We start from the raw sequence: 96,609 nt of genomic DNA on the forward strand, positions 1-96,609 counted from the left end.
ATTTAAAAAGTGATTATTCAGATTTCCGTGAAAAGTTCCTGAACAGGCAGATTGATAAAGAATATGTTTCGATTGAAGATGCCAGAAAAGATAAATTTAAAATTGATTGGGAAAATGAAGAAATTTTCACCCCAAATCAATTAGGAATACAGGTTTTTGAAAATCAGGACTTAAATGAATTGGTTCCTTTCATCGATTGGTCGCCGTTTTTCAGAAGCTGGGATTTACACGGAAAATACCCGAATATCTTTGATGATGAGGTTGTCGGAGCTCAGGCAAAAGAATTATTTAAAGATGCACAGGTTATTTTAAAGAGAATTTTAGACGAAAAATCTTTAACGGCAAAAGCAATTTTCGGAATTTTTAAAGCCAATTCAACTGAAAATGATGATATTTTAATTTTGGATGAAAATGGTCAGCAACAGTCAAAATTCATCACATTAAGACAGCAGTTACAAAAATCAAAAGGAAAAGAATATTTGGCGTTAAGTGATTTTATCGCTCCTCAAAGTTCAGGGAAAACCGATTATGTCGGAGCTTTCTGTGTAACAACAGGTTTCGGAACCGATGAATTATCAGATGAATACGAAAAAGCGAACGACGATTATAATGCGATCATGGTTAAAGCATTGGCAGACCGTTTTGCAGAGGCGTATGCTGAATTTTTACATAAAAAAGTAAGAACGGAATATTGGGGTTATGCCAATCAGGAAAGTTTAAGTAACGAAGATTTAATTGCTGAAAAATATAAAGGCGTTCGCCCGGCTCCGGGCTATCCTGCATGTCCCGATCACTTGGAAAAACATGCAATTTGGGATCTTTTAAAAGTGGAAGAAAATATCGGAGTTTTCCTTACTGAAAGTTTAGCCATGTTCCCGACAGCTTCTGTTTCAGGATATTATTTCGGAAGTCCTCACGCAAAATATTTCGGACTCGGAAAAATCACGGAAGATCAGTTGAAAGACTATTCAAAAAGAAAAGGAATTTCTTTACAGGAAGCAAGAAAATGGCTGTCACCTAATTTAGCAGATTAAAATTAAACATGAAAATTACAGATCATATAAAAAATGCCAATGGCAAAACTCTATTTTCCTTAGAAGTGGTTCCGCCCCAGAAAGGAATAGGAATCGAAGATCTCTATACAAATATAGATCCGCTTATGGAGTTTAAGCCGCCATTTATTGATGTAACGACCTCCAGAGAAGAATATATTTACATTGATAAAGGAAATGGTTTAATGGAACGTAGAATTACAAGAATGCGTCCCGGAACTCTGGGGATTTGTGCGGCAATTCAGCATAAATATAATGTAGATACCGTTCCGCACTTGCTTTGCGGAGGTTTTACAAAAGAAGAAACAGAATATCTTTTGGTCGATTGTATGTATCTCGGAATCGACAATATCATGGCGTTGCGTGGCGATGCGATGAAAGGTCATCAGTATTTCGAAGCCACTCCCGGAGGTCATTCAAGTGCGATGGATCTGGTTCATCAAATTAATGATTTAGGTCGCGGAAAATATCTCCATAATGAAGATCAGATTTGTGATGAGTTGAATAAATTCTGTATCGGAGTTGCCGGTTATCCTGAAAAACACATGGAAGCACCTTCAATGAATTACGACCTGAAATGGCTGAAACAAAAAGTAGATGCCGGAGCAGATTATATCGTAACGCAAATGTTTTTTGATAATAAAAAATTCATTGAGTTTGTAACTAAAGCAAGAGAAATGGGAATCACAGTTCCTATTATTCCGGGAATTAAGCCGATTGCTACGAAGAAACACTTAAAACTTTTACCGCAAGTTTTTAAAATTGATTTACCGGAAGATTTAATTAACGCTGTTGAAAGTGCCAAAAATAACGAAGCCGTAAAACAAATCGGAGTAGAATGGGCAATCAACCAGTGCAAAGAATTGCTTGATTTTGGAGTTCCTGTTCTGCACTTTTACTCGATGGGGAAGAGTGACAACATAAAAAAAGTAGCCGGAGAGCTATTCTAATAAAGTAAAAGTGATATTTGATTTTGAAGCCTTGTTTTTAACAGGGCTTTTTGTTGATTATAGTTTAGGGTTTCGGGCGGAGCCAAAGGCTCCGCCCGAAACCCTAAACTTGATAATTTTAAAATTATCAAATCTCGTTTTGATATTGTATTAATCTTTCAAAAACACTCTTAGTCGTCGGTTTTGATGAATTTAGATTAAAAATAAACATTCCGCTTTCAATATTAAAAAAATATTTTTTTGTGTCATCTGAAATCGAGAACCATTTTAAAAGCCCGTTTACAATATTAATGTCTTCCCATTTTATAGTGCTGCTATCTAAAGAAAATACATGAGGATCCTTATGCAGAGTATCTACAAAATGAATATTTCTGCCTTCAACATAGACCATTCCGCTTCCCTGAAAAGCTTTTATCTTAAAGAATTCATTCTGGGTATTTCCCATATTGTAACGAACAAAAGCGTAATATTCAGGAGATCCGATTTGTTCCAGTAAAAGTTTCTGTTTTTTCTTTCGGCTTCTTGCTGCAAGATAAGCAATGAGAAAAATGATCGCTGGAAGTGAAAATAAGAAAAGGATGAAAAAAATAAGTAAGATAACTACTGAATCCATAAGTTTTATATTTTAGAGTCTGTTTAAATTTATGTTTAATTTCCTGAATCCGAATAAACTTTATTTATTATTTTCAACTTGCTTTAATTTTGAAATTTAACAAGCCCTTACATTATAATTCAGGATGTCTTTCAAATTCCTTATTTTGATCAAACAAATACCGGTACGTTGCCAGTTTTCTCGTCACTGTTGTATCTAAATTCTCGGCAATCTTTATCATCTTAGGATTAAAATCACCGATCCATTGAAGTTCGGTTGTCTTAAAATCAGTGTGCTTTCTCAGATGTTGAGTTCCTTCCCAGATCATATATCCTTCAATGCCTTTTCTTTGCCATTCCGGAACAACTCCGAAGACGAGACCGACCATTTTTTCGTTTTTCTTGAATTTTTTTACCCATAAAAATTTAAGCTTTTCAATCCAGCCAAATTTTCCATTCAGATATTTAAACCATTGATTTAAATCCGGAATATTCATCCACATGGCAACGGGTTTCTCGTTCTCGTAAACAAACCATGAAATATGTTCATTGATGATGGGTTTCATGGTTTTGAACATTTTTAAAACTTTAGCTTCGGTCAGTTGCTTGCCTTCTCCATGTGTTGACCAGGCTTTATTATAGATTTCAGTAAAATCTTTCGCAAACTTTTCAAGATTATTTTTTTTTAAAGGTTTTGCAGAGATGGCAGAATTTTTACTATGCTTGGCGTGCATAACCGTGAAAACTCTCGAAACTTCTGCAAAAATCGGTCGCGAAAAACAAAGCTGTTCAAAGTAAATATTGAAACCATAATTCTCAAAAAGCTCTTTGTAGTAAGGGAAATTATAATTCATCCCGTACAGAGGCTCTATAAATCCGTCGATCAGAAGTCCCCAAAACTTATCACGTTCACCAAAATTGATAGGTCCGTCCATTGCTTCCATTCCTCTTTCCTGAAGCCAGTTTTTGCAGTAATCAAAAATGAAATTCGCTGTTTCCTTATCATTAATACAGTCAAAAAAGCCGATTCCTCCGGTGGGTTGGTTTTGTTTGTAATATTTATTTACAAAAATCGCAATTTTTCCAACGGTCTGATTTTGTTTATTTTTAAATAAAAACCTTTTGCATTCTCCGGTTTTGAAGAATTTATTTTTTTCGGGATTAAAAATCTCCTCGATGTCCTTATCTAAAGGTTTGATATAGTTTTTGTCGTGTTGGTAAAGTCTTGCTGGGAATTCTAAAAATTCCTTTCTCTGGGCTTCATGTTGTACTTCTTCAACAATAATCATAGTATGTAATTCCGGGTGAGAGCGTGAAAGATAATATTTTTAGTTTAAAATTGAAATAAATCAATAAATATTATGCGTATTTTTGTGGCAAATTAAATGAAAATGGTTGATTTTACGGATAACGACGATGATATTTTCACAGGAAAAGAACATACGCCCATAAGGAAAGATGCTTTTGATAAATCGCCACAGGAAAAGATAGAAAAGATCACAGAACTTTTTGGGGAAATCATGGAAACATTGGGAATGGATATGACCGATGACTCTTTGAAAGATTCGCCAAAACGTGTGGCAAAAATGTATGTAAACGAAATTTTCGGAGGACTACTTCCAGAAAACAAACCTGGAATTTCTACATTTTCAAACAAATATAAATACCGCCAGATGTTGGTGGAAAAAGATATTACCGTATATTCATTCTGTGAACATCACTTTTTGCCGATTATCGGAAGAGCACACGTTGCTTATATTTCAAATGGTGAAGTGATTGGTCTTTCAAAAATCAACAGGATTGTTGATTATTATGCAAAAAGACCGCAGGTTCAGGAAAGGTTGACAATGCAGATTGTTGATGCTTTAAAAGAAGCGTTGGGAACGAAAGATGTTGCCTGTATCATAGATGCAAAACATCTTTGCGTAAATTGCAGGGGAATTAAAGATACTTCAAGTTCGACAATTACGGCTGAATTAAGCGGTATTTTCAGAACAAATCCTATTACCAGACAGGAATTCCTGCATTATGTAGGAAGTCATGCAAAATTGGATAATTGATAAATTTATATAGAAATGATAAAATTTAAAAAAGTTTCGGATAAGATTTTTGTAACCACAATTATTTGTTGTTGTTGTAAATGCTGCTGTTAAAGATTCGGTCTTTAACAAATTGGAAAACTTTAAAACTAAATTAAAATCATTTACATAAAAAAGAAAAACGATGCAATTAAAAATATACAACTCCCTTACATCAGAAAAAGAAATATTTAAACCAATATTAGAAGGAAACGTCGGAATGTACGTTTGTGGACCGACTGTTTACAGCAATGTGCATTTGGGAAATGTAAGAACTTTTCTTTCCTTCGACTTTATTTACAGAAGTTTAACACATTTGGGTTACAAGGTAAGATATGTAAGAAATATTACAGATGCAGGTCACCTTACCGATGATGGAGACGTCAATAATGACCGATTTGTAAAGCAAACCCGTCTGGAAAAATTAGAGCCGATGGAAATCGTACAGAAATATACGGTTGATTTCCATAAAGTTCTGGATATGTTCAATTTATTGCCTCCAAACATCGAACCGACTGCAACAGGTCACATTGTAGAGCAGATTGAATTAACTCAAAAATTAATTGAAAAAGGATTCGCTTACGAAAGCAACGGTTCTGTGTATTTCGACGTATTGGAATACAACAGAAGAGGTTTGAATTATGGTGAACTTTCAAAAAGAAATATTGAAGAACTTTTCGCCAACACCCGTGACTTGGACGGACAGGGTGAAAAGAAAAACCCACCGGATTTTGCCCTTTGGAAAAAGGCTTCTCCGGCACATATCATGAGATGGAATTCGCCTTGGGGAGAAGGTTTCCCGGGATGGCATCTTGAATGTACTGCGATGAGTACGAAGTATTTAGGTGAAACTTTCGACATCCACGGAGGCGGAATGGATTTAAAATTCCCACACCACGAATGTGAAATTGCCCAGGGAAAAGCTTGCAATGATATTGCTCCCGTAAACTACTGGATGCACGCTAATATGTTGACAATGAATTCTCAGCGTATGAGTAAATCAACAGGAAATTATATTTTGCCGATGCAGCTGATGACAGGAGAAAATGATTTCTTTGAAAAGCCTTTTCATCCGTCGATTGTGCGTTTTTGCTTTCTGCAGGCTCATTACAGAAGTGTTTTGGATATTTCTAATGATGCAATGCTGGCAAGTGAAAAAGGTTTTATCAGATTAATGGAAGCGGTGAAAGTATTGAATTCAATCACTCCGAACGATGAAAAACAATCAGATTTCAACCTTGAAGAATGGAAAAATAAAGCCTACGATGCTTTAAATGATGATTTTAATTCTCCGGTTCTTATCGCTCAACTATTTGAAGCGGTAAAATATATTTTTGCTTTAAATGATGCTAAAGAGACCATCTCAACTAAAGATTTAGAAGATTTAAAAGCTACTTTACATGCTTTGATTTTTGATGTTTTAGGTTTACAGGCTATCGAAGAAAATAACAATGAAAAGCTGGATCAGACATTACAGGTTTTAATTGAATTGAGAAATCAGGCAAGAAAATCTAAAAACTTCGACCTTTCAGACCAGATCAGAGATAAACTGCTTGCAGAAGGCATCGAATTGAAAGACGGAAGAGACGGAACAACTTACGTTCTGAATTAAATCCTAAAATAAATAATACAGCTCCCGCTGATGACATGAATTCCACAGACCAATCTGTTGCAATCCGTGTAATCTGCGGGAGTTCTTTTTACTGAGGTACCGACAGACAATATTACTAATACAGATTAAAACATAAAACTTGGCATTAAAAAATCTAATCTCCATTCGTTTTTTAACCATAAATCTGTTTAGAGCCTGTTTAAATTTTTAAAATCTCGCTGATTGGGCAAGATTACGCATATTTTTATAACTGAAATAAATCTGCGTCATCCGCAAAATCTGCGAGAGAAATATATTTCTTTAGTAATTATTTCTGCATCATAATTTTATTGAATAAAATTTAAACAGACTCTTAAAACTTTGCGCCTTTGCGATTTTCCAACAAAGAAGTTTAAACAAATTCTATACACCAATAAACAATTACTTTTTTTATACTAAGGGGTGAATGATTGGGAGAATAAAATTATCATAATATTAAAGTTTGTATTAAATGATTGTAAATATTATGTAAGAATGTTATTTTTTTTGTGATTCTATTTGTAAATTCTGTAACTTAGTTACATTAAAATGATCACGAATCTAAATTCTACATTGTATGAAAAAACATCTATTCCCTCTCATCCTGCTTGTGTTCGGTGTCAATGTCCAGGCACAACAGGATTTTTTTGCTATTGCCGGAAAGGATACTTCCAGCATAGTTTTTAGTGACTTCCGTGTCATGGATGCGGAAAGTGGTGCTTCCGGAGAAAAACTGTTTTCAGCAGATACTGCGGCAAAAGTATTTTCTCAGGAAAGAAAAAGTCAGGTGTCCGAGGATAAGAATTCTTACAGTCATTCCCAGGCAATTACCATGGCGGCTCTGGCTTATGATCCTTTGAACAATAACCTGGTGTATATGCCGATGTTTTCGTCAAATATCTATGTTTTGAATGCCAAGACCAAAGAGATTACTTTGGTGGAAAATACGGTGGCAAGAGTAACTTCCTGTGATATCAATTCCCACATCACAAGAATGGCTACAGGGTATGACGGAAATATTTATGCCCTTAATAATGCCGGAACCCAGTTATTACAGATCAGCAGAAAAGGAAGCCAGTATACAGTTAATGATCTTGGGATCATTAAAGATGACGCTTCTAACGGAAAGAATTCATTTACAGCAATGGAAACAGGTTTCGGAGGCGATATGATTGCTGATGCTGACAATAATTTCTATGTTTTTTCAGCTTCAGGAAATGTTTTTAAGATCGCTGTAAAAGAGCTGAAGGCAAAATTTGTAGGTAGGATCTCCGGTATTCCTGAAAATTATTCAGTGAACGGGGCTGCCGTCAATGCCAAAGGAAAAGTAATCATTGCAAGTGCTAAAGGAGACAGTCTGTATGAAGTGGATCTGCTGACTCTACAGGCAAAAGTCCTTCCGGGAGGAGAAAAGCCTCATATCTACGATCTTGCGAGCAGATATTTTGCGAATGACAGAAGTTCTTCAGTAAATACATTGGCTCATATTGATATTTACCCGACCAAAGTAGATGAGCATTTTATCAACGTCAATGTCAATGATAAAAACATTAAAGGAAATCTGAAGCTTAGCGTTTTTGATATCTCCGGGAAACATGTAATGGAGCAGAATCTATCTGTAAAAGACGGCTCGCTCAATCAGCAGGTTTATCTCAGAAATTTGGTAAGCGGGGCTTATATTGTAAGCATCGCAAATGAATCCGGTAAAGCAATACTGAGTAAAAAAATTATTGTTACGGAATAACAGCTTAAATTATTGATGTAAATTCCTTTTAATTCTAATAAAATTAAAGCCTTTTCAAGTTATTTTGGAAAGGTTTTTTTAATGATTATTTGATCTTCAATAAGTTTTATTTTTCGATATTAAAATGTATTTTTATAAAAAAAATATAGATGAAGCTATACTTTAATGTAGGGTATGATACAAAGGCCGGACAGAATCTGCAGCTCATGACCGTAGATGCCGAAGGTACTGCTGTCCAGACTTATACCCTGTTTTATGCAGAAAACGGTATTTGGAAATGCGAAGTGGATTATTTCTCAAAATCAATCTCCTATAAATATCAGCTTACCGATGAAAAAGGCAATATTCTTAGAGAGGAATTTGTCCTGCATAATCTTAATTTCCCGCATAACTATAAGGAGTTTATTATTTTCGATGAATGGAATAATAAGAACTTTCCTGAAAATTACCTGAACAATAAAATCCTTTATAATAAACTCAACCAGTTTGTCCCTGAAAAGGCTGCAGCTTTGAAAAAGCATACCCATTTATTCAGAATTGAGGCACCTGTTTACAATCCGGACTGGGAAATTGCCCTGTTCGGGAGTACGGTTTCTTTAGGAAACTGGGATTATAACAAGGCGATCCGTCTTTCGCAGACAGACTTTGGAATTTGGGAAGTGTCCGTTGAAATTCCTGAGAATGAATTCATCCAGTTTAAATACTGTATTTACGATAAAAAAACAGAAAAAATTATAGATGTTGAGGCCGGCGAAAACAGATTTACAGTTGCCAATCCGATGAAAGATGTGCTGCAGATTGTTTCCAGTCATTATTTTAAATTCAAGTCTTACCAGATGTACCACGATGCTGGTGTGGCGGTTCCTGTGTTTTCTTTAAGAAGCGAAAACGGTTTTGGAGTAGGGGAGTTTTCCGATCTTAAAAAACTTGCCGACTGGACGAAAGAAACCAATCTTGGAATCATCCAGATCCTTCCAATTAATGATACAACCGCCAATTATTCCTGGACGGATTCTTACCCTTACGCGGCCGTTTCCGTTTATGCTTTGCATCCGCAATATATTTCCCTGGAAAATCTTGATTTTTCCTTACCGGAAGAATTAGTTTCTGAATATCAGGCTGAAAAAGAAGCATTGAATGCCCTTGAGCTGATTGATTATGAAAAAATGATCGCAGGCAAATGGAAATTCTTAAAAGCCGTTTTCAATACAGGAAAAGAGAAAATCTATAAGGACAGGAACTTTAAAAAATTTATAAAAGACAACGATTACTGGCTGACTCCTTATGCCGCTTTCTGTGTACTTAGGGATAAATATAAAACGCCGAACTTCAACGACTGGAAAACCCATAAGAAATATATCGCAGGAAAAATCTCACAGTTTTTCACCGCAAAAAGTAAAGATTATGATACTTCCATGCTTCATGCCTGGGTTCAGTATCAGCTTCATTTACAGTTGAAAGATGCCGTAGATTATATCCACAGCTTAGGAGTATCCTTAAAGGGAGATCTTCCTATTGGTATTTACAGGTATTCAGTGGAGGCATGGACAGAACCTGAGCTTTTCGGAATGGATTTCCAGGCCGGAGCACCGCCGGATCAGTTTACGGAGCTGGGGCAGAACTGGGAATTCCCAACCTATAACTGGGAAGCGATGAAGGAAGATGATTACCGCTGGTGGAAAAACAGATTTAAAGCACTCGAACAGTATTTCGATGCCATGAGAATCGACCATATCTTAGGGTTTTTCAGGATCTGGAGGATGCCAATTTCCGCTACACAGGGGATTTTAGGCTACTTTTATCCTGCTGTTCCTATTGTTACGGATGAATTTAAAGCAAGGCATATTCCTTTTGATTTCAACAGATATTGTAAGCCTTTCATTAATGAAAGAATTCTGTGGGAATATTTCGGGGAAGACAGCAGTAAAGTTTTTGAATTTATTAACAATAATAATGACGGAACATACTCATTCAAAAAAGAATTTGATACCCAGAGAAAACTGGCTGAATTTTTCAAAAGAAATCCTAAAGATTCCATAGAAGAAAAGCTGATCTCTTTATGTGCCAATGTTTTGTTCCTTACTGAAGAAAGAAACGGCGAAACGGTGTATCATCCAAGATTCAATGTGTACAATACCGATTCTTATAAATATCTTTCAGAATGGGAAAGGAAGGCGATTTATGAACTGTACCATGATTATTTCTTCAGAAGGCAGGATCATCTGTGGTATGAGAAAGCGATGGAGAAGCTTCCGGTTATTCTTAATGCAACAAAAATGCTGATCTGCGGCGAAGACCTGGGAATGGTTCCTGCCTGCGTGCCTGTTGTTATGGATGAGCTGGCTATCATTGCCCTAAAAGTACAGCGAATGCCATCGGATAATATTCCGTTTTACAATCCTAAAAAAGCTGATTATATGAATGTGGTAACGGCCTCTTCACATGACAGCTCAACCCTGAGACAATGGTGGAAGGAAGATCCTGCGCTTACACAGAAATATTTTAACCAACAGCTGATACAGTACGGAAAAGCTCCGGAAGAAATGGATTCCCATCTCGCTGAGATTATTATGAAACAGCATCTTTACACGGAGGCGATGCTCGCTGTTTTCCCAATTCAGGAGTTTCTGGCTACTGATCCTGAACTGACCAATATGAATATGGATAATGAAAGAATCAATAACCCTGCGGTTTTCCCCCATTATTGGCGCTACAGGATGCATCTGAACCTTGAGGATCTGAAAGAAAGGAAATCTTTCAATGAAAAAATTGCCCACTGGATAAAAGACAGTGGAAGATCATAAATTTAACATTTGATTATCAATTAGTTAACTTTCTATTAAAAGAAGTTTGATCTTAGGATTTAACTTCTTTTTTTTATTTATATCCAAAAGATAGAATAGAGATATTCTGCTATATACTAACCAATTAACGACTATAGAAATGAAAAAAATACTTTTGGGATTTGCCCTGGGACTGGCAGCTTTGTCTTCCGCCCAGCAATATCCAAATAACGGGTGGGGAGATGACGGATATTATGAGAATGGAGACGGATATTATAATGATGAGGATGACAGAAATTATTTCCCGGATGATTATTATTATAACTATCCTCAGGATTATTATCCGGGTGATTATTACCAGGGAAATTATAATGACTACAGAAACAGTATTGTCAATGTCAACTGGAATGTATTTTTCAGAGATAACAGGCTGAACCGATGGCAGATTGATCAGATTTTAAGCCTTAATAATCTGTATGTGAATTTTTCTACATGGAATAATTTCTACAGGTACAATCCGGACAGATGGTATTATGACAGATTCTATGCATTGGAAAGAATTTTAGGACCAAGAACATTCGTTGTTTTCCAAAATAATTATTACCACGGAGCAAGCCCGGTCGTTTACTTCCAGAATTACAGAAGAACGTATTATGCACCGAGATATGCAGTAATGCCGAGATACAGGAATGTAAATATCAATATATACAGAGTAGACAGATCTAGGTTCCGAAGAATGGACAATCCTACTTTCAATGTGATCAGAACAGGCAGCAGATCTAATAATGGATTCAGAGGATCCAGAGACGATTATAACTCCGGAGGTTTCCGTAAGCGGGATGACAATAATTTCCGTAATGAAAATAATGGAGTAAGAAATAGCGGAGGATTCAGAGGAAATTCTGAGAATAACGGAACAAGAGGAGGATTTGGAAATAGTGGAGGTTTTAGAGGAAATAATAATGCAAACAGGGAAAGAGCTCCGCGAAAAGAAAATAACAGCGGGGGATTCAGAGGGAACAGTGGCGGTTTCAGGTCTGAAAACTCCTCTCCGAAACCACAGGGCAGCCGCAACAGTGAAAGCAGAGGCGGAGGCGGTTTCAGAAACAGATTGGTAAGCAGTAAATAATAATTTTCATATATTATATTTAAGTGGTGTGAAGGGCAGGTTTTAGGATCTGTCCTTTTTATTTTTCTGTTTTATTATTTTAATATCAAAATTTAACATTTTTTATGAATATTTCGGTTTAACTTATCTTTTAACTTATAATCAAAAAGATGTATAACAATTAATTAAATATTTTTTAAGATGAAAAAATTAGTTTTAGCAATAGCATTGATCGGAATAGGAGGTTTTGCAATGGCACAACAGACAGTAACTCCGGAGGACAAACAGGCAAGAAGAGCAGAGATGCATCAAAAAAGACAGCAGAAGGAACAGGAGCATATGGATCAGATGCAGAAAGACCTTAATCTGACCCAGGCTCAGGTAGCTCAGATCAAAAACCTTCACGAAACAAGAAAGTCTGAAATGAAAGCTGACTTTGATAAGCATAAGGAAGCGAGACAGGCCAAAATGGAAGACATGAAAGCCAAAAGAGCTCAGATGGATGCAGACATGAAAAAAATTCTTACTCCGGATCAGTATGATAAATGGCAGGCCGACAGGAAAGCTAAAATGGAGCAGAGAAGGGTAGCAATGAAGGATAGAAAAATGATGAAAAAGCCTATGGATACTGCGGCTCCGGAAGCAAAATAACAATTCGTAATTTTGATTTTTTAATGTTCGAAGGACGGGATAATACTCGTCCTTTTTGTATTAATTTTCATTAAAACTTTTGATTTCGGGCTTTTATTGCGTATTTTTGACTATAAATTTATACTTATGGTCAGCGAAAAAATTGCAACGTTAATTAACGAACAGATAGCTCACGAACAATATGCAGCACAATATTATCTATCAATGTCTGCCTGGTTTTCAGCAAAGGATCTTGACGGAATTGCAAATTACTTCAGAGTTCAGAGCAAAGAAGAATTAATGCATGCAGATAAAATGTTTGATTTTTTAAATGACGTAGGCGGGGAAATCATCATCGGAGAAATTGCAAAACCTCCGCATGAGTTCGAAAATGCAATTGATATTTTTGAAAAAGCATTGGAGCACGAAAAGAAGGTAACTAAAAGTATTTTCAATATTGTGAAAAATGCCAATGACGAGGGAGATTTTGCAACAACTTCATTCCTTCAGTGGTTCATTAATGAGCAGGTGGAAGAAGAAGCAAGCGCTTCACAGTATGTTACCAAGATCAAGATGGTGTGCGACAATCCATCTGCATTATATCTTTTTGATCAGGAATTGTCTCAGAGAGTTTTTGTACCTGCGACAACAGCTTAATTGAATTATATTGTGGAATCGCCCCGCCGTTCTCCGAACGGCGGGGCGATTCTGTTTTGGCCATATTCTGGAATTATCCACAGGTATTTGCCGGATCTGTGTCTGATTGTTAACAACCACTGGTATTTTATTTTTATGAAAACCTTTTGTTAATCAGTGTATTGGTAAAGTATTTTGAAGTTATCAACATTACATTGTGGAAAACTTTGTGGAAAAAATGAGCACACAGATTTCTCCCTTATAAATAGATAAGCTGCGTCTTTAAAACCTTTCGTCCCAAACCTTCCAGAATATTTCTATACCTTTCGATCTGGCGTTCATCCTTCTCTTTCTGTTCCCCGGTTTTGAAATCTATAATAATATAACCCTCTTCTCCCTTCAGAATACGGTCAGGCCTGAAAATATGGCTCTGTCCTCTTTCAGAAATCATGATATCCTTTTCATTAATCACTTCCCATTTTTCATCAAAAAACTCAGAATATTTTCTGATGATCTGAACTAAAGTTTCCTGGATCTCATTTTTTTCTTCCAAAGTGATCTGTCCGTCCAGAACATAACTTTCCAGAACTTTGGCTGTGTCCTTCTCCGTATTGATTTTCGACAGTAATTCATGCACAAATAGCCCTATCCTTACCTTTTCATTCCTTACCTGGTAGTTTTTGGAAGGAGTGGCGATCTTTATAGAAGACCTGTTTTCATTAATATTTTTAAGATTCTGAATATTCTTGGTCTTAAATAATGATATTTTATCCCTGGAATGCTTTTTCAGCATTTCCGGACGCACTTCATAAAGATCGAATTCGTCTGCCGCTTCTGTATTTTTTCCGTTAAAGAATTCCAGCAGCTCAAGATTATTGGACGTTTTATTTGCCTTTTGAATATAGAAAAACAGCTGCTCAACAGGACGGGTAGTGGCTACATATTGAAGGCATAGCCTGTCGATAAGGTTTTTATAGGAATTTTTCTTGTTAAATGCTTCTATCTCTTCATCGTACACCTCAAGATTTTTACTGAACTGGTTGATGTTCACTGATTTCAACGCATCATCATTATTCGTATCAAACCAGTTGGTGAATTCACTGTCCCGGTTCTTATTCATCATCGGGATAAATACGATCGGGAATTCCAGTCCTTTCGATTTATGGATCGTCATGATCTGTACGGCATCAATATTTTCCGAAGCCTGGATCGTATAAGCAGAAGCCTCCTCGTCCCAGTATTTTAAGAACTCTTTCGTGCTGGCTCCGGCATTCTGTGTAAAGTTGAAAAGCATTTCAAGAAAATTCAGAAGAAAATCCGTTTCCTTGTTTTCCACAGCAAATTCATTAATATAATATTCCACAAAATTATACAGGTTGAACCTCGGGAAATTTTCCTGTTTCAGCTTCAGGGAATAGGTGTTCCGGATAAACTGAAGAATTTCCTCATGCGTTTCTATCTCCAGGATTTTGTTCATTTCCAATGTGAAATCTGACATATGAATTCTTCCCAGAGCATTCAGATAATACATCATCATGATCAGATTGGGTTTGTTCTTAGGATTGATTTCCCATCGGAGAAATTCAATAACCGCCTTTAAAGTATTGGAAAGTTCCAGCGTCAGACCCTTGTCGGAAATTGTCTTGATATTCGTTTCCTCTCCGCGGTAGTGCACTTTCAGGTTGCCCAGCTTTTGAGAATAGCTGAAAATATCAAAGTTACCACGGCATAAGACCGTAATATCAGAAAACTTAAAACCATTATCCAGGCTTTCCTGGATATCCTTCCGCATTCTTTCCGAAGTATCATTATAAAAATCCTCATTCGTAAGATTTTCGATCAGGCTTACTTTTACACGTCCTTCCATCTGGGATTTCGAGCTTTGTTCAGCATCTTCCCCGAAAATATTCCGGTGTTCCTCCTCCAGTCCTTCCGAATGATACCGGTACAGCTCATTATTGAACTGCACAATATTCTTAGCGCTTCGCCAGTTGTCTTTTAAAACAAGAAGAGACGCTTCTTTTGGCGAAAATTCCTTCTTGTTGATAATATCCAGCATTAGCTTGCTTTCTCCACCCCGGAACCTGTAGATGCTCTGTTTAGGATCCCCCACAAGAGTAAAAGAAGTATTTTCTGTGGAAACACTGTGATCGCGCAACGGAATAAAATTCTGCCACTGCAGTTCCGATGTATCCTGGAACTCATCAAAAAAATAATGCTGAAACTGTGAACCTACCTTTTCATAAATAAATGCTGAAGGCTCATTCTTAAGATTTTCATTGATCAGAATATTGAATTTTGAAAGCAGAACAAGATCATTTTCTTCCTCAATTTTCTTTAATTCATCCTGGATGTCTTTATTCACTTTCAACGGAAGAAGCGCAGACAGGATCTTTTCCTTCTTTTGAGTTTCAATGTATAGAAGAATCAGCTGCATTCTGTTATCAATAAGCTGGTCGAGAATCTCAAAAATCTCAGGTTCCTTGTTTTTGGATTTTGAAGAAGCTCCTTTTCTGTAATTATTGACTACAGATTCTTCCTGCGTTGTAGGAAATGGAAATCCCGGTCTTTTCTGATTGTAAAAATCCTGAACCTTAGTGAAGAATCCTCCGATCCCGTTTTTCCCCTGTGCAAAATCTTCGATATCAATATTTCTGGACCGGAACAGCTCAACAGATTGAGCAGCAAGTTCAGCAGACCGTTTCTTATTCTGTACGATTTCCTTTCTTAGCGTATTTTTTATATTCTCGTAATTCGTGTCATCAAAGCTCTTATTGCTTTTCAGGTGTTCATAGTGAATGTCTTTTACAAACTCCTTCGCAGAATCATAAAGATTCTTGTTAAGATTGATTCTTTCATTGTTTTCCAGGCTGTAATCCACATAATCCATGAATGAATTGGAGATGCTTTCATTTTCACCGATCTGGTCAAGCATTTTGTCCACAGCTTCGATCAGATAAGGCTCAGCCTCAATTTCAAGATTAAAATTTTTTGCCAGGCCCAGTTCATATGAAAAACTTCTTACCAGCCTTGAATTAAAGCGGTCAATTGTTCCGATATTCAGTGTTGAATAATTGTGAAGTACATAATCCAGCAATTTTTTGGAACGGCTGTGAAGCTCGTCGATCGTAATTTTCAAACCATCAGCCTCAAATGCTTTCTGAATGTTTTTCAGATCACCGTTTTCGGCAAAATTGTCCGCAGAAAAATTTCCAAGCCACGATAAAATTCTCTCCTTCATCTCATTGGCCGCTTTGTTGGTGAACGTAAGTGCGAGAATATTCCGGATCGACTGCTGCTGATTGGGATAGCGGAGACAGATCATCAAAAGCCTCTGGACCAGGGCATATGTTTTCCCCGATCCGGCCGAAGCATTGATCACTGTATAAGAATTTTGCATTGCTGAATTTAGAATTGAGACTGCAAGTTAGCTAATTTTTAAGTGAAATTTTAACAATTCAGAGCGGTGATTTAACAGTTTAGCGGGTAAAAATCAAAAAGAAATCCTAAAACACGTTAACTGTGGTTAAACTTACCATATAATTTAAAAATAATTATAGATTTGCTCTATAAAAAACTGTCCGTGAAACTTAAACTACTCTTTTTTCTTACTACTCTTTTTTTCGTTAATGCCAATGCTCAGAATTATATTTTTGGAAAAGTAACTGCTGAAGATAATTCGGAAATTCCCGATGTTACTGTAATTAATATCAGAACGGATGAAAGAGCCATTACCAACCGGGATGGACACTTCATGGTTTCCGGAAGGGTAGGCGATGAGCTTCGTTTTGTGAAATCAGGTTACGAGCGTCTTGTGAAGAAAGTCTCCAAAGAAAATATCGAATCTTCTGTTAGCATTACTTTAGAAAGAGCTACCATACTGATCCCTGAAGTAGAGGTTAAGCAGGGAATGACCGGTGATCTTAAGATTGATTCAAAAAATATGAGCAGGTCTAAAAAGGTTGAAAAACTGGTAAAAGATATTGACCAGTATATTGCACAGAAATCGGATCCAAGAATACTGGCCGCAAAAGCCGGAGAATTTGTACAACCGAAAGGAGAAGGGTTTTCTATTGGAAGAATAAAAGATAAATGGGATGATATCGATCTGGCCGGCTATCTGAAAACGGCTCTCGGTGAGGAATATTTCACAGATTTAAAAATTGAAAAATCTCAGGTGGATCATTTTATCAGCTATGTTCTGGCAGGTGGTTTTGAAAGAAAAAGTATCCTGAAATACGGTTTCTGTAGTGATGCTGATCTCTATAGGTTTCAAAGGTTTGTCCTGACAAGGGTTTCCTCCTACCGCGCTCCACAGACTCAAAGATAAACGTACATGAGAACTTTTATTAAGCAAGGCCTTTACGCAGTTCCTTTTTTTGCCTCAGCCGAAATTTTTTCCCAGCAGCAGATTATCGGAACAGTAACGGATAACAGCAAAAGAAATATAAACCCTGTTTTAATCATCAATGTTTCCAACAGGAAAAGCACATTAAGTGATGCTTCAGGGAATTTTACCATAGAAGCATCCGAAAATGATGAACTTCGGTTTGTAAAAGAAGGATATTACCGTTTCGACAAAAAGATGAGGAAGGAAGATTTTGCATCTCCTTTAATAATAGGTCTTGACAAAAATGAAATAGAGATTCCTGAAGTAAGAATCACCTTTGGGCCCACAGGAAACCTGGAAAGAGACAGTAAGAAGCTTAACGAGTCCGGAAAAGTGGTTTCTTTAAAATCAGATCTGGACGAATATATGAAAAGCCCTCTGAATGAGGCTTTACCGAATAATACAGTTTCCAAAACCTTTACAGGTCATGATTACGGTGCCGGGCAAGTAAGTATTCTGGACGTTTTAGATGCCGCTGTGGGACTGTTCAAAAAAGCAACAGAACTGAAAATTACCAAAGCCGATTATACGGAAACACAGAATTTTTTTAAAAGAGTAAAGGAAGAAATTAACCTTCAGTTTCTCAGAAAATACGGTATGGACGAAGAGCAGATAGACCATTTTTTAATCTATGCCAATGATACCCGTATGATGGCGAAAAAATTCAGGAAAAACTTTAAGGTCGGTATTGTAGAATTTGAATTAAAGGTAGCCTTTGCACAATACAGGAAAACCCATAAACTGGATAATATTTAATCTTAAACGAATAAGAGCATGAACTTTGCAGGAGGAAATATAGGGATTAAAGACTGGAAAAAAGTTTCATTTCTTCTGGTTTTTGTGTTTCATAATTTTTTCTCACAACAGACAGTCACAGGCCGTATTACCGATGATGATGGCGAAAACCTCAGTTCGGTGATTGTCATCAACATGTCCAGCGATCAAAAAGTGTATTCCAATTCCATGGGGCTGTTCTCTATCGATGCGGCTCCGAATGATGAACTGAGATTTGTAAAAGCCGATTTCAGAAGAGTTTCTGCCACAGTTCCTTCCAATGGATTCAGTTCCCAGCTTTTGGTTGTTCTGATTCCGATCCCCAAAGAAATTGAAGAGGTAAAAGTGGTTAAAAAACCAACCGGAGACCTTGAAACGGATTCCAGGCTGGCTTCAAAAGCAGATAAAGGTGAAATGGTCCGGCAGGCAGTAGGTTTGCCCCAACCCGTTGGAAAAATGAGGGAAAAACCGGCAGAAGTGAAGCAGGTGCTTCTTCCGATACTTTTAGGGAGCCTTGATGTACAGGGAACTTATGATCTTATAAGCGGAAAAGCAAGGCGTCAGAAAAGGCAGTACAGATACGATGATCTGCAGGAACATATTGCATGGGTACGAAACAGGGTAGATAATGAATACTTTACAGCAGCAGGAATTCCCGAAGAAAGGATTTCAGAATTTATACAGTATTCCTTTGAAGTTAAACCACAGGTAAGAACCTATGTGAAAGCAAAAAATCTTTCCGGCGTACTGTTGAGAATGGAAGAAACCATGCCGGCTTATGTTGAACGATTAAAGAAAAATAAAACCCCGGAATAAATGTTAAAGAATTCTTAAAATTCGGAACAGAAATTGATAGAGTCTTACCAGATCAAATTAAATCCCAATTTCTATGAATAAAAATATTATTGCGGTAGCAGTCGGAGCACTTGGATTTGTCCTTGGGCTTGTCTTTTTAGGAAATGCTATTAAAAACAGGAATAAATCTGAAAACACCATTTCCGTAACCGGACTGGGCACCAAACAGTTTACTTCCGACCTGATCACCTGGTCCGGGAGCTTTTCCAAAAATAATTTCGATCTGAAAGCAGCTTATGATGAGCTGGCCATAGACAGAAAGGTAATCAATGATTATCTTGTTTCAAAGGGGATCAAACAGAGCGAGATCGTATTTTCCTCGGTAGATATTCAGAAACAGTTCAGAAACTACAGCGATTCTAACGGAAATTCTGTGCAGGGTGAATTTTCAGGTTATAATCTGACCCAAAAAGTATCCATTGAAAGTAAAGAAGTTGTAAAAATTGAAAATCTTTCCAGAAATATTACAGAGATTATCAACCGTGGTATTGAGTTTACTTCTTCCTCACCATCTTATTTTTACACTAAACTGGCAACGGTAAAACAGGAAATGATCGCCAGCGCAACCAAGGATGCTAAAGAAAGAGCGGAGAAAATTGCGGAAAATTCAGGAAGCAGCCTGGGAAATCTTAAAAAGGCAACGATGGGGGTTATTCAGATCACAGAACCCAACTCTAATGAAGACTATTCTTACGGCGGGACATTCAATACTTCTTCCAAAGAAAAAGAAGCCAATATTACCATAAAACTGGAATACGAAGTCAACTAAGATTATTCATCTGTGAAATCAGCGGGAATAAAATAGAAAAAATAAACCGCCGGAAATTTTCCGGCGGTTTTTATATTTAATGATATACTACATCATAAATTTCGTCTTTTACACGCTTCAGATCTTCAGGAATATAATTGGCCAGCAGCCAAAGGTCAAGAGGCTTTTTCCCTTCACCATAGCTTGGCTGTATATACATTTCGTCGATCAGGGTAAATCCGTTTTTCTGATAAAAAGAATAGCGTCTTTTCGCATCGTCACCCAAATGACCGGGTTCTATTTCCAGAATGATTCTGGGATGGTTTTTAAACAGGTATCCGGTGATATGTGACCCCAGTTTCTGGCTTCTGAATGCCTCAAAAACTTCAAAATGCTCTACAAAAACATAAGAACTCAGTTCCCAGATGATAAGATATCCGATGGAATGAGCCTCATGGAGCACAGAGATTACTTTCACCTGAGGATTTGAAAATAAAGCGGTAAATTGTTTCCAGTCTCTCCTTTCATCTTCAGGAAAAGTACAGGAATATGAAGCATAGATTTCCTGGATTCTATAATCTTCGGCAGTAGCGATCGGTAAAAATTCCATAATTATAAATCAAAAACACTGGGCCTTCTGGTAATAAAAATATCTTTGATCCAGAGGGTGAACGCCAGTCCCAGATAGATCAGAAAGAAAAAACCGGCGGTTGCAAAAGTAGAATAGATAAAGAATATTCTCAATTTGGATACAGGAATTCCCAGCTTAGCGCCCATTCTTGTAAGAACACCAAACCATTCTCTTTCCATTTTGTGGCGGATATTATCAAACATCTGAAGATTCTTTTAAAAGTTTAAATCCAATACTGCAATTTAAGCAATTTTTTTCTTCACACGATGTTTTATGATGATAAATCAGGCTCTGGCTTTCCAAGGCATTCTTAACTTTCAGTCCAAGTTTCTTCCATCCGGAGGTTATGGAATTTTTTTCTGCCGTAATATTTTTGTACAGTTCCAGTATTTCATCCGCAGTTTCCTCGTTGTGGTATTTGTGATAAGTATATTTTAAAGGAAGTACGGTATTCAAAATCACCAGTTCAATAAAATCCCTGCTCAGCATTTTAGGATGAAATTTTGAAAGGGTTCCGAAATTAAAATGAAAATCCCAATATTCCGAAGCTTTTACCGGCGCAAAAACTTCGTACAGCTCATCTATATGATCAGCTTTAATAATCTTTGAAAACAGATTCTGATGTCTGTAATAAAGATCTGCCAGCTGGGAAAGACGGATCGTAGGAAAGTTGGGTGGCCGCAGTCTTAAAAACTTAGGATGAAAGGTCAGATCAGGGATACTGAATTTTTTTCTGAGGAATTCAAATTCCTTTTTCCACATCATCATCTTCCCGTCTTTTGGCTCGTCAAGCCACCCCGATATGCCAAACAGCAGAGCTTCCAGCTGTGATTCATTCTGGCGGATCCTGTTAATGACTGTGAAATCTATGGATTCCGCGATCTGTCTGAATAAGTGGGCGTTTACTTTTAATCCGAAAGAGTAGGCCAGGCTGTGAAAAAGAACCGCTTCAAAATTGTTCTTGTATCTCTCTAAGTTTTTTTCCAGTTCCTGAGACTTTTCTTCCAGCTTTTTAAGGACATTGCCTTCGTGGAAATTAAGAGGGATTTTAATGGGATCAAAAATGTTTTCACAGGGAATAAATTGAGTTCCATTGATCATTTTTTCGTATTTCCAAAGGATATCCTGATCAATATGGTCTTTCAGTTCCAGAGTGGGAACATTTTTAGAGATGAGGTCGTCAATCTCTGCATCATTCTGATAAACGACGTGAAGGATAATGTTTTGGTAATTGGGATCCTGGGAATGGTTATGGAAAATCCAGTCGGAAGCACGGATGTGGAGCTCAATGTTTCCGGCAATAACCAGATCTTTTGTTTTGATTTTTGCATCAAGGAAATCCGGCCCTGCGTCCGTATTCCACTTTCCAAAGCTGATGATCTCAACGGAATGCCCTTCAATATCCTTGAAGTCGAAATGTTTGAAAACCTTATAGTTCCAAAGATATTGAAGTAGTTTTTCCGTCATAGTGACGATAAATATAATAGAAATATTATACTTTCGCCGGCTCTTTCCTGAAATTTTCTATAGTCGTTCTATACATTTCCTCATATATAGGAAGAATGTTTTTCAAATCGAATTTTATAGCTTGTTCTTTCGCATTTTTTTTCATTTTGGCTAAAAGTTCATCATTGCTTAGCAGCTTGATGGTGTAATTGCTCATCGCCTCCACATTTCCGATTTCAGCTAAGAATCCTGTTTCTCCCTGGATATTCACCTCAGGGATTCCGCCTGCATTGGAGCTGATCACGGGAGTATAGGCGGCCATAGCCTCAAGAGCTGCCAGACCGAAACTTTCCTGCTCAGATGGAAGTAAAAACACATCAGACAGCTGCAGAATCTTATACAGGTCATTCACTTTTCCTAATAAACGGATCTTTGAAATAAGCTCAGGGTTTTCCTCCAGAAACTGGTTCACCTTTTCCATATCCGGCCCTTCACCTATAATGATCAGTTTAGATTTTACCTTTTTTTCAACACTCTTGAAGATCTGCAGGACTTCATCAACACGTTTTACAGGGCGTAGATTGGAAACATGGATCAGAATTTTCTCGTCCGGATTCGCAAACTGTGTTCTCTGGCATTCCGTGCAGTCATCGAATTCAGAATTATCAATAAAATTGGTAATCACCTGTATTTCTTTCTTGATATTAAAAAACTGCAGTGTATCTTTTTTAAGACTTTCAGAAACAGAAGTGATGGCATCTGACTGGTTGATCGAAAATTCTACGGCATGCTTGTAACTAGGGTGCTGCCCAACAAGAGTAATATCCGTTCCGTGCAGGGTAGTTACCAATGGGATATCATTATTATCCTCCTTCAGCATCTGTTTGGCTGTAAATGCGGCGTACGCATATGGAATGGCATAATGAGCGTGTAGCAGATCCAGCTTATACAGATTCACCACACGGTAAATCATGGAGCTTAATGCAATATCATAAGGCTGATACTGGAAAAGCGGGTAGGTCTGCACATTCACCCTGTGAAAGAAAATATTCGGGTTGGTAATGTCCAGTCTTGCAGGAAGTGCAGAACTTATAAAATGTACTTCATAGCCTTTATTGGCCAGTGACATGCCCAGTTCTGTTGCTACGATTCCGCTTCCGCCGTATGTTGGATAGCAAAGTATGCCTATTTTCATTAGATTATTGTTGTTTTGATGTTGTAGAAACTGTTGTATTCATATTCGGTGCAGAAACAGGAGTGTAATCGATTCCCATGCCTGCTTTCAGCTGATCATTGACCAGAACCGGCAGTCTGCCCCATATTTTTGTTTTCCCGTTCATAGCGTTGGCTGCGGCGGTCATTGAATCATCATTGTTTTCATAAGAGACAAGAACTGTAGATACTTTTGAAATATCAATGTCTTTTAAAGCATAAGCGCTTCCGAAAACATTTAAGATAACATTTTGGTTTTTGGTAAGATCAGCAAGCACTTTCCTGGATTCTGCCGAAATTTTATAAGGTTTATATGCTGTTGAATTATCCTTGTGGAATCCTGCAATTACGGTAGAACCCGGAGGAATTGTATTAATTTCGTTTGCTTTTTTGATCATGACATTAGATCCCAGCTGACTGGCGAAAGTCTGATAGGGAGCTTCTTCCAGAGGAACGTAATACACCTGTTTCCCGTTGACAGGAAGCAGTTTTCGATCATCTTTCAGCAGGGTCAGTGCATTGGCATAAAGATTTTGCGCCAATGTTTTGTGAGAATCATTATTCAGATCACTGTTGATGTTTTCAGGATTTTTCGGACTGTATTTATCAAGTCCGAGGAAGTATTTTGTCAGTAAAATTTTCTTTACACTTTCTTCCACCCTTGATTGTGGGATTTCTCCGTTTTCAATGGCTTTCTGGATTAATTTTTTCCCTTCCGACACTCCCTGTGAGAAAAGCATAATGTCATTTCCTGCTTTAAAAGCAAGTGCATCCAGTTCGCCCGGCTTATATTTATTGGCTACGGCACCCATGTTCAGGGCATCTGTGATGATCAGGCCTTTATATCCCAGTTTATCTTTCAATAAACCTGTAATGATGTTTTTAGAAACCGAAGCAGGAATTCCTTTCCCTGATTCAAGGCTCGGAACATATAAGTGAGCGACCATCACACCACCGATTCCTTTATCCATTAAAGCTTTAAAAGGAGCCAGCTCAACGGTGTTTAATCTTTCTAAAGTATGTGAAACCACAGGCAGATCCAGATGCGAGTCCGTACTGGTATCGCCATGCCCCGGAAAATGTTTGATGGCAGCAAGAATAGTATTGTCCTGAAGACCGTTAGAATAAGACAAAGCAGAACTGATCACATTATCAACCTCTGAACCGAAGCTTCTGTTTCCGATAATAGGATTATTGGGATTGGTATTCACATCGACAACCGGTGCAAAATCCCAGTTGATTCCCATTCTGTGGCAGTCTTCCGCTATTTTGGCGGACATCTGGCAGATGAGGCTTTTATCCTGTATGGCTCCGAGGGTCATGGCCCAGGGAAATTTATGTGCCGTAGCAATTCTTTGGAATACACCCCATTCTGCATCCATCCCGATCATCATCGGAACCCTTGATTTCTGCTGGAACTCGTTGACCAGATTGATCTCTCTGGCAGCATCATCCTGCATTAAGATCAGTCCTCCGATCTTATCATTCACCACAATATTTCTGATCTGGTTAATATAGTCTTCTCCTTTATTCGTATAAAGTGCTACAATAAACAGCTGACCCAGTTTTTCATCCTGAGAAAGTGATCTGTAGGTTTTGTTTACCCAATGATGAGCTTTTTTAAGATCTTCGTTGGAAATGTTTTTGGGCTGGTACTGGGCTCTGGCAGTAAAGCTTATTAATGAAAAAATAAAGAGGGAACTATATAGCAATTTCTTCATGATCTTTTGAATAAGAACAAAAATACAATTAAAAAAATGATGAAAACAAAGTTTTTGCAACTTTTGGTATATGATTTGAATACGCTTTATAAATAATAACTAAACTTTTCTAAAAATGAAAAAAATACTTCTCTTTTTATTCCTGGGTACTGTAGGTTTTACTGCCTATAGCTGCGACAATGATGATGATACTCCTGTTCAGGCAGTAGATTACGATACTATAAGTCAGGCATTTGATGTAGTGCCTAACTTTACTAGGGTTAATGATAATCTTTATAGATTCAGCGATGATTTTCAGCAAGCGTTAGTACAATCTGATATGGTGCTTATTTATATGCAGATTGGAACTGATGGAGATGCTCCTATCTGGAAACTTCTTCCATATACTTATTATGTTGGTAACGCCAATAATGATGCTGTAGATTATCTTTATGAATTCAGTAAATATGGGGCTACAATTAATATTAATTCAACTTCTACATTCAGTTTGACGGCTAATGCATCCTATTACCAGAATAAAAAATTCAGAGTGGTGATTATTCCGGCAAATACCACAGGTACAGGTGGAGCAAAAACTGCTAAAAATGCAGTAGATTACAATGATTACAATAGTGTGATTAAATATTACAATATTGACGAATCTAAGATTAGAGTTAAGAATTAATCAAGAATATCTTTTCAGTTTTTATAATTATTAAAAAAGCTCCGGGAGAAATCCCGGAGCTTTTATTGTATTTAACCCGGAGTTGGGGATTAGCCATTTTTTAATGCTGTCATGAAGTTGTAAGCCGGAAGGGTTGAAATTATTAAAGCCGAAAGCATGTCTGTAGGACAGTTTATTACTTTAATACACTACGTCCGTGGAAAGTGTTGAGGAGCTAATCGTTGTCAAGGTTTTAAACCTTGACAACGATACCAAAGGTAACTTCCTGAGTTATTCTTCCAGCTATTAACCGAGAATTAAATTTATAAAATAGAGGAATTTGTAATAAAATTAAAGCTTCAGAAATTTCTGAAGCTTTAGTTATATTTAATTATCGTTGTCATCCAGCAGATGACCGAAGAAATCTTTTTTAGTTTTCAGATAGCCTCTACTCATCTCATTGGCCGGGATCTGTAAAGGAATCCTGGAGTTAAGGTGAATATTGCTATTGACAACATATTTTACCTTTTCCGGATTATTGGTTAAAAGGTTAATATCTTTTACATCCAGTAAATTCAGGATGTCGATAGCGACTCCAAAATTTCTGTCATCAGCAGGAAGTCCCAGTTCCAGATTGGCCTGTACCGTGTCCAGACCTTTTTCCTGAAGCGAATAGGCTTTCAGCTTATTGATGATCCCAATATTTCTTCCTTCCTGACGGAGATACACAATAATGCCTCCGTTTTCGTGGGTATATTTCATTGCGGCATCCAATTGCTGGCCGCATTCACATTTTTTTGAATGGAAAACTTCTCCTGTAATGCATTCGGAATGGAAACGTACGTTCACCGGTTTTGAAAAATCTGTATTTTCTGCTACGATGGCCATGTGCGGCATCCAGTCGTTTTCGTTTTCGGAGAAAGCGATCATTCGGAAAGAGCCGTGTTCTGTGGGAACATTGGCCTCTGCCTGAATTTTAATCATTAATAATGGTTGGTTTTTAATTTCCTTTTAAAGAATCTTCGATTACAGAAATATTGGTTTTTAGACGTACCAGGTATCTGTTAAGAACTTCATCATCATCTTTGTCAAGCTGCTGTCTGAGTTTCTGAATTTTCTTATATGATTTTTCGAAGCTTTTAATGGCCCTGCTTTTTCCCGACGAATTGTTGGCATCAATGGCGTATAAATAATTCTGAAGGCTGTATTTCAAGCTTGTCACTTCATCATTCAAACTATTGTTTTTAAACCTTGGAAAAGTAGAAATCAGATTTGAAATTTCAGAAGCGTTCACATTTTCCCTGATATTGATATCAAAGCCTTTTTTTGCCCCTCTGTCGGAATCAGAACCTTTAGTTTCGCTGTAAAAATTATTAGACAACGGGGAAAGGTTAAGCTTCTCCGTTGCGCAGGAAGTTATGATTAATAGTAGTACTCCAAAAAAAAACTGTTTTCTCATTTCTGTTGCCCCTTTTGATAAAGGATCGGGTTAAGACTGTCATCGTTATACATTTTCATTTGTTTGTATACTTTCATCTTAACATTACCGGACTCAATATCAGTAAGCAACTGATCTATAGAAGTTGTAAGGTCCTCTTTCTGAGTAAGCAGTACCTCCAGTTTAGCCTGGCAGCTGGCACGGTGCTCTTCAGAAGCGGATTCCCTATTGGCCTCTAATGACATATGATAAACCTTTAATGCAAGAATTGATAATCTGTCTACAGCCCAAGCGGGTGTTTCTGTATTGATTTTTGCATCAGGTCTGGGAGTTATATTTTCAAACTTTGTAAGAAACCAGCTGTCGATAAATTCTACCAGATCTGTTCTTTTCTGGTTGGATGCATCTATTGTTCTCTTCAGTTGAAGAGCTTCAGCGGGATCAATATTTTCATCTCTAATAATATCTTCCAAATGCCATTGAACGGTATCAATCCAGTTCTTTGCATACAAAATCCGTTCCAAACTGTCTTTTTCAAACGGGTTATTAATTAGAGCGTTAACGTCATCGGACACGTGATAATCTTCAATAGACTGATTGAAGACTTTCCATGCAGTCTCAGTAAAATTCATTATGCTGAGGAATTTTAGTTGCTGGTAGTATTATTATTGTTGGTAGAAGAGGTTTTGTTTTCAGAACCTGGTTTGTCTTCTTCCTTCACCGCATCTTTAAATTCTTTGATTCCCGAACCAACTCCTCTCATTAATTCCGGAATTTTCTTTCCTCCGAACAGCAATACCAAAAGTATAGCTACGATAAGGATGTGCTGCCAAGATAAGGCAAGTATTGTTAGTGTATTCATCTCTTAAGATTTTTGCAAAGTTAAGCTTTTTTTAATATGAAATCCAACCTAATGGGTCAACTGGTGTATTTCCGTTCCATACCTGGAAATCAAGGGTATAGGAACCATCGAAATCCTGCGCTATAGTACCTACGGGAGTGCCGGAAGAAACCTGCTGTCCTTTAGATACACTTACGTTCCCAAGGTTAGAATAGATCGTGAAATAATTTCCGTGTTTTACCATAACGGTTTTTGTTCCGTCACTGTTTGCCAATACAGAAGAGACTGTTCCCGGATATACGGATTTGGCGCGCGTTCCTGATGGCACGGATATTTTAATACCTGTATTTTCCTCTACAATATTTTTGAAAACCGGGTGTGGCTGTCTTCCGAACCTGTGGGTTACCTGTCCGGCTCTGTCTGCGGGATAGCCAAGTTTTCCTCTGCTGTCTGCAAAACTGCTGCCGATAGATGTGGTTACCCCATAGCTGGTCATTGCTTTGGTTTCAGCGGCTTTTTTCTCTTCTTCTTTTTTCTTGCTCAGTGCGGCTTCTGCTGCTCTGGCGGCAATAAGTTTGTCGGTAGCTTCTTTTGCCCTGATATTAGCTTCGTCGGATGCTTTTTTCGCAGCTACTCTTCTGGCTTCGTCTTTTGCACTGGCTTCTGTTCTTGCTGCCTCTTCATTACGTTTTTTCTCTTCTTCAGCTCTTTTTGCGGCAAGATCAGAGGCTTTTTTGGCTTCAATTTCTGCCAGTTTTCTTTCTCTTTCCAGGGCTTCGGTCCTTGCTTTTGCTTCGGCTTCAATTCTTGCCTTTTCTCTTTCTGCAATGAGTTTGGCCATTCGGATTTTTTCTGCCTCTGCTTTTCTTCTGGCTTCTTCTTCTGCTTTTGCTATTCTGATCTCTTCTGCGATAATGGCTCTGATCTGTCCCTCTAAAGCTTTAGACTGAACCTGCTTCTGCTTAAGCTCTACCGTAAGCTTAGATTCGTTTTTCTTGAAATCTGCCAGCAGCTGCTCTTTTTGCGCTCTTTCTGCAGCGATGGTGGCCAGATCTTTCTGCTGGTTGGAAAGAATGTTTTCCTTTTCTCTTGCAGAATTCTGTTTCTGGGCGATTGATTTTTTGATCTGGGCAGCTGCATCACTTATTTCTGCAGCTTTTTTATCCTGATAGTCGGCGTACTGTTTCAGATACTGTACCCTTCTTATAGCTTCTCCTAAATTTTTGGATGAAAGAATGAAGGTTACTTTGTTCTGTACCCCTTTGTTTTTGTAAGCATTGATGAGAACTTCAGCATAATTCTTTCTGAGAACTGCCAGTTCTTTGTTCTGGCGGTTGATTTCCAGCTGACGCAGATAGATCTCGTCTTCAATGAATCTTTTTTCTTTCTGAGTATTGGTATACACCTTTTCCCTTAATGTCAGTTTTTTATTGACATTATTAAGATAGGCTACTGAAAGTTTAGATTCGTTTCTGGTTTTAGCCAGATCTGTATTGATCTGTACAATTTGTTTTTTAAGATCGGCATTCTGTTTCTGAAGCTGTTCCTTATTCTGCTGTCCCTGATGCAGGCCAAACAGTAGAATACCTATTAAAAAGCTAAATTTTTTAATCATTTAATCTCAATTTTCTTATAACTGGATGGTACAGAATAAGGTGTTTCCATCCTCGAAAAGTCAAATTTCGTGTTTTCCAGTAAAATTTGGCTAGATTTTGAGCCTTTTATAATTATTTTAACATTTTTTGGAAGGCGGATTCCATTGTATTCATCCCAATTGCTGTAAGAGATTTCCAGTTCATCAGGAGATAAAACATCCTTTAAGTTGACACTGAGCAGATCATAATTGGTATCATAGTTGAGGACAATTTTGTATTCCCTGGTTTTCTGATCTGTAACAATTTTCTGGTTGTTATTGGAAACCATTTTAAAGCCCTGTGCATTTTTGGTCAGGGTAAACTGGGAATCGCTGATCTTTACAAAAGTTCTGCCCATCAGTATTTTTTCCAGCGATTTGTAATCAATGAAATTGACATTAAGTAAATTATTTAAATAGTCAAAGTCTGAATCGATATAGGTCTTGCTGGTTTTGTCCTGTCCCTTGATCCCTTCAGGGGTTGCTATACCTTTGGCCACTCCAATAAAGAATGCCTGAAGATTCATCCACACTTTCGTATTATTCTCAATATAAATTGTAGCATCAAGAGTGGGGATAAAGCTTCCGGTTTCCACATTTACTTTACTGCTAATCTTGATCTGGTCAAATTTTGGAGGAATAAGGACATGCTCATAGAAGGTAAGCTTATCTCTCACCGGCTCATTGGCATCTTTGGGATTTCTGCTGTCTTCTGCTATGACGGTACTATCCTTGCTGCTGCCATTATTTTTAGCTGCATTTCTTGTTTTACAGGATGATAAGGTAAGAAATAGGAGAAGTATCGGGATCCAGTTTTTCATGTATTTTGTCTTTCGGTTAAAAAAAATACGCTGCAATATTAACGCCAAACCACACAACAAATGTTATGTGGTCTGAATGTATCTTATTTTATATTAATTATTTCTGATCTTATCTAGATAAAAAATCTAAAACGGAGTAGTCCCCTAAAGAAATCTCTCTGGAAACGCCAAAGTACTGTGCGGAATTTCCGATCATAGAATTGGACAGATTTCCGTGATTGATCTTTGTGTTTTCCTGGATCAGGGAATTTTCAATATTGGAATTAACAATAACGGTATTGTTTCCCAATGAAACTCCGGGACCTACTTTAGAATTGGAAATCCTTACATTTTCACCGATGAAGCACGGCTGGATGACCAATGAATTTTCAATAACCGCTGATGCCGGATAATTAAGCATCGCTTCTCTTTCGTACTCAAGGATCTTGCTGTTGGTTTCTACGGTCGCATTTTTGTTTCCGCAGTCCATCCAGTCATTCACTTTTCCTAAAGTAAATTTTGCTCCTTTTGCCCTAAGGTTTTCCAATGCTGTAGTCAGCTGGTATTCGCCACCGTTTTTTATATTATTATCCATAATATAGTTGATCTCGTTCATCAGCTTTTCAGCACTGTTGAAGTAATAAATACCGATGATGGCAAGATCTGAAACGAAAGTCTGAGGTTTTTCAACGAAATCTGTAATGAATCCGTAGTTGTCTAGTCTTACCACTCCGAAAGCGGACGGGTCTTCTACACTTTTTACCCAGATTACACCATCTGAGTTTTTATCTAAAACAAAATCTGCACGGAATAATGTATCTGCAAAAGCGATCACTACATCTCCCTGCATTGAATCTTGTGCACATTTAATGGCATGAGCTGTTCCAAGAGGGTCATTCTGATAATATATACTTCCTTTTGCTCCCAGTTTTTCGGCTATCTGAAGTAAAGATTTTTCAATCTCCGGTCCGAAATCCCCAATGATAAATGCTACTTCTTCAATTTTTTCACCTGCCACTTTAGCAATATCTTCTACGAGCCTCTGTACGATAGGTTTTCCTGCAATCGGGATAAGAGGTTTTGGAACTGTCAGGGTATGTGGACGTAATCTGGAACCGCGTCCAGCCATAGGAACAATTATTTTCATAGAGTATATGACAATGTTTATTTATTATTTATTTTGATCAGGTTAAAGGTAATAATTAAAATCATTGCTGATCATAATATTTAACATTTTTATAAACCTGTGTTTAATTTTTTAGAAAAGAAATGAATAGTATCAAATTAGAGGCCATAATCAGTTTTTTCTGATTCTTGACAATAGCATGTTTTTCTCCGAATATATCAAAACTCCTGCATAAATGAGGAATAAAAGGTTTCCGATCCAGAAATTGTAATTGAAAAAATAGACAATAATAAAACTGAATACCATCAGCAGTCCTAAGAATAAAGTCATTTTTTTTATACGGTAAGGAATAGGATAGTATTTCTGCCCTAATAAATAGGATGTGATCATCATGATAAAGTACGCAATAAAGGTTACCCAGGCAGAAACCATAAACCCGTATTTGGTAAGAAATAATAAATTCAGGATGATGGTGATTGCTGCTCCCAGCCAGGAAATCACCGTTCCCACTTTAGTTCTGTCCGTTACTTTATACCATGTGGAAAAGTTATAGTAAATTCCGAAACAGAGATTGGCAATAACGATGATCGGTATAATGTCAATGGCCGTCCAGTAACTGCTGTTAGGAATCAGTATCTGCTTTAGCCAGGAAATATTGGCGATAATTCCCATAGCAACCGTAGAGGCAAAGAACGTAAAGTATTCCGTCACTTTAGCATAGGTGTTTTTAGCATTATTGTTATTCATTTGCTTAAAAAAGAACGGTTCAATTCCCATTCTGTAAGCGGTCACAAATAAGGTCATCAAAACGGCCAGTTTGTAGCATCCGCCGTAGGCTCCGGCATCTTCATTCGGGATATTGTAGATCTGTATGGCTTTGTCAAAATTTTCATTAACCATGAAAGCCATTCCGGCAATCATTACCGGCCAGGAATATTTGATCATGTTTTTAAAAAGACTGGCAGAAAACTGAAACCTTACCTTGAAAGTAACAGGCAGGAGCAGCAGAAACCCTAAGAAACTTGCAGCGAGATTACTGTAAAAAGGGAATGATACTTTTTCTTTCAATCCGAAATCCTGAGATATGCTGAAGGGAATATATAAGAATAAAGCAACGGTTATAACCGTTTGAAAAAGAGACTGTAAAATCCTTACCAAAGAATATTTTATCGGTTTGTTATTGTATCTGAGCCATGCGAAAGGGATGACGCAGAGGTTATCAAAAAATGCAATCCATGCAAACCACCTTATATATTCAGGATTGGATGAATACCCCAGCTGGTCCGCAATAGGCTGGCTGAAAATTAATACACCTAAAAGGAAAAGCGTAGATAACCCGAACAGGAACCAAAATGAAGTATTGAAGGTTTTCTTTTCGTTCTCTTTATCGGCAGAGAAACGGAAAAATGCAGTCTCAAAGCCGAAAGAAAGCATGATATTCACAAAAGAAATTAACGCATACAGGTTTGAGAATATTGCAAAGTCTTTATTATCAATCTGATTAATATATAAAGGATTTAGGATAAATAGAATAACCCTCGGCATAATCGCTCCAATTCCATATATAATAGTCTCGTTCAGAAGTTTTTTCAATGGGTGAAATTTTTATGCAAATGTAAATATTTAGAAATTGATTTATAATCGACAACATTAAAATTCATTCATAAACCTTAATTTTGTTTTTTGTAGATACTAGATATTAGAAGTTAGAAATTAGTGATTGTAGTGTGCACTTAAAATTTTCTGACTTAAAATTTCTGACATCTAGCTTCTAATAGTCTAACCTTTAATTTCTATAAAAGTAAAAATGAAGACCCTAATCAAAAACGTAAAAATCGTCAACGAAGGAAAGATCGTTGAAGGTGATGTTTTAATTGAAAATGATTTAATTTCTAAAATAGATTCTCAAATTTCTGAAGAAGCAGACCTTATTATCGACGGTTCAGGAAAATATCTTCTGCCAGGTGTAATAGATGACCAGGTACATTTCAGGGATCCGGGACTAACACATAAAGGAGATATTGAAACCGAGTCCAGAGCTGCCATCGCAGGTGGAGTAACAAGTTTTATCGATCAGCCGAACACGGTTCCTAATGCAGTTACCCAGGAACTACTGGCCGACAAATACGAAATTGGCTCTCAAAAAGCATACGCCAACTATGGTTTTATGATGGGAGGAACCAATGATAATCTTGAGGAAGTTTTAAAGACAGATCCGAGAAATGTTCCGGGAATTAAGTTATTCCTGGGATCTTCTACAGGAAATATGCTGGTAGATAATCCCGAAACACTTGAAAATATTTTCAGCAGCACAAAAATGCTGATTGCTGTTCACTGTGAAGATGAAGCAACAATCAAGGCCAATACCCAGAAATATCTCGATGAATACGGTGAAGATATTCCCGTAAAATTCCACCATTTGATCAGAAGTGAAGAAGCCTGTTATAAATCTTCTTCCAAAGCCATTGAATTAGCTAAGAAGACGGGAGCCAGACTTCACGTTTTCCACCTTTCAACAGCTAAGGAGATGGAACTTTTCAGAAATGATATTCCTTTAAAAGATAAAAAAATTACGGCTGAAGTATGCGTTCATCATTTGACATTTACCAATGAAGATTATGAAACCAAAGGCTCCCTGATCAAATGGAATCCTGCTGTAAAAGCGCAGAAAGACAAAGATGCACTTTGGGAAGCTCTTCTGGACGACAGAATTGATGTGATTGCAACAGATCACGCGCCTCATACTGCCGAAGAAAAACAGAACGTCTACACAAAATGTCCTTCCGGAGCGCCTTTGGTACAACATTCTTTGGTTGTGATGCTTGAAAATTATATCAACGGAAAAATTTCTTTAGAAAAAATAGTTGAAAAAATGTCTCACAATCCTGCTATTCTTTTCAGAGTGGAGAAAAGAGGTTTTGTGAGGGAAGGGTATAAAGCAGATTTGGTTTTGGTTGATTTAAATGAAAACTGGACAGTTGCCAAAGAAAATATCCTTTACAAATGCGGCTGGAGCCCGCTGGAGGGAACGAATTTCCATTCTAAAGTAACCCAGACTTTTGTGAATGGGCATCTGGTTTACGACAACGGAAAAATTAGTGAAACAAAATTCGGAGAGCGATTGCTTTTCGAAGTTCAGGAATAAATTAAAAAGACTGCGATTTGCAGTCTTTTTTGTTTCTCGCAGATAAAGCAGATAAAGCAGATTTTTTTGTAATTCATCTGCCAGATTTGCTTCATCAACGAGAGATTATTTTCTAATAAATTTAAATATTAATCAATCACGATACTTTCAATTCCTTTTTCTAAAGCGTTTTCCATAATTCCCGGAATCGAAAGGCCTTCTGCACGAAAAACACTGACATCTGTAACGCCGTAGAACCCAAAAACATTTTTTACATAAGGAACATTGGAATCATAAATCTGATATGGACCTTCCGAGTAAATATTTCCGGACGTGAAAGCGATGTATAATTTTTTGTCATTCAACAAGCCTTTAGGACCATTTTCATCATATTTAAAAGTGTAGCCTGCCCTTGAGGTAAAATCAAAATACGCTCTGAGTGTGGCAGGAACAGAGAAATTGTACATCGGGGAATCGATAACGATAATGTCGGCCTCCTGTAATTCCGAAATTAAGTTTTCAGAATATGCATTGATTGATTGCTGCTCCGTAGAGTGATTTTCTGCGGGAGAGAAAAAAGTATTGATATGTTTTTCTTCTAACAATGGAACGAGGTTTTTTGTCAAGTCACGCTCTTTTACAATACTGTCAGGATATTTTTCCTGAATTTTTTCAATAACAGTATTTCCTAATTTTCTGCTTGCAGATACATCCGTTCTCGGACTTGTAATAATGTGAAGTATACTTTTCATTTTTTTATGATTTAAAATTCTTCAGCAAAATTATGTACATTTGCTTATGAAAAGTTAGTAGTGAACAAAAGGTTAGTAGTAATCTTTTGGTTAGTTAAGATTTATTTTATGGAAAAAAGTATTGAATTAGAAGAACCTATTACCGCTCGCAGATGCTCTGAAAGTCTTTCGTCTGTGGAAGATGCGATTTATGTTATCGGTGGAAAGTGGAAGCTGAAAATTATTATTTCTTTGCAGGAAAATGGCAGCATTCGATTCAATGAGCTTCAGAGAATTGTTGTGGGAATATCTGCAAGAGTGCTTTCAAACGAACTGAAAGATTTAGAATTAAATGGTTTTGTAAAAAGAATTGTACATTCAGAACAAACGCCTGTGGTTGTGGAATATATTTCCACAAATTACAGCAAAACTTTGAAAACAGTTATTATGGCACTTTCCGAGTGGGGAAGAATACACAAAAATAATATCAGAGAGGATGTTTTCGAAAATAAATAAGAAGCTCGCGGATTAAGCAAATTTCGCAGATGAATTACAAAAAAATCTGCCCTATCCGCAAAATCTGCCTGAGAAAATATATCAATTAAAAGACTGCCGAAACTCCAAAGGAGACATCTTCGTTTTCTTTTTGAAAAGCGTACTAAACGATTGCGAATGCTCAAATCCCAATTCATAAGCAATTTCACTTATCGAAAGTTCCGTTGTTGAAAGTTTTTCTTTTGCCTTACTGATCAGTTTTTCATGGATATGTTGCTGCGTATTCTGTCCGGTATGAACTCTCAAAAAATCACTTAAATAATTGGCTGAAAGATTCATCGCTTCTGCAATTTGATGAACTGTTAAAAGACCTTTTTCAGATGATTCCGTGTTAAAATAATCATTTAAATAAGATTCAAATTTCGTTAAAAGCTGATGGCTTCCGCTTTTTCGGGTGATAAACTGTCTTTCATAAAACCGTTTGGAATAATTTAATAACAATTCAATCTGCGACAAAATAATTTCCTGAGTATGATGGTCAATATGCTGACATTCTTTGTCTATTTTATATAGAATTTCGAGCAAATCATTCTCTTCATCTTCAGATAGATGCAAAGCCTCATTCACGGCGTAAGAGAAAAATCCGTAAGACAAAATCGTAGTTGCTAAAGAGTGTTTCAGCAGAAAATCTTCGTGAAAAATCAACAGATAACCCGTATTTTCACAATCCATTGTCTTCAGATCGAGATACTGAACCTGATTGGGCGCTGTAAAGCTTAAAACACCTTTGTCATAATCATAATGTTGCTGTCCGTATTTTATTTTTCCGGTGGCATTCCGTTTCAGCGCAACACAATAATATCTGCTGACAAAACCTTTCCAGACATCATCTTCAATAAAAACACTTTCATGAAGATTGATAACACTTACCAGCGGATGCTTCGGTTCGGGAAGCGACAACAATCTGTGAAAAGCCGAAATAGATTTTATCGTGTTCATAATTTGAGATTCTACATAATAAAAATAGTGATAATTTTTGGAAAGTAATTATGCCACGAATACACGAATAATATGCCGGAAATTATCTCATTGTATTATAAAAAGTACCTAAGAAATTATTCCATTAATAAAATTCATGTATTCGTGTCAAAAAATTAATAATCTAAAGCTCTGTCTGAAATTATCTCTTATCACATTATAAAAAGTGCCTAAGAAATTATTCCAACAATAAAATTCGTGTATTCGTGTCAAAAAATTAATAATCCAAAAGCCCCATACTGAATTCATCATAAGGCTTACCGGTATCCGTTCCCAATGGTACAATACTTTCCAGCTTCTGAAGATCAGCTTCACTTAACATAATTTTACTTGCTTCAATATTTTGTTCAACATATTTTCGGCGTTTTGTCCCTGGAATTGGAACGATTTCTTTGCTGATGATCCATGCTAGAGCCAGTTGAGAAGAAGTAATTTCTTTTTCCTTTGCCAGATTTTCAATCGCTTCCACCAATTCAATATTTTTATGGAAATGCTCCTCCTGAAAACGAGGAATTCCTCTCCGGAAATCATTTTCCGGCAGATCATCAATCGAACGGATTTGCCCGGATAAAAATCCTCTTCCCAAAGGCGAATAAGCCACAAAACCAATTCCCAATTCATTCAAGGTTTGGATCACCCCTTTTTCTTCAACTGTCCTTTCAAACAGAGAAAATTCACTCTGAACTGCCGAAATAGGATGAACTGCATGTGCTCTTTTCACAGTTTCAGAAGAAACTTCAGACAAACCTACATAACCGATTTTTCCTTCTTTCACCAAATCACTCATCGCTCCAACAGTTTCTTCAACAGGCACATTTTTATCCAGGCGATGCATATAATACAAGTCGATATAATCCGTTTTCAGATTTTTGAGGGAACGTTCAACCGATTTTTTTACATAATCTTTAGTCCCGTTGATTTTCCAGGTGATTTGTTCATTATCGTCAATTTCCCAACCGAATTTTGTTGCGATAATATATTGGCTGCGGTTTCCTTCAATAGCTTTTGCAATCAGCTGTTCATTTTTGAAAGGACCGTACAAATCGGCAGTGTCGAGAAAATTTCCACCCAATTCCAAAGAGCGATGAATCGTTGCGATAGCTTCTTTTTCGTCGGCTTTGCCATAAGTATCCGCATCTCCAAAACCGGTCATTCCCATACATCCCAACCCGATATTCGGAATGATTAATCCCTGGCTTCCTAATTTTACCTGATTCAATTTCATATTGTTCAATTTTATTGATACAAAATTCAACAGAAATTAAGAATCGGATGTATGCAAAACCACGATTGTCGTATTCAGATTACGGATGAGTGAATTTTGTTTCTCGCGGATTGATCAGATTTCGCAGATGATTGAGTTTAAAAATCTGCGTTATCTGCAAATCTGCATGAGAAATTATCTAATCTTTGTCATTTCGCAGGAATCTAAAAAACGTAAATAAAGCTATGTTTAGATTTCACGCTTCACTGTATTCCGCTCTGAATGACAGCTTTATGGATTTTATTTGTGAAAATTAGTGAAAAACATTAGTGTAATTTATGTTTAAGGGTTATTTCTTCGCCTTAGAACTCATATAAAAACTCAATTTTCCGCCATTCATAATATCAGAATGCTTCAATGTAAAGTTTTTTATTTCTTTTCCGTTAAGAAGAATTTTTTCAACATAAACACTCTCCGGACTTTGGTTGATCGCTTCAATTTCAAAAGTTTTTCCGTTCTCTAAATTCAAAACCGCATGATCAATAGCCGGACTTCCAATGGCATAATCTTCCGAACCCGGAGCAACAGGATAAAAACCAAGCGAACTCAAAATATACCAGGCGCTCATCTGCCCGGCATCATCGTTTCCGCCCAATCCATCGGGAGTTGCTTTATATTGCATTTCTAAAATTCGCCTGATCTGCGCCTGAGTTTTCCAGGGTTGTCCCGCCCAGTTATAAAAATAGGCGACATGATGCGCCGGTTCGTTTCCGTGAACATATCCACCGATAATTCCTTCTCTTGTTATGTCTTCTGTGTCTGCGAAAAACTCGTCAGGTAAATGCATCGTGAACAACTCATCCAGTTTTGAAGCGAATTTTTTCTTTCCGCCCATTATTTGGATCAATCCGTCAGGATTTTGGGGAACGAAAAAGCTGTAATTCCAGGAATTCCCTTCAATGAAACCCTGCCCGTGGGTGCTCAGCACATCAAAATCTTTTTTGAAGCTTCCGTCTGTTAATCGGGGACGCATGAAGCCTGCTTTTGGATCAAAATTATTTTTCCAGTTTTCAGAACGTTTGATAAACTCACGGTAAACTTCTGTTTCCCCTAAATGTTTTGCCAGTTGGGCAATTGCCCAGTCGTCATACGCATATTCCAGGGTATTGGAAACTGAAGTTCCGTTTTTCTCAGCCGGAATATACCCCATATCAATATAATATCCGATACCTTCATAATCTCTTTTATTTGCTGTGGCAATACAGGCTTTCAATACTTCTTTCGGATCACCGCTGTAATTGCCTTTGATCACCGCATCTGCAACTACACTTACGCTGTGGTAGCCGCTCATGCACCAGTTATCGTTGGCATAATGTGACCATATGGGAAGCATTTTCATGGAGAATTGATTATAGTGAGCCATCATGGATTGGACCATATCATTATTGCGCTTGGGTTGAATGATATTAAAGAAAGGATGAAGAGCTCTATAAGTATCCCAGATAGAAAAAGTCGTATAGTTCGTGAAACCTTCCGCCTTGTGAATATTCTGATCCAAACCTTTATATTCCCCGTTAACATCCATATAGGTTGTAGGACTGATGAAAGTATGGTACATGGCTGTGTAAAAATTGGTCTTTTCTGTTTCGGAACCTTTGATAACAATCTTATTCAGTTCCTTATTCCAGTTTTCCTGAGCCTTTGCTTTTATCTGATCAAAAGACATATTTCCGGTTTCCTTTTCCATATTCTCCAGTGCATTGGCCTGGCTTACCGGAGAAATAGCCAGTTTTACTTCAACGGCTTCATTTTCTTCAGTATCGAAGTCAAAATACATTTTCAGGTTTTTACCTGCTATTTCAGGAAAGTTTTTACTCTGGTCAAATTTTCTCCAGAATCCTTTGTAAATTTGAGGTCCGTCAAAATTTTTCTGCCCGTATGATTTAAAGGGTTTTGAAAATTTCATGGCGAAATAAACTGTTCGGGTTCTTGCCCACCCGTTGGTCTGGCGGTAACCGGTTACTGTTCCGTTATTTTCTACACGTACATAGGTCCAGACATTTTTACCGTCATAATTATAGATTCCTGCAGTCAGGTCTAAAATAATGTGTGCCTGATCAGATTTTGGAAAAGTATACCGGTGGACTCCCGTTCTTGTTGAGGCGGTAAGTTCTGCCAGAAAAAAATATGGTCATCTTCCAGCTTTACTTTATAATATCCGGCTTCGGCTTTTTCATTCTGATGGGAGAATCTGCTTCTGTAGCCGTTTTCAGGATGTGAGGCTGTTCCCGGATTCAGCTGCAGTGTTCCTACAGTGGGCATTATTAGAAAATCCCCAAGATCAGAATGTCCGGTTCCGCTGAAATGCGTTGAACTGAAACCTACAATTGTTTTGTCTTCATAGCGGTATCCTGCACAGTACTTATACACCTCACCGTTGTATTTTCCGTTGAGCTCGTAAGAAATCGTATCGGTTTCCGGGCTCAGTTGTACTGCACCGAAGGGAACGGTTGCCCCTGGATATGTATGTCCCATTTTTTCAGTTCCGATCAGAGGATTTACATAGTGTATCAGCTTTTCAAATTGCTGGGCTTTTGAATACTGGCTTAGAAATAAAAGGAATAAAACTGCAAAAGTTGCCGTATTTTTCATGAATGAATGGATTTTCTAAAGTAAAATTAATTAAAAATTGAAGAATAACTATTTATAACATTATTATTTATCCCATTATTTTAAATGGCATCCATTCAATATTTAGTATTTTTAGGAAAAAATAAAATCATATGAATTTATATACACAGCCGATGCTGCGCGAAGGTGCATTGCAGGATAAAGTAGCGATTGTAACGGGTGGCGGAAGCGGTCTCGGAAAAGCAATGACCAAATATTTCCTGGAACTGGGGGCAAAAGTAGTGATCACTTCCCGTAATCTGGAGAAGTTACAGGGAACTGCAAAAGAGCTGGAAGAGGAAACCGGGGGAAAAGTTCTGTGTGTTGCCTGCGACGTAAGAAACTGGGATGAGGTGGAAGCGATGAAAGAAGCCGCTTTGAAAGAATTCGGAAGAATTGATATTTTGTTGAACAATGCAGCCGGAAATTTCATCTCGCCGACGGAAAGATTAACGCATTCTGCTTTTGATTCGATTTTGGATATTGTTTTAAAAGGAACGAAGAATTGTACCCTTTCCATCGGAAAGCACTGGATTGATTCCAAAAGCCCGGGAACTGTTTTAAATATTGTAACCACTTATGCATGGACAGGATCTGCTTATGTGGTTCCTTCTGCATGCGCGAAAGCAGGTGTTCTGGCTATGACCCGGTCTTTAGCGGTAGAGTGGGCAAAATACGGGATCCGTTTCAATGCGATTGCGCCGGGACCTTTCCCTACAAAAGGAGCATGGGACAGACTGCTTCCGGGAGATCTTCAGGAAAAATTTGATATGAGGAAAAAAGTTCCTTTAAGAAGAGTAGGGGAACACCAGGAGCTTGCCAATCTTGCCGCTTACCTGGTTTCAGACTATTCTGCTTATATGAACGGTGAAGTAGTGACTATAGACGGCGGCGAATGGCTTCAGGGAGCTGGAGAATTCAACATGCTTGAGGATATTCCTAAAGAAATGTGGGATGCACTGGAAGCAATGATTAAAGCAAAAAAGACAAATTAATTAAAATTTTCATAAAAAGATCCCGGACTGTAACGATTCCGGGTTTTTTTATAACTTATCAGAGAAATAGTATAAATTATTCCAAATGAATTATAAACTTCCAAGTCTTATTGCAGCAGCAGCCATCTTCCTGTTTTCAGGATCTGCTTTGGCTCAGGATACTCCAAAATACAGCTATGTAGAGGCATTCAAACCTTTTTTTTATCCTCAAACCGGGACGGAAACCCGTTCTGCAAGCGGACAGCCGGGCCATGCTTACTGGCAGAATTCAGCAGACTATGACCTGAATGTAAGCCTTAATGAAGCGAAAAATGAGATTACAGGAACGGCTGATATTACCTATACCAATAATAGTCCCGACCCATTAGGTTTCCTTTGGCTGCAGCTGGATCAGAATTTATTTGCAAAAGATTCCCGTGGTAATGCTGTAGTTCCGTCATCAGGCAGCAGAAACGGAGCCCACGGTGAAGAGCTGGACGGAGGTTATAAAATTAAATCTGTAAAACTGGATGGTAAAGATGTGAAATATACCATCACTGATACCAGGATGCAGATTGATCTTCCGAAAGAGCTGAAGGCTAAGGGCGGTGTTGCCAAAATCAAAATTGAATATTCTTTCGTTTCCCCCGAATATGGATCCGACAGGATGGGGGTGCATACAACGAAAAACGGTAAGATTTTTACGGTTGCACAATGGTACCCAAGAATGTGTGTGTATGATGATGTGATGGGTTGGAATACGCTTCCTTACATCGGGGCATCAGAATTTTATCTTGAATACGGCCATATTTCTGCTAATATTACAGTTCCTGCCAATCATTACGTAGTGGCATCCGGGGAACTTCTGAATTATAAAGACGTTTACAGCAAAGAAGAAAATAACCGTTGGGAGCAGGCGAGAAACAGTGACAAAACCGTAATGATCCGCCCGGAATCTGAAATAGGGAAAAACCAGGCTTCAGGGACAAAAACATGGAAATTTAAAATAGACCAGACCCGTGATTTCGCATGGGCTTCATCGCCTGCATTTATTCTTGATGCCGCAAAAATAAATCTTCCGAGCGGTAAAAAATCTGTGGCTATATCGGCTTATCCAGCTGAAAGTGCCGGCGAAAAAGCCTGGGGAAGATCTACGGAATATACAAAAGCAGCGATTGAGCATTATTCTCAGAAATGGTATGAATATACTTATCCTGCAGCAACGAATGTAGCAGGAAATGAAGGTGGAATGGAGTATCCGGGAATTGTGTTCTGCCATATGGATTCTGCGGGAGAAGACCTTTGGGGTGTTACCGATCATGAATTCGGGCATAACTGGTTTCCTATGATCGTAGGCTCGAATGAGAGACTGTTTGCGTGGATGGATGAAGGTTTCAATACCTTTATCAATGAATTGTCTACAAAAGCTTTTAACAATGGTGAATATTATACGAAGAAGAATATTGCCGGAAGCGGAAGTTTTATGATGGGGGATAATCTTGAGCCGATTATGGTAGGTCCGGACAATATGAAGGAAAGAAGCATAGGAACTCTGGCTTACTTTAAACCGGGGATGGGACTGCAGATTTTAAGAGAGACCATTTTAGGTCCTGAAAAATTCGATAAAGCCTTCAAAACTTATGTTGACAGATGGGCATTCAAGCATCCTACTCCCTGGGATTTCTTCCATACCATGGAAAATGTTTCAGGAGAAGAGCTGAACTGGTTCTGGAGAGGATGGTTTATCAATAAATGGAAAATTGATCAGTCTGTAAAAGATGTGAAATACGTGAATGGTGACTTTAAAAACGGAGCTCAGATTACCGTTGAAAACCTTGGCCAGATGCCGATGCCAACGACGGTTCAGGTGAAATTCAAAGACGGGACAAAACAGATCGTAAAAATACCGATTGAGGTTTGGAAGCGTAATACGGAATGGCTGTTGAAAGTGGATTCAAATAAAGAGATAGATGAGGTTATGCTGGATCCGGACTCTATGATTCCTGATGTGAATGCAAAAAACAATACCTGGCCTTCAGTACAGACAAAAGCAGCAGAAAAGGTCAATACAAAAGACTTTGCAGGGACATACGGCACAAAGAGCGATTCCGTTAAATTGATCTTTATAGATAAAAACGGACAATTTTACGTTAAGGCAGGTCAGCAGGAATTTTCCCTTCAATATGCAGGGAATAATGAATTTACTATTGAAGAAGCCGGTATAACACTGGTATTTAGCAAAGACAAAAAGGATCTTGTTTTTAAACAGGGTGGAAGAGAATACAAATTTACTAAAGAATAAAACATAGCTTATTCCTATTGAGAGGCCTGAACTTCACTTGAAGTTCAGGTTTTTTGTTGGTGGAAGGAAGATGGAGGTGCTGTTTGAAGTTCCTAAAGACAGAATTTTTAATTCCGGATCAGGTTACCGGAAAATCAACTTCAAATCCAATTCCTCTCAGGGACTGGATTTTTATTTTGGGATCATTGAGAAAATATTTTCTCAGCCGGCTGATGAATACATCAAGGCTTCTTCCGGTAAAATAATCATTGGTTTCCCAGAGATTATCCAGAATATCATCCCTTTTAATCATGGTTCCGTTGTGTTTCAAAAGGTATAAAAGGAGTTCCTGTTCCCTTACCGTAAGACGTACATTTCCCTGAGGATGGGAAAGCAGCAGTTTTTCAGTATCTAAAGAATAGTCCCCGATCTTTATCTGCAGCGGGATAGCAGGCTGTGTCCTTTTAAGAATATTCCTGATTCTCAAAACCAGTTCTTCCGGATCGCAGGGCTTGGCAATATAATCGTCCGCTCCTATTTTTAAGCCCATCAGACGGTCTATTTTCTGGTTCTTGGCGGTAAGGAAAAGCAAAGGGAAATTATTCTTCTCCTTTAAGATCATTTTTGCTAAAGAAAAGCCGTCAATTGAAGGCATCATAATATCCAGAATACCAATATGAAACGGGAAATCTGTATGTAAAAGACTCACAATATCCTCCGGATTCTGAAACCATGCCACTTCAAAATCCTCCAGTTCAAGATACTGCTTCAGGATCATCCCGAAATCCGGGTCGTCTTCTGCCAAAAGGATTTTAGTTTTCATAAGGAATGGATATTTTAAATGTGGTTCCGGCCTTGGGGCGGCTGGAAACTTCTATGCTGCCACGGTATTTTGTTATGATTTTTTTTACAAAATAAAGTCCTAATCCCAATCCTTTCGTGTTGTGGATATTGTTAGACTGAATTCTGTAAAATTTTTCAAAAATGTGATGAAGTTCCTTTTTCTCAATGCCGCAACCGTTGTCGCTGACTTCTATTTTAAGATTTTGAGAACTGTTGCTGATATTCACTTTTACATGAGAAGCTCCGTATTTCACACTGTTTTCACAAAGGTTTTTGATGAGGGTTTCCATAAGGTTTTTATCGAAAGGAAGTTCCTCTGAAACCTTGCCGGTCAGTTCAAACTCTGTTTCAGAATAGGTGAAGGCAAGGTCCTGCACAAAAAAGTTCCAGTCTTCCGGTTGTATGGACAGGATTTCTTCAGGAGTTTCATCTTTATGCAGCTGAACCATCAGGTTTTCAAGGCGATTGATCTGCCGCTCGATCAAAGGTAACGTTTCCGGATTCCATTCCTTTTTTAAAGCTTTTGATGCTATTTTTAAAGTAGCTATCGGGGTTTTGAATTCATGGGAGATATTATCGACAACAGTGTGCAGAACTTCTACCTGCTTTTGCTGTTGAATTAAATTTTTAACAGTGAAGATGTAGAGTATTAAGACGCTTGTCAACAGGGCAATACAACACAGGAACAGGAGGGTTAATTCTCTGAAAACAATACTTTTAATATTTAAAATTTCAAATTCGGTTTTGCTTTTCACCTGAAAACTGTTGTTTCGGATGGTTTTTTTTTCGTCGTCGGATGTTGATTTGGAGGATGTTTCCCAATTTCCTGTATTTGTAATTCCGGCTTTTACAACCTTGTTTTTGGTTTCAAAAAGGGTAATTGGCTGGTCAATGAGATTGGTTTTAGTAGGGAGAAAAACAATTGATAAATACTGAATTTTGACGGCCACTTCGTACCCCTGATTTTTGAACTGATGATCTACATACTTACTGAAATGATCTTGTGTACTTTTTCTATTCTGTTCAAAAAGACTTAAAAACTTTTTTTTATTGATTTTTTTGTTATTAAACTGTATAATAATATACTGCAGAGAATCGTCGGATACTTTTTTCACACCTCCTTTATCATCAAGGTTATCTGTGAATCGGGTGAGTCTGCTATGTACGTCTCTGTAAATTTCCCTCTCCTTTACCTGATAAGTTTTATACATGAAATAAGCCTGTATCCCTAACAGAAGAAGGAATAGTGCTGCAAAAAGAGCAATAAGATTTTTACTTTTCAAAATCATAGTAACAAATATAAAACTTTAGCTTTTGTCTCACTGTCATTAACCCATCATTAACCTTTCATTAACCGAAATTCTTAGATTTAATGCTGATTTTTGTACCGCAGATAAAAGCTATCCTATTCATTGAAATTGAAGAAAAGGAAAATGTGCATATCAGGTTTTATGATTGTACGCTGTAATAAAATAACTAAGTGGAAAAAATTATTGTTCTTTTAGGTTTGTCCGTTTGTTCTCTGGTGGGGGCTCAGGATATTGATGGGGTTCAGCGATCAGTAAATGTCCATCAGCAGTCGTGGAATAATATTCAATGGAAAATTGAATCAGAAACAAAACGCCTTCACGAACATCATGTTCAGAAAGCAACTGCCATGTTTGAAGGGAGAAAGCTTATAGCGTGGTTTACTACTGATGTGGAAATCTTAACAGGGCATTATCAACTTGGTGGACTTCCGGGTTTAATACTCTATGTGGAAGACAGTCAGAAAGATTTTGTGTATAGGACAAATGTGAAGAAGTTATATGGCAGAAATATAAAAATGACCACTTCATAGATTCAATATTATTAAAAGTAACATTCAGAACATATTTAAAATAGTAGTTCGGGCTTGAACAGATTTCTGTTCAAGTCATTTTATGTTGAAGGAATAAGCTGACTACAATGGGCATTAACCCATCATTAACCTTTCATTAACCGGAATTCTACGGGGAAATATGGATTTTTGTACCAGAAGTTGTGAGGATGCTATGATGTATTTTCAGAACGTTATTTAGCCTTTAAAAAAGAATCATGTATAAATTTTTATTTTTTTTGTGCCTTCCTGTTTTAATGTTTTCGCAACAACGGAAAATTGAAGGAACGGTTGTGAATACTCAGAACGAAAAACTTCCTTTGGTCTCTATTGAGGTTTATAATTTGCAAAATGCCCTGATAAAAAAGATCACGACTAATGAGAGTGGTGATTTTACGCTTGAAGGTATTTCAGAAAAATCTGTAAAACTGGTCATTAAAGATCTTGAATATATGCAATTTGAAAAAGAGCTTGAACTTGACAAACAGGAGAATCTTTTACAGATAGTTTTAAAAAAGGAGGTTCAGGAGATTCAGGAAGTGATCATGACCAAGCAAAAACCCTTAGTGAAAAGAAAAATAGACAGGTTGGAATTTAATGTGGAAAACAGTAATATTTCCTCACTAAATGCCTGGGAGATTCTCAAAAAAACACCGGGTATTACGGCAAGTAATGATGTGCTGGCTATTAAAGGAAGTCAAAGTATTTTGGTGACTATTAATGATAAGAAAGTAATGTTGACCGGGGATGAGTTGAAAAACCTATTGGAAAATACCCAGGGGGATGAGGTAAAATCTGTGGAAGTAATTACAAATCCACCGGCAAAATATGAGGCCTCAGGAAGTGCTGTTCTGAATATTGTCATGAAGAAAAATAAAATAGAAGGATATCGGGGTATCCTTTCTTCCAAATATGTGCAGACTCAGTATGCAAAAGGAGTGGCAGGGATTTCCCAGTATTATAAAAAAGATAAACTTTCCCTGATGGCAAGCTATTACCTGGGAAGTGGAACCTATTATCGCGAAGGTACGGATTATGTCAATTATGTCGAAGATAAAACCCGGTGGGTGAGTACGATGAATCGAAAAGATCGTAATAAAAGTCAGAATACACTGAATTTTAATGTGGAATATGAAATAGACAGTCTCACCAATGCCAGTCTTAATTATTCAGGATCTTTTAGTCCGAAATCTTTTGGAACGTATCATGTACCGACGTTAATTTATAACAGTCAGAATATGGTAGAATCTGATTATATAACCATTAATGATCATCAGTCGAGATCAATTAATAATTCGTTAAGCTTTCAGGTAGAAAGAAAATTGAGTAAGAAAAGTAAACTGACATGGACCAATTATTTCGCAGGAAATAATGCCCGGAAATATCAGAATGTAATCACTGCTCTCAACTTTGCAAATCAGGCTCCGAATGAAAATAACTTTGTAACTAATAATAAAAGTAATGTTCAACTGTATTCCACACAGGCAGATTATCAATGGAAAAATGATCAATGGGAATTGGAGTCCGGAGCAAAATATAGTTTTGTAAAGACAGATAGCCAGCTTGAATTTTCTGATAATGAAAATGGGGTATTGCAGTACAGAGGAGACAAGAGCAATGCTTTTGATTATAAAGAACATAATTTCGGACTTTATTCTTCATTGGCTTACAACCCTGGAAAATGGAATTTTAAAGCTGGACTTCGCGCAGAAAAAACAGATCTGGAAGGAGTGGTTTCAGAACCTTATGAGATCAATAAGAACAGCTACTGGAAATTTTTTCCAACATTATATGCACAGTATACTACCGGGAGTAATCATCAATTCGGATTATCTTACGGGAAGCGAATCAGTAGACCATCCTATTCATGGTTGAATCCTGCGAAATCTTACTATAACCTGTTTTCCTATTTTCAGGGAGATCCTAAACTAAAATCGACAATTATTCATAATCTTAATTTGACCTATACCTGGAAAGAATGGAATCTTGATTTTTACTACAGAAAGGAAATTTATCCTTCAATGGAAATTTCTTATCAGGAACCGAGCACAAACAGCCTGATTTATCATTATACAAATATTGAAAAAGGACAGGCGTATGGATTGAGCGTATACAAAAACTTTCAAATCAAACCCTGGTGGAGTTTAAGTGTTTCTGAAAACCTTGAGCATAACGAAAATTATTTTGTCGGGGTTGATGATATTCTGTATAAAAACAACGTCTGGAATTTGTCTTCGGATATTTCTACAAGTTTCACTTTGGACAAAAGCACCGACTGGAAACTGGAAATTGGACACCGGTACAATTCTCCGTCAATACAGGGAACTTTCAGGATCTCAGGTTCATCAACAGCGTATCTGGTAATGAATAAAAAGTTCTTTAACAAGAAACTGGATGCCAGTCTTTTCTTTAACGATATTTTTAAAACATCCGGAGAGAAAATCAGTACAAAATATGCCAATCAGGATAACTATTTTCTGGATTACCGGGATACGCAAAGTGTTTCAGTTTCGCTGAAATTCAATTTCGGAAACCAAGCCGTGAAGAACGCGAAAACCATCAAGAAGACGGAGGAACTGAACAGGTTGTAATTCTTCAGGCATCTGTCTCCCTTTCTGAAAAACTAAAAACTAATATCCATAAAAACATTATTATAAAAGAAATTCATGTCCTGTGTCACATTTTCGTTAATTTTGACATTTATTTTTAAAATCAGAGATATGAAACGATTTCTTTATGCCTTTGTAGCAGCTGTTTCCATGCAGCAGGTTTCTGCACAGGAATTGTATATGCCGAGAAATATTAAAAAAGCCTATGAGAAAGGAACCCGTGATATTTCCGGCGCACCGGGCAGGAATTATTGGCAGAATAAAGGAATTTATAACGTCGAGGTCAAAGTGGATGCGGCGGCCAAAACAGTCTCAGGAAAAGAAACGATCACTTACAGCAACAACAGTCAGGATGAGCTTCAGGAACTTGCCATCAGGTTTGTAAACAATCTTCATAAGCCGCAATCGCCGAGATCAGGTTATGTATCCAAAGATTTCCTGTCCTCAGGGCTTCTCATAAAATCTTTTATCGTAAACGGTGAAAAATACATGGTAAACAGCGATGACTGGGGAACTGTGGAAAAAGTAAAACTGAACAGGGGACTTAAGGCCGGAGCTAAAGCTGAGGTGAAAATAGAATGGGAATATCCGCTTTCCGTACAGAGCGGAAGAGAAGGGCAGATAGATCCTGAAACATTTTATGTGGCCTATTCTTTCCCCAGAATTTCTGTGTATGATGATTACAATGGTTGGGATATGCTTCCTCATTCGGACAGGCAGGAATTTTATAATGATTTTAACGACTATACTTTTACCATCTCTGCTCCGAAGAATTTTGTAGTATGGGCTACCGGAGATTTTCTGAATCCTGATGCCGTACTTCAGCCCGAATATTTAAAAAGATATAAAGCTTCCCTGAAAAGCGATAAAGTGATCCATATTACTTCCGAGCAGGAAATGAGATCCGGAAAAGTAACCAAACAAAACAAATGGAATGTCTGGAAATTCAAAGCCAGCCATATTACAGATTTCTGCTTTGCATTGAGCAGTCATTACGTCTGGGATGCTGCCAGCGTTCAGCTGAAAACAAAAAGAGCAAGTGTTCAGGCAGGATATAAAACCGGTGCAAAGGATTTTGAGCACTATGTAGACTGGATGTGTTATAATCTGGACTGGTTTTCAAAGAAATGGCCGGGCGTGGAATATCCTTACAATGTTATGACAGCAATTCAGGGGTATGCTGATATGGAATATCCAATGATGATCAATGATACAAGTATTCCGGATGATCTTCGGGATGCAAGGCTTACCGCAGATCACGAGATTGCCCATACCTATTTCCCTTTTTATATGGGAATCAATGAAACCAGGTATGCTTTTATGGACGAAGGCTGGGCGACGACATTGGAATATCTTATCGGGATTGATGAGAACGGTGAAGCTGCCGCAAAAGAATTTTATAAAAATTTCCGTGTTAAAAGATGGATCAATGATCCTTCTGCCGAACAGGATCAGCCGGTCATTACCATGAGTACACAGGTAAGCGGTGCCGGATACGGAAACAATTCCTATGTAAAAGCGTCTCTGTCTTATCTGGCACTGAAAGATTATCTGGGAGACGAGCTGTTCAAAAAAGCGCTTCTTCACTATATGAATAACTGGAACGGGAAGCATCCTGTGCCGTGGGATTATTTTAATTCAATGAATACAGGTTCGGGGAAAAATCTGAACTGGTTCTTCCAAAACTGGTTCTATACCAACAATTATATTGATTTAAAAATAACCGATGCCTCACAGCTTAATGATCTTCTTACCGTGAATATTGATAACGTGGGCGGATTTGCAGTTCCTTTCGATGCTGTGCTGAACTACGAAGATGGATCAGCTGAAAAGCTTCATTTCTCGCCCGGGATCTGGGAAAGAAATCAGAAACAGGCAGATCTTACAATACCTATCAAAAAGAAAGTAAAATCTGTGACCCTGGACGGAGATATCTTTATGGATTATACACCTGATAATAACACAAAATCATTATAAAAACAAAAACAGCCTGTTCCAATTGAAACAGGCTGTTTCATTAAAAAGCAGTCTGGAATTCTTATCAAAATCTACGATAGGATAGGATAGGATAGGATAGGATCTTAAAACAAAGAGCCTGAACAAAAGTTCAGACTCTTCTATTGAAAGTTAATTTGAATGTGTCTTATCTTAATCCCGCTCTTGGGCCCGATGCTGAAACTACAGCCTGCATTCTTGTTTTTTGGTTGGCAGAGAACATAAACATCGCTTTGTCATCTACATAATCCATATAATTCATAAACATTTGAGAACGGCTTACCCCTCCGCAAACCCTGCTTAAAGGATATGATGGTGTTCCGTAATTAGGCCCCGGAGAAACAGGAGTGTCATTAGAGTAATCTGTCTGGCAGCCTGTATTGGATGAACCCCAAAGGTGAGGTAAATTTAAATAGTGACCTACTTCATGCGTAACAGTTCTGCCCAGGTTAAACGGAGCGAAAGCACCTGTTTTTCCAATGTACTGGTAACCTATTACTAGACCGTCATACCAAAGGCCCGCAGACTCAGGGTAATAGGCGTATCCCAATGTTCCCGGCTGTCCGTTTTCATCAAGTATGGAATTAACAACCCAGATATTCATGTTTTTGGATGCATCCGTAGCATTAATACCTCCTGTAGTCGATTTTTTCATTTCGTTTAAATTGGATTTCCAGCCTGTTTTTGTATTCTGCTTACGGTTGGTGGCTACCAGTTTAAACCGGATTTTCACATCACCTGCTTTGGAAGACTGGAATGCTGTCGGTATATTGGAAACATCAGAATTGGTAGCTCCGTAATCTGCATTCAGTACGGCGATCTGCTCTGCGATTCTGGCATCAGAAATGTTTTGAGCGGCTGTATTGTAGATCACATTAAAAACCACAGGAATCTCAACAGTTCCGTCTGCGAGTACTTTACCCATCATAACGTCTCTGGAAAATTTTTCAGACTGTAATTCATTGGTCTCAAATCTGGCTCTTAATGCCGGATCATCTTTAAGGGCCTTTTCTCTTATGAGGTCTGAAGGACATGCTCTTTTTGATGTTGTAATGCCTGAAAGACTACCCGGATCCTGGGATATATCCTCTTGGTTAGAAATATTGTCGCTGTTACACGCAGAAATGAAGCTCAGAATAAAGGCTCCGAATAATAGCTTTTTCATAATATATTATAAATGGTTTGGTCTCCAAATGTATATTATAAAAAATTAATATGCAAAATATTTTGATAAAATTTAAATATTTGACACTTTTTAATGGTTTTAGTTGAGTATTATTGTGTTTTAAATATCTTTTGTTGAATTTTAATCATATTTACTTTTTGTGTTTGAAATTTTACTGTATAATTTACATTTTAACAAAAAATAATTAAATGAATTGTTTGAACTGATTTATTTTTTTAAGTCAAATTTCTTTAATTAGCCTGCAAAACCGTTTTTAATGGCAAAAACTGCCAGTCCCACCCTGGTTTTCAGATCCAGTTTATCACACAGCTGGTCACGGTAGCTTTCTACGGTTCTCGGGCTGCAGCACATCCTGTCTGCAATTTCCTTATAACTGAGCTCAGTAACGGTATATTTCAGAAATTCTCTTTCCCGGTCCGAAATTTTTACCGTATGTTCCGTTTCGTTATCCCTGTTCAGGTTGGAGAATATGATTTTTGAGGCCCATTCCGGGTAAAAGAATCCATCAGAATTTAATTTCGTTAATGCAGTTTCCAGATCTTTCGGATGGGTATTTTTCAGTAAATAGCCTTTTGCCCCGTTTTTAATCATTTTAATGACACTGTTGTCATCGCCCTGCATGCTGAGCGCCATCACTTTAATGGCTGGGTGGTTCTGCGTAAGCCAGGCTGCGGTTTCAAAGCCGTCCATAATCGGCATGCTGATATCCAGCAGGATGATATCGGGAATTTCCCTATTATCTTCAAGCTTTTGGATCAGGTCTTTTCCGTTCTCACATACATAGATCACTTCAAATTCACTGAAATTATCAATGATTCCTTCCAGTGCTTTGGCAATAAGTATATGGTCATCAACAATCACTATTGTTTTTTTCATGGCTGTTTTTTTAAAATAATATGGAGTGTGGTTCCTGTATTCTCGCGGCTTTCAAGACTGAAATCGGCACCTATAATTGCGGCTCTGTTTTTCATATTGGTCAGGCCGATGCCGTTGGACTTTATATTCGTACTGTCGAATCCAATGCCGTCATCCTTAAGGTTAAGTTCCCAAAGGATGTCCCCGGATGTGTTCAGGCTGATCAGGATATTCCTGCAGTTTGCATGTTTGATGCTGTTCTGAATAAATTCCTGGGTGATCCTGAGCAGTACATTTTTATGGGCAAACCCCAGGTCAAGCTGGTCGAAATTGTGTTCAAAAGTCACTTTACACCTTTTGAAAGTATTGGTATTATCTACCTCTTCCTGAATCAAAGTTACAATTTCCTTTTGGTTTATATTATCGTCAGTCAGTGTTTTTGAAAGGCTCCTGAGATCCTGAAGCGACTGGTTAATGATCTGGGAAACCTGATCGATCCTTTCGCTTACCTCAGGAACCCTGTTTTCATAGAGAAGCTGTTGGGTATAAAGGCTTGCCAATGTCAGCTTCTGGCCGATATTATCATGAAGTTCCCGCCCAATGTGCTGCATGGTGGCCTGTTGAATCTCAAGCTGTGTGGCCAGCAGCTCCCGTTTATGAATTTCATTTTTTATCTCAATTTCATTCATATATTCTTTCTTACGCTGCCTGTATTTTCTGATGTATACCATGACGGCAGCCATAAACAGCACAAAGAATATGTTGAATAGAATAATGGTTATTAAGAGCTCCGTTTTCCCCATATGAATGAAATTGAGAATAAAAGGTACATGATAATTCCGGATATCAGAAAATAACTAAAGTACATGTTCCAAAGCTCCTTATATTCATTCAGAAGACTGAAAAATGTCCAGAAGGGCAGGGTTCCGATATAAAATAAAGTAACCCCCAGATTAATATAAAACATTTTGTTCCTGCTGAAGTTTAGAATTTCAGATGAGTTGATCTGTTTATAGTATTCCATAATAACCAGTACCATTAATATAAGACATCCAAATGTGTAATTAAAGGAGAAAATGATCTTTTTAGAGGTAAAGAAGAACTCACTGGGTAAAAATGATAATAAGTACAGCAGCGACAAAGCATAAAACAGCTTGGGACGTCCTAATGACTTGGCTGCATACAGCCAGTAAAAGAAAAGAAATTCAAGGGGAATTACGAAATAGTTGAAAAACTTTGGTTTATCATATTCTATCAGCAAATGCCCCCATTTTCCCATTAGCTCACTCAGGAACATAATGATAAGATAAAAAGAAAAATACTTCCAATATCGCTCTTTATTCCCACGATTGTAATAAATAAGCGATATTATGGCAGCGAGTCCTTCCGCCCAGATCAGGGACTCCTGAAGTATCTTCTGAAAATCGGTCATGTGTGTTTGGATAAAAATAAATTAATGATTAAACTTAAGGGAATTGCTCAACCTTAGGGTCGGATGGTGGTGATAATGTTCCGTGGTTTTCTGCAATAGTATATATTAGAGGTGTTTCGCCACCTTTTGATTCCATAGTCAAAGATTTTGTATTATTTGAAGGGCTGAAATCATAGTCAAGCATTTCTCCGTTTTCATCTTCTTTTTTTAAAGTCGGTACCATCACCAAAGTATGTCTTTCTGCATATTCCACGTCTACCGGATAATCTTCCATCATGGTCCAGTCCTGCGCTTTTGGATAAGCAGCATAATAGAACCTGATGCCTAAATCCTCCTCAGAAATGTTAGGATTTGCATTTGTGGCTTCATTTTCTATGCGTGAAATGAATTTTTTCAGTTTCGGAAGGTCAAACCAGATCGAATGCGCGTCAGTAATTCCCAGTTCTTTATTAACCGCCTGCATCTGGTTATTTCTGTAGTTACTTATCAGGTTCTGGATAAGTTCTGAAGTAATGGTATTTGTATCCGGAACGGCTCCAGGAATTTCAGTCTCTGAAGTAGGTTTTGTCGTCATAATGTTAGTTTTATAAAAAAATGTTAGTCATGCAAATTTCGTAAAAATTTCCTGGCAAACGGATGTGTTTTTTCCTGTTTATTTTCCGTGTTTTTACGGATTGTACCTCAGGTTATAAAACAGTAAAGTCTCCGGGTAACCTGGAGACTCTAACTGTCTGTTTCTTATTTTTTACATGCAGGGATATTTTTTTGGATCTCTGCAGATATTTCCTGTCGAGCAGCATAAGCCTTGAGGACAGTTCATATCAATGTCGCACTCTGTTATTACAGCCGACACACCGCCACTGATCATCTTTAAATCATTTCTTTTTAACTTTTTCATGCAATGATTCTAAAGGTTAATCAATAAGGCTGGGACGGCATTCAGCCTGTCCGCAATTGATGTTTATCTGTGAACAATGTTCCGTAGCACAAGTTCCGCTGGTAGAGCCGTCAGGGTAAGTGAATATGTTGCAACTGCAATCAATTTTTCCTCCCAAAATGGTTTTTAATGAGCTTCTTTTTAACTTTTTCATACTGATTTTGTTTTAGTTAGTAATTTATTGAATGATAAATGTACTAATATTTCACATAATTTTGATAAAAAAAATAAAAAAAAATAAGTGATGCAGATTGGGCTGCACCACTTACTTTACAAAAATAATATATATGAAAAAAACTACTTACTGATCTGCCGGCCTGAAAACCAAACCGGTTTCTTCAAAATAATCTAAAGTGATTCTGTCTCCGTCATTTACCTTTCCGGCAAGGATCTCTCTTGATAATTTATTTAAAACTTCCTGCTGGATCAATCTTTTCAGAGGTCTTGCCCCAAAAGAAGGGTCATATCCTTTATTCATCAGGTAATCTAAAGCATCCTGTGTAGCCGTCATGATAATGTTTCTTTTGGCTAACATCTCATTAAAGCCTCTCAGCTGATACTGAACAATTTTCCCGATCTCTTTTTTTCTTAAAGGCTGGAACAGTACAATTTCGTCGATCCTGTTCAGGAATTCGGGACGTAAGGTCTGTTTCAGAAGATCAAAAACTTCAGTCTTGGTTTTGTCTACAATCTCATCCTGGTTTTCCTCGGTAATATTTTCAAAATTCTCCTGGATCAGGTGTGAGCCTAAATTGGAGGTCATAATGATGATCGAATTTTTGAAATTGACCATCCGTCCTTTGTTATCAGTCAGACGTCCGTCATCCAAAACCTGCAGTAAAGTGTTGAAAACATCCGGATGCGCTTTTTCAATTTCATCTAAAAGCACCACAGAATAAGGTCTTCTTCTTACCGCTTCCGTCAGCTGCCCGCCTTCATCATATCCTACATATCCCGGAGGAGCACCTACCAGCCTTGAGACGCTGTGTCTTTCCTGGTATTCACTCATGTCGATCCTCGTCATATTATTCTCATCATCAAATAAATATTCCGCCAGGGCTTTTGCGAGCTCAGTTTTTCCGACACCGGTTGTTCCTAAGAATAAGAAAGATCCGATTGGCTTTTTCTCGTCACTTAATCCGGCTCTGTTTCTTCTGATGGCATCTGCAACGGCTGTAATAGCCTCATCCTGTCCCACGACGCGGTGGTGGAGCTCAGCTTCAAGGTTCAGTAACTTTTCTCTTTCAGACTGAAGCAGCTTGGTCACAGGAATTCCTGTCCATTTTGCGATCACTTCAGAAATATTTTCAGCAGTCACTTCCTCCTTAATTAATTCATTCTGATGATTTTGCATTTCCAGTTCAAGTTTCTGCAAAGCATCCTCCTTTTCCTTTATTTTTCCGTACTGGATTTCTGCTACTTTCGCATAATCTCCTGCTCTTGAGGCTTTTTCAGCTTCCAGTTTCAAAGACTCAATATCTTTTTTGATGGATGTTAAATCCTCAGATTTTTGTTTTTCTTTCAGCCATTTGGCATTGATCTCATTTCTTTCCTCAGAAATTTTTGAAATATCTTCTTTCAAATGATCAATTTTGGTCTGGTTGCCTTCCCTTGAAATAGCGGCCAGCTCAATTTCCAGCTGCATCAGTTTTCTGTCCAGAACATCAAGCTCTTCCGGTTTGGAGTTGATCTCCATTCTCAGTTTTGCTGAAGCCTCATCAATAAGGTCAATCGCTTTATCCGGTAAAAACCGGTCTGAAATATATCTCTGCGACATTTCTACCGCAGCAATGATCGCTTCATCTTTGATCCTTACTTTATGGTGCGCTTCATATTTATCCTTAATCCCACGGAGAATCGAAATTGCAGATTCCGTATCAGGTTCCTCCACCATCACTTTCTGGAAACGTCTTTCCAATGCTTTGTCCTTTTCAAAATATTTTTGATATTCATTTAAAGTAGTAGCACCGATCGCTCTTAATTCTCCTCTTGCTAAAGCGGGTTTCAGAATATTGGCCGCATCCATCGCACCTTCACCGCCTCCGGCTCCTACCAGAGTATGGATCTCATCAATGAAAAGGATGATCTGGCCCTCTGATTTAATCACTTCATTCACTACAGATTTCAGACGCTCTTCAAATTCCCCCTTATATTTAGCTCCGGCAATCAAAGCACCCATATCCAGCGAATACAATGTTTTATCCATCAGGTTTTCAGGAATGTCGCCTGAAATGATACGGTGCGCAATTCCTTCGGCAATAGCGGTTTTACCCACACCCGGCTCACCGATAAGGATAGGATTGTTTTTTGTTCTTCTCGAAAGAATCTGCAGTACTCTTCTGATCTCTTCATCACGCCCGATTACAGGATCCAATTTTCCTTCCGCAGCTAATTCGTTGAAGTTTTTAGCATATTTATTCAAGGATTGATAAGTCTCTTCTGAACTTGCAGAAGTCGCCTTGCTTCCTTTTCTCAATTCTTTAATAGCACCTTCCAGAAGGCTTTTGGTAACGCCCATATCCTTAAGTATTTTAGATGCTTCAGAACTGGTTTCCAGTAACGAAAGCCATAAATGCTCGATCGTTACATACTCATCACCCATTTTTTTTGCAATGTTGGGCGCATCCAGCAAAACTTTGTTCGCGGATTGTGAAAGATAAATATTACCCCCCTGAACTTTTGGAAGTTTCTCAATACTTTCACGGTTGCGCTCTCTCACTAAATTGGCATCTGCTTCAGATTTTTTCAGTAAGAAGGGCGATATATTTTCATCTACCTGAAAAATACCTTCAAGTATATGTTGCGGTTCAATACTCTGATTGCCAAATTCCATAGCAGTCTGCTGTGCTGCCTGGATGGCTTCCTGCGATTTTACAGTATATTGGTTTAAGTTCATGTTTTTTATGTTTTTTGTAATAGTTGGTTCAGTTTTAAAAAGACACCAAGAAACCAAATTTTCAGGCCCGGTTTCTTAATGCCATCAATTATTTAATCATTTAATCGATTACCTTACCACAAAAACCGTTCAATTATTAAATTTACAAAAAATATAGACAAAATTTCCGGATTATCTATTTTTAACGGTAAATTAACTTGACAAAATTTCCGATTCGTTGATATTCACTTTGAAATAATGGAAAAACCGTCAGGTTACGAAAAAACCTTAAGATTGAAATAAAGGAGAATTTAGTATTTAACGGCTTCCTTATATTATATTAACTTAATCGGAATTCCAATGGAGAGGTGGCAAATCGCAGATTTGACGGGGTGGTTAAACAAAACTCCTGCTTCCGTGCCTAAAATCATAATGTTAAATTAACTTATTAACCTCAGAATAATTACTTTTGCATTTTACCAGATGGAGCTTAAAGAAAAACAAAAGAAAATTTTAGACGTCGCTGTGGAACTTTTCAAAGAGAAAGGGTACATGGGCAGCTCGGTCAGAGACCTAGCCACAAAGCTTAATATCAAAGCAGCGTCACTGTATGCCCATATCCGTTCAAAAGAAGAGATCCTGGAATGGATATGCTTTGGAATTGCACAGGAGTTTTTTGATGAGCTTCAGAAAGTAAAAAGTACAGACATTGCTCCAAAAGATAAACTGAATTTATTTCTGGACAGCCATTTATCCGTCGTTCTTCAAAACCGTGATGTTACCCATATTTATTCCAATGAATGGAGACATCTTGAAGAAAGGCTTCCCGAGTTCGTGGAGTTGAGGAAAAACTACCAGGAAGAAGTAGAACAGCTGATTTCTGAGATCTTCAAGGCAGAAAGCTGGGAACTGAAATCACCGGCCTTTACGACAAGATTCATTCTTCATACCCTTAATAATTCTTATTTCTGGTTCAAAAGAAATACAGAATCTACCTCTGAAATTACTGATGAAATAAGGGCTAAGCTGCTGTACGGACTATTAGGAAATCAGAAACTGTAATTTCTGATAAAAATATTTCGGCAGATTTAAAATGCTCAAACCCGAACAAAATATCTCTGATATTCCCTTAACTTAGCTCCTTAAAAATCTCATCATATATAAATCAGTTTATTTAGAATCATTCAAAATGTGACAAAAATCATAAAAATTTGGTCAGGATTGAAATTCTTTTTAAATTTACACCTAACAAATGTTAGTTAGTGTGAATATGGATTTTTCAGTTGAATATATAAAGCTCGACCAGTTGAGACAGCTGCAGTCTGACCGGCTGACAGATTTGGTGGGCTATCTTGGTGAGAGATCAGAATTTTATAGAGGAAAATTTAATGAATCGGGGATATCTCCACAGGATATAAGATCAATTGAAGATATCACCAAGCTTCCGATCACTTACAAACAGGACCTGAGAGACCATTATCCGTTCGGGCTTTTAGCAGTTCCGAAAAACGAACTGCAGAGAATCCACTGTTCAAGCGGAACCACGGGAAAACCTACGGTGGTGGGCTACACCAAAGAAGACGTTGATCTTTTCAGTGAAGTAGTGGCCAGGTCATTATATGCAGCAGGAGCAAGACCGGGAATGCAGCTGCACAATGCTTACGGATATGGAATTTTTACCGGAGGATTAGGACTTCATTACGGGGCAGAAAAATTAGGAATGAGCGTTCTTCCTATTTCAGGGGGAATGACAGCCAGGCAGGTGGATCTGATTATAGATTTTAAGCCTGAAGTGATCTGCTGCTCGCCGTCTTATGCTCTTACGATAGCTGATGAATTTGCCAACAGAGGAATTTCTGCAGAGGAAATCAGTCTGAAATATGCTGTTTTAGGCTCAGAGCCATGGACAGAAATTATCAGAAGCCACATTGAAGAGAAACTGGGACTTCATGCAACGAATATCTACGGGTTGAGCGAGATCATCGGACCCGGAGTTTCTATGGAGGATTTTGAAGAAAAAGGAGGTTCATATATTTGGGAAGATCATTTTTATCCTGAAATTTTAGAACCGGTAACCAAGCAGCCGGTTCCGTTCGGGGAAGAAGGTGTCCTGGTTATTACAACTTTAACGAAAAAAGCAATGCCTCTTTTACGGTATTGGACCAATGATATCACAAGCCTTTACTATGATGAAAATGCCAGAAGGACCATGGTGAAAATGAGGCCTATCAAAGGAAGAGCAGACGATATGCTGATCGTAAGAGGTGTAAACGTGTATCCAAGCCAGATCGAAGAAGCATTCTCCCATGTAAAAGGAGTGGTGCCGAACTATTACCTTACCCCGGTTGAAAAAGAGCAGATGTGTGTAGCATTGGATATTGACGTAGAAATTGATGATGAATGGGTAAAAACTCACAAAGTAGATGCTGATACCGATGATTATTTTAATTTTGTCGGCAGCTTTGGAAAAAACATAGAAAACGAAATAAAAAAGAGAGTAGGGATTACCACGAAAGTAAAAATTCATGCCCAGGACAGCCTGCCGAAGTGCGAAGGCGGAAAAATTAATAGAATACTTAAAAAATAATGAATTCATTTTATAAACTTAAAACGGTAAAGGTTCAGAAAGATACTCCTGATGCGGTCAACGTAACGGTAGAAGTTCCTGAGGAACTGAAGGATAAATTCAGGTTCAAACAGGGGCAGTATCTTAATTTCCGTATGATGATCAACGGGAATGAAGAAAGACGTTCTTATTCTATCTGCAACGCTCCGAGCGAAAAAAACAATACGCTAGAAGTACTCGTAAAGCTTTTGGAAGGCGGAAAGGTGTCAGGCTATTTCAATGAGCATCTTCACATGGACGAAATGCTGGAAGTAATGCCTCCAATGGGTGGTTTCAATACCTCCTATCATCCTGCCAATGTGAAAACCTATGTAGGTCTGGCAGCCGGAAGCGGTATCAGCCCTGTTCTGTCAAACATTAAGGAAAGCCTTTATCAGGAGCCGAACAGCTGCGCTTATCTTTTCTACAGCAACAGAAGCATGAATCATGTCATGAAAAGAGCTGAAATTGATAAACTGGTTGAGCACTTCAACGGAAGACTGAAGGTAATTTACCTCGTAAGCCGCGAAAAACATGAAGATCCCGTATTCGAAGGAAGGATTTCTGCCGAAAAACTGGAGCAGTTATTTGAAAGATATGCTGATATTGATATAAAAGAAGCCACCTATTTCATTTGCGGGCCGGCAGATATGATCAAAGGTATTGCTGATTATCTGAAGAAAGATAAAAAAGTACCTGCTATTCAGGTTTTATTTGAATATTTCACTGCTCCTGACGAAGAAAATTCGGAGGAAATGAGTGATGAATTCAAGGCAATTGCCAATTTGGAAAGTATGGTAACGGTCATTATTGATGATGATGAATATTCGTTCCATCTTAATTCTAAAAAAGAGAGTATCTTAGATAAAGCATTAAAAGACAATCTTCCGGTACCTTTTGCTTGCAAAGGAGGAGTTTGTTGTACGTGTAAAGCGCAGGTTTTGGAAGGAGAAGTTTTCATGGAGAAGAATTTCGCGCTTACCGAAGATGAAGTAGCCAGAGGTTACGTTCTGACGTGTCAATGTCACCCGACAACGAATGTGGTGATGCTTAATTATGATGTATAATTAATGTAACAATTTACCAGTATATCAATGTACCAATTATTGCTAGACTGTTAGATTGATATATTGTTACATTTTAAAATTTGTAAAATTTTAATCATGGATTTAGAAAAATTTGTACAGTACGTACACGATGAAAATAAAGTAGAACCAAAAGATGTAATGCCTGATGATTACAGAAAGCTATTGGTTCGCCAGATTTCACAGCACGCGCATTCTGAGATTGTCGGAATGTTGCCGGAAGCCAACTGGATTTCAAGAGCCCCTTCATTAAGAAGAAAAATGGCTCTTCTGGCTAAAGTTCAGGATGAGGCAGGCCACGGTCTGTACCTTTATTCTGCCACTGAAACCCTAGGAAACGGAACGATCAGAGCTGACAGGGATGCTACTTATGATGATATGCTTTCAGGAAAAGCAAAATATTCAAGCATCTTCAACTATCCGACGTTAAGCTGGGCAGATATCGGAGCGATCGGCTGGTTGGTTGACGGTGCAGCAATCATGAATCAGGTAATGTTGATGGGGAATTCTTATGGTCCTTATTCAAGAGCAATGGTGAAAATCTGTAAAGAAGAATCTTTTCACCAAAGACAGGGTTACGAAATTCTGATGGCACTTTGTCGTGGTACAAAACAACAGAAAGAAATGGCTCAGGCTTCATTAAATCGTTTCTGGTGGCCGGCTTTGATGATGTTTGGTCCAAATGACGACAGTTCACCAAACTCTAAAATCTCTATGAATTACAGAGTAAAAAGAGAAAGTAACGACAGTCTTCGTCAGAGATTTATCGACGTTACGGTTTCTCAGGCTGAATTCTTGGGATTAACAATGCCGGATAAAGATTTGAAATGGAATGAAGAAAGACAACATTACGATTTCGGAGAACTTCCGTGGGATGAATTCATGGAAATCCTAAAAGGAAATGGTCCTGCCAACAAAAAACGTATCGAAACCAAGAGAAAAGCTCAAAGAGAAAATTCTTGGGTAAAAGAAGCGGCAGCAGCTTTTGCTAACAATGAATTTAAATAAATTGATATTTTTAAACAATTGATAATAAGATGAAAAAAACTTTATATTTAATTATTATTTTTTTTAATTCACTACTTTTTGCTCAGAATATAAATTCTACTTTGCTTGAAACTAATTTTGGTGGTGATAGTGAACCGGATCATTTGACTAAGATTGGTGATAAAATTTATTTCTCAGCAAGTGTTTATAATAACAGAGAATTATATATTAAAGATGATTTAGCCAGTAGGCCTCGCTTGGTAAAAGATATAAATACCAATTATGGATCAATTAGTAGCAGTTCATTTTTTAAAGAATTAAATGGGACATTACTTTTTACTGCAACCTCAAGCTCAATTGGTAATTATTACCAACAATTGTGGAGAAGTGATGGTACTGAGAACGGAACCTATCTTTTAAAAATTATTAATCCCAATTATGATACCAATATTTCTAATCCGATAATCTTAGGTAACAAGATGTTTTTTACAAGTAATGTAAATAACTCAAGTGATCTCTGGGTAACGGATGGAACAGAAGCTGGTACTAAAATAGTTAAAAAAATTAATTCAACTGGTGATTCAAGTGTAAAGTATCCATTTGTTTTTAATAATGAAATATATTTTCTTGCTAATGATGGTATTACAGGGATGGAATTATGGAAAAGTAATGGTACTGAAAACGGAACTGTACAAGTTTTTGATTTTTATATAGGTTCTACTAGTGGGATAAGCTTAAAACCAATTGTTTACAATAATAATATATATTTTATGGGGCAGCAGAATTCAAACCTGAAAGGACTTTGGAAATATGATGGCAGCCAAACACAATTGGTGAAGAATTTTACTAATATTAATTACTTTGATCCGGTAATTTTACAGAATAAAATAATTTTTTGTATAAATACTCCGTCAGGATTTCAACTATTGTCTAGTGATGGAACTGTTGCAAACACTAATCCATTATTTACTACTCCGCCTTATTCATCAATCAGTACTTATAGTGAGCCTTTAAGAGTATTTAATAATAAATTATATTTTGAAGCAACTGATTCTTCATTTAACACGTCAAACTGGATTTCAGGAGGAACAGCATCAACCACAGTTAGCTTATCTTCAGCTATACCAGTATTGTCTGATGCCACTATTATTGGAAATTCTTCTGGAAATAATTATCTTATTTTCAAAAATAATAATAATGACCATTATATATCTGATGGAACTATTAGTGGAACAAAACATATTTCAGATATTACTTTAATTTCAAATTACACTGGATACGGCTTAAATGTCTTAGAATATAATGACACCATTATTTTAAATGGAAAAAATAAGAAAAACGGTATAGAATTATTTAAGTATAATTTTTCTACAAATTCATCAACAATTTTAGATGATGTCCATCACAAGATGTCATCTGACATTAATGCAAGTATTTCCTTAAATAATAATTTAATCTATTTTGGAAATAGTTTTAATGAAGGAATGGAATTGTTTATATCAGATGGAACCACCTTAAATACAAAATTATTGAAGGACCTGAATATTGGAGAATCTTCTACAGTTTTTACAGGTGATAATAATTATTTCTTTAAAAACGGTAATCGAGCATTTTTTAGATGTACTGTTGGAACCGGATACGAACCTTGTGTAACTGATGGTACTGAAGCAGGAACTTATCTGATCAAAGATTTGTCACCGTTTAATCAAGGTTCGTTAAATGAAGACCCATACTTTACGACGTTAGACGGAAATAATGTTCTTTTTGGCGCAGATGATGGTGCGAATAATACTACCGGTGCAAGCAGACTTTGGAGGACTGACGGAACCCAATCTGGAACTTATAAAATACATAATGTTCAAATTGTTGGTGGAAACGGGTATAAATCTTCTACACTAAATGGTAAAGTTTATTTTACAGGATATGATACTAATAATGTCTATTCAATTTGGATGACAGATGGAACAACAGGAGGAACACAAATTTTTAAAACTTTTTATAACTCACAAGGAAATAATATTATCCCAAGAATAATTAATACATTAGGAAATAAATTTGTCATCGTAATAGAGGATGTTAATTCCCAATTTAATCACTTTCAGAATATCTTAGTATCAGATGGTATTTCTCCGAATAGCATAACACAGATAGCTACATTAGCACAATCTTCACAGTCTAGCGGGGGCATAATAGGAGAAACTATAGTTTATAACAATAAATTATATTTCTATGCATTCAATTATACTGGAACATACCCTTCAGATGCCTATAAGTTATATTCTACCGATGGAACAATAACAGGTACAGGTATCTTTTCTAATTCAATTGCGAGTTGTTGTGCGGCAGATATTAAGTTTAATATTTGCGGAAATAAACTCTATATTTTACAAGGGAAATTATATGTAACGGATGGAGTAAATCAGCCGGTTGCACTTGATAATGGGAATCATAATTTTAAAGATTTTAATTGTGTTAATAATAATTTGTTTTTCTTAAACAATCAATACCAAAATTATAAAATATGGACATCTAACGGAACAGTTTCGGGTACTCACCCATTTAATTTGTATGCAAATGGACATTTGATTGGGAATGATGAATCAATCTATAAATTAGCTTCGACAGATGACAAATTATTTTATTTAGCAAACTTTTATAATACGGATATATTAAAAGAATCAGGTGGTGAAGTATATATTGTTGATATAAATGCTCAAAATTTAGGAAGTGAAGATGTTGTTCAAAATCCTATTAAAGATTCAGGCTTTGTGGTGTTTCCAAATCCTACTGCAGATATTATCAATATTCAAAGTAAAGAAAAGGTTAAAATAAATGATGTAGAAGTTTATGATTTATCTGGAAAAAGGTTGATGGGCAATTCATTTAATAATTATAATGTACAATTAGATATAAAAAATTTAATTAAGGGAATTTACATTATGGTTATAAAAACAGGAAATACAGTGGTAACAAAAAAGATTATAAAAAAATAGATTAATAAATCTTAATTAATATTAGTATGAGTCAATTAGATATGTGGGAAGTGTTTATTCAGACTAAACCGGGATTATCTCACAAACACGTTGGAATAGTACAGGCACCAACAGCAGAAATGGCTTTGCAGAACGCAAGAGACGTTTATACAAGAAGAAAAGAAGGAACTTCCGTTTGGGTTGTACCAAGTAAATATATTGTGACTTCAGAAGGAATTGATAAAGAAGCTTTCTTTGATCCGGCTGATGACAAATTGTACCGTCACCCGACGTTCTACGATATTCCTAACGATGTAAAAAATATGTAATAAAGAAGTTAGAAGTTAGATTCTAGAATTTAGTCTAATTTCTAACCTCTAATTTCTAAATTCTATAAAAATGAATCCATTATATAATTATTTATTAAAATTTGCGGACGACAGCTTCATTATGGGGCAAAGATTGTCTGCATGGTGTGGTGAAGGTCCTTATTTGGAGGAAGATATTGCATTAACGAACATCGCATTGGACGAACTTGGACAGGCAAACAACTTTTATGTTTACGCTTCAAGAGTAGCTGATAATGGCAAAAGTGAAGATGATTTAGCATTTTTAAGATACGAGCACGAATACGTAAACGCACATTGGGTTGAACTTCCGAATGAAGATTACGCACAGACGATTCTTAAAGTATACATCTTTTCCGTGTATCAGAAATTGATGTACGAAGCATTATCAAATTCAGCAGATGAAGAACTTTCTGCTCTTGCCCAAAAATCTTTGAAAGAAGTAAGGTATCATTATACTCATGCTTCTTCCTGGATGAAAATTTTCGGACAGGGAACAGAAGAAAGTAAGACCCGCTTAGAAAGAGCAATTGAAAATATCTGGGAATATTCAAAAGGATTATTCGCAAAAGTGGAAGGAGAAGATGATTTGATTGCTTTAAATATCGCTCCAAATGTTGACGCACTGTATGAAGATTTCCTTTCTATTACACAAAAAGATTTTCAGGACTTCGGTTTAGAATATCCTGCAAATCCTTTCATGCAACCAAAATCCAGAACGGGTTATCATACAGAATATTTCGGATTTATGCTTTGTGAATTGCAATATATGCAGAGAGCGTATCCAGGTTGTACTTGGTAGGAACACAAACCTGTTAGGTTTAAAAATAACGTTCATTACTTACAGCGAAAATGGATCTGTAACATTTTGAGCTAAAAACTACCTTTTTGTTGACTTTGCTAAGTGAAACGCCTTTGCGAACTTAAAAACATTTAGTAGTCAAAAAAACTTTGCACACTTTGCGTTAAAAAAATCAGATTAAAAAAGATTGAAAAATCCTTTAGAAATATTAGAATTAGTTCCCGATCCGGAAATTCCGGTAATCAATATCGTGGAATTAGGCATTGTAAGAGAAGCAAAAGTTACCAGCGAGAATTCTTGTGAAATAACGATTACGCCGACTTATTCTGCCTGTCCCGCTATGTTTACCATTGAGGAAGACATCATGAAAATCATGAAAGAAAACGGTTGGGATGCGAAAATAGTTACCAAAATGTTTCCAATTTGGACAACAGATTGGTTGACGGATGAAGCGAGGGAAAAACTTCGTGTGTACGGAATCTCACCTCCCGAAAAAGGAGCCGACGAACATCACATTGGGAAACCGAAAAAATGTCCGCGCTGTGGTTCCATGCATTCAAAACAGATCAGCAGATTCGGATCTACACTCTGTAAGGCTTCTTACCAGTGTCTGGACTGCCTGGAACCTTTTGATTATTTTAAATGCCATTAATTAATGTAACAATGTGTCAGTGTAACAGTTTACTAATGCCGAAATAATGGTTATACTATTAAACTGATACATTGCTGGATTTTTTTTAATTAACATACGAATGAATCAATCTGGCAGCTCTCCAATGTCGGAATAATTGTTACATTGTTAAACTGACACATTGTTAGATTATTTTATATTGTTAAATTAGAGCAGTGTAATTTTTCAAATCTTTAATCATTTAATTTTTAAATTTAAAACCATGTATACACAACTTGATATTGAAACGCATTTTGACGGAAAACTGAAAATTGCTTACCTCAATCAGCCGGAAACAATGAACGCGCTTACAAAACCATCTTTATCAGATCTTAAGGATTTTATTAAAGAATGTAGCGACGATGATACAGTAAGATGTGTGGCGATTTCAGGAAGAGGAAGAGCTTTCTGCTCCGGCCAGAATCTGGATGATGCTTTCGTGCAGGGCAACGAGCATCATGATAACGATATCATCAGAAAAATTGTAGTGGATTACTACAATCCTCTGGTTACAGAGATCACGCATTGTAAAAAACCTGTTGTGGCATTGGTAAACGGTCCTGCAGTAGGAGCAGGCGCGATGCTGGCATTGATCTGTGATTTTGTTTTGGCAGTGGATAAATCTTATTTTGCTCAGGCATTTTCAAATATCGGACTGATTCCTGATACTGGTGGAACATATTTCTTGCCTAAATTATTAGGAAGACAGTTAGCCAATTATTTAGCATTTACCGGCAAAAGATTATCAGCCGAAGAATCTAAATCTTACGGTTTGGTGGCTGAAGTCTTCACCGAAGAAGAATTTGCTCCAAAATCAATGGAAATCCTTGAGAAAATGTCAAATATGCCTACTGCTGCTATTAAACTAACCAAAAAAGCATTCGCCCAATCGTACAGCAATACACTAAAAGAGCAGCTTGAATTGGAAGGTGACCTACAACAGAAAGCAGCCGAAACAGAAGATTTTAAAGAAGGAGTAAGTGCCTTTTTACAAAAAAGAAAACCTGATTATAAAGGAAAATAAAAAATTATAGAATTTAGAAATTAGAGGTTAGTAAATAAAAAATCTAGCTTCTAACTTCTGACTTCTAACATCTATAAATAATGAAAAACGTAGGAATTATCGGTGCCGGAACTATGGGAATAGGCATCGCACAAGTAGCAGCAACCAACGGATGCAGAGTTCTGGTATATGATGCAAATCCGAAACAGGTTGAAATGGCAACCGTAGGTTTGGAAAAAACATTGACCAAACTGGTGGATAAACAGAAAATTCCGGCAGAAAAAATGGTTGAAATTTTAGCCAATATTTCCATTGCCACAGAACTGAAGGACTTCAAAGATTGCGAATTAATCATCGAAGCCATCATCGAAAACAAAGACATAAAAACCAAAGTTTTTACAGAGCTTGAAACCTATGTTTCGGAAAACTGTATTATAGGTTCCAACACCTCATCTATTTCTATCACCTCTCTCGGGGCAGAATTAAAAAAAACGGAACGCTTCATCGGAATTCACTTTTTCAATCCGGCTCCCTTGATGCCTTTGGTTGAGGTCATTCCATCTTTATTAACAGAAAAATCATTACCGGAAAAAGTCTGTAGTCTTATGAAAGACTGGGGCAAAACTCCTGTGCTTGCTAAGGATATTCCCGGATTTATCGTCAACAGAATTGCCCGTCCTTACTATGGTGAAGGATTAAGAATTGTTGAAGAAAACCTGGCAACGCCCGAACAGGTAGACGAAGCCATGAAAACGATAGGAAACTTCAAAATGGGACCTTTTGAATTAATGGATTTAATTGGAGTGGATATTAATTTTGCCGTAACTACCACTGTTTACAAAGATTACTTCTACGATCCGAAATACAAACCGTCTCTCCTTCAGCAAAGAATGTTCGAAGCCAAACTTCACGGCAGAAAAACCGGAAAAGGTTTCTATGATTACACTGAAGGGGCAGAAAAACCGCTTGCCCGGAAAGATGATGCACTGTATCAACAAATATTTCTAAGAATTATTTCAATGCTGATCAATGAAGCGGTAGAGGCAAAAAGATTAGGTATTGCCAACGATGAAGACATCGAGCTGGCCATGCAGAAAGGAGTCAATTACCCAAAAGGATTACTGGCCTGGGGAAAAGAAATCGGTTATTCAAAAATCTCCGAAACCCTGCAAAACCTTTACGGAGAATATCAGGAAGAAAGATACAGACAGAGCCCTTTACTCAGAAAAATGTAACAATATAAAATGTGACAGTGTAACATAATGAATACACTGTTATGCTGTTAATTAGAAAATTATGACGCCGAGACAAGTTGCAGATTATATGTTCGGTCAGGATTATTTCTCCCAATGGATGAATATCAAAATGATCGAAGTCAAAGAAAACTATTGTTTAATAGAAATGCCCATCAAGAAAGAGATGATCAATGGGCTCAAAACAGTTCACGGAGGTGTTACGTTCGCTTTTGCAGACTCTGCGCTGGCATTTTCGTCCAACAATACCGGAGATGCAGCTGTTGCCCTGAACTGTATCATCAATTTTACCAAAGCCGGAAGAGAAGGTGATGTTTTCAGAGCAGAAAGTATTCTGGTGAACGATACCAGAAAAACAGCCGTCTACGATATCAAGATCACTAATCAAAACAATGATCTGATTGCAAAATTCGTCGGAACAGTTTACAAAATTGGAAAAAAAGTAATTGAATTATAAATAAGCAGTAAGCTTTAAGCAATAGGCAGTAAGCTTTTTTCGAAGCTGGTAAAGCCTACTGCCTATAGCTGCCTAAAGCAAAAATTATGAACAACGTATATATCATAGATTATATCAGAACCCCAATTTCAAAATTACAGGGCGGACTATCAGAAGTAAGAGCCGATGATTTGGCAGCAATAGTTATTAAAGAAGTTATTGCAAGAAACCCTGAAGTTCCCGTAGAAGAAATTGAGGACGTTATTTTCGGATGCGCCAACCAGGCGGGAGAAGATAACCGTAACGTAGCAAGAATGGCTCTTTTATTAGCTGGACTTCCATATAAAATAGGAGGCGAAACGGTTAACAGGCTTTGTGCTTCAGGAATGTCTGCGGTGGCCAATGCTTTCCGTTCCATTGCAGCAGGAGAAGGTGAAATTTATATAGCAGGCGGAGTAGAGCACATGACACGTTCGCCTTACGTAATGTCAAAACCAAGTGCAGCTTTCGGAAGAGACAGCCAGATGTTTGATACGACTTTCGGATGGAGATTTGTAAATCCGAAAATGAAAGAGATGTATGGTGTGGACGGAATGGGTGATACCGCTGAAAACTTGGCAGATATGCATAATATCAGCAGAGAAGATCAGGATAAATTTGCACTTTGGTCACAGCAGAAAGCAACAAAAGCTCAGGAAAACGGAAGACTGGCGGAAGAAATTGTAAACGTTGAAATTCCTCAGAAAAAAGGAGAACCTAAAATTTTTGATAAAGACGAATTTATCAAACCGGCATCTTCTATGGAAGGATTAGGAAAACTTCGTCCCGCTTTCAGAAAAGAAGGAACCGTTACGGCAGGAAATGCTTCAGGGATGAATGACGGAGCAGCAGCTCTTATCCTGGCAAGTGAAGAAGCCGTTAAAAAATATGGCTTAAAGCCAAAAGCTAAAATATTAGGATCTGCCGTAGCCGGAGTAGAGCCCAGAATCATGGGGATCGGACCTGTAGAAGCTACACAGAAGCTATTAAAAAGATTGAATCTTTCCTTGGATGATATCGATATCATCGAACTGAATGAAGCATTTGCAGCACAGGCTTTGGCAGTCACCAGAAGCTTAGGCTTAAAGGATGATGATTCAAGAGTGAATCCAAACGGAGGAGCTATAGCAATTGGCCATCCACTGGGTGTTTCAGGAGCAAGAATTGTAGGTTCTGCCGCAATGGAACTTCAGAAACAAGATAAAAAATATGCATTGTGTACCCTTTGTATCGGTGTCGGACAGGGCTATGCAATGGTTATTGAAAAAGTGTAACGTTTTCAATAATGTAACAATATAAAAATGTATCAATGTAATGTTGCTGCCATGCTGAGTCTGTTGATACATTTATTGGTAAACTGTTAAATTGATACATTGTTAAATTAAATTTTTAATAAAAATTTTATGAATATCTACTCATACCACGGTATCCGTCCCATTATCAAGCCCTCTGCCTATATTCATCCGCAGGCGGTGATCATCGGGAATGTAGAGATCGGTGAAGAAGTATATATAGGACCCAATGCCGTCATCCGCGGGGACTGGGGAAAAATCATCATCAAAGACGGTGCGAATGTTCAGGAAAACTGTACGCTGCACGTTTTTCCGGGTATCGAAACTATTTTGGAAGAATCAGCACACATTGGTCACGGAGCAATCATCCATTCAGGACACATTGGAAGAAACTGTTTGGTTGGAATGAATGCTGTTGTAATGGACAAAGCCGTTATTGGAGACGAATGTATCATCGGAGCTTTAGCTTTCGTTCCGGCAAACTTCAGATGCGATGCGAGAAAACTGATTGTAGGAAGTCCGGCAAAAATAATCCGGGATGTTTCTGATGAAATGATTAAATGGAAAACAGAAGGAACAAAACTTTACCAGGAATTGGCAAGAGAAGGAAAAGATGCTATTCTTCCTTGTGAACCATTTACAGAATATGTTCAACAGATTCCTACAAAAGTTGTTGATTACAGCATTTGGGATGATGTGAAATAATTAGCCTGACTAAACCTCATAGGTTTTCAAAACCTATGAGGTTTAAGCATTAAACACACACACACAAATGAAGAAAAAAGATAAATGTCAAATTCAGAAAATTTTGAATGTGGATATACGTATCATATTTACACTCATGCCAATGGAAAAGATTTAATTTTTAGGGAAAATGAAAATTATAAATATTTTTTAGAAAAGCTTTTAAAATATATTATTCCAGTAGCTGAAATATATGCGTATTGTTTAATGCCGAATCATTTTCATTTATTGGTAAAATTTAAAGATTTAAATCAAATTCCAGGAGAGAATGAACATAAATATTTAATGAAGCAGTTTAGTAATTTATTAAATAGTTATGCAAAAGCTTATAATAAAAGATACGATAGAAGAGGCTCTCTTTTTCTTGATTATTTAAAACGTAAAAGAGTTGGTGAAGAAAAGTACCTGATTAAGTTATTGCATTATATTCACAATAATCCTGTCAGTCATGGATTTGTGGAAGATATTAATAATTGGAAATATTCATCCTATCATTCCTACATCAATTTGGCTAAAGAAAGTAAAATAGAAAGAAAAGAAATGATGCAATATTTTGATACAGTAAATGATTTTATAGAATACCATCAATCAAATGTTGAATATGATTTCTTAAGAATCGAATAAAAATAAAGGTACCTGGCTTAAACCTCATAGGTTTCTAAAACCTATGAGGTTTTGAAAGAACAGTTAAAAAAGAAACAAAATATGTTTAAAAAAATTCTCATTTTCTACAGTATCCTGTTTGCATTTCAAAGTGTGGTTGTAGCACAAAACGGAAATGTAAAACCCCTGACTATCGGAGAAATCAGAACTATAAAATCTAAGATTTTAAATGAAGACAGAACCTTAAATATTTATCTTCCACACAATTTTGATAAAACAAAATCATATCCGGTTATCTATCTTTTGGATGGAAGCATAAATGAAGATTTTATTCATGTTACAGGATTGGTGCAATTCTTTAATCAAATGTATGCAATGCCGGAAACCATTGTGGTGGGAATTGCCAATATTGATAGAAAAAAAGATTTCACGTTTCATACCGATTTAAAAGATTTACAAAAAGATTATCCCACTACCGGGCACTCTGATAAGTTTATCAATTTCCTTGAAAAAGAATTAAAACCCTATATCGAAAACCAGTTTAAAACTACTGATACCTACGTGTTCGGTCAATCTCTTGGCGGACTTTTGGCAACAGAAATTTTGTTGAAAAAACCTGAAATGTTCAATAACTATTTTATCATCAGCCCGAGTTTGTGGTGGGATGATGAAAGTCTTTTAAAGCAGGCCAATCAGTTATTGTCTAAAGTTCCGGATACGAAGAAATTTATTTACATTTCTGTTGGAAAAGGTGAGCATCCGGTGATGATAAAAGATGCAGAAGATTTATATGATACTCTTAAAAAATCAAATAAGAAAAACTGGACGGTAGAATATAAAATGATGGAAACAGACAATCACGCAACGATCCTTCACAGAAGCCTGTATGAAGGTTTGGTTAAATTATTTCCATACCAGGAGCCGAAAAATTAAAATATAACAATCTAAAAATGCATCAGTGTAACAATTATGATACACCTTTAAACTGATACATTGCTAATTAAAATACTATATGGAAAAGTTAAAAAACTATATCCACGGAGAATGGGTAGAAGGTACCGGCAACGGAATGCCTTTATACAATGCCGTTACAGGTGAGCAGGTCGCTGTTTCAGATACGGAGGGGCTTAATTTTGAGCAGGCTCTTGACTACGGAAGAACAGTAGGCTACAAAAACCTTTCTTCCATGACGTTTTATGACAGAGGAGAGATGCTGAAAAAAGTCGCTCTTTATCTTTTGGAAAGAAAGAAAAAATATTACGAATTATCATATAAGACCGGAGCTACCCACGCAGATTCCTGGGTAGATATAGAAGGAGGTTTCGGTACCTTCTTCACCTATTCCGGATTGGCAAAAAGAATGCTTCCGAATACCCCGTTCTGGGTGGATGGCGAAACTCAGAAAATCTCTGCCAACGGAACTTTTCTCGGAACCCACATTCTGACACCAAGTGAAGGAGTTTCTATACAAATCAATGCCTATAACTTTCCGGTTTGGGGAATGTTGGAGAAACTGTCCACTTCACTGTTGGCGGGTGTTCCTTCCATTGTAAAACCATCCCCTTACGGCTCTTACCTTACGAACGCAGTTTTTCAGGACATGATCGAAAGCGGTGTTCTTCCTGAAGGAGCGCTTCAGTTGGTTTGCGGTGAGCCGGGAAATATCCTGGATTATGTTCAGGATGGAGATTCCGTTTTATTCACAGGTTCTGCACACACAGGGAGAAAGCTGAAATCAATGCCTTCCATCGCTGGAAATGCGGTACGTTTCAATATGGAAGCAGATTCCCTGAACTGTTCAATTTTGGGTCTGGATGCAAAACCCGGAACTCCGGAATTTGATCTCTTCATCAAAGAAGTACGTACTGAAATGACCACAAAAGCAGGTCAAAAATGTACGGCAATCAGAAGAATCATTGTTCCTGAGTACCTTATCGGAGATGTTCAGAATGCTTTGTCTAAAGCTTTAGACCAAACCAAAATCGGAAACCCGTTGAGCAGAGAAACCAGAATGGGATCACTTGTAGGAAAACAGCAATACGATGAGGTTGTAAGAAAAGTGAATATCTTAAAATCAGAAACAGAACTGGTTTACGATGGAAAACACGAACTTGTAGATGCAGATTATGATAACGGAGCATTTATGAGTCCGAAACTGTTCTTAAATGATAAACCTTTCGAGAAAAATATCTCTCACGATGTAGAAGCTTTCGGACCCGTTTCCACATTAATGCCTTACAAAGACGCAGAAGAAGCGGCAGCTTTGGCAAAAAGAGGAAAAGGAAGTTTAGTAGGATCTATCATTTCCCATGATGAAACCTTTATCGCAGAAACTTCATGGAAAATGGCTTCCCAGCACGGAAGAATTTTTGTGCTCAACAGAGATAATGCCAAAGAAAGTACAGGTCACGGTTCACCGCTTCCTACCTTAATGCACGGCGGTCCGGGAAGAGCAGGTGGAGGCGAGGAAATGGGCGGACTGAACGGTCTTCATTTCTTCCTTCAGAAAACAGCGATCCAGGGCTCTCCGGACGTATTGAAAGCCATTACCAAAGTATATCAGCAGGGTGCAGAGAAAAAATTCTCAGACAAGCATCCGTTCCAGAAATATTTCGAAGAAGTGGAAATAGGAGATTCATTGGAAACAGCAGGAAGAACAGTTACTGATGCAGATATCGTGAATTTCTCCAACGTTTCATGGGATCACTTCTATGCGCACACTGATGCTACAAGTTTAACGGGAACTATTTTCGATAAAACAGTAGCCCACGGGTATTTTATCCTTTCAGCAGCGGCAGGACTGTTCGTTTCCGGGAAAAAAGGACCTGTTATCGCCAACTATGGATTGGAAAACTGCTCATTCTTTAAACCTGTTTACGCCGGAGATACCATTACAGTTTATTTAACAGCAAAAGAAAAGATCAACCGTGGAGTAAAAGGAAGAAATATTCCTTCAGGTGTTGTAAAATGGCTGGTTGAAGTTGTAAATCAAAGAGATGAGATCGTTTGTGTGGCAACTATTTTAACACTGGTGGCAAAACATTCTCCTTTCATTGATCTGAATGTGAAAAATGTTCAGAAGATATTGGGCGGACTAACGGAAAGTACCCATCCAAACTGGGGTAAAATGTCACCTCAGCAGATGATCGAACATCTTGAACACGGAGTTCTGGTAAGCTTGGGAGAGCCTGAAGCCGATACATGTTTCACACCGGAAGAGCAACTGGAAAAATGGCAGGATTCCCTTTACAATCACAGAAAAATGCCGAAAGATTTCCCGGCTCCTTTCCTTGCCGAAGATGAAACTTTATTGGAATTGAAACATAAAAACCTTGAAGCTGCAAAACAGTCCTTCCTGGATAACTTGCAGAGATTTACAGTATATTACAGAGAAAATCCACAGGCAGAACACATGAATTTTGTGTTCGGAAAACTGAATAAAGAAATGTGGGAGCTGATGCACAAAAAACATTTTACCCACCACTTTGAACAGTTTGGATTGATTTAATCTAATTAATATAAAAAGTAGCAGTTTAACAATAAACTGCTACTTTTTTTAATGGTTGAGAAAAGCTTATAAGGCCCAGTTAAAGTCTAATGGTCTGAAAAATTGAATAGTTATATAAAAAGTTTACATTAAAATCAGTAACTTTAATAGGCGAAATCTGAAAAGCATATAGAGTAGGAAAAAAACATTAAAAACTAATTGCTATGAAAAATTTAAAAAAACTTTCAAGAAATGAATTGAGATCTGTTAAAGGTGCCGGTCCAAACTGGGGCTGTTTGCCTAATTCTTGCCCTCCGGGAAGTTGTTGTCTCCCCGGAAGATGGCCGGATATTGCAAGAGCATGTTATATATGTGCTAATTCTTAACATAAAAGGCTGATTTTTTGATTGGCTAATCTTAAATAAAATATAAATTTATAATCCCTTTTGGTTTTTACTGAAAGGGATTTTTTAATCACAAGGATTATTAAAAGAAAAGAAATTTTTAATCTTCTAAGGTCAACATACAAACACAAAATACGATGACAGATATTAGAACTACTCCAATTGAAGCAGATCGCTTTTATCATATTTATAACCGTGGAATTAACGGAGAAAATATTTTTAAATCAGATCGGAATTATTTGTTCTTCCTTAATAAAATATCTGAATTTCTTCTTCCCGTTTGTGATGTATATGCCTATTGTCTTATGCCTAATCATTTTCATCTTTTAGTTAAGATTAAATCTGATTTTGAATTGGGTAGCCTTGTCAAGGTTCAAAACCTTGACAAGGCTATTAAGGCTGCCAAAACAGGAGTTCATTCTCCGCAGAATATCTTCTCAAAACAATTTTCCCGAGTCTTCAATTCTTATTCCCAGGCTTTTAATAAAGAAAATAAAAGGCATGGTGCACTTATTGAATCTCCATTTAAAAGAAAATTGATTACTTCGGATAAATATTTAATTAATGCAATGATTTATATTCATCTGAATCCGCAAAATCATTTTACGATGTGCGAGTATTCAAAATATAATTTTTCCTCTTATCAATCCATTTTAAGTAATTCGAAAACTTTATTGAAAAGGGATAATGCCATTGAATTATTTGATAATAGAGAAAACTTTATAAGGTCACATAAAAAAGCGGTTGATCTTGATTATGAGTTTTAGTTTATTACTTTTACAGTAAAATCAGAAATTTCATTTATTTAAAACAAGATATGGAACTACAATTTTTCAAAGACTTTGATTTTACGGACTTCTGGAACGAAAGCAGCTATTCGGTGAGAGATTATATAGAACCCTTTCCCGATGATGAGCTTATTGCTTCCGTAGAAAAAGAGCTTGGCTACAAACTTCCCGCCTCTTATATCGAACTGATGAGGCTGCAGAACGGCGGTCTGGTGGAAAAGTCATGCTTTCCTACATCGGAAGAGAATTCCTGGGCAGATGATCATATTGCCATTACCGGAATTATGGGAATCGGGAGAGAGAAAACCTATTCCATCTGTGGAGAGCTCGGAAGCCGGTTTATGATTGAAGAATGGGGGTATCCCGCCATAGGGATCTATATCTGCGACTGTCCTTCGGCTGGTCATGATATGGTTTTGCTTGATTATTCCAATTGCGGAAAAGACGGAGAACCCGAAGTCGTTCATATTGACCAGGAAGATGATTACAGAAAAATATTTCTGGCCAGAGACTTTGAAACTTTCATAAAAGGACTGAAAGATGAAGATGCATTTGATGGTGAATAAATAAACAGGTACTTTTAACTTTAAATCAAACTACAAAAAATAAAACAATGAACGAAAGCTGGATGCAAAAATGGGAAGAGGTAAAAGATATCCTTACATGTCCCGTAGATTTGGAAACCTATTTTACTTCGGATGAAATTATGGAGCAGAAAATGGAGGTGATGGACATAGGAAACGTTTCCCTGCCGTCCGGAAAAGTAATCGTAAGAGATCCTTTGGTGTTTCTGAATGCAGGAGAAAAACCCTATTTCCTTCAGGCTCCGAAAGGAGATTTTCCGGTAAGAATCGCTGTCGTAAAGTCAGAAGAATGGGGTAACCGCTATGCTGCCGTAAAAGTGGAATTCACCAAAGAAAAACCTGTTCTGTACAGGGAAGCGCTGATCGGGATAGAAAATCTTGAAGATTTAAATGAAGGAGACTATTTCGGATTCATGGTAGATGCCGGGCTGGGCTGCATTACCGATGCTGAAGTGCTTCCTCATTTTGATAAATTCCTTACCAGTGTGAACGTGGAGAATGTTTATGATGATTATTTTGCAGAACAGTTTGCACAGAGCTACAGAGAACATCCGGAAAACCAAAGAGAGCTGGGAGACTGGATCAACTGGAAAATTCCCAATACAGACTATCATATCCCGATGTTTGCAAGCGGTTTCGGAGACGGAGGATATCCCGTTTATTTCGCATATGATGAAAAAGGGGAGATCTGCGGACTTTATATCCAGTTTATAGATATTGAGCTGGCATTGTCTGATGATGAGGACGAAGATGAAGAATAAAACCTTTGCCGATAAAGTCATAGAATTCAATAAAAACCTGCAGTTTTCAGGAGATCTTCCTGATGGCTTTGAGGTCATGAACCCATATCTGGACAATCCGGAAACCATGACTGTCATGCAGGAATTTTATCATAAATACTACAATGATCTGCAAACGAGGAAGTTTGTTATTGGCATCAATCCCAGCAGGCATGGAGCAGGCGTGACGGGCGTTCCGTTTACCGATACCAAAAGGCTGGAAGCTGTCTGCGGAATCAAAATGCATTCGGCATACACCCATGAAGTTTCCTCGGTTTTCATATACGATATGATTGCTGAATATGGTGGTGCAGAGGAATTTTACAAAGATATTTATATCAATTCACCCTTTCCGCTGGCCATCGTAAGAAAAACAAAAAACGGATGGCTGAACGCGAATTATTATGATGATAACAAACTCTTTCAGGCAGTAAAAGATTTTATGATCGATTCTCTGAAAAAGCATATCAGCCTGGGGGTAGATACCTCCGAAGTCTTCGTGCTCGGGAAAAAGAATGCAGAATTTATTTCAAAACTTAATAAGGAAGCTAATCTCTTTGAGAAAATGACGGTTTTGGAACATCCGAGATATATCCAGCAGTATAAATCTAAGGAGAAGCAATTGTATATTGACAAATATATTTTAGCGCTGAAAAAATGAAAATCCCCGGAAAAATCTTCCGGGGATTTTGCATGGATATAATTTAAAATCTTTTTTTCTTACGAATATTAGCTTTTACCTATGATAAATGGTCTGTAATTACCTCTTAATAACTTTATAAGATTCTGATGCCGATTTTATCATATATACTCCTTTCGGAAGTTCCGAAATATCAGTTTCGTTAACACCTTTTCCTGCTTCGATGGTTTTTACCAACTGTCCGGACTGGCTGTAGACTTCAAATTTAGTGTTTTCAACAGTCTTAATTGTAAGCGGGCCATTCGTAGGATTCGGATAGATAGTGGCTTCTTTCTGAGGAGTTTTTACTTCATTAGCCGCCAATACAGTTCCGGTGTCTTTTACCCATGTGAAGGCATCAAAACCTGCATATCTGAATGCTCCGCCTAAAGTCAGCACGAGTTCATCAATGATGATATTCGAATAATTCTGACCGTTTAAATTAGTGAGATCGATAAGAGAGTATCCGTTCGTAGGTGTCATAGAAGTAACAAAACCTACAGATTTTGTCTGTGTAAACTTAATCACTCCGCTCAGCTTTCCTGTAACAGTCAATGTTCCCTGTACCCCCAAAGTTAAATTAAGAGAAGACAGATACATCCAGAACCGGTTTACCTTAAACAGATTGGATGTGGTTTTAATACTGAAAGACGGCGGAAATGAAGCATCATTAGAGTTATCAATATACCTGTTGTCAACTGATGTTCCGTTCCAGCCCGTAGCCGGATAGTTACCCTGGATGTCAAAAGTTCCTACGTGAGAGATGATGTTGAATATCACTCCGTTATCTGTAAAACTTGGACTTCCGTGAGATTCCGTTTCAAATTGTTCCGTACTGGTCTGCCCAAAAGAAAATGAAGCTATGAACAGACTACAAATGATTAAAAAAATAGATCTTTTCATGATTTAGGTTTTAAATTCGTTGTTTTAGTTTTTTGGAGGATAAATTCCCTCTACACATATGATATAGTTAAGGGCTAAATAAGGCGGCATATTATTCACCGGAAGGTTTTGTCCGATGTATGATATAGATTTAGCATTAAGAGCAGTATCAGGATCAGCGGCTGCAAAACTGGGCACAGCATTGAAATCCCGGCCTACCTGAGTTCCTGTTTTTGCTATAGATGTGGTGGCTGAGGGAGTAGAATCCGTAGAATTTACATTGGCAACTTTCAGCTGAAACCCTGAACCTATACTTGGAAGGTTCTGTGCCATGATCGTATTTTGTGTAGTTCCCGCAACGACTCCCAGAGGGTAATATTCATTACTGGTTACATTTCCGGCACCGACAGCCATTCTTCCTTTTAGGTTTGGAAGTGCAAAAGTAGTGACTCCATCACCACCATAAATTGTTCCTAAGATTGAAAATAAAGCAGAATTGTTTGAAATTCTTAATAAGCTTCCGTCACATAACATCCAGCCTCTAGGTGCAAAATTTCCGGCAAATAGTTTTACGATTCCAATGTATTCGTCCATGATATTTGTTTTTTCAGTTATTAAATTTCCTACTCTGTTTGGGGCTTTTCGGATTCCGCCTGTAGTTGTTATTTTCGATAGTCCAAAGGAACAACATATAAGAAACCATGGCTAGAGTAGAAAATACCAAATTGCAGATTGCGTATTTCTACGTAATGGGAATTGAAAAAAATAAAGATTCAATTTATAGTCTTAAAGTTTTTCTCAAACGTTCTGTATTTAGTATTTTTGTATAAATCCAATTAAAACGAAAAATGAACGAATTCGTAGTTTCAGAAATTAAAAATAATATTGCCGAAATCACATTCGGAACTCCAAAAAGTAATTCTCTCCCGGGAGCAATTCTTGAAAAGTTAGCACAGACCATTTTAGATGAAGGAGCGAAAGATGAGGTAAAAGCCATTTTAGTAAAAAGTGAAGGTGAAAAAGCATTCTGCGCCGGAGCTAGTTTTGATGAACTTTTAGCCATTGACGAACTGGAAGCATCTTCAAAATTTTTCGGAGGATTTGCCAAAGTTCTGAATGCGATGAGAAACTGCGGAAAGATAGTCGTAGTAAGAGTTCAGGGAAAAACAACGGGCGGCGGTGTAGGAATCGCCTGCGGGGCAGATTACTGTTTCGCAACTAAAGATGCAGCACTTGCACTGACGGAAATTAATTTGGGAATCGGACCTTTCGTGATCGGGCCTTACGTAGAAAGAAAGATCGGAAAATCACAATTTTCCGCAATGGCTGTTGATGCAGATTTCAGATCGGCGGAATGGGCAGAGCAGCATAATATCTATCATTCCGTATCAGAAAGTATTGAAGAAATGGATGCCAAATTAGACCCATTTATGCAGACATTGGCTTCAAGAAGCAGCGACGCATTGGCTTTAATCAAAAAAGTATCCTGGGAAGGGACAGATCATTTTAACGAACTCATGCCTGCAAGAATCCACATGAGTGCAAGTTTAATTCTTGAAGATTCTGCAAAGAAAAACATTGAGTCTATTAAAGAAAGACTGAGAGCAAAATAATTTTTTGTTCATACAATTACACAGCCGCTGATGATTTCAGCGGTTTTTTATTATTATAGCCCATGAAGAGAAAGAACTTTTTACTCTTGAAACTCTGATCATAGTAAATTCAATATATACAGAATTCTTTTCCTGTTAATAATAAACCAACTCTGTTTAAACTTATCAGTTTAAAACTTTGCGCCTTTGCGATTGTCCAACAAAGAAGTTTAAAAAAATTCAAAGTTAAGGGTCCCATAAACCGCGTGATGAAAAAATAATTTCAAAATTTTAAAAAAATAATTGGCAGATTAAAAATAAATTATAACTTTGTAATTCAAAGTTCTTTTTATGGATTCGAAAAATTATCACGAAGACTTATCTCATATCCGTTCCATGATGGAGCGGTCTTCCAGATTTATTTCATTGAGCGGACTGTCCGGAGTTTTTGCAGGTCTGGCTGCTCTGATTGGTGCAGGATACGTTTATTTTGTTTTCCAAAGGGAAGGAATTGATTATTTTGATGGTACCAGGAACGTTTTCCATCCGGCATTGGTTAAAGAACTTGTCATTATCGGAACAGTAATTTTACTCACAGCTGTTTTAAGCGGGTACATTTTCACAGCCAACAAAAGCAAAAAGAAAGGACAAAAAATCTGGGACAGCACAACGAAACGTTTATTGTTAACTTTTGCCGTTCCTTTGGTAACAGGAGGAATTTTTTGCCTCGCCCTTCTTTTTCATCATTCATTTGTTTGGATAGCTCCCGCCACACTGATATTTTATGGAATTGCGTTAGTCAGTGCAGAAAGATATACCCTGACTGATATTAAATATTTAGGGTATTGTCAAATTATTCTGGGATTAATTTCCCTGTTCTTCTTAGGATGGGGACTTGTATTCTGGACTATTGGTTTTGGAGTGCTGCATATTGTGTATGGGCTGATCATGCATAAAAAATATAAATAAAAATTAAATTGACAGGTTTTAGGGACATATTCCTGAAAGCCTACGGTTAATGACTTACTATGATAAACATCAATCAACTCAATAAAGAATTCGAAAGCCGTGTAAGACTGGGGATAATGTCCGTTCTTATGGTAAACGACTGGGTTGACTTTTCTGAAATGAAAGGACTTTTGGAAATTACAGACGGTAATCTGGCAAGCCACAGCAATGCTTTGGAAAAAGCAGGATACATTGAAGTAAAAAAAGAATTTGTAGGCAAAAAACCGAAAACCTCTTACCGTGTCACACAGAACGGAAGACAGGCTTTCAATGAACATCTGGATGCTCTTGAAAAATTATTGGGACGTTAAACCCTATATTTTTTTGAATTTTAACTTTGAAATACAAAGTACTTTATAGTTTAAAATTAAATAAAATGATAACACAAAAACAGACAACACTCGCCATTTATGCTCTTCCATTGGTTTTACTATGTATTCCATTATTAGGAAATGCAATTTCCGGGGGAATCAATTGGTCAGCTGCAGATTTTCTGATGGCAGGAATTTTACTTTTTACAACCGCCTTCCTGGTCAATTTGATTAGAAACCAAACCAAAAAACAAAGCCGGAGAGTCCTGATCTGCATTCTCATTTTGTTGGTTCTTGCATTGATCTGGATTGAATTGCCTGTAGAGATTTTCGGAAGTCCGTTTGCGGGAAATTAACCATTGATAATAGACTTCAATTATGACTAGGAAAAAATTCATTAAAAGATTGGCACAGCTTTCATTGATCGGAGCATTTCCTGCATTGTATTCCTGGCAGATAGAACCTTTCTGGGTAGAATTTGTCCAGAGAAAGCTACCCATTAAAAATCTTCCGGAAACATTAGAAGGAAAGACGCTGATGCAGATATCAGACCTGCATGTCGGAGATCGTTTTGATTGGAATTTCCTGATTGATTCTTTCACAAAAGCTCAGCAGTTTAATCCGGATTTTGTGGTTTACACCGGCGACTTTGTGAATCATGGGACTCATGAAGAAAAGGAGGACCTGAAGAAAGTAATGAGGCATGCAGTCCACGGGAAGCTGGCAACTTTGGGAATTCTTGGAAACCATGATTATGGAAAGAAGTGGAGTGATATCAAGTACTCAGAAAATATCAGTCAGGTTCTTGAAGATTTTGGAATCAATATACTTAAAAACAGTAGTGAAGAAATCTGTGGACTGAATTTTATCGGATTTGAAGATCTGTGGTCACCTAATTTCTATCCGTCAGAAGTAATGAAAAATCATGACCCTTCAAAAGCCAATATTGTACTCTGCCATAATCCGGATGCCTGCGACAGGGATATATGGAATGGCTACCAGGGCTGGATACTAGGCGGTCATACCCACGGAGGACAATGTAGAATTCCGGGTATTGTCACCCCCATCCTTCCGGTTGAAAATAAAAAATATGTGTCGGGGGAAATAGATCTTCAGGATGGGAGAATGCTGTATATCAATCGTGCTATTGGTCATTCTTTCCAGATAAGATTTATGGTGCGCCCGGAAATTACCGTCTTTACTTTAACTCAAACTTAAAATAATATCTATGAAAGATCATGAAATTATAAACATTGGAAAATACATTTTCGGATTGTGCTTTGCACTGGGAAATATCTGTCTTTTCGGTTATTTACTAACAAAAAATGACGGTTTTGCAGTTACAGGTTATTTGCTTTTAATTTTCGGAAGCATTATCAATTTGTTGATTATCATAGGATTGTTAATCTATTCACTTGTTCATCCATCAAAATTTGAAATCTGTCTCAAAGCTATTGGTATCCTTATGATCAATATTCCCATTGCCTTTATTTACGCTTTAATAGGACTTAATCTAAACTAAAATAAAACCTTATGAAAAAAGTACGTGTCCGCTTTCTGCTTTTTGTGTATGATAAAACCCAGAAGCTCTACAGAAAATATTTTAAAAAGAAAAAAAGACAATGGCAGTTCAATGAACAACAGCTGCTGAAATTCCAGGAAGATTCTTTAGGAAGAAAACTGGGCGAATTTTATAAAAAGCATGGATTTTCTATGATCCCCAAAATGGAAGACCATGACGTACACCATCTGATCACCGGATGCGGAACCCAATTTGAGGACGAGATCGCCATGCAGTACCTTCTCCTCGGAAACGGTAAGCTGAACGCCCATCTCCTTGCAGCAGTTGTATTAGGAACCCTCATCCTTCCCGAATACCTGAAGCTGTATATCAAGGCATACAGAAAAGGGCAGAGCATGAGACCTTTTTACCACTGGGATTTCGAAAGCCTTCTGTGGCAGAATTTCGACCACCTGAAAGATTATATCCAGCAGAAAGAAACAACAGTCTTGTATTAATCCATCTTCAGCCTTAAACTGCGCCTTAATAATCTTAAATCCTTATTCCTCCTTAAAGATTCAAATCTTTTTAATCTTTTAAATCATTCAATTTTTCAATTATTAAATCTTCCCCATCATGAAAACACATCATCATATATTTCTTACAGCCGCCTTGTTTGTCATTGTATTCTATGATCAGGACATCGGATTGAATCTCGGGATCCTTGGTGTCGTTTACGCATTGCTCACCCTGTTCAAAACTCCTGAAAGAAACAGAACAAGAACCTTTCTGATACTTTTCGTTACAAGTATTCTGTCATGTTTTGCTTTTGCATGGTTCGGGGATTTTCCTTCCCTGCTGGCGGTTGTAAGCTCTCTTTTGCTGCTCGGTTACCGGTCGAAAAACAGAAAGCTGAAAATACTTTTCCTCATTCCCGTATTTATCATCAACAGCGTTACCTCCTTTTGCCGGTTCTTCAGTTTCGACGAATGGCTGCCCAAAAAGAATATGTCCGGAATGTGGCAGAAAGCCTTGGCATTCATCATCATTCCTCTGCTGTTTATTTCCGTGTTTTTCGGGATCTATTCCGTGGGAAGTGATCATTTTGCTGCTGTTTTCAGAGATTATGAGCTGGATATCAATATATGGCAGGTGCTGTGTCTGTCGGTTTTAGGATTTTTTATTGCATTCAATTACTGGAACTATGCGGTGGAAAGATTTGTATATAAAAAGAACGACCTGCTGGATGATAACTTTCAGGAGAATGATAAGATCCGTAAGGCAACCTATTCCTTCCTTGATCTGGATGCAGAAAGAACCAGCGGTGTCATTTCTTTCTTCTGCCTGAATATTTTACTCGTGTTTTTTATTGTCACTTACAATTACGAGCAGTTTTACGAAATTTCCAAAACTCCGGTACAGCTTTCCGAAGAAACCCATGAAAGAGTCAATGCCGTAATCATGTCGATCATTATGGCAGTTTTGGTCATTATGTTCTATTTTAAATCCGGGTTCAATTTTGATCCCAAAGCAAGACTGATGAAAATTCTGGCCAGGATCTGGATCATTCTGAATGCCGTTCTTGTCTGTTCCGCGGCACTGAAAAACTACGAATATATACTCAGTTACGGATTTACTTACAAAAGGCTGGGCGTGTTTGCTTTCCTCCTGTTGGCGCTGATCGGTCTTGCCCTTACTTTCATTAAAATTCAGAAGAAAAAAAGAAATGCATTCCTGTTCAATACAATGACCTGGTATTTTTATGGAACAGTTTTGGCTTGCAGTTATGTGAACTGGGGCGGAATGATTACCTCCCAGAATATGAAACGTAAAGATTTTGTGGTAAACTATCACTTTGAACAAATCAACTTCAGTGAAAAATTACTGCTGAAGTATGCAGACGAAAAAAATGATTTCAAGCTTAAAAAGAAAGTGATGGAAAAAATTAAAGAAGAAAAATCCAGACCTTTCCTTTCAAAGATCCTTTACTATGAAACATTAAAAGATTAAATTATTATGAAAAAATCCTTATTGTTAATTCCATTGATTATTATTTCATGTAAAAAAGAACCAGCGATAACAGAAACCCCTGATAGGGATTCTGCCAGGTCCACAGAAATGCCGGACGCTGCTAAAACAGATTCGGCTGTCCTTAGAGAGAAAGATTCAATCATTAACAATGCCCCTGTCACCAAAGAAGTACTGCGCAAAGGCGTAATGAGAAGCGAGAAAGAAGGCCGGATCATAAGAACGGCAGACGCATCACAGCTCCCTTTCACATTAGGGGAGGAGTTTACAAAAGACGGACAGGAACTGGTTTTAAAATTGACCCATTATGACAAACCCAATATTAAAGCGAAAATCTCCACCAATGAAAAAGATTTTAATATAAGATTCAACCAGATCAGACTTCCAAACGGAGATTATGACGGGCCTTTCGGAAGAGATCTCACCTACGACATCAAAGAAAAAGGCGAAGTCTGGCTCATTATCGGGAAAAGTAATATGGCTTCCGGTAATACAAAAGGAAGTTTTAATGTAAGTGTAGAATAATATTCATCGTTTTGGTATAATTTCTGCAAATTCAATCCTAAAGTTTAAAATTATGAAAAATATATGGTTAATGACAGCGGCAGTTTCGGCAGTAGTAGTAAGCTGTGGAACAGTACAGTCACTGGTTCAGAATACATTCCCTTATACAGCCAATGTACTGGTGTCCACGGGTGTGCCTGCCGATAAAGAAGTTTCGTCTACCGCTACGGCTACCAATGTGCAGACATGGTTTGGAGGAAATAATAATGCAAAGATCAAAGATGTAAGAATTTCCGATGCTAAAATTTCTGTAGTTTCTCCTTCGGGCGGAAATTTAAGTGCCCTTAAATCTGTGAAAGTTTATATTTCATCCAATGGAACAGGGGAAAAGCTTGTGGCATCACGGTCAAATATTACAACAGACTCTTCCAGTTTAAATCTGGATATTAATGATACAGGATACCTGGATGAGGTTGTAAAAAGTTCCGGACTTACAGTAAGAACAGTATATGAGCTGAAAAACCAGACAAGTTCAGATATGAACCTTAAAATAGCTCTTAATTTCAACAGTGTTCCCGCGAGCTGATCTTATAAAAACCTATAAACAAAAACGTCTTTCAAAATCTGAAAGACGTTTTTATTTGAATATACAGAAAACTATAAATTATTTCCGGCCGGTTTCTACGGATGTTTTTCATTAAATGTCATGGTTGATAATCCGCTGTGTCAGCTTTTCGTGATTGAATCCATAACGATCGTTACAGGTCCGTCATTAATCAGTGAAACTTTCATATCTGCGCCGAAAATCCCGCTTTCAGTTTTTAATCCTGATTTAGCCAGCTCTTCTTTGAAATAATCGAAAAGAGGAATCGCTTTATCCGGCTTTGCCGCTTTGATGAAAGAAGGGCGGTTCCCTTTTTTATAATCTGCAATCAGCGTAAACTGGCTGATACAAAGGATTTCTCCTGAAATATCCATTACAGAAAGGTTAAGTTTACCCTCTTCATCCCCGAATATCCTCAGATTTAAAATCTTCTGAACAAGCCAGTCTGCATCCGGTTTTTCGTCATTTTCATCAATTCCGGCCAGCAGCATTAGCCCTTTTCCAATCTCCCCGGCAATTTTCCCGTCTACTTTTACACAGGCCTCCGAAACTCTCTGTATAACAACCTTCATTCTAGTAATAGATATTTAAAGTTTTAGTGGAAGGATCATAGTTGTAGGGATACGTTTTAGGAGGAAGAGAAGTTGCAGCCCCTGATTCCGGCTGGCCTGTTCTCAAAATCCAGCGCGTATTGTCTTTAGGGCACAGAATGCTGATATTATCCTTTACCTCAAGAGTGGTATTCGCATCAGGGCAGATATGGGGAGCATTTCGGTCATATGCTTTGAAAGAATCTCCCACCCGCACTACAATCAGTCCTCTTGATCCGGCTTGCTGCTCATTCACATAAATCCAGCCTCCATCGTAGTTCAGATTGTTATAAGCAGGCAGATTCAGGTTTAAAGTTACATTAATAGGATTGTTGGGGAAACAGTTTACTGTATCTTCTCTGCTTCCACACGAGTTTATAGTTAAATTACTGAAAATCAGTAACGTTAAAATAGATAGGATTGAAAAAGTTTTTTTCATTTCAATTTAAATTTTTATATATTTGTAAAAGTTAAACGATTATAACACGTAAAACATTGTCCGGCAAATGTCGGATTATTTTTTTATACCAAACCTAAATTTTGAAAATTATGGCAAGCTATGTAACAAAGGAGGGACAAGAGAAAATGAAAGCTGAGCTGGAACAGTTAGAAACTGTGGAAAGACCAAAGATTACCCAGCAAATCGCAGAAGCAAGAGATAAAGGAGATTTATCTGAAAATGCTGAATACGATGCGGCTAAAGAGGCTCAGGGGATGCTTGAAATGAGAATTTCCAAGCTTAAAGATATTATCGCTACTTCCAAGGTCATAGATGAAAGTCAATTAGATACTTCAAAGGTTTCCATCCTTACTACGGTAAAGCTTAAAAATAATGCTACCAATCAGGAGCAGGTATTTACACTGGTACCGGATAATGAAAGCGACCTTAAAACAGGAAGGATTTCTGTGAATACACCGATCGCGAAAGGATTACTTGGAAAAGTAATAGGCGAAACGGCAGATATTACATTACCAAACGGGAACAAACTGTCTTTTGAAGTATTAGACATCACTCTATAGTCTAAGTAAATACAATCCGGAATCAGACTACCAATCTTTAACCTTTAACTTCTATAAAAAATGAGCAGTATATTCACAAAAATCATCAACGGTGAAATTCCCTCATATAAAATTGCCGAGGATGATCATTTTATAGCATTCCTTGATGCAATGCCTTTGGTGAAAGGACATACACTGGTAATTCCCAAAAAAGAAGTTGACCTGATCTTTGATCTGGAAAGTGAAGAATACAAAAATCTTTGGGGATTTGCCCGGCAGGTCGCCCAAAAGATAAAAAATGCTGTTCCCTGCGTAAGAGTGGGAGTAGCTGTAGTAGGACTTGAAGTTCCGCACGCGCACATCCATCTCATTCCTTTAAACAGGGTGGAAGATATGAACTTCAGAAATGAAAGACTTAAATTAACAGACGAAGAATATAAAGAGATCCAAAACTCAATCATTAATTCTTAAAAAGCATAAAATCGTAAAAAAGAAATTTTTTACGATTTTCTTTAACATTATTATATAGTATGAATTCAAACCAATGCTCTTTCTGCGGCAGAAAAAGAAATGAGGTACAGATGCTTATTTCCGGGCAGAGCGGCTTTATCTGCGAAAACTGTATCGAACAGGCACATGTTATCGTAAAAGACAGTGTTTCTAAAACAGGATCTTCTCCTGCAGAAAATATAGACGAACTTAAAAAACCGAAAGAGATTAAAGAATTCCTTAACCAATATGTCATTGGACAGGATCAGGCTAAAAAACAGCTGTCAATCGCGGTATACAACCATTATAAAAGACTGCTTCATGCACAGGATGAAAACAGGGAAGTAGAACTGGAAAAATCAAATATCATTATGATAGGCGAAACCGGTACGGGAAAAACTCTTCTGGCAAAAACCATTGCAAGAGAGCTTAATGTTCCTTTCTGTATCGTAGATGCTACTATTCTTACTGAAGCGGGGTATGTAGGGGAAGATGTGGAAAGTATCCTTTCAAGGCTTCTGATGGTTGCTGATTATGATGTAGAAAAAGCAGAAAAAGGAATCGTATTTATTGATGAAATCGATAAAATTGCAAGAAAATCAGACAATCCAAGTCTCACCAGGGATGTTTCCGGAGAAGGTGTACAGCAGGGATTGCTGAAGCTTCTGGAAGGAAGTATCGTTAATGTTCCGCCTCAGGGAGGAAGAAAACATCCTGATCAGAAATATATCCAGGTGAATACTCAGAACATTCTCTTTATTGCTGGAGGGGCTTTTGATGGAATAAAAGATATCATCGAAAGAAGAATGAACAAACAGGCTATAGGATTCAGCTTGGAAAAAATCAATAAAACGGATGAAGAGGAATATGTATTAACGAATATCAATGCAGTCGATCTTCGTTCTTTTGGATTAATTCCTGAACTTCTGGGAAGATTTCCAATCATTACTTATCTTGATAAGCTGAATAAAGAGACCATGGTAAGAATCATGAAAGAGCCTAAAAACTCTATTGTCAATCAGTTTGTGGAACTCTTCAAAATGGACGGTGCCAATTTGGTTTTCACAGACGGAGCCATTGAAAAGATCGTAGAAGAAACCATGGAAAAGGGATTGGGGGCCAGAGGCTTAAGAGGAACAACGGAAAAGGTACTGGAAGACTATATGTTTTCAATAGGTGAAGAGAAAGAAATTATATTAACGGAAGATAATATTTTTGTTAATAAATAAAATATTTTTTTTTCTTTAAAAAAAAATCTTACCTTTGCGGGTGAAGATTGTATTAACACACAAATAATTTATACAATGAGAAAAAGTTTATTTGCTATAGGTCTTTTAGCAATTAGTTACTCTGTTCAGGCGCAGATACTATGTCACGTTGACGCTAATGCTAATATGTATGTGAGCGAAGGTACCCTGGTTTATAGTGGCGGAGGTGTACAGACAAGAGGTAATGGCCTTTTGGATGTGCATGGAAACGTCATGATCGTAGGTAATGCCGGAGACGCTTTGAAAACAATTGATGCTGTTGGTGGAGATAAAACCGATGGCGGAAATATTATTTTAAGACTTAATACTCCCACTGCTACTGATGATGTATCTACGTATGGCCAGCTGTATGTAGATGGTTTGACTCAGGGGCAGATCACTGGAGTTGTAAGTAAGGAATTCAGAACCAAGAAGAATGGTAATGGAAATTTTTATCAACAGGTTGGACTGCCTTTCTTTGGTAAAGCTTTGAATACATTATCCACCGAATTGGGCAAAACTTTTGGAACTCAGAGGAGAACCCAAAATGAAATCCTGAAATGGAACAATACTGCGGCTGTAGCTGATCATTATTCAGACTTATCCGTAACTACCAGCAATGGTTCTGAGTACTATATGCTTGGGTCTAACAACAACAACTTAGATGTAAGCAGTGCTTTGCATACTCTTAATGGCCGTCCTTATGCAGCATTTGCCTCTGCTACAACTCTTCAGAATGCAGGGAATGTTTCTTTCGGACCGGGCGGTACTTCCGTTAATGGGTATAATGAAAAGTATAACACTTATCTTCAGGATCAGTTTGAAACCTCTATTACTCCATGGACTGCTACATACGGTAAAAATATTTACCAGTTCGGAAACCCTTTCTTAACTAATCTTGATTTATCAAAAATAGGATTTATAGAAAACGGAGGAACGAGTGATGGAAACAATGTTTCTAATATCTGGGGTGTAAGATATGATCCGGGAACTGTAGTTGTAGGCTCTCAAGGGAATGCCTATAGTACAGGAGCGTTGATTCAGACTTATACTACTGCAGGAATTCCTGTTGGAGATATGGGTATGATTATCAAACCAATGCAGACTTTCGTTCTGAAACTGAGAGATAATTCTTCCCAGACATTAACCTTGAACACCCTTAGAAGATTCAATTCAACCGTTAGAGCTGCTGCTACTGACTACAGTGTTACTGCTGCTAAAAATGGCAACAACATCAGTGGTACGGTAAAACAGCTTGGAGTAATTGGTTTGGATGCTAATGGAAAAGAAGTGGCAAGAACTTATTATGTAGTTTCACCTAATTCGGTTACAGGACACCAGTCCTCCGTAGCAACTACAGTTCAGGCAACGGCAGGAAGTAACATTATCGGTACATATGAAGAAGCTTTGAATGGAGGTTATGATACAAACTATACCGGACAATATTGGTTATACATCAATGAGGCCAATGAAAGTAACTTTAAAGGTAAGAATGTTAAGCTTGTAAATTATGATACAGGTAAAGTTAAATCTTACAAATTTGAAATAAGAGAAAACGGAGAATTGGTTCCGGCAGGAACTCACCTGTTGTCTGCAGGTATCGGTTTTTACTATAAAGCATCAAATGGTACTTTACAGCCGGCAGCACAGGATGGTATTGCACCTAATGCTGTTGCATCTTATGATTTATATTATGGTGAGCCAAGCAATGTGGTATTAGCTGCAAAAGAAACGGCTACACCTTCAAGAACAATGGTGGTATACAATCCGGAAATTACCAACTACATTGTTAGATTTGATCCAAACTGGAAAAAGGCAGATATTGAAGTTTATGATATGAGCGGTAAACTGGTTATCTCTAAAAAAGCAGTTAATACATCTACGGATTTTGTGATTGAGCTTAACGGAGCAATTAAAAATTCTTATGTTGTAAAAATTGTTTCTGATAAAGGAGAAACTGTTAACACTAAAATCTTAAAATAAATATTATGAAAACTATCAATAAATTAGCACTCGCTCTTTTCTTTTTTGGAACACTACTGGTCAAGGCAGATGACGACATACCACCTGCACCGGGAGGTGGCGGTACTGGAGGGGTAGGACCCGGAGGAGTTTCACCTGCATCACCTATTGACATGTATATTTATCTGCTGTCTGTTGTTGCAGTTATATTTATTATATACTATACAAAGAATTTGAAGAGCCAAAAAGCCTAAAATTTTATTAAAATAACATTAAACTCTCTGATTAGTCAGAGAGTTTTTTTATTTTTACTCTATGAAAAAGATATATATATTATCTGCAGTATTAGCTGCATTTTCTCTGCATGCTCAGTTCACAGTTACGGTTCAGGCACCCGCAGAATTTAAAGATCAGGATGCCATTTTATATACCTTAAACGGTTCAAAAGATATAATTGTTACCAAAGAACAAAGCAAGAATAATACATGGACCTTCAAATATCCAAACCATTATATGGGAATGATGAAGGTGTATTTTCCGGCTTCAAATAATACGGTGAGCTTTGTTTCAGAGAACAAAAATGTGAGTATTAAATTGGATGTTCAGAATAATAAGCTTAAAGATGTAATCTATCTTGATGAAGTAAATGACCTGATGAGCAAACAGCAGGAAGGGTCACAGAAAAAAGAACTTATTCTTCCTGCATTGGCACAGATCAAAGAATATTATAAAGATAATACTGAATTCGGAAAAGCGCTGAAAAGCGAGATAGAAAGGCTTGCCGGGATGAATAACGGTGTTGATGCAGCGCAGCATCCGTTTATTTCTTATTACAATACAAACTATAATAAATTCCTGTCTAATTCCACGGATCCTGCTAAAAAAGTCAATGAAGCTGATATTGTCAACTTCCTGGATAAATCCAATGACATGCTGGAATCTTCTTCACTTTTAAGACCTGTTTTGGTTGCCTATCTTAACTCAGGAGGCAATACTAATGTGGCAGGTTCGGTAGATACGCTTTTAGACCGTTTAAAAGTTGAAACTCCAAGAGGACAGACCGTTTTATCAGAGCTTATTGATATCTTTGATGCCTACGATATGGACGAATTCAAAACCAAATATCTTACGCTGGCAAAGAACCTTAAATGCACCATCAATGACAGGCTGGCAACTACTTTAAAATCCAATGCCAATGTTGAAATGGGAGCAGCATTCCCTAACATTAAATTTCAGTCCCCGGCGAATACATCAGCAAAGTCATTATATGATGTGAAAGCTGATAAAAAAATAATTATTTTCTGGTCATCTACATGTTCTCACTGCGAAAGTGAGCTGCCTCAGCTTTTGGCAAAATACAATGATTTGAAGGCGAAAAATGTACAGATTGTCGGCTTGTCTTTAGATGTAGATAAAAACTCTTATACACAAAAGATTGCTGCATTTCCTTGGATCAATGACTCTGAATTGAAAGGCTGGAACAGCAGTTATGTAGAAACCTATAATGTTCATGCGACACCTACATATTTTATTTTAGATGCTAACAATAAGATAATCAATAAACCAGACCATGTGGGCAATGTTTTGGAATATTTTAAGCTAAAATAATTTTGGTGGTAAACAAATATTTTCTATATTTGCACCACCAAAAAGGCGAGGTAGCTCAGTTGGTTAGAGCGCAGGATTCATAACCCTGAGGTCACGGGTTCAATTCCCGTCTTCGCTACAATAATAAACCGCAATGCATTGATTATCAATGGTTGCGGTTTTTGATTTATACGGTAGATATATGACGGTAAGTTATTTTTAGACAAAATCAAAATAACGATAACGAGTACTAAGAAATGTCATATTTTTCATCATCCCCTTTATCAGCGACTTCAATTTTCACCTCCTATTGCAAACATACAAAATGAATATTCTGTAAGAATTTTGTAATTATTATAGTGTCTTTTTCTGTTGTTTTTGCCAAGCTGTTGGAACAGGAATACAGGGTAAATAATCTCCGATATTGGTTTTAATTTACATGTCCAAAAGATTTTATATGGTATTTGCTTATTTATTCTGTTCTTTAAGAATATGTTTCCTCTCGGTTGCAGAGAAGTTTACATATATTCAAAAATCCTCCATTACTTTCTATTTTAGAAATATTTGTCAGGAAAAATCAGAAACACTTTCCCCTTAAGTTGTTTCAATTTCAAACAATCGTGTTTCATGAAATAATCTATAATAACTAATTGTTATAAAAATAGTAACATAAATAAATTATTTGGTTAAAATTGTGAAATTATTATCATTATTTTATTTATATTGATGATAATTGTAGTTTAACATAATAAAATACTTTAAAAATTATCAATTATTTATTTGTGTAACTAAAAATAATGTATAGATTTGACAAGAATATATTCCCTAGTTGGTCATTATAAGAATAATATATTTATAAGTGCAGGGGTATATTTCCATTATTGGTGTTATTAGATATTTAAACCTAAAATATATTTTTATTATGTCATTTAAAGCAAAATTCAAAGCCGCCGGTATCGAGCGCAACATTCTAGCTGTAGATTTCGGAATGCTACAGGAAACCGACCCTACAGGAAGACCCTCTTCCGTTGCGAGAGGGGGAAAGATTCATTTAACAGTTGAAGGAACGGGAGCTACCGATCTTTTTGAATGGATGACCAATTCATTCGAAAGGAAGGATGGCAGCGTTGTCTTTATAAAAAGAGACAGTGATGCTACCTTAAAGGAACTGAAGTTCAA

At 37.4% G+C, this 96,609-nt stretch carries 91 protein-coding genes, 1 tRNA gene and 1 pseudogene (1 of these 93 only partly in view); 60 read left to right on the forward strand and 33 right to left on the reverse strand.

All coding sequences use genetic code 11. The features are described from left to right. Positions 1-1,034, forward strand: partial view of a methionine synthase gene (metH, locus tag IX38_RS06305; protein WP_051884522.1) — the end only. It extends 1,675 nt beyond the left edge of the window; the window shows 1,034 of its 2,709 coding nt (coding positions 1,676-2,709); its start codon lies beyond the left edge, outside the window; it ends in the stop codon at positions 1,032-1,034. 8 nt (positions 1,035-1,042) lie between these two features. Next, entirely contained in the window at positions 1,043-2,002 is a 960-nt protein-coding gene (metF, locus tag IX38_RS06310) for a methylenetetrahydrofolate reductase [NAD(P)H] (protein WP_034702958.1), read from the forward strand. Positions 2,003-2,129: 127 nt separating this feature from the next. Here the strand turns inward: metF and IX38_RS06315 are convergent, their stop codons facing one another. Both IX38_RS06315 and IX38_RS06320 read right to left on the reverse strand, forming a co-directional pair. Continuing rightward, entirely contained in the window at positions 2,130-2,615 is a 486-nt protein-coding gene (locus tag IX38_RS06315) for a hypothetical protein (RefSeq protein ID WP_051884524.1), read from the reverse strand. A gap of 112 nt (positions 2,616-2,727) precedes the next feature. Further along, positions 2,728-3,882: a hypothetical protein gene (locus IX38_RS06320; protein ID WP_034702959.1), complete on the reverse strand. Its 1,155-nt coding sequence runs from the start codon at positions 3,880-3,882 to the stop codon at positions 2,728-2,730. A 102-nt stretch (positions 3,883-3,984) separates the two neighbouring features. Between IX38_RS06320 and folE the strand changes: the two genes are divergently transcribed. From folE to IX38_RS06355, 7 genes are all read left to right on the forward strand, one after another. Further along, positions 3,985-4,653 (forward strand): GTP cyclohydrolase I FolE, encoded by a 669-nt coding sequence (gene folE, locus IX38_RS06325; RefSeq protein WP_034703159.1) that lies wholly within the window; start codon positions 3,985-3,987, stop codon positions 4,651-4,653. 163 nt (positions 4,654-4,816) lie between these two features. Continuing rightward, positions 4,817-6,283, forward strand: a complete 1,467-nt coding sequence (gene cysS, locus IX38_RS06330; protein WP_034702960.1) for a cysteine--tRNA ligase — start codon at positions 4,817-4,819, stop codon at positions 6,281-6,283. A 595-nt stretch (positions 6,284-6,878) separates the two neighbouring features. Then, positions 6,879-8,045, forward strand: a complete 1,167-nt coding sequence (locus tag IX38_RS06335) for a T9SS type A sorting domain-containing protein (protein ID WP_034702961.1) — start codon at positions 6,879-6,881, stop codon at positions 8,043-8,045. Positions 8,046-8,194: 149 nt separating this feature from the next. Further along, positions 8,195-10,849, forward strand: coding sequence for a 4-alpha-glucanotransferase (locus tag IX38_RS06340; RefSeq protein WP_034702962.1), 2,655 nt, complete (start codon positions 8,195-8,197; stop codon positions 10,847-10,849). 139 nt (positions 10,850-10,988) lie between these two features. Beyond that, entirely contained in the window at positions 10,989-11,957 is a 969-nt protein-coding gene (locus tag IX38_RS06345; RefSeq protein WP_034702963.1) for a hypothetical protein, read from the forward strand. Between the two features lie 180 nt (positions 11,958-12,137). Further along, the gene (locus IX38_RS06350) at positions 12,138-12,587 is read left to right on the forward strand and encodes a hypothetical protein (protein ID WP_034702964.1); all 450 of its coding nucleotides are present in this window, start codon (positions 12,138-12,140) and stop codon (positions 12,585-12,587) included. Between the two features lie 126 nt (positions 12,588-12,713). Next, positions 12,714-13,223, forward strand: coding sequence for a ferritin (locus tag IX38_RS06355; RefSeq protein ID WP_034702966.1), 510 nt, complete (start codon positions 12,714-12,716; stop codon positions 13,221-13,223). Positions 13,224-13,461: 238 nt separating this feature from the next. On the opposite strand, the gene IX38_RS06360 is transcribed toward IX38_RS06355, so the two are convergent. Then, a complete protein-coding gene (locus tag IX38_RS06360; protein ID WP_394331179.1) occupies positions 13,462-16,617 on the reverse strand; it encodes a UvrD-helicase domain-containing protein in 3,156 nt (1,051 codons plus the stop codon). Positions 16,618-16,785: 168 nt separating this feature from the next. On the opposite strand from IX38_RS06360, the gene IX38_RS06365 reads away from it, so the two are divergent. The 4 genes from IX38_RS06365 (at position 16,786) to IX38_RS06380 (ending at position 19,990) form a co-directional block, all read left to right on the forward strand. Then, complete coding sequence (locus IX38_RS06365) at positions 16,786-17,532, forward strand: peptidase associated/transthyretin-like domain-containing protein (protein ID WP_034702969.1); 747 nt, start codon at positions 16,786-16,788, stop codon at positions 17,530-17,532. 6 nt (positions 17,533-17,538) lie between these two features. Further along, positions 17,539-18,348, forward strand: a complete 810-nt coding sequence (locus IX38_RS06370; protein WP_034702971.1) for a hypothetical protein — start codon at positions 17,539-17,541, stop codon at positions 18,346-18,348. Positions 18,349-18,366: 18 nt separating this feature from the next. Then, positions 18,367-19,182: a hypothetical protein gene (locus IX38_RS06375; RefSeq protein ID WP_051884525.1), complete on the forward strand. Its 816-nt coding sequence runs from the start codon at positions 18,367-18,369 to the stop codon at positions 19,180-19,182. Positions 19,183-19,255: 73 nt separating this feature from the next. After that, on the forward strand, positions 19,256-19,990 hold the full coding sequence (locus IX38_RS06380) for an SIMPL domain-containing protein (protein ID WP_034702973.1): 735 nt from the start codon (positions 19,256-19,258) through the stop codon (positions 19,988-19,990). A gap of 76 nt (positions 19,991-20,066) precedes the next feature. Here the strand turns inward: IX38_RS06380 and IX38_RS06385 are convergent, their stop codons facing one another. Genes IX38_RS06385 through IX38_RS06405 form a run of 5 tightly spaced genes read right to left on the reverse strand, consistent with a single transcriptional unit; the run spans position 20,067 to position 24,979 of the window. After that, on the reverse strand, positions 20,067-20,579 hold the full coding sequence (locus IX38_RS06385) for an N-acetyltransferase (protein ID WP_034702975.1): 513 nt from the start codon (positions 20,577-20,579) through the stop codon (positions 20,067-20,069). Positions 20,580-20,581: 2 nt separating this feature from the next. Continuing rightward, positions 20,582-20,803, reverse strand: coding sequence for a PspC family transcriptional regulator (locus IX38_RS06390; protein ID WP_034702977.1), 222 nt, complete (start codon positions 20,801-20,803; stop codon positions 20,582-20,584). Next, a complete protein-coding gene (locus IX38_RS06395) occupies positions 20,796-22,067 on the reverse strand; it encodes a DUF2851 family protein (protein WP_034702978.1) in 1,272 nt (423 codons plus the stop codon). Before IX38_RS06395 ends, IX38_RS06390 begins: the two co-directional genes overlap by 8 nt. A gap of 25 nt (positions 22,068-22,092) precedes the next feature. After that, the gene (gene bshA, locus IX38_RS06400) at positions 22,093-23,241 is read right to left on the reverse strand and encodes an N-acetyl-alpha-D-glucosaminyl L-malate synthase BshA (RefSeq protein ID WP_034702980.1); all 1,149 of its coding nucleotides are present in this window, start codon (positions 23,239-23,241) and stop codon (positions 22,093-22,095) included. 4 nt (positions 23,242-23,245) lie between these two features. Then, on the reverse strand, positions 23,246-24,979 hold the full coding sequence (locus tag IX38_RS06405) for a glycoside hydrolase family 3 protein (protein WP_034702982.1): 1,734 nt from the start codon (positions 24,977-24,979) through the stop codon (positions 23,246-23,248). 115 nt (positions 24,980-25,094) lie between these two features. Between IX38_RS06405 and IX38_RS06410 the strand changes: the two genes are divergently transcribed. Further along, positions 25,095-25,643 carry a hypothetical protein gene (locus tag IX38_RS06410; protein WP_034702984.1) on the forward strand — a complete coding sequence of 183 codons (549 nt, stop codon included), beginning with the start codon at positions 25,095-25,097 and terminating at the stop codon, positions 25,641-25,643. Between the two features lie 366 nt (positions 25,644-26,009). On the opposite strand, the gene ribA is transcribed toward IX38_RS06410, so the two are convergent. The 8 genes from ribA to IX38_RS06450 form a co-directional block, all read right to left on the reverse strand. Further along, positions 26,010-26,606: a GTP cyclohydrolase II gene (gene ribA, locus IX38_RS06415; protein WP_034702986.1), complete on the reverse strand. Its 597-nt coding sequence runs from the start codon at positions 26,604-26,606 to the stop codon at positions 26,010-26,012. 16 nt (positions 26,607-26,622) lie between these two features. Further along, entirely contained in the window at positions 26,623-27,081 is a 459-nt protein-coding gene (locus IX38_RS06420; protein WP_034702988.1) for a hypothetical protein, read from the reverse strand. After that, entirely contained in the window at positions 27,078-27,692 is a 615-nt protein-coding gene (locus IX38_RS06425; RefSeq protein ID WP_034702990.1) for a DUF4254 domain-containing protein, read from the reverse strand. Before IX38_RS06425 ends, IX38_RS06420 begins: the two co-directional genes overlap by 4 nt. 14 nt (positions 27,693-27,706) lie before the next feature. After that, positions 27,707-27,922 (reverse strand): twin-arginine translocase TatA/TatE family subunit, encoded by a 216-nt coding sequence (locus tag IX38_RS06430; RefSeq protein WP_034702992.1) that lies wholly within the window; start codon positions 27,920-27,922, stop codon positions 27,707-27,709. Between the two features lie 31 nt (positions 27,923-27,953). Next, positions 27,954-29,516: a peptidoglycan DD-metalloendopeptidase family protein gene (locus IX38_RS06435; RefSeq protein ID WP_034702994.1), complete on the reverse strand. Its 1,563-nt coding sequence runs from the start codon at positions 29,514-29,516 to the stop codon at positions 27,954-27,956. Next, positions 29,513-30,355, reverse strand: a complete 843-nt coding sequence (locus IX38_RS06440; RefSeq protein ID WP_034702995.1) for a DUF4292 domain-containing protein — start codon at positions 30,353-30,355, stop codon at positions 29,513-29,515. Before IX38_RS06440 ends, IX38_RS06435 begins: the two co-directional genes overlap by 4 nt. 109 nt (positions 30,356-30,464) lie before the next feature. Continuing rightward, positions 30,465-31,481 carry a sugar phosphate nucleotidyltransferase gene (locus IX38_RS06445; protein ID WP_034702998.1) on the reverse strand — a complete coding sequence of 339 codons (1,017 nt, stop codon included), beginning with the start codon at positions 31,479-31,481 and terminating at the stop codon, positions 30,465-30,467. A gap of 150 nt (positions 31,482-31,631) precedes the next feature. Continuing rightward, complete coding sequence (locus IX38_RS06450) at positions 31,632-33,053, reverse strand: oligosaccharide flippase family protein (RefSeq protein ID WP_034702999.1); 1,422 nt, start codon at positions 33,051-33,053, stop codon at positions 31,632-31,634. A 214-nt stretch (positions 33,054-33,267) separates the two neighbouring features. On the opposite strand from IX38_RS06450, the gene IX38_RS06455 reads away from it, so the two are divergent. Further along, positions 33,268-34,605, forward strand: a complete 1,338-nt coding sequence (locus IX38_RS06455) for a dihydroorotase (protein ID WP_034703001.1) — start codon at positions 33,268-33,270, stop codon at positions 34,603-34,605. A 128-nt stretch (positions 34,606-34,733) separates the two neighbouring features. On the opposite strand, the gene IX38_RS06460 is transcribed toward IX38_RS06455, so the two are convergent. Then, on the reverse strand, positions 34,734-35,336 hold the full coding sequence (locus IX38_RS06460; RefSeq protein WP_034703002.1) for an FMN-dependent NADH-azoreductase: 603 nt from the start codon (positions 35,334-35,336) through the stop codon (positions 34,734-34,736). Between the two features lie 108 nt (positions 35,337-35,444). Here IX38_RS06460 and IX38_RS06465 point away from each other — a divergent pair, with 108 nt between their 5' ends. Then, a complete protein-coding gene (locus IX38_RS06465) occupies positions 35,445-35,831 on the forward strand; it encodes a winged helix-turn-helix transcriptional regulator (RefSeq protein WP_034703004.1) in 387 nt (128 codons plus the stop codon). 81 nt (positions 35,832-35,912) lie between these two features. On the opposite strand, the gene IX38_RS06470 is transcribed toward IX38_RS06465, so the two are convergent. From IX38_RS06470 to IX38_RS06480, 3 genes and pseudogenes are all read right to left on the reverse strand, one after another. Further along, positions 35,913-36,809: a helix-turn-helix domain-containing protein gene (locus IX38_RS06470; protein WP_034703007.1), complete on the reverse strand. Its 897-nt coding sequence runs from the start codon at positions 36,807-36,809 to the stop codon at positions 35,913-35,915. Between the two features lie 256 nt (positions 36,810-37,065). Then, the gene (locus IX38_RS06475; protein WP_034703009.1) at positions 37,066-38,073 is read right to left on the reverse strand and encodes an aldo/keto reductase; all 1,008 of its coding nucleotides are present in this window, start codon (positions 38,071-38,073) and stop codon (positions 37,066-37,068) included. A gap of 328 nt (positions 38,074-38,401) precedes the next feature. Next, positions 38,402-40,704 (reverse strand): annotated as a pseudogene (locus tag IX38_RS06480) (GH92 family glycosyl hydrolase). A gap of 131 nt (positions 40,705-40,835) precedes the next feature. On the opposite strand from IX38_RS06480, the gene IX38_RS06485 reads away from it, so the two are divergent. Together IX38_RS06485 and IX38_RS06490 are read left to right on the forward strand one after the other, a co-directional pair. Next, the gene (locus IX38_RS06485; protein ID WP_034703011.1) at positions 40,836-41,717 is read left to right on the forward strand and encodes an SDR family oxidoreductase; all 882 of its coding nucleotides are present in this window, start codon (positions 40,836-40,838) and stop codon (positions 41,715-41,717) included. An 85-nt stretch (positions 41,718-41,802) separates the two neighbouring features. Continuing rightward, complete coding sequence (locus IX38_RS06490) at positions 41,803-43,998, forward strand: M1 family metallopeptidase (RefSeq protein ID WP_034703013.1); 2,196 nt, start codon at positions 41,803-41,805, stop codon at positions 43,996-43,998. A gap of 118 nt (positions 43,999-44,116) precedes the next feature. Here the strand turns inward: IX38_RS06490 and IX38_RS06495 are convergent, their stop codons facing one another. Together IX38_RS06495 and IX38_RS06500 are read right to left on the reverse strand one after the other, a co-directional pair. Then, positions 44,117-44,800: a response regulator transcription factor gene (locus IX38_RS06495; RefSeq protein ID WP_034703016.1), complete on the reverse strand. Its 684-nt coding sequence runs from the start codon at positions 44,798-44,800 to the stop codon at positions 44,117-44,119. Then, complete coding sequence (locus tag IX38_RS06500) at positions 44,790-46,109, reverse strand: sensor histidine kinase (RefSeq protein ID WP_034703018.1); 1,320 nt, start codon at positions 46,107-46,109, stop codon at positions 44,790-44,792. Before IX38_RS06500 ends, IX38_RS06495 begins: the two co-directional genes overlap by 11 nt. A gap of 191 nt (positions 46,110-46,300) precedes the next feature. On the opposite strand from IX38_RS06500, the gene IX38_RS06505 reads away from it, so the two are divergent. From IX38_RS06505 to IX38_RS06515, 3 genes are all read left to right on the forward strand, one after another. Continuing rightward, entirely contained in the window at positions 46,301-46,660 is a 360-nt protein-coding gene (locus IX38_RS06505; protein WP_034703020.1) for a GLPGLI family protein, read from the forward strand. Positions 46,661-46,896: 236 nt separating this feature from the next. After that, positions 46,897-49,269 (forward strand): outer membrane beta-barrel family protein, encoded by a 2,373-nt coding sequence (locus IX38_RS06510; protein WP_034703022.1) that lies wholly within the window; start codon positions 46,897-46,899, stop codon positions 49,267-49,269. Positions 49,270-49,398: 129 nt separating this feature from the next. Next, on the forward strand, positions 49,399-51,264 hold the full coding sequence (locus IX38_RS06515) for a M1 family metallopeptidase (RefSeq protein ID WP_034703024.1): 1,866 nt from the start codon (positions 49,399-49,401) through the stop codon (positions 51,262-51,264). A gap of 166 nt (positions 51,265-51,430) precedes the next feature. Here the strand turns inward: IX38_RS06515 and IX38_RS06520 are convergent, their stop codons facing one another. From IX38_RS06520 to clpB, 7 genes are all read right to left on the reverse strand, one after another. After that, positions 51,431-52,447, reverse strand: a complete 1,017-nt coding sequence (locus IX38_RS06520) for a zinc metalloprotease (protein WP_034703026.1) — start codon at positions 52,445-52,447, stop codon at positions 51,431-51,433. Between the two features lie 255 nt (positions 52,448-52,702). Then, entirely contained in the window at positions 52,703-53,344 is a 642-nt protein-coding gene (locus IX38_RS06525) for a response regulator transcription factor (protein ID WP_034703028.1), read from the reverse strand. Then, positions 53,341-54,126 carry a sensor histidine kinase gene (locus tag IX38_RS06530; RefSeq protein ID WP_034703030.1) on the reverse strand — a complete coding sequence of 262 codons (786 nt, stop codon included), beginning with the start codon at positions 54,124-54,126 and terminating at the stop codon, positions 53,341-53,343. The genes IX38_RS06525 and IX38_RS06530 overlap by 4 nt, the downstream gene beginning before the upstream one ends. Further along, the gene (locus tag IX38_RS06535; protein ID WP_034703032.1) at positions 54,105-54,755 is read right to left on the reverse strand and encodes a hypothetical protein; all 651 of its coding nucleotides are present in this window, start codon (positions 54,753-54,755) and stop codon (positions 54,105-54,107) included. The genes IX38_RS06530 and IX38_RS06535 overlap by 22 nt, the downstream gene beginning before the upstream one ends. Positions 54,756-54,789: 34 nt before the next feature. Continuing rightward, on the reverse strand, positions 54,790-55,329 hold the full coding sequence (locus tag IX38_RS06540) for a hypothetical protein (RefSeq protein WP_034703034.1): 540 nt from the start codon (positions 55,327-55,329) through the stop codon (positions 54,790-54,792). 340 nt (positions 55,330-55,669) lie between these two features. Then, positions 55,670-55,846: a hypothetical protein gene (locus IX38_RS22900; protein ID WP_165570711.1), complete on the reverse strand. Its 177-nt coding sequence runs from the start codon at positions 55,844-55,846 to the stop codon at positions 55,670-55,672. A gap of 147 nt (positions 55,847-55,993) precedes the next feature. Further along, positions 55,994-58,588 (reverse strand): ATP-dependent chaperone ClpB, encoded by a 2,595-nt coding sequence (clpB, locus tag IX38_RS06545; protein WP_034703036.1) that lies wholly within the window; start codon positions 58,586-58,588, stop codon positions 55,994-55,996. A 462-nt stretch (positions 58,589-59,050) separates the two neighbouring features. Here clpB and IX38_RS06550 point away from each other — a divergent pair, with 462 nt between their 5' ends. The 21 genes from IX38_RS06550 (at position 59,051) to IX38_RS06645 (ending at position 80,108) form a co-directional block, all read left to right on the forward strand. Next, positions 59,051-59,629, forward strand: coding sequence for a TetR/AcrR family transcriptional regulator (locus IX38_RS06550; RefSeq protein ID WP_034703039.1), 579 nt, complete (start codon positions 59,051-59,053; stop codon positions 59,627-59,629). 208 nt (positions 59,630-59,837) lie between these two features. After that, complete coding sequence (locus IX38_RS06555; protein ID WP_034703041.1) at positions 59,838-61,154, forward strand: phenylacetate--CoA ligase family protein; 1,317 nt, start codon at positions 59,838-59,840, stop codon at positions 61,152-61,154. Continuing rightward, a complete protein-coding gene (locus IX38_RS06560; RefSeq protein WP_034703042.1) occupies positions 61,154-62,239 on the forward strand; it encodes a 2Fe-2S iron-sulfur cluster-binding protein in 1,086 nt (361 codons plus the stop codon). Before IX38_RS06555 ends, IX38_RS06560 begins: the two co-directional genes overlap by 1 nt. A 96-nt stretch (positions 62,240-62,335) precedes the next feature. Then, entirely contained in the window at positions 62,336-63,265 is a 930-nt protein-coding gene (paaA, locus tag IX38_RS06565) for a 1,2-phenylacetyl-CoA epoxidase subunit PaaA (protein ID WP_034703044.1), read from the forward strand. A gap of 29 nt (positions 63,266-63,294) precedes the next feature. Beyond that, a complete protein-coding gene (locus IX38_RS06570; protein ID WP_034703046.1) occupies positions 63,295-66,237 on the forward strand; it encodes a T9SS type A sorting domain-containing protein in 2,943 nt (980 codons plus the stop codon). Positions 66,238-66,263: 26 nt separating this feature from the next. Then, on the forward strand, positions 66,264-66,545 hold the full coding sequence (gene paaB, locus IX38_RS06575) for a 1,2-phenylacetyl-CoA epoxidase subunit PaaB (protein ID WP_034703047.1): 282 nt from the start codon (positions 66,264-66,266) through the stop codon (positions 66,543-66,545). Between the two features lie 70 nt (positions 66,546-66,615). Continuing rightward, positions 66,616-67,365 carry a 1,2-phenylacetyl-CoA epoxidase subunit PaaC gene (gene paaC, locus IX38_RS06580; protein ID WP_034703048.1) on the forward strand — a complete coding sequence of 250 codons (750 nt, stop codon included), beginning with the start codon at positions 66,616-66,618 and terminating at the stop codon, positions 67,363-67,365. A 187-nt stretch (positions 67,366-67,552) separates the two neighbouring features. Further along, entirely contained in the window at positions 67,553-68,017 is a 465-nt protein-coding gene (gene paaD, locus IX38_RS06585) for a 1,2-phenylacetyl-CoA epoxidase subunit PaaD (RefSeq protein WP_034703049.1), read from the forward strand. Positions 68,018-68,258: 241 nt separating this feature from the next. Then, entirely contained in the window at positions 68,259-69,059 is an 801-nt protein-coding gene (locus tag IX38_RS06590) for an enoyl-CoA hydratase/isomerase family protein (RefSeq protein ID WP_034703050.1), read from the forward strand. An 80-nt stretch (positions 69,060-69,139) separates the two neighbouring features. Next, positions 69,140-70,273 carry a 3-hydroxyacyl-CoA dehydrogenase NAD-binding domain-containing protein gene (locus tag IX38_RS06595; protein WP_034703052.1) on the forward strand — a complete coding sequence of 378 codons (1,134 nt, stop codon included), beginning with the start codon at positions 69,140-69,142 and terminating at the stop codon, positions 70,271-70,273. Positions 70,274-70,334: 61 nt separating this feature from the next. Continuing rightward, positions 70,335-70,748 carry a PaaI family thioesterase gene (locus IX38_RS06600; RefSeq protein ID WP_034703053.1) on the forward strand — a complete coding sequence of 138 codons (414 nt, stop codon included), beginning with the start codon at positions 70,335-70,337 and terminating at the stop codon, positions 70,746-70,748. Between the two features lie 86 nt (positions 70,749-70,834). Then, the gene (pcaF, locus tag IX38_RS06605) at positions 70,835-72,040 is read left to right on the forward strand and encodes a 3-oxoadipyl-CoA thiolase (protein WP_034703055.1); all 1,206 of its coding nucleotides are present in this window, start codon (positions 70,835-70,837) and stop codon (positions 72,038-72,040) included. Positions 72,041-72,169: 129 nt separating this feature from the next. Further along, positions 72,170-72,763, forward strand: a complete 594-nt coding sequence (locus tag IX38_RS06610; RefSeq protein ID WP_034703057.1) for an acyltransferase — start codon at positions 72,170-72,172, stop codon at positions 72,761-72,763. An 84-nt stretch (positions 72,764-72,847) separates the two neighbouring features. Next, positions 72,848-73,426, forward strand: coding sequence for a transposase (locus IX38_RS06615; protein ID WP_034703059.1), 579 nt, complete (start codon positions 72,848-72,850; stop codon positions 73,424-73,426). Between the two features lie 81 nt (positions 73,427-73,507). After that, entirely contained in the window at positions 73,508-74,338 is an 831-nt protein-coding gene (locus tag IX38_RS06620) for an alpha/beta hydrolase (RefSeq protein ID WP_034703061.1), read from the forward strand. A gap of 79 nt (positions 74,339-74,417) precedes the next feature. Continuing rightward, positions 74,418-76,913: a phenylacetic acid degradation bifunctional protein PaaZ gene (gene paaZ, locus IX38_RS06625; RefSeq protein ID WP_034703062.1), complete on the forward strand. Its 2,496-nt coding sequence runs from the start codon at positions 74,418-74,420 to the stop codon at positions 76,911-76,913. Between the two features lie 203 nt (positions 76,914-77,116). Further along, on the forward strand, positions 77,117-77,278 hold the full coding sequence (locus IX38_RS23550) for a bacteriocin-like protein (protein WP_449384742.1): 162 nt from the start codon (positions 77,117-77,119) through the stop codon (positions 77,276-77,278). A 155-nt stretch (positions 77,279-77,433) separates the two neighbouring features. After that, positions 77,434-78,063 carry a transposase gene (locus IX38_RS06630; protein ID WP_034703064.1) on the forward strand — a complete coding sequence of 210 codons (630 nt, stop codon included), beginning with the start codon at positions 77,434-77,436 and terminating at the stop codon, positions 78,061-78,063. Positions 78,064-78,113: 50 nt separating this feature from the next. Then, positions 78,114-78,650 carry an SMI1/KNR4 family protein gene (locus IX38_RS06635; protein ID WP_034703066.1) on the forward strand — a complete coding sequence of 179 codons (537 nt, stop codon included), beginning with the start codon at positions 78,114-78,116 and terminating at the stop codon, positions 78,648-78,650. A gap of 47 nt (positions 78,651-78,697) precedes the next feature. Then, positions 78,698-79,429: a DUF4241 domain-containing protein gene (locus IX38_RS06640; protein ID WP_034703067.1), complete on the forward strand. Its 732-nt coding sequence runs from the start codon at positions 78,698-78,700 to the stop codon at positions 79,427-79,429. Then, positions 79,419-80,108 (forward strand): SMUG2 DNA glycosylase family protein, encoded by a 690-nt coding sequence (locus IX38_RS06645; protein ID WP_034703069.1) that lies wholly within the window; start codon positions 79,419-79,421, stop codon positions 80,106-80,108. The genes IX38_RS06640 and IX38_RS06645 overlap by 11 nt, the downstream gene beginning before the upstream one ends. A gap of 99 nt (positions 80,109-80,207) precedes the next feature. Here the strand turns inward: IX38_RS06645 and IX38_RS21885 are convergent, their stop codons facing one another. Together IX38_RS21885 and IX38_RS06655 are read right to left on the reverse strand one after the other, a co-directional pair. After that, complete coding sequence (locus IX38_RS21885; RefSeq protein ID WP_051884526.1) at positions 80,208-81,029, reverse strand: T9SS type A sorting domain-containing protein; 822 nt, start codon at positions 81,027-81,029, stop codon at positions 80,208-80,210. Between the two features lie 24 nt (positions 81,030-81,053). Beyond that, positions 81,054-81,602, reverse strand: coding sequence for a phage tail protein (locus tag IX38_RS06655; RefSeq protein WP_034703071.1), 549 nt, complete (start codon positions 81,600-81,602; stop codon positions 81,054-81,056). A gap of 254 nt (positions 81,603-81,856) precedes the next feature. On the opposite strand from IX38_RS06655, the gene IX38_RS06660 reads away from it, so the two are divergent. From IX38_RS06660 to IX38_RS06705, 10 genes are all read left to right on the forward strand, one after another. Next, complete coding sequence (locus IX38_RS06660) at positions 81,857-82,621, forward strand: enoyl-CoA hydratase/isomerase family protein (protein WP_034703073.1); 765 nt, start codon at positions 81,857-81,859, stop codon at positions 82,619-82,621. 330 nt (positions 82,622-82,951) lie between these two features. Then, on the forward strand, positions 82,952-83,569 hold the full coding sequence (locus IX38_RS06665; RefSeq protein WP_034703075.1) for a hypothetical protein: 618 nt from the start codon (positions 82,952-82,954) through the stop codon (positions 83,567-83,569). A gap of 59 nt (positions 83,570-83,628) precedes the next feature. Further along, on the forward strand, positions 83,629-83,919 hold the full coding sequence (locus IX38_RS06670; RefSeq protein ID WP_034703076.1) for a winged helix-turn-helix domain-containing protein: 291 nt from the start codon (positions 83,629-83,631) through the stop codon (positions 83,917-83,919). Between the two features lie 65 nt (positions 83,920-83,984). After that, positions 83,985-84,275 (forward strand): hypothetical protein, encoded by a 291-nt coding sequence (locus IX38_RS06675; protein ID WP_034703079.1) that lies wholly within the window; start codon positions 83,985-83,987, stop codon positions 84,273-84,275. 22 nt (positions 84,276-84,297) lie between these two features. Further along, on the forward strand, positions 84,298-85,137 hold the full coding sequence (locus IX38_RS06680) for a metallophosphoesterase (RefSeq protein WP_034703081.1): 840 nt from the start codon (positions 84,298-84,300) through the stop codon (positions 85,135-85,137). 10 nt (positions 85,138-85,147) lie between these two features. Beyond that, positions 85,148-85,441, forward strand: a complete 294-nt coding sequence (locus tag IX38_RS06685) for a hypothetical protein (protein ID WP_034703083.1) — start codon at positions 85,148-85,150, stop codon at positions 85,439-85,441. Positions 85,442-85,452: 11 nt separating this feature from the next. Then, complete coding sequence (locus IX38_RS06690; RefSeq protein ID WP_034703085.1) at positions 85,453-85,938, forward strand: Coq4 family protein; 486 nt, start codon at positions 85,453-85,455, stop codon at positions 85,936-85,938. 118 nt (positions 85,939-86,056) lie between these two features. Then, entirely contained in the window at positions 86,057-87,430 is a 1,374-nt protein-coding gene (locus IX38_RS06695; RefSeq protein WP_034703086.1) for a DUF4153 domain-containing protein, read from the forward strand. A gap of 6 nt (positions 87,431-87,436) precedes the next feature. After that, a complete protein-coding gene (locus IX38_RS06700; RefSeq protein ID WP_034703088.1) occupies positions 87,437-87,973 on the forward strand; it encodes a hypothetical protein in 537 nt (178 codons plus the stop codon). Between the two features lie 52 nt (positions 87,974-88,025). Then, complete coding sequence (locus IX38_RS06705; RefSeq protein ID WP_034703090.1) at positions 88,026-88,538, forward strand: hypothetical protein; 513 nt, start codon at positions 88,026-88,028, stop codon at positions 88,536-88,538. Positions 88,539-88,678: 140 nt separating this feature from the next. On the opposite strand, the gene dtd is transcribed toward IX38_RS06705, so the two are convergent. Beyond that, positions 88,679-89,128 (reverse strand): D-aminoacyl-tRNA deacylase, encoded by a 450-nt coding sequence (gene dtd, locus IX38_RS06710; RefSeq protein ID WP_034703091.1) that lies wholly within the window; start codon positions 89,126-89,128, stop codon positions 88,679-88,681. A 1-nt stretch (position 89,129) separates the two neighbouring features. After that, positions 89,130-89,585 (reverse strand): Rieske (2Fe-2S) protein, encoded by a 456-nt coding sequence (locus IX38_RS06715; protein ID WP_034703093.1) that lies wholly within the window; start codon positions 89,583-89,585, stop codon positions 89,130-89,132. 110 nt (positions 89,586-89,695) lie between these two features. Here IX38_RS06715 and greA point away from each other — a divergent pair, with 110 nt between their 5' ends. The 8 genes from greA to tssD form a co-directional block, all read left to right on the forward strand. Beyond that, complete coding sequence (gene greA / locus IX38_RS06720) at positions 89,696-90,166, forward strand: transcription elongation factor GreA (protein WP_034703094.1); 471 nt, start codon at positions 89,696-89,698, stop codon at positions 90,164-90,166. Between the two features lie 60 nt (positions 90,167-90,226). Then, positions 90,227-90,616 carry an HIT family protein gene (locus tag IX38_RS06725; RefSeq protein WP_034703095.1) on the forward strand — a complete coding sequence of 130 codons (390 nt, stop codon included), beginning with the start codon at positions 90,227-90,229 and terminating at the stop codon, positions 90,614-90,616. A 59-nt stretch (positions 90,617-90,675) separates the two neighbouring features. Next, entirely contained in the window at positions 90,676-91,863 is a 1,188-nt protein-coding gene (clpX, locus tag IX38_RS06730; protein ID WP_034703096.1) for an ATP-dependent Clp protease ATP-binding subunit ClpX, read from the forward strand. Positions 91,864-91,938: 75 nt separating this feature from the next. Then, positions 91,939-93,864: a T9SS type A sorting domain-containing protein gene (locus tag IX38_RS06735; protein ID WP_034703097.1), complete on the forward strand. Its 1,926-nt coding sequence runs from the start codon at positions 91,939-91,941 to the stop codon at positions 93,862-93,864. Positions 93,865-93,869: 5 nt separating this feature from the next. Continuing rightward, entirely contained in the window at positions 93,870-94,097 is a 228-nt protein-coding gene (locus IX38_RS06740) for a hypothetical protein (protein WP_034703098.1), read from the forward strand. Between the two features lie 61 nt (positions 94,098-94,158). Further along, positions 94,159-95,451: a peroxiredoxin family protein gene (locus tag IX38_RS06745; RefSeq protein WP_034703100.1), complete on the forward strand. Its 1,293-nt coding sequence runs from the start codon at positions 94,159-94,161 to the stop codon at positions 95,449-95,451. Positions 95,452-95,495: 44 nt separating this feature from the next. Then, a tRNA-Met gene (locus tag IX38_RS06750) sits at positions 95,496-95,569 on the forward strand. A 783-nt stretch (positions 95,570-96,352) separates the two neighbouring features. Continuing rightward, positions 96,353-96,609 (forward strand): type VI secretion system tube protein TssD (tssD, locus tag IX38_RS06755; protein WP_034703102.1); only part of this gene is annotated, 257 nt, incomplete at its 3' end.

Source organism: Chryseobacterium luteum (genome assembly GCF_000737785.1).
GTDB classification, from domain to species: domain Bacteria; phylum Bacteroidota; class Bacteroidia; order Flavobacteriales; family Weeksellaceae; genus Chryseobacterium; species Chryseobacterium luteum.

Excerpts from the sequence above, each read along its gene's own strand:
- metF (WP_034702958.1), top strand. The coding sequence starts at position 1,043 with ATGAAAATTACAGATCATATAAAAAATGCCAATGGCAAAACTCTATTT.
- IX38_RS06315 (WP_051884524.1), bottom strand. The coding sequence starts at position 2,615 with ATGGATTCAGTAGTTATCTTACTTATTTTTTTCATCCTTTTCTTATTT.
- IX38_RS06320 (WP_034702959.1), bottom strand. The coding sequence starts at position 3,882 with ATGATTATTGTTGAAGAAGTACAACATGAAGCCCAGAGAAAGGAATTT.
- folE (WP_034703159.1), top strand. The coding sequence starts at position 3,985 with ATGGTTGATTTTACGGATAACGACGATGATATTTTCACAGGAAAAGAA.
- cysS (WP_034702960.1), top strand. The coding sequence starts at position 4,817 with ATGCAATTAAAAATATACAACTCCCTTACATCAGAAAAAGAAATATTT.
- IX38_RS06335 (WP_034702961.1), top strand. The coding sequence starts at position 6,879 with ATGAAAAAACATCTATTCCCTCTCATCCTGCTTGTGTTCGGTGTCAAT.
- IX38_RS06340 (WP_034702962.1), top strand. The coding sequence starts at position 8,195 with ATGAAGCTATACTTTAATGTAGGGTATGATACAAAGGCCGGACAGAAT.
- IX38_RS06345 (WP_034702963.1), top strand. The coding sequence starts at position 10,989 with ATGAAAAAAATACTTTTGGGATTTGCCCTGGGACTGGCAGCTTTGTCT.
- IX38_RS06350 (WP_034702964.1), top strand. The coding sequence starts at position 12,138 with ATGAAAAAATTAGTTTTAGCAATAGCATTGATCGGAATAGGAGGTTTT.
- IX38_RS06355 (WP_034702966.1), top strand. The coding sequence starts at position 12,714 with ATGGTCAGCGAAAAAATTGCAACGTTAATTAACGAACAGATAGCTCAC.
- IX38_RS06370 (WP_034702971.1), top strand. The coding sequence starts at position 17,539 with ATGAGAACTTTTATTAAGCAAGGCCTTTACGCAGTTCCTTTTTTTGCC.
- IX38_RS06375 (WP_051884525.1), top strand. The coding sequence starts at position 18,367 with ATGAACTTTGCAGGAGGAAATATAGGGATTAAAGACTGGAAAAAAGTT.
- IX38_RS06380 (WP_034702973.1), top strand. The coding sequence starts at position 19,256 with ATGAATAAAAATATTATTGCGGTAGCAGTCGGAGCACTTGGATTTGTC.
- IX38_RS06385 (WP_034702975.1), bottom strand. The coding sequence starts at position 20,579 with ATGGAATTTTTACCGATCGCTACTGCCGAAGATTATAGAATCCAGGAA.
- IX38_RS06390 (WP_034702977.1), bottom strand. The coding sequence starts at position 20,803 with ATGTTTGATAATATCCGCCACAAAATGGAAAGAGAATGGTTTGGTGTT.
- IX38_RS06395 (WP_034702978.1), bottom strand. The coding sequence starts at position 22,067 with ATGACGGAAAAACTACTTCAATATCTTTGGAACTATAAGGTTTTCAAA.
- bshA (WP_034702980.1), bottom strand. The coding sequence starts at position 23,241 with ATGAAAATAGGCATACTTTGCTATCCAACATACGGCGGAAGCGGAATC.
- IX38_RS06405 (WP_034702982.1), bottom strand. The coding sequence starts at position 24,979 with ATGAAGAAATTGCTATATAGTTCCCTCTTTATTTTTTCATTAATAAGC.
- IX38_RS06410 (WP_034702984.1), top strand. The coding sequence starts at position 25,095 with ATGAAAAAAATACTTCTCTTTTTATTCCTGGGTACTGTAGGTTTTACT.
- ribA (WP_034702986.1), bottom strand. The coding sequence starts at position 26,606 with ATGATTAAAATTCAGGCAGAGGCCAATGTTCCCACAGAACACGGCTCT.
- IX38_RS06420 (WP_034702988.1), bottom strand. The coding sequence starts at position 27,081 with ATGAGAAAACAGTTTTTTTTTGGAGTACTACTATTAATCATAACTTCC.
- IX38_RS06425 (WP_034702990.1), bottom strand. The coding sequence starts at position 27,692 with ATGAATTTTACTGAGACTGCATGGAAAGTCTTCAATCAGTCTATTGAA.
- IX38_RS06430 (WP_034702992.1), bottom strand. The coding sequence starts at position 27,922 with ATGAATACACTAACAATACTTGCCTTATCTTGGCAGCACATCCTTATC.
- IX38_RS06435 (WP_034702994.1), bottom strand. The coding sequence starts at position 29,516 with ATGATTAAAAAATTTAGCTTTTTAATAGGTATTCTACTGTTTGGCCTG.
- IX38_RS06440 (WP_034702995.1), bottom strand. The coding sequence starts at position 30,355 with ATGAAAAACTGGATCCCGATACTTCTCCTATTTCTTACCTTATCATCC.
- IX38_RS06445 (WP_034702998.1), bottom strand. The coding sequence starts at position 31,481 with ATGAAAATAATTGTTCCTATGGCTGGACGCGGTTCCAGATTACGTCCA.
- IX38_RS06455 (WP_034703001.1), top strand. The coding sequence starts at position 33,268 with ATGAAGACCCTAATCAAAAACGTAAAAATCGTCAACGAAGGAAAGATC.
- IX38_RS06460 (WP_034703002.1), bottom strand. The coding sequence starts at position 35,336 with ATGAAAAGTATACTTCACATTATTACAAGTCCGAGAACGGATGTATCT.
- IX38_RS06465 (WP_034703004.1), top strand. The coding sequence starts at position 35,445 with ATGGAAAAAAGTATTGAATTAGAAGAACCTATTACCGCTCGCAGATGC.
- IX38_RS06470 (WP_034703007.1), bottom strand. The coding sequence starts at position 36,809 with ATGAACACGATAAAATCTATTTCGGCTTTTCACAGATTGTTGTCGCTT.
- IX38_RS06475 (WP_034703009.1), bottom strand. The coding sequence starts at position 38,073 with ATGAAATTGAATCAGGTAAAATTAGGAAGCCAGGGATTAATCATTCCG.
- IX38_RS06485 (WP_034703011.1), top strand. The coding sequence starts at position 40,836 with ATGAATTTATATACACAGCCGATGCTGCGCGAAGGTGCATTGCAGGAT.
- IX38_RS06490 (WP_034703013.1), top strand. The coding sequence starts at position 41,803 with ATGAATTATAAACTTCCAAGTCTTATTGCAGCAGCAGCCATCTTCCTG.
- IX38_RS06495 (WP_034703016.1), bottom strand. The coding sequence starts at position 44,800 with ATGAAAACTAAAATCCTTTTGGCAGAAGACGACCCGGATTTCGGGATG.
- IX38_RS06500 (WP_034703018.1), bottom strand. The coding sequence starts at position 46,109 with ATGATTTTGAAAAGTAAAAATCTTATTGCTCTTTTTGCAGCACTATTC.
- IX38_RS06510 (WP_034703022.1), top strand. The coding sequence starts at position 46,897 with ATGTATAAATTTTTATTTTTTTTGTGCCTTCCTGTTTTAATGTTTTCG.
- IX38_RS06515 (WP_034703024.1), top strand. The coding sequence starts at position 49,399 with ATGAAACGATTTCTTTATGCCTTTGTAGCAGCTGTTTCCATGCAGCAG.
- IX38_RS06520 (WP_034703026.1), bottom strand. The coding sequence starts at position 52,447 with ATGAAAAAGCTATTATTCGGAGCCTTTATTCTGAGCTTCATTTCTGCG.
- IX38_RS06525 (WP_034703028.1), bottom strand. The coding sequence starts at position 53,344 with ATGAAAAAAACAATAGTGATTGTTGATGACCATATACTTATTGCCAAA.
- IX38_RS06530 (WP_034703030.1), bottom strand. The coding sequence starts at position 54,126 with ATGGGGAAAACGGAGCTCTTAATAACCATTATTCTATTCAACATATTC.
- IX38_RS06535 (WP_034703032.1), bottom strand. The coding sequence starts at position 54,755 with ATGACCGATTTTCAGAAGATACTTCAGGAGTCCCTGATCTGGGCGGAA.
- IX38_RS06540 (WP_034703034.1), bottom strand. The coding sequence starts at position 55,329 with ATGACGACAAAACCTACTTCAGAGACTGAAATTCCTGGAGCCGTTCCG.
- IX38_RS22900 (WP_165570711.1), bottom strand. The coding sequence starts at position 55,846 with ATGAAAAAGTTAAAAAGAAGCTCATTAAAAACCATTTTGGGAGGAAAA.
- clpB (WP_034703036.1), bottom strand. The coding sequence starts at position 58,588 with ATGAACTTAAACCAATATACTGTAAAATCGCAGGAAGCCATCCAGGCA.
- IX38_RS06550 (WP_034703039.1), top strand. The coding sequence starts at position 59,051 with ATGGAGCTTAAAGAAAAACAAAAGAAAATTTTAGACGTCGCTGTGGAA.
- IX38_RS06555 (WP_034703041.1), top strand. The coding sequence starts at position 59,838 with ATGGATTTTTCAGTTGAATATATAAAGCTCGACCAGTTGAGACAGCTG.
- IX38_RS06560 (WP_034703042.1), top strand. The coding sequence starts at position 61,154 with ATGAATTCATTTTATAAACTTAAAACGGTAAAGGTTCAGAAAGATACT.
- paaA (WP_034703044.1), top strand. The coding sequence starts at position 62,336 with ATGGATTTAGAAAAATTTGTACAGTACGTACACGATGAAAATAAAGTA.
- IX38_RS06570 (WP_034703046.1), top strand. The coding sequence starts at position 63,295 with ATGAAAAAAACTTTATATTTAATTATTATTTTTTTTAATTCACTACTT.
- paaB (WP_034703047.1), top strand. The coding sequence starts at position 66,264 with ATGAGTCAATTAGATATGTGGGAAGTGTTTATTCAGACTAAACCGGGA.
- paaC (WP_034703048.1), top strand. The coding sequence starts at position 66,616 with ATGAATCCATTATATAATTATTTATTAAAATTTGCGGACGACAGCTTC.
- IX38_RS06590 (WP_034703050.1), top strand. The coding sequence starts at position 68,259 with ATGTATACACAACTTGATATTGAAACGCATTTTGACGGAAAACTGAAA.
- IX38_RS06595 (WP_034703052.1), top strand. The coding sequence starts at position 69,140 with ATGAAAAACGTAGGAATTATCGGTGCCGGAACTATGGGAATAGGCATC.
- IX38_RS06600 (WP_034703053.1), top strand. The coding sequence starts at position 70,335 with ATGACGCCGAGACAAGTTGCAGATTATATGTTCGGTCAGGATTATTTC.
- pcaF (WP_034703055.1), top strand. The coding sequence starts at position 70,835 with ATGAACAACGTATATATCATAGATTATATCAGAACCCCAATTTCAAAA.
- IX38_RS06610 (WP_034703057.1), top strand. The coding sequence starts at position 72,170 with ATGAATATCTACTCATACCACGGTATCCGTCCCATTATCAAGCCCTCT.
- IX38_RS06615 (WP_034703059.1), top strand. The coding sequence starts at position 72,848 with ATGTCAAATTCAGAAAATTTTGAATGTGGATATACGTATCATATTTAC.
- IX38_RS06620 (WP_034703061.1), top strand. The coding sequence starts at position 73,508 with ATGTTTAAAAAAATTCTCATTTTCTACAGTATCCTGTTTGCATTTCAA.
- paaZ (WP_034703062.1), top strand. The coding sequence starts at position 74,418 with ATGGAAAAGTTAAAAAACTATATCCACGGAGAATGGGTAGAAGGTACC.
- IX38_RS23550 (WP_449384742.1), top strand. The coding sequence starts at position 77,117 with ATGAAAAATTTAAAAAAACTTTCAAGAAATGAATTGAGATCTGTTAAA.
- IX38_RS06630 (WP_034703064.1), top strand. The coding sequence starts at position 77,434 with ATGACAGATATTAGAACTACTCCAATTGAAGCAGATCGCTTTTATCAT.
- IX38_RS06635 (WP_034703066.1), top strand. The coding sequence starts at position 78,114 with ATGGAACTACAATTTTTCAAAGACTTTGATTTTACGGACTTCTGGAAC.
- IX38_RS06640 (WP_034703067.1), top strand. The coding sequence starts at position 78,698 with ATGAACGAAAGCTGGATGCAAAAATGGGAAGAGGTAAAAGATATCCTT.
- IX38_RS06645 (WP_034703069.1), top strand. The coding sequence starts at position 79,419 with ATGAAGAATAAAACCTTTGCCGATAAAGTCATAGAATTCAATAAAAAC.
- IX38_RS21885 (WP_051884526.1), bottom strand. The coding sequence starts at position 81,029 with ATGAAAAGATCTATTTTTTTAATCATTTGTAGTCTGTTCATAGCTTCA.
- IX38_RS06655 (WP_034703071.1), bottom strand. The coding sequence starts at position 81,602 with ATGGACGAATACATTGGAATCGTAAAACTATTTGCCGGAAATTTTGCA.
- IX38_RS06660 (WP_034703073.1), top strand. The coding sequence starts at position 81,857 with ATGAACGAATTCGTAGTTTCAGAAATTAAAAATAATATTGCCGAAATC.
- IX38_RS06665 (WP_034703075.1), top strand. The coding sequence starts at position 82,952 with ATGGATTCGAAAAATTATCACGAAGACTTATCTCATATCCGTTCCATG.
- IX38_RS06670 (WP_034703076.1), top strand. The coding sequence starts at position 83,629 with ATGATAAACATCAATCAACTCAATAAAGAATTCGAAAGCCGTGTAAGA.
- IX38_RS06675 (WP_034703079.1), top strand. The coding sequence starts at position 83,985 with ATGATAACACAAAAACAGACAACACTCGCCATTTATGCTCTTCCATTG.
- IX38_RS06680 (WP_034703081.1), top strand. The coding sequence starts at position 84,298 with ATGACTAGGAAAAAATTCATTAAAAGATTGGCACAGCTTTCATTGATC.
- IX38_RS06685 (WP_034703083.1), top strand. The coding sequence starts at position 85,148 with ATGAAAGATCATGAAATTATAAACATTGGAAAATACATTTTCGGATTG.
- IX38_RS06690 (WP_034703085.1), top strand. The coding sequence starts at position 85,453 with ATGAAAAAAGTACGTGTCCGCTTTCTGCTTTTTGTGTATGATAAAACC.
- IX38_RS06695 (WP_034703086.1), top strand. The coding sequence starts at position 86,057 with ATGAAAACACATCATCATATATTTCTTACAGCCGCCTTGTTTGTCATT.
- IX38_RS06700 (WP_034703088.1), top strand. The coding sequence starts at position 87,437 with ATGAAAAAATCCTTATTGTTAATTCCATTGATTATTATTTCATGTAAA.
- IX38_RS06705 (WP_034703090.1), top strand. The coding sequence starts at position 88,026 with ATGAAAAATATATGGTTAATGACAGCGGCAGTTTCGGCAGTAGTAGTA.
- dtd (WP_034703091.1), bottom strand. The coding sequence starts at position 89,128 with ATGAAGGTTGTTATACAGAGAGTTTCGGAGGCCTGTGTAAAAGTAGAC.
- IX38_RS06715 (WP_034703093.1), bottom strand. The coding sequence starts at position 89,585 with ATGAAAAAAACTTTTTCAATCCTATCTATTTTAACGTTACTGATTTTC.
- greA (WP_034703094.1), top strand. The coding sequence starts at position 89,696 with ATGGCAAGCTATGTAACAAAGGAGGGACAAGAGAAAATGAAAGCTGAG.
- IX38_RS06725 (WP_034703095.1), top strand. The coding sequence starts at position 90,227 with ATGAGCAGTATATTCACAAAAATCATCAACGGTGAAATTCCCTCATAT.
- clpX (WP_034703096.1), top strand. The coding sequence starts at position 90,676 with ATGAATTCAAACCAATGCTCTTTCTGCGGCAGAAAAAGAAATGAGGTA.
- IX38_RS06735 (WP_034703097.1), top strand. The coding sequence starts at position 91,939 with ATGAGAAAAAGTTTATTTGCTATAGGTCTTTTAGCAATTAGTTACTCT.
- IX38_RS06740 (WP_034703098.1), top strand. The coding sequence starts at position 93,870 with ATGAAAACTATCAATAAATTAGCACTCGCTCTTTTCTTTTTTGGAACA.
- IX38_RS06745 (WP_034703100.1), top strand. The coding sequence starts at position 94,159 with ATGAAAAAGATATATATATTATCTGCAGTATTAGCTGCATTTTCTCTG.